Below are 111119 nucleotides of genomic sequence, written 5' to 3' on the forward strand. Positions count from 1 at the left end.
TTCGTATACAACGCTCCTGAAAGCACAAAAGGACCCGGGGGCTTCTCTGCCCGAGTCCTGTGTCCAGCAGAATAGCCCACATGAGCGCTGGCACGGCAGGTCATGTGGCACGATCCACCGTTCGTCCGAACTCTGAGACGATCAGACGCACACCTATGCGGACGTTTCTGCGCACCGACGACGGGGTGACGATCGATTCCGTATACGAACCGGGGTCGGCCGTATACGACGCCTCCCGGTCACCTTCCGGCGACCCCGTGTTCGTCGTGGCGCACGGTTTCACGGGTGACGTGGACAAGCCCCATGTGCGGCGCGTGGCCGAGGCGCTGGCCCCGTACGGAGCGGTGGTCACCTTCTCGTTCCGCGGTCACGGAGCCTCCGGCGGACGGTCCACCGTGGGCGACCGCGAGGTGCTCGATCTGGCCGCGGCGGTCGCCTGGGCGCGCGAGCAGGGGCACGCGCGCGTGGTCACCGTGGGCTTCTCGATGGGCGGTTCGGTGGTGCTGCGGCACGCGGCGCTGTACGGATCCGGCCGTTCCGAGGGCTCACCGGGTGATTCCGGGGGTTCGGAGCGCGAGAGGCGCGAGCAGCGCGCGCAGGCGCGCACGGACGCGGTGGTCTCGGTGAGCGCGCCGGCCCGCTGGTACTACCGGGGCACCGCCCCCATGCGCAAGCTGCACTGGCTGGTGACCCGCCCCGAGGGCCGGCTCGTCGGCCGCTACGGCCTCAGGACCCGGATCCAGAACGGAGGCTGGGACCCGGTCCCGCTCTCCCCGGTCGAGGCGGTCCCGCACATCGCGCCCACGCCGCTGCTGATCGTGCACGGCGACCGCGACGGCTACTTCCCCGTCGACCACCCGCGGATGCTGGCCGACGCCGCCGCCGGCCACGCCGAACTCTGGCTGGAGCCGGGCATGGGCCACGCGGAACACGCGGCCACCGACGACCTGCTGGCCCGTATCGGTCGCTGGGGCGGTTCACAGGACAGCTAGCCTGACGGGTGTTGACGCCGGATCCGTCGACACCGATCTATCGAGGAAGCACATGCCAAAGGTCACGGTGCGCTACTGGGCCGCCGCGAAGGCCGCGGCCGGCACCGCCGAGGAGCCGTACGACGCGGACACCCTCGCCGACGCCCTCACCGCCGTCCGCGAGCGACACCCCGGGGAACTCACCCGCGTCCTGCTGCGATGTTCGTTCCTCGTCGACGGTGACCCCGTGGGCACCCGCGGACATGAGACGGTACGGCTGGCCGAGGGCGGCACGGTCGAGGTGCTCCCGCCGTTCGCAGGAGGATGAGCGAAGCGATGAGCAACCAGCCGTACGAGGGCTATGGCGAGGGCTACGACCCCTACGCCCAGCAACACCAGCAACACCAGCAGTACCAGCCCCAGCAGACGCACCAGACGCAGGCCCAGTCCTGGCCCGGACACCAGCAGCAGGCCTACGACGACGCGCAGGCCGACCAGCAGTACACCCAGCAGTGGCAGGGCGAGACCTGGGACACCCAGGTCCAGCGGTCCAGACCGTCCGCGTCCGACCTGGCGTACTTCCCGCCGCAGACCTACCCGGAGCCGGCGCAGGGCCACGACCCCTACGCGCAGGACCGGCCCGCCGGATCCGACGCGCCCGCGGCACAGGCGTCCGCCGCGGCCGGCGGCGGCTACGGCCCGCCCTCCCTCGCGGGCAACGCCCGTATCACCGACGCTCAGCGGGCCAGGCTCGAAGGCCGTTCGCCGATCATCGAACCCGGCATGCAGCCCGCCGGCCTCACCGCCGTGCTGGCCCTCCTTCTCTCCGTCACCGCGCAGGTCGGCTCGTACGCCCTCGTCGTACCGCTCGTGATCCTTCAGGCGGTGACGGCGGCGGGCTGGTTCCGGCTGAACGGGATGTGGCCCGCACGGCAGGGCATCGCGCTGGCCTTCGCGGGGGCGCTCGTCGCGGACGCGGCGCTGCTCGCGGCCGGGCGGGAGAACGGCCCGGCCGCGATCCTCGGCACCCTCGGTGTCTGGGTGCTGCTCTCCCTCGTCATGCAGCTGCGCTCGCACGCCGACCCGGACACCCGGATCACCGGTCTGATGGCGACGGTCGCCTCGGCGGCCCTGGCCATCGTGGCGACCGGGCACCTCGCCGCCGAACCGGACGCGGTGACGGTCGGCGCGGCGGCGGTCGCGGTGGCGATCCTGGCCCGCGCGCTGCCGCTGCCGACGGTGGCGTCGGTCGTCGTCTCCCTGCTCGCCGCCGCCGGTGCGGGCATCGCCGTGGGCGGCATGACGGGCATGGGCGCGAAGGGCGCGCTGCTCGGCGCGGGCGCGGCGGTCTGCGCGCTGATCGGACACCGGGTGGCTAGCTACGACTACCCGTCCCGTTTCGTCCACTTCACGGCCGGTGTGGCCCTCCCGCTGGCCGTCGCCGCCCCCGCGGTGTACGTGCTGGGGCGCGCGCTGGTGTGACCGACGGCCCTGCTGGAGGCGGGGGTTGAGGGTCCTGTCACAGGTGATCGACAATTTCGCGGTACACGTGCCGGACAGGACTACTCTCACGCTGGGCGGCCACCAGGTCGTTGTACCGCTTTCGTCGACGACCACCGGGTGGGGATCTCCGTAGATGCGTGGGCTACGAATACTTCTGATCGTCGTGGTGATCCTCGGGGCCCTGTTCGTGGTCGTGGACCGGGTCGCGGTCCACTTCGCGGAGCAGGAGGCCGCGTCCAAGGTGAAGACCAGCGAGAACCTGGCCAGCACCCCCGACGTCTCCATCAAGGGCTTCCCCTTCCTCACCCAGGTCGCCTCCGGTGAGCTGGACGACGTGGAACTCGGCGTCAGCCAGTACGAGGCGCCGACCGGCAACACCGCGGGCAGCGGCGGCGCCACGTCGATCCGGATCGACGACCTCAAGGCCGACATGAAGGACGTCAAGTTCTCCAACGGCTACAGCACCGCGACGGCGGCCAGCGCGACGGGCACCGCGAGCATCTCCTACGACCAGCTGCTCAAGGCCGCCAAGTCCGCGCCGACGAGCGTCTTCACCGGCGTCACGGCCCAGATCGTCGGCCTCTCGGACGGCGGCGACGGCAAGATCAAGGCCGACATGAAGGTCACGGTCACCGGGATCGGGACGACGACGTATCCGGTGCTCAGCACGGTCACCGTCGACGGCAACACGGTGAAGGTGCACGCGGACAACCTGCCCAAGCTGGTCGTCGACCTCGCGGACTCGCGGATCCGCTCGATCACGGACTTCCAGCAGACGCTGGACCAGCTGCCGGGCGGGGTGCAGCTGGACAGTGTGCGGGCGGCGAAGAGCGGTGTGGACATCAAGGTGAAGGGTTCGAACGTCAAGCTGGCCGGGTAGGACGGGTCCGGGCGCGCCCGGGATGCACTCCCGTCGGCCTCGGATGGACCGCGGGTGTCCGAGGGGCGAGACGGCGGTGTCCGTGCGGAGGCCGGGCTGATCGCCCCGGGCCCTCGGATTCCCGTCCGTGGAGCGCTCGGCACCCTTCTCGTCTCACATCCCGGACGATCGCGTCTCAAAATACGACACACCGGTGACATGTACGGCGATCCGTCCCTACGATCGACGTCATGAAGCGACAGGCGGACCTCACGAAGCGGCGGGCAGTAGACCTGTGCCGCGTCGCCGCCATGCTCTGTCGCCCGTTCTGAGCGGAAGCGCAGCCTTCCGTCTTCCCCCGCGCCCTCGGCCTTGACCAGGGCACTCGCGCGAGCGCGCACCCCTCTCTCACGCACCGCACCGCCGTAACTGCCCCGGAGGAGAAAAGCATGAGCCGCAGTGACGTCCTGGTCGACGCCGACTGGGTCGAGGCCAACCTCGACAACCCGAGCGTGGCGATCGTCGAGGTCGACGAGGACACCTCGGCGTACGAGAAGAACCACATCAAGAACGCGATCCGGATCGACTGGACGAAGGACCTCCAGGACCCGGTACGCCGTGACTTCGTCGACCAGGAGGGCTTCGAGAAGCTCCTGTCCGGCAAGGGCATCGCCAACGACACGCTGGTGGTCCTCTACGGCGGCAACAACAACTGGTTCGCGTCCTACGCGTACTGGTACTTCAAGCTCTACGGCCACGACAACGTCAAGCTTCTCGACGGTGGCCGCAAGAAGTGGGAGCTGGACGCCCGCGAGCTGGTCGAGGAGGTCCCCTCGCGGCCCGCCACCGACTACAAGGCGAAGCCCCAGAACAAGGCGATCCGCGCGTTCCGCGACGACGTCGTGGCGGCGATCGGTTCGCAGAACCTGGTCGACGTCCGTTCGCCCGACGAGTTCAGCGGCAAGCTGCTCGCGCCGGCGCACCTTCCGCAGGAGCAGTCGCAGCGCCCGGGCCACGTGCCCTCGGCCCGCAACATCCCGTGGTCGAAGAACGCCAACGACGACGGCACCTTCAAGTCGGACGACGAGCTCAAGGAGCTCTACGCCGACGAGCAGGTCGACCTCGCCAAGGACACCATCGCGTACTGCCGTATCGGCGAGCGCTCGGCCCTGACCTGGTTCGTGCTGCACGAGCTGCTCGGTGTCGAGAACGTCAAGAACTACGACGGTTCCTGGACCGAGTACGGCTCCCTGGTCGGCGTTCCGATCGAGCTCGGCGCCAACAAGTAAGCATCCGCACCACCGCTGCGACCTGAAGGAAACCAAGACATGTGTGGAGCGAAGGCCGGCGGCCCCGACGCCTCGACGATCAAGCCCGGTGAGACCACCATCCAGGGCCAGGTGACGCGCAACGGCGAGCCCGTGACGGGTTACGTCCGGCTCCTGGACTCGACCGGCGAGTTCACCGCGGAGGTCCCGACGTCCGCGACGGGCCAGTTCCGTTTCTACGCGGCCGAGGGCACCTGGACCGTCCGCGCCCTCGTCCCCGGCGCCACCGCCGACCGCACGGTGGTCGCCCAGACGGGCGGCCTGGCGGAAGTGGCGATCGCCGTCTGATCACCGTCCGACGGCACCGTCGGACCGCTGAGGGGCCGCACCCGCTCTGGGCGCGGCCCTTCGGCGTGCCCGGGCCTACTCTTGAAGCATGCTGGCACGTCGTCGTCGCGTGTACTTCGTCATGATGGGCATCTGCATCGGGCTGTTCGTTCTGGCCTGGGGTGTGGTGCGGATCTGGTCGGTGCCCGCGGCCGTCGGGATGTGCGTGGTCGCGATGCTGATCCCGCCGGTGGCCGCGATGGTCGCGAACCGGCGAGGCCCCGACGACCGCTGGTGGGACGACCCCTCCGGCGACCCCAAGTCCGACGAGTGGTGGGACGAACTGGACGGCAAGAAGCGGCGCCCGTGAAGCACGCGGTCAGCGGGTAGAGGGCGGGCATGTCGCCTACGAGACTGTCCACCGTGGTGCTCGACGCGCGGGACGCGCATGAGCTGGCCGCCTTCTACGTCGGCCTCCTCGGCCACGTGATCCGCGCCGAGGAACCGGACTGGGTGCTGATCGGCCCGCCCGGCGGCGGCACCGGCCTCTCCTTCCAGACCGAGCCGGAGTACGTCCCGCCGATGTGGCCCACCCGCGCCCCCGGCGACCAGCAGATGATGCTGCACCTCGACATCGAGGTCGACGACCTGGAGGGCGAGGTCGACCGGGCCGTGGGCCTGGGGGCCACGCTCCACGCGATCCAGCCGCAGGACGACGTGCGGGTTCTGCTGGACCCCTCCGGGCATCCGTTCTGCCTGTGGCGGGAGGGGCCGGGGGTGTGACCGAGGGGCGTCTCCCGGTCAACCGCCCGCGGGCCGCAGGTTGTTCAGGAGCAGGCCGAGGGTGAAGTCGAAGCGGTCGGGGCCGGTGCCGGAGGTCAGGGCGGTGGCGTGGGCTCGGGTCTGCGGGAACCGCTCGGCCGGCAGGGCCGTGAAGTGGGCCAGCAGTTCGTCCCGGCCGAGTACCCATCCGGGGTCCTGGTGCCCGCGCCGTAGTCGGACCAGGGACTGTTCCAGGGCGTACGCGCTGACGTAGAGGGACAGGGCGTCGCGGGCCCAGCCGGCCGTTCGCGGTTCGATGCCGCCCGCCAGCAGGATCGCCAGGATGCCTTCGCCGACCCGGAGTGTCTCCGGGCTGGTCGGCACCATGGCCAGGGCGGCGCGCGAGATGCCGGGGTACTTCAGGTACAGGTCCCGGATCTGCGTGTACACATCGACCAGCTGCTCGCGCCAGGCGGCCGGGTCCGGTTCGGGGAGGGTGACCTCGGCGTAGAGCCTGCCGATCAGCAGGTCGTCGATGTCGTCCTTGGTGACGATGTGCGCGTACAGCGACGACGGGCCGGTGCCGAGCACGGCGGCGACCCGGCGGATGGTCAGCGCGTCGTATCCCTCGGTGGCCACGACCTCCAGTGCGGCGTCGGTGATCCGCTCGACGGTGATCGGCTTCTTGCGGGGTGCGCGGCGCTCGCGGGGATCGGGACGCTCGTGGGGATCGGCTGGCATGCCCGCCACCTTACCTTGACACGAACTTAGTTCGTTAAGTAGAACTTAGTTCGTCAGGACGAACTTAGTTCGTCAATCCGTGTCGGTATCCCGGAGGTACGTCATGCGAGTTTCCGTCGTCGGAGCCGGTCTGGGAGGTCTCGCTCTCGCGCAGGGTCTGCGCGGTGCCGGGATCGAGGCCGACGTCTTCGAACGCGACCCCGGGATCGTCGCCCGGTTCCAGGGCTACCGCCTCGTCCTGGACCCGGTCGGTTTCCAGGCCGTGCGCGACTGCCTGCCCGCCCGCTGGCACCCGCTCCTCGACGAGATCGTCATGGACGCCTCCGCCGAGCAGCTGATCCTGGACCCGCTGCTGAACGAGGTCGGCAGGCTCGGCTCCGGCCGCACCGGCATCGTGGTCGACCGGCAGGTGCTGCGACACCTGCTCCTGACGGGCCTCACCGTGCACACCGACGCCGCGCTGACCGGCTACGACGTCCGGCCCGACGGCACCGTCAGAGCCCGGTTCGCCCACCGCGACCCCGCCACCGCCGACCTGCTCGTCGGCGCGGACGGCGTCACCTCGGCGGTCCGCGGGGTGCTGTCGCCGAAGACCACCCCCACCGACACCGGCGTCCGCTTCGTCATCGGCCGCACCCCGCTGACCGACGAGTTCGCCGGCCTGTCCAAGGCGTACGGCTCGAAGATCGCGGGCGACGGCGTCAGCCTGCTGCTCGGCGCGATGCGCTTCCGCACCCCGCCGAAGCGGGCCGCCGAACACCTGGCCCCCGACGTCACGCTGCCCGACATCGGCGACTACGTCCGCTGGGCCATGATCCTCCCGTCGAACGGCTCGCCGGAGAACGTGACCGCGCAGGACGCCGTGCTGTCCAGGATGGACGGCTGGCACCCGGAGCTGCGCGCGCTGATCGAGCAGGCCGACCCGGACAACAGCACCCTGCTGTCCATCCGGGTGGTCAAGCCCGGCGCGCGCTGGGCGCCCGGCCCGGTCACGCTGCTCGGCGACGCGATCCACGCCACCTCGCCGACCGGGGGCAACGGCGCGAACACCGCGCTGCGCGACGCGGACCTGCTGCGCCGTCGCCTGATCGAGGCCGACGCGGGCCGCCGGGAGCTGCTCGACGCGGTCGGCGACTACGAGCGGCAGATGTTCGAGTACGGCGCGGAGGCCGTGCGCGGCAGCCTGGAGAAGCTGCCCGCGTTCGCCCCCGGAGCGAAGCTGTCCTGAGCCGGGGGCGTAGCGGGCACGGTGGGGCGGGACGGCGGCTCAGCTCGTCGCGATGATCGCCATCAGCAGGCCGCCGACGCACATCGCGGTGAGCGCGCCCGTCCAGAACGCGTCCTCGCGCAGGGCCCGGGGCGTACGGAACCGGCGTCGTCGGCGCCGGGCAGGGGCGGGTGGGGTGGCCGGTGCCGCGGGGGGTGGTGGTGCCGGGGTCCTCTGCTGTCGTACGACGGGTAAGGGCGCCGGCGGGATGACCGGGGGCGGTACCGCCTGGGCCGGGGGGACCTGGATGAGCTGGTGGGGGAGGGGGCGGTTCATACGGGGTGGGCCTCACTGCGGTGTTTGCGGAGCAGGACGTTCGCGTCGGTCTCGGCGCTGTGGTCGTACCCGGCGCGGGCCAGCGACCGGAGTTCGGCCAGTTCCTCGCAGGACGCGCAGCCGGGGACCGGGCGGGGCGGCACGTTGACCAGGAACGGGGCGTCGGTGCGGGCGCGGTTGTTCGCCGCGTGGACGCCGGCGCGGATGCGCTCCGCGTCCGTGGCCGGCCGGAGCGACCCGGGGTCGGCCTGCCATTCGCGGCCTCCGCCGACAGGGCGCAGCAGGGCGTATGGGCCGGCCGAGTCCTGGTACTCGCCCACCTTGCCGGTGTCGGGGTCGTAGAGCAGTGCTCCTGGTTCCATCGGCGCGCCTCCTTTTTGTGCAACTTACGTACGTAATACGTAAGTTGCACTACTCTGTGCATTCCTGGGTGTGTTACGAGGATGGCCCAGGTCGGAGGCGAACACAGCGCCGACGGGATCAACTTCAACGCCGGGCATGCCAAATTCCACAAATTCCACAGGAGGTTGTGATGCCGCAACGGGTGGCTGTCACGACGTTGAGCCATGAACCCAGGAAGCGGTTCGCGGAGGAGTTGCGGAGGATGAGGACCCAACGGGGTCTCAGCTTGCGGGACTTGCAGAGGGCGGTGGGGTGGGACGCCTCGCTGTTCGGCAAGATGGAGCGAGGGGGCACGCTGGGTGGGCCTGAAGTTGTGCAGGCGCTGGACCAGTTCTACGGCACGGGTTCGATGCTGCTCGTCCTGTGGGAGCTGGCAGTTGGCGACCCGACGCGGTTCAAGGAGCAGTATCGCCGGTATTTCTTGCTGCAGGCCGAGGCGTTGAGCCTGTGGCACTATGCCGCGACCGCGCCATCTGGGTTGCTTCAAGTGGACGGCTACGTCCGCGAAACGCTGACGGCTGGCAATGCCAAGGGCGAGGAGTTGGAGCAACAAATCGAAGCACGAGTGAGCCGAAGGAAGTTGCTGGAGGGCGATTCCGCGCCACCGTTCCGCGCCATCATCTCCGAAGCGGTGTTGCGCACGGGGTTGCGCGACAAAAGGGCGTGGCGGGCGCAGTTGGAGTTCCTGGCAGAGGCCGCTGAGCGCCCGAACGTCACGATCCATGTGCTGCTGTTCGGCTCCGGAGTGCACGGCCTGTCGAACACCAACACCATGTTCCTGAAGCTGCCGGACGGTCGGAGTGTGGCCTACGCGGAGAACGACGTGCGCGGCGAACTGATCGAGGAAACCGAACGGGTTGAGCAGTTGCAGCGTGCCTATGATGCGGTACGCGACCGGGCGATGCCCCCGGCCGAGTCGCGGATGTTCATCCTGCGGATGTTGGAGGAAGTGCCGTGCGAGCCATCGACTTGAGCAACGTGGCGTGGCGCAAGAGCAGTTACAGCAACCCGGACGGCGGCAACTGCGTCGAGGTCTCCGACGATTTCCTGAACACTGCCGACTGGCGTACGAGCAGCTACAGCAATACCGATGGCGGCGATTGCGTCGAAGTCGCTTCCAATCTCCCCGGTCTCGTCCCGGTCCGCGACAGCAAGAACCCCACCCACGGCACGCTGGTCTTCGGCGTCGACGCCTGGGCGGGGTTCATCGGCTCGGTGAAGGCTCAGTAGACGAGGGCCTGCGTCCCGTCCGCCATTGCCTCCTGCACGAACACCTGCGCCCCGGCGATCCGCACCCCCTCGATGACATCCTTCTCGGAGATGTCCCGCCGGGCCGCGCACTGCGTGCACAGCGTGACGCGGCCCGCTGCCAGGATCGAGTCGATCAGGTCCGGCAGCGGGGCGGCATGCGGGAGTTCGAACTCCGCGGCGCGCCCCGGCAGGGCGAACCACGCGGACTCGCCGGTCAGCCACAGCGAGACGTCCACTCCGCTGGCGACGGCTACCGCGGCCACCGTGAACGCCTGTGAGCAGCGCTCGGGCGCGTCCGATCCGGCGGTCACCTTGATCACGAGCTTCTTCGACATGACCGAATCGTAATCAACTCCCTTACAACTCCTTGCAGTAGCCACGGGTCTTCTGTGCGCGCATATGGAATGCGCACGTCACGTTCTGTGGGGGGACGTCTTGGAAGTACCCGAAGTGCCCGAGGTACCTGAAGCAGCCGAAGTACCTCAAGCAGTCGAAGTACCTGAAGTACCTGAGGAAACGACGGAACACAGGCCGCGCCGCCGCGGTCGCACCACCCTCCTGATCGCCGTCGCCGCCGCGCTCGGTGTCGTCGCCGGTGCCTGCACGGGGTTCCTCGTCCAGGCGAACCGCGCACCCGACGCGCTGCCCTCGCTCTCGCAGGCCACGCTCGCCCAGGCGAAGGGGCCGGCTCCGGAGCCGTTGTCCGCCGCCCAGGACCGCGAAATCAAGGTGGACGGCGACCTGCGCAAGCTGCTGCTGAAGCGGCCGAGCGGGGCGCGGGACGCGGACTACACCGTCGGGCAGGACGGATGGCTGGACCTGGCCGGGTACGCGGAGACGTACGACAAGCCGGCCTACGCCTTCGATGACCTCGTCGCCGACGAGTTCCGCCGCGAGGCCGTCGTGAACTGGCGGGAGGGCAGCTCGCTCTTCGTCGAGATCCGGCTCGTGCAGTTCCGCCAGCAGGACCAGCTCGTCGCCGCCGACGACACGAACAGCGCCTACCACTACGCCGAGGGCAAGCCCCACACCGACAGCTGGCCCATCCCGGGTACCGGTGACGGGATGGCGTACGTCCACCACTCGCCTGATCGCAAGGCCGGTTACACGGACGTCTACAACGCCGACGCGCACGCCTGGCGCGGTGACATCGAGATGGAGATCTGGGTCTCCTCCGGGAGCCCCGTCTCCCAGAAGAAGATCATGGATCTGGCCAAGCGGCAGATGGAGCGACTGTGACCACCGAGAACCCCGAACCGGTCGGTGGCTCCGAGGAGTTGCCCCCTGATGTCGTCAAGAAGCCGGTGCGCAAGGGCCGTATCGCGGCGATCGCCGGGGTCGTGCTGCTGAGCCTCGCCGTGGTCGGCGCGGTCGGGTACACCGTCGTGACCGTGAACGGCGCGAACCGGGACGCGGGCGACGCCGTATGGACGTTCCCGAAGGCGTCCTCGGAGAAGGCGGAGGGCGCGGCCACGCCGTCCGGGCTCGCCGCGGCGCTCGTGCCGTACAGCCCGGACGACGGCTGGAGCCAGGGGCCGGACATCGCGGAGTACGGCCATGACACCGCCTTCAGCGGGAAGCAGGCGACGGCGCTGCGCAAGGAGGCGCTGAAGGACCTGCCGCTCAAGCAGCGCAAGCCGCTGGAGAAGGCGATCGACAAGCAGCACACCAAGGGCCTGGCGATGCGCAGTTACGCCAGCTCCGACCAGCAGGCGACCGGCTACACGGACAAGGCGTCCACGGTGGACATCGTGCTGGCCCAGATCGAGGACACGGCGGCGGTACGGAGCGAGTCCCGCTTCCAGAACGAGTTCCTCGACGCCCTCGGTGTCTTCCGGCCCGGCCCGACGGTCAAGGGCTACAAGAACGCCAGGTGCTTCCTCTCCCCGAAGGACCCCGAGGAGAAACTCGACGCGATCTACTGCTCCGCCTACCAGGGCGAGGTCCTGGTCTCCCTCACGGCGGAATCCGCCAGGCCGATGCAGACCTCCGCCATCGCCCGCCTGCTCAAAGAACAGCTCGACCGCATCAAGGACCCGGGGGAGGCGGTATGACCGACCAGCAGCAGGAGAAGGCCGTGGAGACGCTCCCCGCATCCCTGGAGCCGGAGCCGGAGCCGGAGCCGGAGCAGGCGCAGCAGCAGGAGCCCGCGCTTGAGCAGGAGCCTCTGCCCGTCGTCGCCAAGGACGCCAAGAAGGACCGGCGGATCCTTCGCGCGGTGCTCCGGTGGACCGCCGCCGTGGTCGTCTTCGCGGTGGCCGGTGCCGGGACGGCGTACGGGATCACCGACATGAAGCGGACCGACGTGCCCGGGCTCGCGACGGCGTCGGACGGGCGGTGGGACTACCCCACCCTCACCAAGCCGCCGTTGCCGAAGGGCAGCCCGGGACCGTTGGCCGAGTCGAACCGGTCGGGGTCCCACTTCGCGGATCTGCGCGCGCTGGTGCTGCCGGCGCCGAAGGGGGCCACCGGGGACAAGGCGCTCGACGGCGCTGACGGCTGGCTGGCCACGAAGGTGTTCCTCGCCGAGTTCTCGTCCGGCGACAACCGGAGCGAGGTCGCGCAGAAGCTGAAGGACGACGGCGTCCGGCACATCGCGGCGCGCGGCTGGACCACCCCGGACGGCACGCACACCCGGATCTACCTGCTCCAGTTCGACACGGCGACGGCCGCCGACGGCCTGGTCTCGGGGGACATGGCCGGGTTCGCGTCGCCCACCCACCCGGTGATCGGCGCCGACAGCTATGAACCGGACGACGCCTTCCCGGACGCGGCCAAGGTCACGAACGTCTCGTCGGTCCCGTACGTCGAGGTGAAGCCGTACGGCGCCGAACAGGTCCGGCTGGCGTTCGTCACGGCCGGTGACACCGTCGCGATGATCGTGCAGTCGAGGAAGGGCGAGGCGCAGGCCGTGCCGTTCCAGCAGACGGTGACCCTGCAGAGCCAGCTGCTGAGCTAGCGGCACCTCGCAGAGAAGGCCGGGCCCCTGCCGCGTAAGCTGGGGCCCGGCCTTACGTACGTGTACACGCATCGCACCACGCTCATCCGAGGAGCACCCGTGTTGGAGATCTTCTTCGAAACCCTGCTGGTCCTGGTCTGCGTCGGCGTTCTCGCCTTCGCCGGACTGAGCGTGAAGAAGCTGTACCAGGGCCAGCGCTGACCCCCACCGAGGAACTGCTGACGTCATGATCGAGATCCCGTCCGACCTCCACAAGGACCTGGTCCCCCTCGTCTTCCTGCTCGGCGAGTGGGCCGGCGCGGGTGTCCACGACTTCCCCGGCTCCGAGAAGTGCAACTTCGGCCAGGAGGTCTCCTTCACGCACGACGGCCGCGACTTCCTGGAGTACCACTCGCACACCTGGGTCCTGGACGGCGAGGGCAACAAGGTCCGCCCCCTGGAGAGCGAGTCCGGCTTCTGGCGCATCGACGCCGACCGCAAGGTCGAGGTCACGATGACCAGGGACGACGGTGTCGTCGAGATCTGGTACGGCGACCTCGCCAAGCAGAAGCCCCAGATCGACCTGGTCACGGACGCCGTCGCCCGCACGGCCGCCTCCGGCCCGTACACCGGCGGCAAGCGGCTCTACGGCTACGTCAAGAGCGACCTCATGTGGGTCGGCGAGAAGCAGACCCCCGAGGTCGAGCTCCGCCCCTACATGTCCGCCCACCTGAAGAAGGTCGTCACTCCGGAGGACGTCGAGCGCTGGGCGAAGGCCCTCCCGGACGACATGCCGGACGACGGGATCGCTTTCTTCAAGTAGTCCTAGACTCTGAGGTGTGGTGAGCACCGACTGGAAGAGCGACCTCAGGCAGCGCGGCTACCGGCTGACGCCGCAGCGGCAACTCGTGCTCGAAGCCGTGGACACACTGGAGCACGCGACCCCCGACGACATCCTCATCGAGGTGAGGAAGACGGCGTCGGGGGTCAACATCTCGACCGTGTACAGAACCCTGGAGCTGCTGGAGGAACTCCAGCTGGTCAGTCACGCGCACCTGGGGCACGGGGCGCCGACGTACCACCTCGCGGACCGGCACCATCACATCCACCTCGTCTGCCGTGACTGCACGAACGTCATCGAGGCCGATGTCGAGGTCGCCGCCGAGTTCCGGGAGAAGCTGCGGGACACGTTCGGCTTCGAGACCGACATGAAGCACTTCGCGATCTTCGGCAGGTGCCGTGACTGCTCGCTGAAGACGGCCACGAAGACTTCGCCCGCCGAGTCGTAGGCTTACCCGTATGAAGAGCCCCCTGCTGTCCCTGCCCGGCGCCGTCCCCGCCGAAGGAGTGGACGAAGGCGTCGCCGCCCACTACGGCGACCTGTTCCGTGAGCAGCGCACCCTCGCCGACGGCACCGGTTTCGTGGACCTCTCGCACCGCGGGGTCGTCGCGGTCACCGGGGACGACCGGCTGAGCTGGCTGCACCTCCTGCTCACCCAGCACGTCAGCGACCTTCCCACCGGTGTCGCCACCGAGGCGCTGATCCTCTCGGCGCACGGTCACATCGAGCACGCGCTGTACCTCGTCGACGACGGCACCACGGTCTGGATGCACACCGAGCCGGACACCCAGGAGGCGCTGATCGCCTACCTGGAGTCGATGAAGTTCTTCTACCGCGTCGAAGTCACCGACCGCACCAGCGAGTTCGCGGTCGTGTACGTGCCGGCCGGGTCCATCGCCGAGGTCCCGGACGGGGTCGTCGTCCGCGAGACGCCGTACGGCCGCGATCTCTTCCTCCCGCGCGAGGACCTGGAGTCGTACGCCGAGAAGTCGGGTCCCGCCGCCGGAATCCTGGCCTACGAGGCGTTGCGCGTCGAGCACCACCGTCCCCGCCTCGGCTTCGAGACCGACCACCGCACGATCCCGCACGAGCTGGGCTGGATCGGCACGGCGGTGCACCTCCAGAAGGGCTGCTACCGCGGCCAGGAGACGGTCGCCCGCGTCCAGAACCTGGGCAAGCCGCCGCGCCGCCTGGTCTTCCTCCACCTCGACGGCAGCGAGGTCCATCTCCCGGGCCACGGCACGGAGTTGAGGCTCGCGGCGGAGGGCGCGGAGGGCCGGAAGATCGGCTTCGTCACCACCTCCGTACGCCACCACGAACTGGGTCCGATCGCGCTGGCCCTGGTGAAGCGGAACGTGCCGCCGGACGCGCCGCTGCTGGCCGACACGACGGCCGCGGCGCAGGAAGTCGTCGTAGAACCCTAGGACTTCAGGGATTCGACTGCCCCGTCCGGTGACCTCTTCGGCAGATTGCCGGGGTGTGTCATCTCTGCAAAACGTCGGGCCGGAATCGCCTGTTCGGTCAGACGTTCGCCTTCGCAGCGGCTACTGTGCTGGGCCGTGGAGGAAAGTGGAGTACAGGCCCTCCGGTTCTCCCTGTTCGGCTCACCGCGTGCCTGGCAGGGGCCCGTCGAAGTGGCACTCGGACCCCCTCAGCAGCGTGCGGTGCTCGCCATGCTGCTGCTGAGCCGTGGGCGGGCGATCGGTGTGGCCGATCTCGTGGACGGGGTCTGGGGTGCGGCCCCGCCCCGGGGCGCCGTCGCGATGGTGCGCACCTACGTCGCACGGCTCCGCAAGCTGTTCGAGCCCGAGCGGCCGCCAGGACTGCCGTCCGGGCTGCTGGTCTCCATCGGCGACGGGTACGCCCTGCGGACCGACCGGATCTCCAGCGACCTCGCCGAGTTCGAGGAAGCGGTGCTGGAGGCCGAGCGCCGCCGGGCGGAGGGGGACAGCGCCGGCGCGGTCCGGTCGCTGCGTGCCGTGCCGGCCGCCGGGGACGGCGCCGCACTCGTCGGCGTGCCCGGCCCCTACGCCGAGTCCGCACGCACCGGCCTGGCCGAACGGTGGCTGAACGCCCTGGAGTTGAGGCTCTCCATCGAACTGGAGCTGGGATGCCACGAGGCGGCGGTGCCGGAACTGCTGGCGCTGCGTGCCGCGCATCCGCTGCGTGAGGCCGTGAGCGCGCTGCTGCTGACCGCCCTGTACCGGTCCGGGCGGCGGGCCGAGGCCCTGGAGGCCTACGCCCACACGTGCCAGGTGCTGGCCGACGAACTCGGCATCGAACCGGGCCCGTCCTTACGTGCCGCGCACGCGCGGATCCTGGGCGGTGACGTGCCGGCCGCCGCGTCTCCCGCGGAGCCGGACGCACCCTCGCCCGGCCACCGGGCCGGTGCGACGGGACCCGCCCAACTGCCCGCCGACCTGCCGCTGTTCACCGGCCGGCGCGCCGAACTCGGCTGCCTGTCGGCCCTGTTGCCCGAGGGCGACGGCCCGCCCGGGACCGCGGTCATCGGCGTCGTCGACGGCATGGCGGGGACCGGCAAGACCGCCCTCGCCGTGCACTGGGCCCACCGGATCGCCCACCGGTTCCCCGACGGCAGCCTCTACGTCAACCTGCGCGGCTACGACCCGCACGGCTCCCCGATGCCACCGGACTCCGTCACCGAGATGTTCCTCGTGGCGCTCGGCGTGGCCCCGCAGGCCGTCCCCGAGGGACTCGACGCGCAGGCCGCCCTCTACCGCAGCATCCTCGCCGACCGGCGCGTGCTGATCGTGCTGGACAACGCCCGCGACGCCGGGCAGGTACGGCCGCTGCTGCCCGGCACCCCCGGCAGCCTCGTCCTGGTCACCAGCCGCAGCCGCCTCGGAGGTCTCGTCGCCCAGCAGGGCGCCCGCCCGGTCACACCAGGCCTGTTGAGCGCGGAGGAGTCGTACGAACTGCTGTCCCGGAGGCTGGGCCGCGCCCGGGTCGACGCCGAACCGGAGGCCGTCGCCGCGATCACCGAGTCCTGCGCCCGGCTGCCGCTGGCCCTCGCCATCGTGGCGTCCCGCGCGGCCCACCATCCCGGCTTCCGGCTCGCCGACGTCGCCCAGGAACTCCGCTACGACCACGGCAGCCTCGACGCGTTCGCCGGCGACGACCCCGGCACCGACGCCCGTGCCGTGTTCTCCTGGTCGTACCAGGCGCTCTCGCCCGAGGCGGCCGGACTCTTCCGCGCGCTCGCGCTGCACCCGGGCCCCGACATCACCACGGCCGCGGCCGTCGCACTGGCCGGCGCGCCACCCCGCGGAGTCCGTGCCCTGCTCACCGAGCTGACCCGAGCGAGCCTGCTCATCGAACGCGCTCCGGGCCGCTTCGTCTTCCACGACCTGCTGCGCGCCTTCTCCGGCGAACTCGCCGACACCGAGGACAGCGAGAGCGTCCGCGGCGCGGCACTGCTGCGCATGTACGACCACGTCCTGCGCACCGCCCACCACGCCTCCTCGGTCCTCGATCCGTCCCGCGGGCCCATCGCCCTGCCCCCCGGCACAACGGGCAGCGAACCCCTCCGGTTCAACGACCGCGCACAGGCGACGGCCTGGCTGCGGACCGAGCGGTACGTCCTGAGCGCGATGGTCGAACACGCCGCCGCCCGCGGCTACGACGAACACGCCTGGCGCACCGCCGCTGTCCTGGACGTCTACTTCAACCGGCTCGGCTTCTGGCACGACCTGGTGAAGATCAACGGCGTGGCCCTGGAAGCGGCGCGGCGGCTCGACGACCCCACCGGCCAGGCGTACTCCCTCAGCGGCCTGGGGGTGGCGCACTCACAGCTCGACCACGCGGAGCCGGCGGCGGACTGCCTCGAACGCGCGCTGGACCTGTTCCGCGGTACCGGCGACCCGTTCGGCCAGGCCCGGGTCCATCGCGGCCTCGCCTACCTGTGCAACCGGACGGACCGGCGCACGACCGCGCTCGACCACTACGCGCAGGCCCGCGCCCTGTTCCGGGACGAGAGCGACCGCAACGGCGAAGCGGGAGTGCTCAACCAGGTCGCCTGGACGTACATCCTGCTCGGCGACCACGCGCAGGCCCTCGACTGCTGCCGGGAGGCGCTGGTCCTCTACGACGAACTGGGCGACCTCTACGGAATGGCCTCGACCCAGGACACGACCGGCTACGCCCTTCACCACCTCGGCCGGTACGAGGACGCCATCGATCGCTTCCAGCGGTCGGCGCGCCTGTTCGGCGTGATCGGGGACCACTATCTCGAAGCCGACGTCCTGCAACACCTCGGCGCGGCCCACCGGGCCACCGGTGACCGGGACGCGGCCCGCGCCGCGCTGCGGTCGGCCCGCGCGCTGCTGGCGGAACTGGGCCACCCGGACGTCGCGGAGGTGGACGCGGGCCTGCGCGACCTGGACGCCGACGGGCCGGAGACGCCGCCGGACCCGTGATGCCGTTCCGGCCCCCGGCCGGCGGTCAGCACGCCACGCCCGGCTCCGCGTCCGTCTCCCGCGCCTCGTCCACCACGACCCCGTGCTCCCGCAGCGCGAGGCGGAGGCTGCGCAGCGCGTAGTACACCCGGGACTTCACGGTCCCCCGCGGAATCCCCAGGTCCTCCGCGGCCTGCTGGGTCGTGCGGTCCGCGAAGAACGTCGCCCGGAGCACCTCACGGTGCGCGGGCGTGAGCGACCGCAGGGCCTCGTGCAGCACCATGGACGACAGCATCCGGTCTATGTCGTCCACCTCGCAGTACATGTCGGCCAGCCAGTTGGTGCCGCTGACCTCCAACGGCCGCGCCGTGCGCGTCCGGTGCGCGTCGATGACGAGATTGCGGGCGACCCGGAACATCCAGGGGCGGACGGCCATTCCCTCGGTGTCGGTCAGGTTCCCGTTGTTCCAGCACCGCAGCAGCGTCTCCTGGAGGACGTCCTCCGCGCGGTGCGCGTCCCAGTCCAGCATGCGCAGCACGTACGAGTAGAGGGCCGGTCCGTGTTCCAGATACAGGTCGCGCAGCGCCTGTTCCTCGGGCGAGACCGCGCTCGCCGATGCGATGGCCGTCACGTTCATGGCAGTACTCCAGCTTCTCGGAGAGCCCGCCCGGGCCGTGTGCGGGCCGGGCGGGGCTCGTGGGGAAGGGAGTGTTCCGAGGGACGGTCCACGTCTGTTTGACGCCTGGTGTACGAGGCGATTGACGAGCCGGTCAGCCGGAGTGCGCCGGAGTGCGCCGGGCGCGTGCGAAAGGGTCAGACGTACGCCGCCTCCAGTGCCCGCACATATCGGTGGACCTCTTCGGCGAGTTCGGCGTGGCCGGGCGGCAGTGGACCCCGGCGGCTCAACATGTCCCACATGTGCAGCAGTTCGTGACCGTGGGCGACGGCGGTCCGGGAGTCGTCGAGCTGCTGCCAGGCGGCTGCCGCCCGCGCCACGTCCATCGACGCCCGCTCGTCCCCGGTGCCGCACCGGATGCGGGCCACGGCCAGCGCGAGTACGACGGCCTCGCGATGGTCGCCGCGCAGGTACGCGAGGTACGCCTCCATGGCCCGCGCCTCCACCGCGTGCGGATGCTCGGCGCCCACCGATCCGGTCAGGCTCTCGCGCAGCGCGGTCGCCCGCGCGAAGGCCTCGTCGAGCCGCCCGGCGATCCCCAACTCGTTGATGACACCGACCTGTTCGGAGAGCCCGACCGGGGGCAGGCCGACGTCGGCGAGCGGGTCCTGCGGGGTGACACGGGTGGCGGCGGTGGCGCGGGCGCGGGCGACGGCGGTGGCGAGGGCGGAGGCCGGGGGAGCGGTGGCGGGGGGAGCGGTGGCTGGGTGAGCGGTGGCTGTGGCCGGCCCGGGTTCCGGGCGGGGTTCGGGTTCCGGTGCCTCCTCGGGGTCGGGCGCGACGACCTGGCTGGAGCCGTCCGGGAGCACCCGCAGCACGAAGTGGGTCGCGCCGGGACCGTCGCCGACCGTGGCGTCCACGGCCGCGCCGGACTCCTCGGCGTACCGGTGCAACTGGTCGAGCACGGCATCGTGCACGGACTGACCGGGGGCGGGGAGGAGCGGGTCGCCGTTGATCTCGGCGAGACCTTCGTCGGACACGTACACCGTGAAGCGGTCCATGGCTGTTTCCTCGTGCGGCGGGTCTGGTGGATGGAGGGGGATGGAGGGGGGTCAGTCGGTGGGGGTGGGCGTGACGCCGGGGGTGGCGCCCGAGGGCGGCGCGGCGATGCCCTGGTACTTGGCGAACTGGGCGCGGATGGCGAGGACGTAGCTCAGGGCGTCGTTCGACTGCGGGACGCCCTTGGCGGCCTTCACGGCGTCCATCCCCATCGCGTAGCCGGCCAGCGCGAGGTCCAGGACGCTGTTGGTGGTGTTGCCGTTCTTGTCGGTGGACTTCACGACCGTGCCGTTGTCGAGCAGCGTCTGTCCCTGGCCCGCCAGATCGCACATGTAGCGGGCCAGGGCCATGATCGAGTCCTTGTTGTCCGTCGCCTGCGTCTTGCCGTTGTCGTCGTCGTCCTTGCCGTACTTGCTGAAGATGTCCGGCTTCAGCTGTGCGATGCCCGTCTCGCCGTGCGCGCCGACCAGCGTCGAGTTGAAGCCGGACGCCTTCTCCAGCTGGGAGGCGATGACGATCGGGCCGATCGCGTCGCACTGCTCACCGGCCTTCTTGATGGTGTCCGCCAGGTCCGCCGGAACGGTGTCGGTGTCCAGCTCGCCCTTCCCGTCGCCCTGGAGGACGGCCAGCATCTGGTTGGCCGTGTCGTTGTCGCTGCCGTAGTTGTCCGCGCTGCCGCCGCCTCCTCCGAAGAGCAGGATCAGCGCGATGAGCGGGGCCAGCAGGACTCCGAGCCCGCCGAAGATGATGATCAGCGGTACGGCGCCCGCCACGGCGAGCGGGATCATCACGCAGCCGCCCACACCGGCGCCGGCCATGCCGTACATGACGGCCTTCGAGCCCCCGCCCTCCTCGCCCTCTGCGGCACCCATCCGCGTCCTCCGCCTTCTTCCGCTCGTCTTGAACCGCTGTGCCCACATGGCCCGTTGTGCTGTCCGCCGGACCCGGTAGAGCGCAACGGGCCCCGGGACGAAAAAGTTCAAAACAGCGGAAACCGGATGAGCCAGAGCAGCGGAAGCAGCAGCCAAGAGGGGGGCGGGAAAAACATCATGGGCGTTCCTTCGGCACCACAGCCGGGCCCGCAGTCATGGGTCCGGGGACCCAAGCCCACGCACCCGGCGACGGACGACACCCCCGCCGCGCCCCCCGCCGGGCAGCCGGCGCACTCCCCCCAGCAGGGTTTCGGCGGCGGCCTGCCGTCGGCACCCGTACGGGAGGCGGCACCGGCGGCGCAGCAGACCCGGTCCGCCGTGCAGTCGCCCCCGGCCGGACCCGAGGCCCCCGCGGGGCAGTCGGTGTATCCCGCGCCGCAGGGTTTCGGCGGCGGGCTGCCGTCCGCGCCCGTGCGGGAGGCGGCACCGGCGGCGCAGGCGCAGGCCGCCGTGCAGCCCGCGCCGCGGCCACTTGCTCCGGCCGCCCCCCGCCCTGCGGCGCCCACCGCTCCCCGCCCCGCGTCGCCCGCCGCACGGCGGACCGCGGCCCCGGGGCAGACCATCACCCCCCGGCAGGCCGCCCGCCCGTCCAACTCGCCGGCGCGCAAGACCACTTCGGGCCGGCCGGTGGCGCAGGACCGGGGACCGACGAAGCGGGGCGGCGCCGCCCGGGGCCGGTCGCGGGAGGACGTCGGGTGGGTCAAGGCGCACGGCGGGTCCGGCGCGACCTCGCTGGCCGATGCCCTCGGCGGCGTGGACGTGGGCGCCCGCTGGCCGGAGCCCGCACGGGGTGAGCCGTACCGGATCGTCCTGGTCGGGCGGACCAGCGCGAGCGGACTGCGGTCCGTGTCCCAGGCGCTCGGACAGCTCAAGGACGGCAAGGCCCCGCAGGGGCTGGAACTGCTGGCGGTGGTGCTCGTCGCCGACGCCCCCGGACGGCTGCCCCTCGGCCTGCTGCGCCGCGTCCGGATCCTGCGCTCCGTCGCCCGGGTGCACCGCGTGCCGTGGATCCCGGCATGGCGCACGGACAGCCCGCTGAAGTACATCCCCAGGCAACTCGTCACGCTCTCCCGGCTGGTGGGCAGCGACGTCTACGGCGAGGGAGCCATGAAGTGAGCCAACTCCTCACCGCCGCCGGGTACCTGGCCGACGGCTACGACCCGGGCGACGACGGCCACCTGGTCATCAACACCCTCTCCTGGTGCGCCTCGGCCTGCGGCGTCGCCGGACTGATCATCGTCGGCATCCAGATGGCGCTCCAGTTGCGCCGCGGCGACCCGGGCGAGGGCGGTGAGCACTTCCGCGGGGTCTTCTTCGTCGCCCTCGCCTGCGTGATCGCCACCACGGCCGGCCCGCTCGTCACCTTCCTCGGCGACCTGACCCTTCAAGGCCCCTGAGGCCAACAGGCCTTTCCGTACTGCCAGTTCACCCTCTCGCCCCACGCTCAGGCCGGGCACCGACTCCTCGGAGAATCCTCATGTCCACGATGCTCTACGAAGCCTCCAACATCCTCGCCGCCACCGTCCCGCAGCCGACCAGCGACGCTCCCGGCGAACTGACCAGCAAGGTCAACCTCGTCCTCGGCATCCTCGCCTGGGCCGGCACCGCGGCCGGCGTCTGCGGCGTCCTGGTCACCGGCGCGATGATGGCCATCTCCGTCAAGCGGGGTGAGAGCTCGGAGCACATGAGCCGCCTCGGCATGGTGCTCGGCGGCTGTGTGCTGGTGGCCACGGCCGGCCCGCTCGTCCAGTTCGTCTTCAACTAGAGGGCGAGGGACAGTGGGCATCTTCAAACGCGGAGAACAGCGGTCCGAGGAGTCCGGGCCGTACTGGAAGCAGCGCAGTTGGCAGGCCTCGGCGGTATTCCTCGCGCTGGTCGTCGTCCTGGGCGTGATCGCCACGCTGACGTCCGGTGCGGGCTCCGCGGGCCGTGCGAAGGCGTCGGTGTCCAAAGGCCCGCTGTCCGGCACCGTCTCCAAGAAGGACGGCCGCCCCGGCGGCTGCCGTACCGACGACAGCGCGGGCGACGCGATACCGACGACCGTGCCCAAGGACATCACCTGGCACACGCTCGGCATCGGACGGGTGCCGGTCTCCGCCTCGGCGGGGCCGACGAGGTTCCAGGGCGCCGTGTGGTGGTGCTTCGCGCACACCCCCATGGGCTCCGTGCTGGCCGCCACCGTGATCCCGACCCAGATGAGCGGATCCGAGTGGCGCACCGTCACCGACCAGCAGGTGGTCGCCGGACAGGGCCGGCGGCTGTTCGAGTTCCAGCGCACCGCCGTGCCGGACACCGACAGTTCCGACAGCGCCCAGGTCACCTCCTCCTACGCCGGGTTCCAGGTGGCCTCGTACACGGGAGAGGCGGCGACGATCAGACTGTTGATCAAGAACGACCAGGGCTACGCCAAGACCAGCGTCTCCGTGCGCTGGAGCGGCGGCGACTGGAAGGTCCAGCCCGACGGAAGCGGGGGCCTGTACTCGCAGCTGGCCACCGAGCAGAGCGCCGTCGGCTACACCCTGTGGGGGGTCTGACATGGCGGCCTGCAGCAACGGCAATCCGCTCGCGGACGCGATCACCGGGTTCTTCAGCTTTCTCGGCGACCCGGTCGGGACCGTCATCGGGCTGATCGCGAAGACGATCCTCGCCGCCGCGATCGCGGTGTTCGCGGGACTGGCCGACAGTGTCCCCACCCTGGAGGACACGACCACCTCGCACGACCTCAGCGACAAGACATCGTGGATCGTGGTCTATCTGGCCGTCGGTTCCCTGCTGTTCGCGGCGGGGAAGATGGCGATCGAGCGCAGGGGCACCGCGGGCGTCACCGCCCTGAAGGGCATCATGCGCGTCGTCCTCGTCTCGGGCGCCGCCACCACCATCTGCCTGGCCGCCGCCAGGATCGCGGACAGCTACTCCACCTACCTGTTCAACGACTCCGTGCAGAGCGCGCTGGACAACATCGGCGCCTGCGGGGACAACAGCGACATCCAGTCCTTCCTGCTGCTGATCCTCGCCTTCCTGCTGCTGCTCGCGGGCATCCTGCACACGATCCTGATGTACATCCGGCTCGGCGTCATGATGATCATGCTCGGCACCCTTCCGATGGCCGCCGCGGCCTCGATGACGGACTGGGGCGCCGGCTGGTGGCGCAAGCACATCGGCTGGATGATCTCCTGGCTGCTCTACAAGCCCGCGGTCGCGCTCGTGCTGAACGCCGGCATGACGATGATCACCCAGGGCAAGACCAGCTCGAACGCCAACGTCAACACCCGTATCGCCGGTATCGGGGTGATGCTGCTCTCCGCCATCGCGCTTCCCGCGCTGCTGAAGCTCGTCGTCCCCGCCACCGCCGCCATGGGCACCGGCGACCCGATGGCTTCCATGGGCCAGGCGGGCAATCAGCTGGCGAGCGGTGCCGTACAGGTCGGCGCCATGAGCGGCGGGTCCGGCGGAGGCGGCGGCGGACAGAAGGGCCCGAGCGGGGCGAGCGGCACCGGGGGTGCCGGCGGCTCGTCCGGTTCGGCCGGGGCCGGGGGTTCGGCCGGGACCAACGGCTCGGACGGCGCCGGCGGCTCGTCGGGCGCGAACGGTTCGTCCGGCTCGGCCGGTCCGAGCGGCGCGGGCAAGGCCGCGGGCGGAGCGGGCAAGGAAGCCGGAGCCGCCCTGGGCGGTCCCGCCGGTATCGCGGTCCTCGCGGCCGTGGCCGCGGCCCAGACCGCCGGCTCGACCGTCTCCGGCGCCGTCGAGGGCGGCGACGGAGACCTCGGCAACAACAAGTGAGCACGGGGGAGCACACGACACCCGGGCCGTACGCCGCTGCCCGCCGCGGGTGTCGCCTCCCCTGACGAACGGCCGCCGGGCGCCCTTCCCCCAGGGCGCCCGGCGGTCTTCCCCACCGGCCTCGACCCACCTCACGCCGTACTCGCGTCACCGCACGAAAGGAAACCGGTCACATGTCCACGGAAGCCGTCTCCCATCCGACCTACGGGAACTGGCGCAGGCCGAGGCGCGCGGGGCTCGGGCCGCTCGGCCTCATCGGCACCTTCGTGATCTTCGGCGGCCTCGTCGCCACGCTGCTGGCGTCGCTGATCTCGCTGTACGCGGCGATCATCGTGTTCGTACCGGTCGTCCTCTTCCTCATCCCGCTGACCATCCGCACCCAGGACGGCCGCAACGTCTACCAGCTGTTCGCCCTGCGCGTCGGCTGGTGGCGCCGTAAGGCCGCGGGCGCGCACCTCTACGTCTCCGGCCCGCTGTCCGCACGCCCCGGCGGCCGGTTCCGCCCGCCGGGACTGCTCAACAAGGTCACCGCGACCGAGGGCCGCGACGCCTACGACCGCCCGTTCGGGATCCTGCACCACCCGCAGCGCGACCTGTACACGATCGTCCTGGGCTGCGACCCCGACGGCGGTTCGCTCATCGACCCGGACCAGGTCGACGTCTGGGTCGCGCTGTGGGGCGAGTGGCTGGCCCGGCTCTCCCACGAACCCGGCCTCAAGGGCGCCACCGTGATCGTCGAGACCGCCCCCGACCCCGGCACCCGGCTCGCCCACGAGGTGCTGCCCCGCATCCACCCCGACGCGCCGGCCGCCGCCCGCGCCGTGATGGAGGAGGTCGTCGACAACTACCCGAGCGCCTCCTCCGAGATGCACACCTACGTCACCCTCACCTACGGCAACCCGGCCGGCCAGCGCCGCAGGAAGGAGGACGTGATGACCGAACTGGCCATCCGCATCCCCGGCCTGCTCAGCGGACTCGTCGCGGCCGGCGGCGGTGCCGCCTACCCGCTGTCGGCGGAACGGATCGCCGAGGTCGTCCGGGTCGCCTACGACCCCGCCGTCGCCGCCGACGTCCTCAACGCCCGTGCCCAGCACGGCGGAACGGGCCTGGAGTGGGACGACGCCGGCCCCGCCGCCGCCGTGGAGACGGTGAACGCCTACCAGCACGACTCCGGGGTCTCCCGGACCTGGATGCTGACGCTGGCGCCCCGCGGCACCGTCCGCTCCTCGGTGCTGCGCGGCATGCTGGAGGCCGCCCCCGGCACCCGGCGCAAGCGGGTCGCCCTGGTCTACCGGGCCATCGACCCCGCCACCTCCGCCCGCATCGTCGAGGCGGACCGGCGCAGCGCCCAGTTCATGGCCACCTCCGGCAAGGGCATGGTCCAGGCGCGCGCGGCCTCCGAGGTGCGGGCGGCCGAGCAGACCGCCGCCGAGGAGGCGTCCGGCGCCGGGCTCGTGGAGTTCTCCCTGATGCTGACGGTCACCGTCGACACCCTGGAGGACCTCGCCGACGCCAGCGTCACCGTGCGGAACCTGACGGCGGCGTCCCGGGTGCTGATGCGCCCCGCCGACCGGATGCAGGCCGCCGCGTTCAGCTGCACCCTGCCCGCCGGGATCCTGCCGTGGGAGCAGACCCTCGTCCCGCACGAACTCCAGGAGGCGCTGTGAGCCGCCGTAGCGAAGAGAAGCTGGCCGAGCGGGCGGACCTGCTGGCCGAGGAGGAGTCGCTCCGGGACGTGGCCGCGGGCGGGTCGGGGCTGGTCGGCCTGGACGGGTCCGGCGTCCTGGGCGACGCGAGGAAGTCCGCGAAGACCAAGACCAAGACCAAGGGCAAGAACGCGACCGGGGCCGACGCCGGGCGCGGCGGCAAGGGCAAGGCACCGGCCAAGCCCCGGGAGCCGTACGTCCCGGCGCGCGGCTGGCCGGGGGCCGGCGGTGGCCGCGTCGGGTACATGGATCCGCCCACCATGTGGCGTGCCACCACTGTGCAGGCCTGCGGCATGTGGCCGTTCGCCGCCGGTTCGGGCTCGCCCATGATCGGAGTGCCCCTCGGCCAGCACCTGTTCACCGGCGCCACGGTCTGCGGCGACCCGCTGAACTGGTTCACCCGGGCCCGCTACATCTCCAACCCCTCCCTGTTCATGCTCGGCATGCCGGGCCTGGGCAAGTCGACCCTCATCAACCGGATGCTGATCGGGCTCGCCGCGACCGGGGTCGTCCCGCTGGTCCTCGGCGACCTCAAGCCCGACTACGCCGACACCGTCCGCGCGCTCGGCGGCCAGGTCATCTCCATCGGCCGCGGCCGGGGCGGCATCAACGTCCTGGACCCGGGCGCCATGGGGGAGGCCGCCGCGAAGATCGGCGGCGACGCCGGCGAGGTCCTCAAGGCGGAGGCCCACGGCCGCGTGCTGAACATGGTCGCCGCCCTCATCACCATCGTGCGCGGCCGGCCCATGGACGACCACGAGCAGTCCGTGCTCTCCGCCGTCCTGCACCATCTGCGCGAACGCGCCGTCCCCGGCCGCAGCGTGCTCCTGCCCGACGTGCTGCGGGTCCTCACCGAAGGCCCCGACCGGGTCCGCGCGGTCACCCTCGACCGGGGGTCCGACACCCGCTACCGGGACGCCGTCGACCCGCTGCACCGCTCCCTGCTCGGCATCCTCGACGGCCCGCTCGGCGACACCTTCGCCTCCGAGACCTCCACCCGGATCGACGCGAACGCGCCCGCCGTGTGCATCGACATCTCCGGCATCGGCGAGGCCGACACCCAGCTCACCGCCGCCGCGATGCTCGCCGCCTGGTCCGACGGCCTCGGCACGGTCGCCGCCTCGCACGCCCTCGCGGACGCCGGACTCGCGCCCCGCCGCTGGTTCTTCACCGTCCTCGACGAGCTGTGGCGCCCGCTGCGCGCCGCCTCGGGCATCGTCGACCGCATCGACGCCCTCACCCGGCTCAACCGCTCCCTCGGCCTCGGCGACGCCAAGATCACCCACACCCTCAAGGACGCCGAGGCCCTCGGCACCGACGCCGACCGGGCCAAGGCGCGCGGCTTCGTCGAGCGGGCCGGCATGGTCGTCTGCGCCGGACTGCCGAAGACCGAGATGGAGGACCTCGGCAAGGTCGTCGGGCTCTCCCGCCGCGAGATCGAGCTCGTGTCGTCCTGGTCCTCGCCGCCCGGCTGGGGGGTGCGGGGCGAGGACGAGGAGCCTCCCGGCCGGGGCCGCTTCCTCATCAAGGTCGGTGGCCGCCCCGGCATCCCGATCAAGGTCGCCATCACCGACGCCGAGCGCGACCTGCACAACACCAACACCCGCTGGACGACCAACGAGGCGGCCATCGAGCGGGCCGCCGCCCGCACCGCCCAGGAGGTCGCCCGGCTCGCGCAGGAAGGGCCGCTCCCGATGACCCTCCCGGGCGCCCCGGCCACCCTCGCCCTCCCCGGCGACCCGGGCTTCCCCGCCGTGGAGGCGTCGGCCGGGGGGTGGACGGCATGAGCGGACCCCGCAGCACCGACCTGAGCGACCAGTTGCAGTGGGCCATCGCCGCGGTCGCCGCCTTCGGCGTCGTCGCGTTCACCATGGTCTGGGCCGGCGGCACCCTCGGCGCCGGTCTCGCCGGCTACGGCTGGGACGCCCCGCCGTTCGCCCTGTCCACCGTCTCCGCGCTGGTCTCCCACGGACCGGCCGCGCTGTGGCCGGGCGCCCCGGCCGCCGTGCCCTACGCCGGCATGTTCGGGCTGCTGGCGCTCGTCGCGGTGCCCGCCGCCCTCGCCGTCAACTTCTTCATGGACCGGGGCAGGGCGCCCAAGGGCCTCGCCGGGAAGGGCGAACTCGCCGCCATGTGCCCCAAGGGCATCGAGGCCCGCGCCCGCGAACTGCGCCCCACCCTCAAGGGCCGCGAGCAGCTCCACCCCGACGAGACCGGCAACCTCCTCGGCGACCTCGACCCCAAGGGCCCCGAACTGCGCAGCAGTTACGAGGACGTCGAGCTGGACCTGATGGCGCCCCGGGCCGGCAAGTCCACCGGCATCGCCGTCCCCCGGGTGCTGCGCGCCCAGGGCGCGGTCCTGCTCACCTCCAACAAGTCCGACGTGTACGCCGTCACCCGCGCCCAGCGGGAGAAGGCGGGCACGGTGTGGACGTTCGACCCGCAGGGCATCGCCCACACCCCGCGCGCCATGTGGTGGAACATCCTCGGCGAGTGCCACACCATCGAGGGCGCCCGCCGGATGGCCGGTCACTTCGTGGCGTCCGTCAACGACGACACCGCGAAGAAGGACTTCTGGATCTCGGCCGCCCAGAACACCCTCACCGCGCTGTTCCTGGCCGCCGCCCGCGGCCGGGCCCCGCTGACCGAGCTGCTGGCCTGGCTCGCCGACCCCGCCGACCGCACCCCGATCGACCTGCTCCGCGAGGTCGGACTCGTCGCGATGGCCGAGCAGTTGCAGGGCACCGTGCGCGGCGCGGTGGAGACCCGGGACGGCATCTACGAGACCGCCCGCCAGACCGCGTCCTGCCTCCTCGACCCCGAGATCCTCGCGTGGGTCACCCCCGACCCGCACCTCCCGGAGTTCCGCCCCGACCGGCACGTGCTCGGCACCGACACCCTCTACCTGCTGTCCAAGGACGGCGGCGGCTCGGCCGCGGGCGTCATCGCGGGCCTCGCCGACGCGACCATGCGGGCCGGTGTCGTGGCCGCCGAACGCATGGGCGGCCGGCTCGACCCGCCGCTGACCGCGGTCCTCGACGAGGCGGCCAACGTGTGCCGCATCTCCGATCTCCCCGACCTGTACTCCCACTTCGGCTCGCGCGGCATCAACGTCGTGACCCTGCTGCAGAGTTACCGTCAGGGCGCCCGTGTGTGGGGCGAGGTCGGGATGGACGCGCTGTGGAGCGCGGCGACCGTCAAACTCCTCGGCGCGGGCCTGGACGACGCCGACTTCGTGCAGAAGATCTCCACCCTGGTCGGCCAGCACGACGTGAAGACCCCGAGCATCTCCCGCAGCAAGGACGGCACATCGCGCTCGTACTCCTACCGCCAGGAGTCCGTCCTGCCGCCCGACCGGATCCGCGCCCTGCCCAAGGGCACCGCCCTCCTCCTCGCGACCGGCGTCAAGCCGGCCCTGATCCGGCTGCGCCCCTGGTACAAGGAGCCGGGCGCCGCCGAGATCTCGGCGGCGGCGAAGGCGGAGACGGCGGCGATCACGGAACGCGCAGCGGCACGTCTGCTGCCGGGCCTGAGCCTGGAGAAGGAGGACGGCCCGGGCGTCGTCCGAGCGTGACGGTCCGCAGCACCAGCTCGGCGGGCCCGTACCGCACCCGCCCCATCAGCCATACGCCCAGGGCGAGTTGGCCGCCGTACAGCAGCAGGCATCCGGCCAGGACGGCGGCGGTGCCGACCCGGTCGTAGAGGCCGAGGCCGTAACCGGTGAAGACCAGCGCGAGGACCAGCGACTGCGACAGGTACTGCGTGAGGGCCATGCGCCCGGAGGCGGCCAGCACCCGTGCCGCCGCCGGGCGCACGCGGCCGAGCAGCAGGAGCAGCCCGCAGGCGTACGACGCCGTGAGCGCGGGCGCGGTCAGCAGCGACACCGCGTGTCCGACCAGGAACCAGCGGCTGTCCAGCGGCCCGTCCGCACAGCACGCGGTGACCACCCCACCGGCCAGACCGACCGGCAGCCACCGTACGACGACCCGCTTGAGCCAGGTCCGGTCCCGGCCGCGCCGCTCCACCAGGCCCGTCCTGGCCGCCGCGAGGCCGGCCAGGAACGCGGCCAGCATGTCGGGGGCGTAGAGCACGTTCGCGCCCATGGTCGCCGGCAGCTCGCCCAGCCGGGCCCCGACCACGGACAGGAAACCGCCCCGGTACGCCGTCACACTGGGCGCCACCTCGGCGGCGTACCGCGCCGGGGTGACCGGCTGGGTGAGGGCGACGGTCAGCAGCCCGTACCCCAGCAGCAGCACCGCGAGGCCCGCCACCAGGCAGACCGCGATCCGCAGCGCGGCCCGGGGACCGAGTCCGCGCAGCCCGTACAGGACCAGTCCCAGGACGGCGTACGTCATCAGGATGTCGCCGGAGTAGAGCAGCACCGCGTGCAGGGCCCCGAGGCCGAACAGCCCTGCCGTACGCCGGAGATGGCGCCCGGCGGACCCGCCGCCCGGCTGCCCGGAGCGTTCCTGGAGGACGAAGCTGTAGCCGAAGAGGAACGAGAACAGCTGGTAGAGGGTGGTGGTCGCGGTCACCGCCCAGGCGGCGGCCCGGTCGGCGCCGGAGGCATCCGGACCGCCACCGAGCGCGGTGTAAGGACCCGCCATCAGCTGGGCGTTGACGAGCAGGATGCCGAACAGGGCGAACCCGCGCAGTACGTCGACGTCCTGGACCCGCCCGGGACCGACCGCCTCGCGCCCGTTCACCGGGTCAGCAGGGTCGCGCACACGAACACCACGGTCGACGTCAGGAACCAGCCGAACGCCGGTGACAGCAGATGCCGAGGCGTCCAGAGCCGGGCCGCCGCGGGCCGGTCGCGCGGGTAGCACACGGGCACCGTCCCGCCGACCCTGGGCAGTCCGCGCAGCGCCCCGTACGCACCCGCGTCGACGACGACCGGCCGTCCCAGGTGGTCGGTGAACAGCACCAGCCCGGTCCGCCGCCGGTCGCCCGCGATCCGCGGGATCACCGTGCCCGTCACGAGCACCCCCCGCACCAGCAACCGCGCCACGGTCACCAACTGCCGTACGGCGAGGAGGAGAAACCCGAGCCCCACCCCCGTGCACAGGGCGAGCAGCAGCAACTTGGCGTCCATACGGTCCCCTTCACCGGCCGTCGTACCTCTTCGCGCACAACGTCCGCCGCGTGCCACGGGTTCACGCCCCGGCCCCACCACGGGTGCACACCGTCGCATCTTCACTGAACCGCCGTACGGGTGGCGCCCGTTGTGCCCACGCATCCTCACCGACGCGCAGGAAGGAAGCTTCGGCCCAGATGAGACGGCCCTCGCGCAGACACGGCCACCGGGCGGCGGCAGCCCTCGCCCTGGCCTGCGCCCTGACGGCGGCGAGCCAACAGGGCGCCCAGGCCGACCCCGGGACCCTCACCGAGGTACAGGCCAGGCTCCAGAGCCTCTACCACGACGCGGAAGTGGCGACGGACAAGTACAACGCCGCGGACGGAAAGGTGACCGCGCAGCAGCGGCGTGTCACCGCACTCCAGACCCGCATCCGCACGACCGAGACCAAGTTGACCCGGCTCACCTCGATGGCGGGTGCGGCGGCCGCGGCCCAGTACCGCGGCGGCGGAGTACCCGCCGAGCTCCAGTTCGCGTTGGCCGACGACCCCGGACGGGCCCTGGACAACGCGGGGCTGGCGCTCCGGGCCCAGCAGAACACCCAGAACCTGCTGGCCGAACTGAAGACGACGAAGTCGGACCTGGGCACCCGCACGGACGAGGCGGCGGCCGAACTGAAACGGCTGCGGGCGAGCCGCGGCGCGATGGCGAAGCAGCGCCGGACGATCGAGCAGCACATCGCCGAGGCCAAGGAGCTGGAGGCCTCGCTCGCCGCGCAGGAGCGGGCCCGCCTCGCCGACCTGGAGAAGAAGGAGTCCGACCAGGCCCAGGCGAAGTGGGAGAGCACGGGCATCCTCCAGAAGATCGGCACGGACGCGACACCCGCCGGCAAGAAGGCCATCGCCTTCGCCGTCCAGCAGATCGGCAAGCCCTACGTCTGGGGCGCCGAGGGCCCCGACTCCTACGACTGCTCCGGCCTCACCTCGCAGGCGTGGCTCGCGGCGGGCGTCACCATCCCCCGCACCTCGGAGATGCAGTGGGCCCAGCTGAAGCACGTCCCGATCGAGGACATGCGCCCCGGCGACCTCATCATCTACTTCTCCGACGCCAGCCATGTGGCGATCTACGTCGGCGGCGGCAACATCATCTCGGCGCCGAGGCCGGGGCGTTACGTGTACGAGTCGCCGGCGGCGTCGATGCAGATCCTGGGCGTGGTGCGGCCGGACGCGTGACGTCCTCCTCCAGAACCGAGAACCCCGCCGAACCACAGAAGGAGTGTCATGTCGACCATGCAGACGGAGAGGCCCGAGGGTCCGGGAACCGCAACGGACTCACCTCCCGGGGAGATGCCCGGCGCGGCCCCCAAGGAGAAGCCGCCCGCGCCACCGCAGTTCATCCTCTACCTAGAGGGCCAGGCCTACGCGAACTCGCTGCGCCAGCTGACCCTGTGGACGCACCATGTGCTGCTCCCGGTCTACGGCAGGGAGATCACGTCCACGGCCCCCTGGTGCGCCCGCTGGTGGGAGCACCCCGAGGCGGTCGCCCAACTCCACGCCCTGTGGCTCGCCTGGAGCGAACTGACCGGCCCCGGCTCCGCGGTGGTGGGCCCCGCCAGCTGGCACCGTGACTACCTGACGAGCACCATGGCCGCCCTGCGGGACCCTCAGGGCCCCTTCGCCGGATGCAAGCCCGGCATGCACCGCCCGAAGGAAACGCCCAAGGTCGACGCCATGGATCCGTTCGGCCCGCCCCCGCCGCCTCCCCCGGCCGCGCCCTGAAACAGCACGCCGTCCAGGGGCTCGCGAACTCCCCGGCCAGAAAGGCGATCTCGGGGCGATGCCGAGAGGGCGGACGAAAAGTGACCCGATGCGAAAGGAGGTGAACCGAGACACCCGGAGAAGCGTTGTGGCGGTCGAGCGGAGCACCAATCTGACAGGTCGCACCGGGTCTGACGCCCCCAAGGCGCCTTATGGAGCGATCACCACTCGGAAAGAAGGGCAGAATGCCACGTTCACGTTCACAGGAATCCGGCGGCAGTGCGGATTCCAACGCCAGCTCCTTTCACTCCGTCAGGATCACTGACAAGGGGAAAGGAAAGGCCCCTGACATAGCCTCGTCGAGCAAGTCGGTCCCGGACTCCGCACCCGCGGTCTTCCAGGGAGCCGTCGGCGTGTACGACCAGAACAGCAAGAGTTACTTCGCGGTCACCCCAGAAGCTGCCGAGGCGCAGCGGGTCGCCCGCTGGGACAAGCGGGCCATGCAGTGGGCCTGGGAGAACAAGAGCAAGCTGACGAAGGCTCTGGTCGAGATGGTGCCGACCCTGATCCAGGGCGCCGCCAACCTGATGCCGGAGGGCAAGGCGAAGACGATCACCAACGCGGTGGGAGTCGGCTCGCAGGGAGTCGCGGTCGTGAAGGAAGGCTACGACGCGTACAAGGCCAGTAAGGCCGGCGAGCCCATGGACCCGTGGGCGACCGTGGCAACCACGTCCCGGGTCGTCGCCCTGGGGAACAACCTCGCATCCAGCCTGCTCCCTTCGGGCGGGATCCCGGCCACGGTGACGAACAACGTGGGAACGTACACGAACGCCTTCGCGACCGGGATCGGTCTGGTGCACGACCCGCATGCCGACCGAGGCGGCCCGATGTACATGCACACCGACGCGAACCTCGGATACGGAATGGGCGACATCCGGCCCGGGTACCAGACGCCCGCAACCCAGTCGTCCCACTCGTCCCTGCCCACCGACTACCAGCAGCCGTACCCCGCCGGCAACTACACCTACCAGCCGACGCACGACCTGAGTCAGTACCAGCAGCACGGGAGTGACGCTACTGCCTCAAGCTCAACCGGGCACCAGGCGCACCAGACGCAGGCGCAGCCGCACGGCCGCGGCTGACCGACGCGTCCCACCGGCCCGGCCCACAACGGCCGCACCCTCGCAAGGGTGCGGCCGTCGAGCTGAACCCTCGGGCCGGTGCGGTCCGTTGTGCTCGCCGAGCCGGCGTCGGGACCCAGCCGACAGACCACCGCCGGACGGACCCGGAGGTACGAACATGTCCATCGCCCACACCTGGCGGTTCGCGCCGCGGGGTCTGCTGAAGCGGCGCCGCGGCACGGAGACGGGCGGACTCCGCGCCCGGCAGAACCCACCGCGACCGGCGGGCGGCGGCCTGCGGTTCCCCGGGACTCCGCTGCCCGCCGGTCTGCCGCCGCTGCCGAGGGGATTCGAGCCGGCGGCCCCGGCGGAGCGGCCCCGGCCGCTGCCCGACGCGGCGGCTTCCCGGCACTGACCTGAGAGAGGGGCACCGTGGCACAGAACAGCACGCCTTCCCCGAGTCGGGCGCGGCTGGTCAGGAGCCCGTCCGCGATGGCGAAGGACGTACTCCGCACCGAGTACGGCCTGCGCCGGGAGATCCGCGCGGACTTCGCGCGCGCGGCGGAACCGGATCTGCTGTCCGAGCTGTGGCAGTTGCTGCGCCGCGCGGCCAACCGGACGCTGCGGGCGGTGGGTCTGGGCGGAGGCGAGGAGGCCACGTCCCCCGGAGGCGAACCGGAGCCCGTGTACTCCGGCCGGGAACAGGGTCCGGGCCAGGAGCGGGAACAGGGCTCCGTGCAGGAGCCGGGGCGGGGCCACGTGCCCTCGGCCGAGGAGGGCCGGCAGGCCTGGGGGCCGGTGCCCGAGCGCCGGAGAGCGTTCATGTCGGAGAAGACCCAGTCGCTGCACGAACGGATGACGGGGCTCGAACAGGGGCTCCGGGGACTCCCGCCGGCCCGGCGCGCGGACGTCGAGGACGCGATCCTCAAGGAACTGCGGGGGCCAGGGAACAAGAAGCTGCTGGCGGCGCTCATCGCGGCGCCCGACAGCATGCCGGTCCTCGCGAGATCCTTCAACAACGCGACGGCACGGGAGTCCAGGCGCATGGCGCCCCCGGGCGCGGGCGACGTACGGCCTCCCGAACAGCGCGGGTCGAACACCCAGGTGCCGCGGCGGGAGGTGACGGCCGAAGAGGCGATGAACGCGGCCAGGGACAGCATCATGGCCGCCGACGCGGCACAGTTCGCGATGCTCCGCAGCCAGTGGGAGCGCCCGGCGCAGTCACGGGACCCGGAGGCCCCGAGGAGTTTTCAGGACCCGAGCGACGACACCCTTCTCGACGCGAACTCCCTCGACCTGCTGGAGAGACAGCGGCTCCGCGACCAGGAATCCTTCACTCCGGAGATGCATGAGGTGGCGCACTTCGACGGGGGCGAGTTCCTTCCCTACCGCACGGAGGGCCTGCGTCAGACGCGGACACCCACGCCCACCCCCGCCGATTCACCGTCGGCCGAGGAACTCAGGGCGGTCGACGCACCGCTGAGCCCGCAGGGCACCGCCGATCTCGCCGAGCGCACGGACTGGCCCCTGGCACCGGAGCCGATGCCGGTGTCGCCCCTGCTCAAGCACCCCGACCTCGCGGACGTCCACGAGTCCTCACTGCCGCCGGTGTCGCCCCTGCTGGACCAGATCGGTCTGGCGGTCGTCAACGACCCCGCGCTTGTCCGCGGTGCTCCGCCCGGTACCGGCACCACGGCCGACCCCTCACCTTCCCGCCTCGCGAGCCCCGCGCGGCAGCACGGCACCGTCAACGGCAGCGGTCAGACGAGGCTTCGCAGAGGGTAATTCGATCCCCCGCCCCCTGAACCATCCCTCCCTCCGATCCGTCGTGCCACCGGCGGCGACCACTGATCGTCGCCGCCCTCGGATCCGGTATCCCCGCCCCCCAGCGCGCAAGCCAACGGAGAGGCACGCTCTATGCGCAGACGCACATCACTCCTCCTCGCCCTGCTCCTGGTGATCGTCGGTGTGACAGGCACCGCCGTGGCCATCGAGACCCACCGGTCCGGCGGCACGGCCATCGACGGGACGCCGGCCGCGGACGTCGCCGACCACACCATCACCCTGCAGAACCGCACCGACGCCCGGATCTGGGTCGGCAGCGAGGTCAACGCCGACGGTTCGGCCGCGCTCACCGGACTGCCGACGCTGGACCCCGGCCAGTCCGCCACGATCAGCATCCCTGAGCACGAGGGCGCCGGGCACTGGCGCGGCACCCTCTTCGCCCGCCAGGGGTGCGGCGGCGACGACGGGAGCACGTTCCACTGCGCCGTCGGCGACTGCGGACCCTACGCCGACCACTGCTCCCTCGGCCAACAGCCCACCGGGCTCGCCGAGTTCAACTTCGACCCGGCCGACTCCCTGGCCCCCTGGTACGACGTCAGCTACGTCGACGCCGTCGCCGCGCCCGTCACCATCACCCCGAACGACGTGACGCCTCCCGCGAGCGGCGAGTGCGCGGTCGCCGGCTGTGCCGAGGACCTGCTGTCCGCCTGCCCGGCCGACAACCTGACCAGGGACTCGGCGGGCACGCCCCTGGTGTGCACCAACCCGAACCGGGACGCGAAGACCCCGTACAGCGACATGATCAACCAGAAGTGCCCGACGGCGTACGCCTGGTCGAAGCAGGACGCCGAGCCGGGCAACAAGGTCATGTACCAGTGCACCAAGTGCAGCGGCCTGACCGTCGCCTTCGGGACCGGCGCCACCGCCCCGGCCGACCCCGCCACCACCCAGCCCGCCCCGGTCACGGAGCACGCCGTCACCGCCGCCCCGCTCCGCAAGGGCGTCAGCCTCAACCCCGTCGACGGTGCCTCCCAGGCGCTCGCCGACTCGGGCGCCTCCTGGTACTTCAACTGGGCCTCCTCCACCGGCGCGGTCACCAGGCCGGACGGCGTCGACTACGTCCCGATGATCTGGGGCCCCGGCTCCGTCACCGACGCCGAACTGGCCGCCGCCACCCAGGGCGGCACCAAGGAACTCCTCGGCTTCAACGAGCCCGACAACGGCGGGCAGGCGAACATGACGCCCGAGCAGGCCCTCGACCTGTGGCCGCGGCTGGAGGCCACGGGCCTGCGCCTGGGCGCACCCGCGGTCGCCGCCGGCGCCGATGTGGACGGCGGCTGGCTCGACCGCTTCATGAAGGGAGCCGCCGACCGCAACCTGCGCGTCGACTTCATCCCGGTGCACTGGTACGGCTCCGACTTCGGCCCGGACGCCGCGAACCAGCTGCGCGGCTATCTGCAGGCGGTCTGGGACCGCTACCACAAGCCGATCTGGCTGACCGAGTACGGGCTGATCGACTTCTCCGGGCCGACTCCCCGCTACCCCAGCGAGCAGGAGCAGACCGCCTTCATCACGTCGTCGACGCAGATGCTGGACAGCCTGGACTTCGTGGAGCGCTACGCGTGGTTCACGCTCTCCACCCAGACCAGTCCGACCGGTCTCTACGACGGTACGACCGCCAACGCCAGCGGCCGTGTCTACCACGACGCGAGCTGACCCGGGGGCTGAATCCCTGTCACCTCTCCTCCGCCGTAGGGGTGTCGTCCGGCCGTGTCCCCGCTTCCGCCGGGGCCGCGGCCGGGTCGTGATCGTCCTTCATCCGGCCGAGGCGCTCGCGTATCTTCGCGGCGTCCTGGTGGTCGAACTCCACGAAGATCGCCAGGGCCTGCCGCCAGCTGTCGCGGGCGGCTTCCGGTTCGTCGGCGGCCAGTTGGGCGTCGCCCAGGTTGCCCAGCGTGTGGCCCTCCCCCCACCGGTTGCCGACGTCCCTGTGCGTCTTGAGGGCCTCGTGGTAGTAGCCGACGGCGTCGTCGTAGCGATGGAGGCGGCGGTGGACCGTACCGAGGATGTCGAGGGTGACGCCCTCGACCCAGCGGTTGTCGTGGGTGCGCATGATGTCCAGCGCCTGCTCCAGACAGCCGACGGCCTCGTCGAACCGGCCGAGCCGCTGGTAGACGTCGCCGAGGTTGGACAGGCAGATCCCCACTCCCCAGACGCTCCCGACGACCCGTTCGACGGCCAGGCCCCGGCGGATGTACTCGACCGCCTTGTCGAGCCGGCCGGACTGCAGATACGTATCTCCTAGGTTGGTCACAGCCGAACCCCGGGCGTCCGCGTCCCCGAGGTCGCGGTAGGCGATCATCGCCCGGCGGAAGTGGTCGGCGGCCTCGTCCAGCCGGCCCGAGTTCCGCAGCGCCGCGGCCAGGTCCGCGAGAGCCTGCGCCTCGCCCCAGCGGTCGTCGTCCGAACGGGCGGCGGCCAGCCCCGCCCGGGTGATGTCGACCCAGTCGTGCGTATGGCTGCGCAGGTAGAAGAACCCCCACAGGACGGCGGGCAGCCGCCACGTGAGGCCCGGTCGGCCGGAGCCGGCCGCCTGGTGGACCGCGGCGACCAGGTTGGCCCGCTCGGTCTCGCACCAGTCCAGGGCCTGGTCGCGGGTCGTGAACTCCAGGGGCCGGCATGCGGCGGGCAGCGGTTCGAGGGGAATCCGGCGGCGCTGCGGGGTGATGTGCGGGTAGGCGGCGTCGGCGGTGTGCAGATACCAGGCGAGCAGCTGTCCCACGGCCCGCTCCCGCTCCGGGGGCGTCTCCTCGGCGTGGACGCGTTCGGCGGCGTAGACGCGCAGCAGGTCGTGCAGGGTGTAGCGGCCCGGGAAGTGTTCGGTGAGCAGGTTGGCGCGGGTCAGCTCGACGAGCAGCCCCCTGGCCTCCCGCACGGGCAGCCCGGCGAGGGCCGCCGCGGCGGGCGCGGAGATGTCGGGTCCGGACTGCAGGCCCAGCAGCCGGAACAGGCGCGCGGCCGGCGGGGACACCGCCTTGTACGACCAGGAGAAGACGGCCCGTACGTCGGTGGTGATGTCGTCGCCCGAGGCGAAGGCGTCGAGGCTGCCGTGGCTGTCGCGCAGTTCCTCGGCGATGGCACTGAGCGGGAAGTCGGGGTGGGCGACGGCATGGGCGGCGACGATGGCCAGCGCCAGCGGCAGCCGCGCGCACCGGGTGATGATCTCCTCCGTCGCCCGCGGTTCCGCCGCCGGCCGGTCGGCGCCGAGCCGGCCCGTCAGGACGGCGTGTGCCTCGGCGGACGACAGCTGGCCCAGGGGCAGCGGATGCGCCCCTTCGCCGACGACCAGGCCGGTGAGCTGGTTGCGGCTGGTGACGATGACCAGGCAGCCGGAGGAGCCGGGCAGCAGCGGGCGGACCTGGTCGGTGTCGCGGGCGTTGTCGAGCAGCACCAGCATCCGCCGCTGGGCGAGCATGCTGCGGTAGAGCGCGGTCTGCGCGTCGAGGCCGGCGGGTATCCGCGGCGGCGGGACGCCGAGCGCGCCGAGGAAGATACGGATGGCCTCGTCCGGTGTCACGAGCGAGCCGGTCGGATCGAAGCCGCGGAGATTGACGTAGAGCTGTCCGTCGGGGAAGAGGTCGCTCATCTCGTGCGCCCAGTGAACGGCCAGGGTGGTCTTGCCGATGCCGGCCATCCCGCCGATCGAACTGATCAGCACGCTGCTCGGTGGATCGTCCCGCTCGGACAACAGGGCGCGGGCCCGGTCGAGTTCGGCGCTCCGGCCGACGAACGCGGCCAGATCGGCGGGCAGTTGTGCGGGCCGGGCCGCGTGTACGACGGCGGGGGCGGCGGGTGAGACGGGGTCGGCGGTGGAGGAGAGGGACGAGAGGGAGGCCGGGGCGGCCGGGGCGGCCGGTGGCTGCGGAGAGGCCTGCACCGGCTGTCCCGGCGGCCAGACGTCCAGGGTCTCGTCGGCCGCCAGTATGCGGTCGTGCAGGTCCCGCAGCGGCGCACCGGGTTCGATGCCCAGCTCGGCCACCAGGGTGCGGCGCGTGGCGCGGTAGGCGGCCAGTGCCTCGGCCTGTCTGCCGGACCGGTAGAGCGCCAGCATGAGCAGTCGGCACAACTGTTCCCGCAGCGGGTGCTTGCCGGTCAGCGTGATCAGTTCGGCGACCACCTCGCCGTGGCGTCCGCGTTCCACCTCGATGTCCAGCCAGGTCTCCAGCGTGGCCAGCCGCTCCTCGCCGAGCCGGGCGCCCTCGGACCCGGCCAGCGGGCCGGGAAGTCCGGCCAGGGCCGCACCCTGCCAGCCGTCGAGCGCCGCGCGCAGCAGCTCCGCGGCGGCGGCCAGTTCCCCGGCGGCGCGCAACGTCCGCGCCCTGGTGACCCGTTGCTCGAACACGGTGAGATCAAGGCCGTCCTCCGGCAGCCGGATCAGGTACCCGTCCCCGACCGACACGACCACCCGCCGGTTCCCGGCCGCCTCCCCGCCCGCCTCTCCGCTCGGCTCGATCACCTTGCGCAGCCGCGACACATACGTCCGGAGGACGGACACGGCGGCCACGGGATGCTCCTCGCCCCAGACCGCGTCGAGGAGTTCGGCGAGGCCCACGGCGCGTCCCCGCCGCAGCAGCAGTGCCGCCAGGACGGCCCGCTGCTGTGGCGAGCCCAGGTCCAGTTCCTGTTCACCGCGCCAGGCCCGAACCGGCCCCAGGACGGCGAAACGTACGGAAGGTTCGTAGCCGCTCATCCCTCGGACTGTACTCAACGGCCTTTGTCACGAGTGCGGTTGACGAAAAGTCATCCCACGCCTCGGACAGCGCTGTCCCGTTGCCACTGGATTGAACCGTTCCGGTACGGCGCCCGTTGCGTCACCCGGAGACCGTCATGCCGTACCCGGCCGGAGCGATGCGGCCGGGCAGCGTCAGAAAGGAAGAGCCATGAGCCGGGGTGAAGAGGACGAGGCGGACGCACCGAGCACGGGGGACGAGCACGCCGGGCCGGAGGAACCGCTGGACCTCAGCAAGCCGGAGAGCGCCGGGGAGCCGCCCGCGCCGCCGGCCCGCCACGCGGTGGTCATCTCCGGCGACGGCTCCGCCGCCATCGACGGCGAACCCGTACCGGTCGCGGAGGGCGAGTCGGTCGACGCCGCCATCCTCGACAGACTCCAGGCCTACGCACGTGATCTGGACGCCCATGTGACGGCGACCATCTCCGACCCCTCCGCCGGGTACGTGGCGTTCGTCGAGGTCGCCCCCGACGGTTCGAGCAGCCTTCTGGAGCAGCAGGAGGAGCCGCAGGCACAGCTGGAGGACCGGGAACCGTCGCTCGCGCCCGCGGAAGCCGTCGGTCCCGGCATGGCCGGTCTCGACGGCGCCGATGCCTTCGACAGCGGCGAGGACGACGACGGCGACGACGACGGGGAAGAGGACGGCGAGGAGGACGCCGACGAGGGTCTGGATCAGGACCTGGACGACGACCTGGACGAGGACGAGGACCTGGACGAAAGCCTCGACGGGGGCTTCGACGTCGAGGCGTACTCGCGGGAGCAGCAGGGACGACTCACCGGGCCGCCTCCGCCCCCGCCCCCGGCCACTCCCGTCGTCCGCCTCGGTCCGAAGGCCGCCGCGGGCAGCGGAAGGCGTCAGTCGGACGACGAGTACAAGTCGCCCGGTCTGCTCCACAAGCCTCTGGTCGTCGGGCCGGTGGCCATCGGTGTGGCCGCGCTCGTCATCGTTCCGCTGGTGATCCTGGGCAGCAGCGCACCGGACAAGACGGAGCGGCAGAAGCAGACCGCCCGTTCGAGCAGCACGACGGGGAGTCCGCTGGCCGAGGACACGACGTCGGCCACCTCCCCGCCGCCGAGTTCCCTGCCCAGCGGGACGACCGCCTCACCGTCGGACGGGCCGAAGGCCTCGGGGAGCGCGAAGGCCCCCAAGAAGGGAGGCGGCTCGGGAGGAACCGGAGGAGCGGGAGGCCCGGGCGGAATCACCGTCACGGTGACCGCGAAGCCGCCGCGGGCCACCGTCACCGCGAAGCCCGCGCAGGACACCGCCGCCACCGCGGTGAAGCGGCTCCACCAGAACGACCCGTCCGGGCGGCACATCTGCTACCGCGCCTACCTCTCCGGGCAGGGCTGGCAGAAGCCCGTGTGCGACGGCACGCTCGCCGGGACGACGAGCGGGACCCATCCGATCCAGGCCCTCAACATCGCGGTGTACGGCGGCGACGGCTCGGCCGCGAACGCCTTCGTCCACGACGCCAAGTCGACCAACGGCCAGGGCAAGTGGGAACCGCAGTGGACGGCCGTGATCGGCGACGGCAAGAACAACTACATCGGCAGCACGAAGTCGGGCGCCCCCTACATGACGGGCTTCGCCATCAACATCGGCAGCGGCCAGATCTGCCGCTCGGCCAAGGTCCACGGCTACGACTGGGGCAGCTCGGACTGCACCCAGCCGCGCCCCGGCTACATCTTCGGCGGCGCGCTGGAGAACACGCGCTGGCTGGAGGCGGTCAAGCTCTGGGTGTGACGCGCCGAGCGGAGGCTCTAGAGATCCACGACCACCGTGAACGGGCCGTCGTTCGTGAGGGAGACGCGCATCTGGGCGCCGAAGCGGCCCGTGGCCACGGTGGCGCCCAGTGAACGCAGTTGGGCCACGACCTCGTCGACGAGCGGTTCCGCGATGTCGCCGGGGGCGGCGGCGTTCCAGGTGGGCCTGCGGCCCTTGCGGGCGTCGCCGTAGAGCGTGAACTGGCTGATGACCAGGAGCGGGGCGTCGATGTCGCTGCACGACCTCTCGTCGTGCAGCATGCGGATCGACCAGAGTTTGCGGGCCAGTTGGGCCGCCTTCTCCTTGGTGTCGTCGTGCGTGACGCCGACGAGGACGCACAGCCCCTCGCCGTCGATCGCCCCGACGGTCTCGCCGTCCACGACGACGCTCGCGCCGTCCACCCGCTGCACCACTGCTCGCATGGGCACCATGATGCCGTGCGGCCGGGAACCACTCACAGCGGGCCTATTTTTGATCCTTAACCCCCCATCTGGGGCCGTTCGGGGGCACTCAGTCACATAGCGGCCACTTGGGGTGGCACGATGCTGTCCACACGCCGGTCGAGGGGACGGGTTGAGGCACATGACCACACCGAGTACCGGGCAGCCCCCCGGGCCTGTCCCGCTGATCCGCGCGGGAGGACCGGCCGGACGCCGTCCGCCCGTGCAGCGCGTCGACAGCCCGCTGCTGCCCGCCGATCCGCCCACGCCCGACCTGCCCGTCCTGCGGCTCCCGGAGCTGCGGGCGCTGCGCCGTGACGCGCAGCGCGACGAGGCCGACCTGAGCTACGTGCGCCGGCTTCTCCAGGGCCGTATCGACATCCTGCGCGCCGAACTGGCCCGGCGGTCCCCGGCGGGTGCGGCCTCCGTCGTCGACCGGCTGTCGGAGATCCTCGCGGACGCGCCCGCCCGGCACCGTTCCTCCGCCCGGCACGTGACGCTCGGCACCCCGCACAGCGAGGAGTACCGGCTGCTCGCCGCCGAGATGCTCGCCGAGGTCGAACTCTCCGACCTGGAGGCCCGTACCGACCTCGAACTGACCACCGCGATGGGGCGCCTCGTCCGCTACGAGCAGCAGGTGTCCCGGCGCCGTCAGGTCCTCCAGCACACGGCCGACGGCTGCAGCGCGGAGATCGCCCGCAGGTACCGTGAGGGAGAGGCACAGGTGGACGACCTGCTGACGTGAGGGGCTCGTGTGACGGCCGACCCGTATGACATGTCATCCCCGCCGATGCCGGCGCCGGTGTCCGTGCCGGTTCTGGCGGAGGTGGTCCGCTCCGGCTTCGTGGAGAGCCGGCACCGCGGCAGCCTGGTGATCCTGGCGGCGGACGGTTCCGTGGAACGGGCCCTGGGTGACGTGACGACCCCCGTCTTCCCCCGCTCCTCCAACAAGCCGATGCAGGCGGCGGCCGTACTGCGCGCAGGCCTCGACCTGTCCGGGGAACGCCTCGCCATCGCGGCGGCGAGCCACTCCGGTGAACTCCTCCACCGTGATCTGGTACGCCGACTGCTCGCCGAACACGGCCTGGACGCCGGGCAGTTGCGGTGTCCGCCGGATCTTCCGCTGGACCCTGTCGAGCAGGAGACGTATCTGGCGTCGGGTGGGGTGCGCGACCGGATCGCCATGAACTGCTCCGGCAAGCACACGGCGATGCTGGCGGCCTCCGCGCTGCGGGGCTGGCCGCTGTCGTCGTACACGGATCCGGATCACCCGCTGCAGAAACTTGTCCACAGGGTTGTGGAAGAAATGTCGGGGGAGCGGGTGGCGGCGGTGGGCACGGACGGCTGCGGCGCCCCGCTGATGGCCATCACGCTGACCGGTCTCGCTCGCGCGTACCGCTCGTTCGTCCTCGCGGAGCCCGGTTCGGCGGAACGGCGGGTCGCCGACGCGATGCGGGCGCATCCCGAGTACGTCGCCGGGACCCGGCGCCCCGACACGTTCCTGATGCGTGCCGTGCCCGGTGCCCTGTCGAAGATGGGGGCGGAGGGGGTCCAGGCGGTCGCGCTGCCGGACGGCCGCGCGCTGGCGTTCAAGGTGGAGGACGGAGCGGGACGGGTCCTGGGCCCGGTGCTCAGACGGGCGCTGGACACCCTGGACGTACCGACGCAGGCGCTGGGGCGCTCGCCGGTCCTGGGCGGAGGCCGTGAGGTGGGCGAGATCCGAGCGGTGTTCTGACCGGTGTCATCAGGCAGCCCGTCCGGCGTTTGAGGACGAGGCCTTTCGGGGCCGAGGGGGGGCGGGGGGCGGAACAAATCCCGGCACCCCCCACCCACCCCGACCTACCGTGCATCCATGACCCGCCACGACCCGCCACTCACCGTCCGCCCCATCACCCGCCCCGAGATCCCCGACTGGATCCGCGCCCTGAACACGGCTTCCTCCGCACCCCGGACGTCGGCGAAGAGGAGATCGCGGACCGCAGCACCTACATCGACCCGTCCCGCACCCTCGCCGCCTTCGACAACGGCCGCTGCGTGGCGACCTTCCGCTCCTTCCCGCAGGAACTGACCGCCGTGGGCGGCACCCCCGTCCCCGCCGACGCCATCTCGAACGTCACGGTCACCTCCACCCACCGCCGCCGGGGCCTGCTCACCCGCATGATGAACCACGACCTCGCCGCCGCGAAGGAGCGCGGCGACGTCGTGGCCACCCTGATCGCCGCCGAGTACCGGATCTACGGCCGCTACGGCTTCGGCCCCGCCACCACCGCGACGACGTGGCGGATCGACGTCACGAGGGCAGGCCTGGACCCCCGCTGGTCCGCCCCGGAGAACGGCGGCCGTATCGATCTGGTGGACGGCGCGGACGTCCGCAAGCTCGGCCCCGAGCTGCACGAACAGCTCCGCCGCGTCCGGCCCGGCGTCATCAACCGCGACGACCGCTGGTGGCAGGTCGCCACCGGTGCCCTGCGCCTGACCCGCTCCCCGGAGTGGGCGGAGCCGTTCTACGCCGTCTACCGGTCGGCGGACGGCGAGGTGGAGGGCCTGGCCGCGTACGTCTGCGACGACACGTGGACGGATGCCAAGCAGCCGCGGGACACGGCCACGGTGAAGGGGCTGATCGCGACCACCCCGGCCGCCGAACGCGCCCTGTGGCACCACATCTGCTCCATCGACTGGGTGACGCGGGTGACGTCGGACCAGCGGGCGCCCGACGACCTGCTTCCCCTTCTCCTGCCGGACCCGCGCGCGGCCACGATCACGACCCAGGCGGACTGGCTGTGGGTGCGCGTCCTGGATGTCGTACGGGCCATGGAGGCGCGGTCGTACGAGGGGGAGGGCGCGTTGGTGTTCGAGGTGGTCGACGGTGCCGGACTGGCCGGCGGGCGTTACCGGCTGGAGGCGTCGGCGGCGCGCGGGGTCTCGTGCGCGCCGACCACCGAGAGCGCCGAACTGACGCTGGATGTAAGGGAGTTGGGTTCTCTGTGGCTCGGGGACGAGTCCGCGGTGCGGCTCGCGGCGCTGGGGCGGGTCCGGGAAGAACGAGCGGGCGCCGCCCGTGTGGCCGACGCCCTGCTGCGTACGTCCGGGCGGCCATGGTGCCCGGACATCTTCTGAACCTGGACGAACCTTCGAACCTGAACGAACCTTCCTCCGACGCCGGTTGATGGACGGGACTCATCCGTAGCTGTTCGGTTGTGGTTGTTGTGCGGTGGTGCAGGCTGACCGGGCTCTCGGCTCCCCTCCAGGAGAGAGACCCGGTCGGCCAAGTTGGCTAAGTTGGCGACCAACTCACTTCTGGTTATCTCCGCTTGGAAGCGTCTCATAACCACCTTTCGCTGAACTGCCCAAAGATGGCGGGAAGTTGTAGGGTTTGGTCGTGGACCCGGAACACGCCACCGCCAATGGACGGTCGAGGTCACCACGGCCACAGTGGTCACACCGCGAGCTGGCCGACGAACTGCGCACCCGGATCAGGTCCGGTGTACTGCGGCCCGGCCAGCGCATGCCCACCCAGGCCAAGCTGGCGGACGAGTTCGGCGTCGAGCGCGGGGCCGTACGACAGGCACTGCGCATCCTGCAGTCCGAGCGTCTGCTCACCAATGTGACCAAGGGCAGCCCGGCGACCGTCGCTCCCGGCCTCGGCACGGCTCCGACCGGGCCCGGAGCCCCGCCGCAGCCCACGATGGTGGGCCTCGCGCCGCGCATCGCGGAGGCCTTCGCGCAGCCGCACGTCGAGATCGAGGCCCTGTGCCTGACGGCCGTCTCGCTCACCCTCGCCATCGGCGAACCGCTCCGCCAGATCCACGCCGGACGGCTGAAACCGGCCAAGGTCGACGTCCGCGTGCTGCTGCCGAGCAGCGACATCGAGCTCGCCTTCCCGTCCCGGGTGGACGCCCCGGCGGACGGCCTGCTGCAACGGCGCTGGCTCGCCCAACGCAACGCCCAGGGGCAGGTGTTGAAGCACAACCTGCTCGCGCTGCGCGCGACGCACGGCATCGATGTGCACATCACGTTCCGCGCGCTCCCCTTCACCCCACCGGTGAAGCTCTACCTGCTCAACGGCACGGAGGCGCTGTTCGCCTACTACACGCTGTTCCAGCGGGAGGCGGAGATCGGTCACGAGCAGGTGGAGATGTACGACGCGGAGGGCACCCGGTCCATGCTGTTCGCCTTCGACCAGGGTGCGGGTCTGCGGGACACGACGTTCGTGGAACAGTCGCATCTGTGGTTCAACGCGCTGTGGGAGACGATCAGTTCGGAGCTGACGCTCATGCCCCCGAGCTGACCGCCTCCGCGTGGTTCACAGAGCCGGTCCGGTGACCAGCAGGGCCAGGACCACGGCCCCGACGGAGCTGATGGCCGGGCTCTTGGCCTTGATGCCGATGGAGAGCAGCAGAAGGCCGATGATCCCGGTGGCGCCGTACTTCCACTGGACGATCTGCTCGAAGCCGACGACGAAGACGGCGGAGAGGAGGGCGATGGCAGGCACGGTGGTTCCCCCTTCGGGCTGCGGAAGCAAAACTTCCACCAACTTGAGTCAACTCGGAGAAGTTGGCAGCCAACTCTGCTTAAGTTGTTCCCGATTGGCACCTACTCACACCTACTTACAATCAGGTTCCAAACAACTCCCCATAGATGGGGCAGAGTTATACCGTTTGGTCGTGACCCAGGAGAACGTGGCAGTGAATGGCAGCAGAAGCTTCTCGCCCCAGGAGATCGCCGACGCCCTGCGCGACCGCATCCGCACCGGCGACCTCAAGGCCGGCGACCGCCTGCCCACCCAGGCCGACCTGGCGGAGGAGTTCGGGGTCGAACGAGGCGCCGTACGCCAGGCGTTGAGGCTTCTCCAGGAAGCGGGCCTGCTGACCAACGTCAGCAAGGGGAGCCCGCCGCGGATCGCGGAGCCGCCGGCGCCGACCCACGGTGAACCCCAGCCGACGATGGTCGGCCTGGCACCACGGCTGACCGCGGCGTTCTCGGCACCGGACGTCCGGATAGACGTGGTGTGCCACACCGCCGAGACCCTGATGGTGGCCATCGGCGAACCCCTCCGCCAGATCCACGAGGGCCGGCTGCGCCCCGAGTCGATCGAGGTCCGCATCCTCGTCCCCTCCAGGGAGATCACCCTCGCCTTCCCCGTCCCGGTCGACGGCGGCGACGGCGACAGCCCGGTCCACCAGCGCTGGCTGGCCATGCGCAACGCCCAGGGCCAGGTGCTCCAGCACAATCTGCTGGCCCTGCGCGCCACGCACGGCATGGACGTCAAGGTCACCTTCCGCGCGCTCCCCTTCACCCCGCCCGTGAAGCTGTACCTCCTCAACGAACAGGAAGCGCTGCTCGGTTACTACCTGCTGACGCGACGGGAGGAGGAGTACGGCAGCCAGACCCTGGACATGTACGACGCCCTCGGCTCCAAGTCCCTCCTCTTCTCCTTCCAGCGGCAGTCCGGCGAGCGGGACGCGGCGTTCGTGGAGCAGTCCCAGCTGTGGTTCGACGCCCTCTGGGAAACCATCACCACGGACCTGACACTCTCCTAGTGACTTCTGATGCAGCGCAGACTGAACAGGTGACAGTAGAGACAGAGAATCTGCGAGAACTGATCACCAGGGCCCGCAACGTCCTGTTCGACTTCGACGGCCCGATCTGCCGGCTGTTCGCGGGGCACAAGGCGGAGCGCGTGGCGGGCGAACTGGTCGAGTGGCTCGAAGGGCGGGGACTGCACGGGCTGTTGACGAAGCGGGAACGCGACTCCCTGGACCCGCACATGGTGCTGCGCGCCGTGGACCGCCGGCATCCGGGCAGCGACCTGGTCGCCGAACTTGAGGAACGCCTCACCCAGGAGGAACTGCGCGCCACGACCTCGGCGATGCCCACGGCGTACGCCGACCCGCTGGTCCGCACCTGGTCGGCGGTGGGCTCACGGCTGGCCATCGCCACCAACAACTCCCCCCGGGTGGTACGCACTTACCTGACCGGCCGCGGCCTCCTGCCCTGCTTCACCCCGCACGTCTACGGCCGCACCCAGGACCTCCAGCTCCTCAAGCCCGACCCGCACTGTCTCAACCGCGCACTGAACGGCCTGGGCGCCGCACCGTCGGCCACCCTGATGATCGGCGACACCCCCACGGACTTCGAGGCCGCGGAACGGGCCGGCGTGCTGTTCCTCGGCTACGCGCGTAACGACCGCAAGGAAAAACTGCTACGAGACGCGGGAGCCGAACACGTCGTCGACTCCCTGCACGCGGTACTGCGGATCCTGCTGGATCAGGCTTGACTCCCAGGCAACCGGTCCAATCGGACTGCTTGCCGTGACTCGGATGCGGCCTGATGCTTGATCTCGGAACCTTGAAACGGGATCTGGAGAGTGGGCGGTTGCGGAGTGAGCTCAGGACGTGGTGAAGGCGGCGGCAGGGAGTTCAACGCCCTGCTGGAGGAACTCCGTGTCCGCATCGCCGACGGCCGCTACGCGCTGGGCCAGGTCCTGCCCCCGCAGCGCGAGCTCGCCGACGACTTCGGAGTCTCCCGTGACACGGTCCAGCGGGTGTTGCGCGAGTTGAAGGACGAAGGGTGGATCGAGTCCCGTCAGGGAAGCGGTTCGCGGGTGGTGAAGAGCCCCCTACACTCCGGCAAGGTTCCGCAGGAGGCGCCGCGGCTCCGGGCGGCTCTGGGGCCGTTCATCACGCGGGCGTTCGCGCAGCCGGTCGTACGTCTGGACGTCTTCACCCTCACGTCGGAGAGCCTGGACGCGCATGTCCGTCTCCAGGCCGAGCACATCCGCACCGGCGAGATCGCCATCCCTGAACGCATCGAGCTGCGGATGCTGTTGCCCGCCGAGTCACTCGAACTTCCCTACCCACGCGCCCTGAAGAGCGCAGACACGGCGGAAGTGGCCGAGAGCACCGAGCAATTGGACCGGTTGCAGGAACAGATACAGGATCGGCTGCGAGGCATCACCCGACGGCACACGACATCGCTCCGCGCGGCCCTGCGGAACCTGGAGACGGAGGGACTGGTGCCCTCCGTGTCGGTGGAGGTCAGGAGCATCCCTCTGGTCCCGGCCTTCAAGCTGTACCTCCGCCCCGGCGCCGAGGCGCTGTTCGGCCCCTACGAAGTCGTGGAGCGCTCCATCCTCCTCGACGACGGGACGGAGATGGACGCCCTCGACGTCCTCGGTCTGGGGTCCACCCTGATCCGCCACGTCAACGACGAGGATGATCCCAACTCCACCGGATCCGTGTTCATGGAAAGCATGCAGGCCTGGTTCGACGCCTGTTGGCAGCGGCTCTCGGCAACGTTCTGAAATCCGCGGGCCGTTCGCTCCGGCAGTCGAGTGCGGTGGGTTTAGCGAGGTTGTACCACTCGCTCTAGCGCCAGGCACTACAGTATGCCCACTCTCTCGCGACACATGCGCATCAGTGGCGACGTACTACGTACAGCACTTCAGGAGCGACCTTGGGTGGTCCGCCTAGGCCCGGAACTCCCCCCATGGCCAGGGAAACGAGCGGCGCCTTCGACGAACTCCTGGCCCGGGCCAGGAAGGACGGGGAGTTCAGCCGCGGCCACCACAACCTGAACTACGTCGTGCGACCGCCGGAGTCCGTCGGCGTCCTGTTGCCGGCGCTGCGGGGTCACGACCGCGTCACCGTCCGCAAGAGAATCCACACGGAGCTGCCCGTCGTCATCAGGACATGGCAGGACGAGGCGAGGATTCTCGACGCGCTCCGCGGCGTGCTGCCCCATGTGCCGCAGTGCCTTGCCAGACACGAGGACATGACCGTCCTGAGCTTCGTCCAGGGCGTTCCGCTGTCGACCGTCCACCCCAACGGCAAGCCGGTGGAATCCGATCTGATCTCCGCCCTCGCCGGCCTGCTCGCGGACATGACGCAGGTGCGCAGAAAGGATCTGCCTCCGCTGCCACCCTCCTGGCCTCGGCACAGCCGGGACAGCCGGGCCTTTCTCCGGGCGCTGGCCATGGCCACGGAGGAACAGATCAGGAAGCGCAACTGGCACAAGTTCGGCGGGCTGTTCGCCACCTTGGGCATCCCCGGGGACGCCATGGTGCGGTTCGCCGAGCGGGTCCCCGCGATGATCAGCCGCCCGTTCAGCCTGCTCCACACCGATCTGCACCGCGACAACGTGATCTTCTCGTACGACGGCGCCCCGCCCCTGATCTGCGTCGACTGGGAACTGGCGACCTTCGGCGACCCGGTGCACGACCTCGCCACCCATCTGGTGCGGATGGACTACCCCGCCGAGCAGTGGGCCGAGATGGTGGACGCCTGGCGCGCGGCCATGGAGCTGCGGAGCAGCGAGGCGGTCAAGGGTGCCGAGCGGGACCTGAAGCACTACGTCGACTTCGAACGCGCCCAGTCCGTCTACCCGGACGTGATGCGCGCGGTGACCTCGCTCGGCGACACGTTCGACCAAAGAGAACTGGATGCCGCGACGCGCGAGGTGCGCCGGGCCCTGCTGTTGGCCGAGGCTCCTCTGCGGCTCAAGAGCGTGCCGGACGAGAAATCCATCGAGGGGATCCTCTTCCGGTGGAACGTGTCCAACGGGAAGCAGCACAGCAAGGACAAGCTGCGCATTCCATGGAAGCGGGATCCCAGACTCTCCGAGCACCCGGAGTTCCCGACACGGGCGGTGAGGGACGCTCTGCTCGCGGAGGGCGCCGCTCCCGCGCACCACGTGTTCAAGGGAACGGCTCATCTCAGCACGGCAGTCGAGGTCCAGGACATCGCCCATCCCGTCATGGTGCGGCGCAAGGTGGGCGCGGTGAACCTGCGGGAACGACGGTTCCTCAACGAGCACGCCGTCCTGGGGGCGATCGAGGCATCGGGTGTGGGAGTCCGCGCCCCGAGAGTGCTCGCCCTGGGCACCAGCGGCCCCGATCTGAAGGACCGGTTCACCATCCACTCGTACGAGGGGCCGAAGGGCGAGATCCGGCATCCGGACCATCCCGCCGAAGGCCTGCTGCCGTACGAGGCGGACGATCTCGTCGACCAGCTCTGTGAACTGGCGAGGATCGACTGCGGCGAACTGGGTTCGGACACGCTGGGCCAGGACTTCTACCACGGCCTGCGCCTCGAACTGCTCCGCATGGTGTCCGGACTGCCCAAGGAGACCCTGGCGCTGGCCCGGGAGTTGGGCCTGCCCGCACACATCGGCCGACTGGGCGAGATCCTCGACCGTCACATGCTGACCCCGCGCCGGTCCGTGCTCCTGCACGGTGACCTCAACCCGTGGAACCTGGTGCGCCGGGAGGACGGCACCGGGCTGACCCTCATCGACTGGGAAATGGCGATGGTGGGCGACCCCCTCTACGACCTGGTCCGGCACATGCATCTGACCCCGACCCTCCCGGACATCCGCGAGCGCCTGTTCGCACGCTGGGCCAGGAAGATGCCGGAGGCGTGCACCAAGGGCTGGCGCGAGGACTGGCGGGTGTACCGCTGGATCGAGTACGTGCGCTCCGCCTATGTGGACCTCGACCGACTGGTGACCGGAGACAGTCTCGACGCTCCCAACGTCCGCCGGGCGGTGGACACCTACGCGATGACCCTGAAAACGGCGACCGCGTCGCTCGGCCTCAACGCGCGGTCGACGGCCAACCCCTACCTTGCCTTCGCGCTGCCTCCGTCCGACCATGGACGGGTGTGGACGAACGAGCACCCCGCACACATGTGAGGCACGGCTCTGCGTTGTGCGATGGGGGAGGGGCTTGTGATGTCCGGAGGCGGGTTACCCGAGAGCAGCTTGGGCGACCGCCTCAAGCGGGTCCAGGACCGGTACCAGCCGACGATCACCCGTCTCCTGCTGCTCTTCGTCTTCGTCGTCGGACTGGTCGCTCAGTTCGTGAAGCCGGTAGGTGACGCCCTCCAGGGCAAGGTCTTCCTCGGCAGCGCGTTCCTGAGCGTGGTGGCCTATCTGCTCTACGACAAGATCAACGACCTCGACACGTCGCTCCGGCTGCCGTCCCGGGCCCAGGTGAAGTCCCGGGAGCTGGGCACGTTCGTGACCGAGGCCTTCCGCGTCAGGGAGGTGGAGATCAGCTTCCTCGGCTACACCGGCGAGACGCTCTACAACGAGCTCTACCACCGGCTGGAGGGCCTGGCCGACGATCCCGGTCCGACCCGGCAGGTGGTGGTCAGATTCCTGGTCCCGGACTTCCGTGCCCCCATGACCGTGCCCTCCCGGGTGGGCACGGACGGCGGCCCCGTCGACGACGTGGAGTTCCGCGAGCGACTGGAGCTCAAGTGCAAGGAGTTCGACCAGCGACTGTCGGCCATCGCGCGGCGGCTGACCACGGCAGGGCGGGTGAGGGCCACGTGCGAGTATCGCTTCTACCCGGGCATACCGCGCGACAAGATCTGCATCTTCAACCGGGAGCTGGTCCTGCACGGTCTCTACGACGTGTCCGCCCGCACCATGGGATTCAGCCCGGAAGCCGACTACTACGACCCTCAGGGATATCGCACCGACCTCAACATCTGGTCGTGGGAGGACACCGACGACGTCAAGGCGGTTGTCGCGACCTGGAACAAGCACTTCGAAGGCCTGTGGGCATTGGCCGCGAAGCCGGCCTGGCACAGAGGCACCGCCGCCTGAACCCACGCCACCGTCCGGGACGCGTGGGCGCCCCGGACATGTGACGTCATCCTGTGGCCCGGCCGCTCCCGAGGGGAGCCGACCTCAGGGAGCGGCGTCGAACAGCGGAATCAACTCCTGCTCCTCATACGTGAGATGGGCCTCCAGTGCCGTCGTCAGGCGGTTCACCTCGGTGCGGGTCGTCGCCGGGTCCGTGGGGGTGGTGAGGGTCTCGCGCAGGGCGTCCACCAGGGTCGCTATCTGTTCGTGTTCCTCGCGCAGGCGGGTCAGGGCCGTGGTGGCGCCGGGGTGACGTTCGGTGATGAGCGGGAAGAGGACGGTGTCCTCGCCGGTGTGGTGGTTGTGGAGGCCCTGGCAGAACGTGAGGCAGTTGACGCGGAGTTGGGCGCCCAGGGTCGAGGGTTCCGTACCGGTGTCCGCGCCCTTGTTCAACTCACCTCGTATCAGCGCGAGTTCGTGGCGGAACGCGTCATGCACCACCTTGACGGCCTCGCCGAAGGAGGTCGCGTTGATGGTGCCCGGACCGCCCTGCGCCAGGCTGTGCAGGGCGACGACCGGGATGACCCGTTCGGTCTTCTCCTGGTAGGCCGCCCAGCCCGGGTCCGCCTCCACGGCGCGGGCGAAGACCTCGTCGCGCTCCTCGCCGGTGAGGACGACGGCTTCCGCGTCGTAGGTGAACACACCGCTCTCGACGGTGACGTGAGGGTGGGCGACGAGATTGCGGAACCAGTCGGGATGCCGGTCGGAACCGGCCGCCGAGGCGATGACGAGAACCCGGTCCCCGTCGGGGAGGTAGCCGACGGGGGTGGTGTGGGGATTGCCGGTGCGGGCGCCGGTGGTGGTGAGGAGAAGGAGCCGGGCGCCTTCGAAGTACCCGCTCATACGGCCCTTGTTGGCGCGGAACTCGTCGATGATCGGCTGGTTGAAGTCATGGGGCATCGGGTGGTGGACTCTTCTCTCTGTCGCTGCGCGGTGATGGGGTGACTCGACTTCGACGCAGTGACAGACGGCGGGCCCCTGGCCCGCCACGGCCTCACTCGGAGGCCGGGTACCCGACTCGCTCACGGCACAGGGCCGACCCGGCAGTCATGGGGGTGACGGTAGCGTCCGGCCTATGACTGACGCCAGCGAATTCCAGGACGTCCCCACGACCACCCTCGCCGATCTGCTGGGCCGCGCGCAGGTGCTGGACCTCGGCATCCGGTCGCTGTGGACGCCAGCACCGCGTCTCGCCGGACCGGCCTTCACCGTGCGGTGCCCTCCCGGCGACAACCTCATGCTGCACGCCGCGATCCACCGCGCCGAGCCGGGTTCGGTCGTCGTCGTGGAGTCGGGTGACCTTCAGTACGCCCTCGCCGGCGGCAACGTGTGCGCCGTGGCGCAGCGGCGCGGGATCGCCGGGTTCGTCGTCGACGGGGTGATCCGGGACGTGGGGGAGGTGCGGGGGGCGGGGTTCCCCGTGTTCGGGCGGGGCGTCGTACCGATCCCGGGGGTCAAGAAGGCCGTACTCCCGCTGAACGAGCGGGTGCGGTGCGGGGGAGTCGACGTCGACCCCGGGGATGTCGTGGTGGCCGACGAGGACGGGGTCGTGGTCGTCCCGGGTGCGCGGCGGGCGGAGGTGCTCGCGGTGGCGCGGGAACGATTGGCCAAGGAGGCGGCCGAGAGCCTCGACACATGGGAGACGGCACACCGGGCCCGGGTCGACGAGTTGTTGCGCGCGGGCGGGTTCCAGGGGTGACCCGGGGGTGCGGGGCGGAAGGTGGCCGGGGATCAGCAGGTGGGGTGGGTGTGGCTGACTGGGTGTTGCGGGGTGCGTCGGCGGGGGACGTCGAGGTCGTCGCGGAGTTGCGGGCCGTGGTGTTGCGCGGTGATCTGGAGAGGGTCGGGCGGTACGACCCGGAGCGGGTCCGGCAGCGGTTGCGGGACGGGTTCGTGGCGGGGCACACCTGGGTGATCGAGGTGGGCGGGGAGTTCGCCGGGTGCGTGGCGCTGCGCGCGGACGCGGAGGGGCGTTGCCACTGGCTGGAGCATTTCTATCTGGATGCTCGGCTCCAGGGTCGGGGGATCGGGTCCGGGGTGCTGGGGGAGCTGCTGGAGCGGTGCGACCGCGACGGGGTGCGTGCGGTGCGGCTGAACGTGCTGCGGGGGAGTCCGGCCGGGCGGCTGTACGAGCGGTTCGGGTTCGTCGTCGAGGCCGAGGACGCGGTGGACGTCTTCATGGTGCGGGAGCGGATGCGGGAAGCCGGTGGCTGACCTGCTGCTTCGGGTGCCGCCGTGACATTCGTGGGGGCTGTGTCGTCGTACGGGTATGAACACAGGAATCCGGTACGTCAGCCTCGGCCTGCTGGCCTTGGTCGGTCTGTACACAGGGCTGTGGGCCTACTTCTCGCCGTCGGGGTGGTACAGGGACTTCCCCGGGTTCGGGCTGAAGTGGCTGCCCCAGCTGGGCCCCTACAACGAGCACCTCGTCAAGGACGCGGGGTCCATGTTCCTCGCGCTGGCCTGTCTCGCGGTCGTCGCGGCGCGGCAGGTGCGGAACACCCGCCTGGTGCAGACGACGGGAGCGGTGTGGCTCGTCTTCAACGTGCTGCACTTCAGCTATCACGTGCAGCATCTCGGCATGTACGGGACGCGTGACCAGGTGCTGAACGTGGTGGTCCTGTCCTTGCTGACGCTGCTGTCGGCTGTGTTGTTGGTGCCGGTGCCGGCCTCGGCGTCGGCGCGGTCCGAGCGGGAAGGCGATGAGCGATGAAGGTGGCGGTGGCGGGCGGTACCGGGCTGGTCGGACGGTACGTCGTCGAGGAGTTGACCGCGGCCGGGCATGCACCGGTGGTGCTCAGCCGGTCCCGGGGTGTCGACCTCGTCACGGGCGGCGCGGGGCTCGATGCCGCGCTGGACGGGGTGGACGCCGTCGTCGACGTGAGCAACGTGACGACCACCGGCGCGCGGACGTCGGTCGCGTTCTTCGACGCGGTCGGGCGGAATCTGCTCGACGCGGAGGCGCGGGCCGGCGTACGGCATCACGTGGTGCTGTCGATCGTCGGCATCGACCGGGTCGGGCTCGGCTACTACCAGGGCAAGCTCCGTCAGGAGGAGGTGGTGCGGGGCGGGTCGGTGCCGTGGTCGGTGCTGCGCGCCACGCAGTTCCACGAGTTCGCCGGACAGACCCTCGAACGGGTGCCGAAGCCCTTCGCGGTGGTGCCCCGGATGCGGACCCAGCCGGTCGCCGCGCGGGAGGTCGCGCAGCACCTGGTGAGGCTGGCGAGCGGGCCCGCCCAGGGCATGGCCCCTGATCTCGCCGGGCCGCGTGTCGAGCAACTCGTCGACATGGTGCGGCAGTTGCTGCGGGCTCGCGGGGAGCGGCGGGTGGTCGTGCCGGTGCGGATGCCGGGGGCGGTGGGAGCCGCGATGACGGGGGACGGGCAGCTGCCGCTCGACGACAGAGGGCCCCGGGGCGCGGAGACGTTCGGCGAGTGGCTCGCCCGGCATGTGGTGCGGGGCGGTCCGTCGTCGGTACGGGGAGGATGATCGCCGCCGTGACCATGCCACCCGGATCGGGCCAGCGTCCCGACGCCGACGCCGACCCCGACGCCGACCTCAACGCCGACTCTGCCACCGACACGGACCCCGCCCTCGGGGCGCTCATGGCCGAGCGGCGCCGGCTGCTCGGCCTCGGTTACCGGATGCTCGGTTCGGTGCAGGACGCCGAGGACGTCGTACAGGAGACGTACGCGCGGTGGTACGCGCTGTCCGAGGAGGCGCAGCGGGCGATCGACGTGCCCATGGCCTGGCTGACCCGGGTCGCCTCGCGGATCTGCCTCGACCAGCTGGGGTCGGCGCGGGCGCGGCGGGAGCGGTACACCGGCGAGTGGCTGCCGGAGCCGGTGCGGCACGGTGCGGGGTGGGCCAGTACGGGGGGTTCGGGTGCGGACGACCCCGCCGACCGGATCACCCTCGACGAGTCGGTCAGCATGGGGATGCTCGTTCTCCTCGACGCGATGACTCCCGCCGAGCGCGTGGCCTTCGTCCTGCACGACGTGTTCGGGCTGCCGTTCGCCGAGATCGCCGAGACGGTCGGCCGTACGCCCGCCGCCTGCCGTCAACTCGCCTCCACCGCCCGCCGACGCCTCGCCCACCGGCCACCCGGCAGCAGTACGGCGGCGGAGCACGGCCGTGTCGTCACCGCGTTCCGCGAGGCCTGCGAGAGCGGTGACCTCGATGCGCTGGTCGCCCTGCTCGACCCGGCCGTCGAGTCCCGCAGCGACGGCGGCGGCACGGTGCGCGCGGCCCTGCGCCCGGTCGTCGGCCGGGACAAGGTCGCCCGCCTCTTCCTCGGGCTGATGCGGCGCGAACCCGAGAGCGACATCGTCGAGGAAGAGGTGAACGGAACGCCGGGGGTGTCGGTACGGATCGGCGGGACGACGGTCGCGGTGCTCGCGGTGGGGGTGCGGGACGGGCTGATCACCGATCTGTGGATGGTGCTGAACCCGGACAAGCTGCGGGCGTGGAACGGCGAGCGGGGGGCGGGGGAGCGCGGGGCCGACGGGGTCGGAGCGGGCGGGGTCTCCTGAGGGAGCCACGCGCCCGCCACCCGCCCCCCGCCACTCGTCGCCAACCACCACCCGCCACTCGCCGCCCGCCTCCGTCAGCCCGTGCCGGCCCGCCCGCCTCCGTCAGCCCGCGTCGGACAGATCGAGTTCGGCTGACCCCGCGGGTACAAGTCCGGCCGCCGTCCTGGGAGTTGTCAGGCCGGGGAGGATCTGCTGCCACCACTTGGTCAGCCGGTCGTGGAGGTCGCGGCGGTCGCAGGTGACGTGGGAGAGCATCTGGATGCCGGTGAAGGAGCCCACGACGCTCGCCGCCACGTCCTCCGGGGTCAGTTCCGCACGGAGTTCCCCGGCGCCCTGGGCGCGGGCCAGATCGCGGGCGAAGACGCGCAGCCACCAGTCGTAGACGTCGGAGTCGTGCGGCTGGAACGTCCCCTGTTCCACCGTGAGCCGGATGCTCGCGCGGAAGAGGACGTCGGTGCGCAGCCGGTGCGCCAGTTCGTGGGTGAGGTCGATGACCTGCTGCATCGGGGACGCGGAGGAGCTGCGGGGCTCGGTCGGCAGCTCCAGCTGGGAGGCCATCACCCCCTGCGCGATCTCCTCCTTCGACTTGAAGTGGAAGTACATGGCGCCCTTCTTGACGCCACTGCGTGCCTGGATCTCGTTGATGCTCGCGGCCGCGTAACCACGCTCGTCAAACACTTCGGCCGCCCCCACCAGCAGCCTCCGTCGTGTGGCGATCGCCCGCTCCTGTTGCGCCATGAGGGTGTGACTTCCTTGTTTCCGGGAGATGTCCGCTAGATGAGGAGACTGATCAATCACTTCAAAACAAAACGTACGTTGGGTATTCTACGTGGCGCCCGACGGCCGTCGAGTGCCGCTCTGGGGGAAGCAGTGCAGACAGGAGCCGCGACATGTCCATCGACCTTCCGCTTCTACCCGATCTTTCGGACACCTGCCTGTTCGGCGGCCGGTTCCTGAGCCCGTTCGCCTACGAGCGGTCGGCGCCCCGCGAACTGGTCCACCGGACCGCCATAGGCGAGGTGCTGCTGACCGACGACTGGATACGCACCGGCCCCGACCGCTTCAAGGTGGGAGCGCAGTGGCCGCGCGGACACGGCTTCTACGAACCGGTCGCGCACCGCTGGCACGACCCCCTGCTGGCCGCCGAGTGCATCCGGCAGACCTCCTCTCTCGTGAGCCACGTCTTCTACGGCCTGCCCCGCGACCACCCGACGCTGATGACGGAACTGAGCATCGACCTGGAGCCGGACGCGCTCCTCCTGCACGACGGCCCGGCCAACGTCGAACTGACCGTCGCCTGCACCGATGTGGCCCTGCACGGCAAGCGCCTCGCGGGGATGACCATGGAGGTCGGCCTCGCCCGCGACGGCGTGCGCCTGGGCCGTGGCCGGATGGTACTCAACTGCATGCGCGGCTCGGTCTACCGGCGGCTGCGCGGCGCGTACGCGGAGGTGCCCGAATCCCTGCCCGAGCAGGCCGAACCGGTGCCCGCGCACGAGGTCGGCAGGGCACGCGAGAGCGATGTGGTGCTGGGCCGGCCGCTGGACGGCGAGGAGGGCTGGCCGCTGCGCGTCAACTGGCTGCACCCCACGCTCTTCGACCACCCGACCGACCACGTCCCCGGGATGCTCCTCCTGGAGGCGGCACGCCAGGCGGCCCAGCGCCTCCTGGGACCCGACGCCGTCCTGGTGACCGGAATGGCCAACCGTTTCCACCGGTACGTGGAGTTCGACGCCCCCTGCTTCGTCCGGGCCCGGCTGTGCCCCTCCGCGCACGGCGACGGCGCGCACGAGGTGCGGGTCACCGCCGAACAGAACGGCGCGACCGCCTTCGAGTCCGTGCTGACCGCCCGCACGGGACCGGCCCCGGCGGGCGGCCGTCCGTGAACCGCCCCCGTGTCCTCGTCACCGGCGCGGCCGGATTCATCGGCCGTGCGGTGCTCCCGCTGCTGGAGGCCGCGGGCGCGCACGTGCGCGTGCTGGCCCATCGGCGGCCGGTGGTGTCCGGGCCGCACACCGAGACCGTGGACGGCGACCTCACAGACCCCGCGAGCCTGCGCGGCATCGCCCGGGACGTGGACGCCGTCCTGCATCTGGCCTCGTACATCGGCAAGGACGAGGAGCGCTGCGTCGCGGTGAACGCCGAGGGCACGCGCCGTCTGGTGGCGGAGGCGGAGCGCGCCGGCGTGAGCAGGTTCGTGCAGCTGAGCACCGCGGCCGTGTACGGCAACGGACCGTTCCGCGAGCTGCGGGAGGGCGACGCGGAACCGCGCCCCGTCTCGCCGACCAGCCGCAGCCGGCTGCGCGGCGAGCGGTTCGTGCTCGACGCGGGCGGCGCGGTCCTCCGCCCCTACCTCGTCTACGGCACCGGTGACCGGTGGGTGATGCCGGCCCTGCTGCGGATGCTGCGCGCCCTGCCCTCGGGGCTGCCGGAGCGCGGCACCGCGCTGCTCTCGCTCACCGAGGTCGGCGGCCTCGCCGCGTCCCTCGCCCACCTGGCGGTGAACGCACCGTCCCGGCGGGCGGCCGGCGTCTTCCACGCCTGTCCTGACCGGCCGGTCAGCCTGCGCGAACTGGTCGTGGCGGCGCACCGGCACCTCGGTTTCCCGCTGGTGGGCGGGGAGCAGTCGTTCGAGGCGGCGCAGGCGGAACTGGTGTGTGCCGGGTGCGACGGGCATCTCCTGGATCTGTTCGGCGTCGACCACTGGTTCGACGCGACCCGGCTCGCCACGGTGGGGGGCCACGCGCCCGGCACCGGGATCTCCGCCGGGCTGGCGGCCCACGCGGCCTGGTACCGCGCGCAGTCGCTCTGACCCGGGCCCCGGCCCGCCCTCCCCGGCGCTTCCGCCGGGGAGGGTGACGCGGAACACAGCGGACACCCTTCCCTCAGAAACAAACCAAACGTTAGCCTTGTTCTCGAAACAAACCAAACGTTTGGGTTATACGACGACCGACTGCCCCACGCCTCCTCTAGGAGAGATCCGTGCCTTCACCGATCGTGGTCCTGAGCGACGTACTCCCCGGCGACGCCGTCGCCGCCCTGAAGGCCAGCTGCGAGGTCCGCCACGTCGACGGCCGTGACCGCCCCGCCCTGTTCGCCGCGCTGTCCGACGCGGACGCCCTGATCGTGCGCAGCGGCACCCGGGTCGACGCCGAGGCGCTCGACCGGGCGCCCCGGCTGCGCATCGTCGGCCGCGCGGGCGTCGGCCTGGACAACGTGGACACCGTCACGGCCGCCGAGCGCGGCATCGCCGTGGTCAACGCGCCCGACTCCAACACGGTGAGCGTCGCCGAACTCACGGTCGGCCTCATCCTCGCCTCGGTCCGCCACATAGCCGCCGCCGCGCGCTCCCTCGCGGCCGGGGAGTGGCGCAGGGCCGACTTCACCGGCCTCGAACTCGCGGGCCGCACCGCGGGCATCGTCGGCTACGGCCGGGTCGGCCGGCAGGTCGCGCGCCGCCTCGCCGCCTTCGACATGCGGATCCTCGTGCACGACCCGTACACCGACACCGGCACCCTCGGTGACGGCGTGCGCCTCACCGGGCTCGACGAACTCCTCGCGACCAGCGACGTCGTCACCCTGCACCTGCCGAAGACGCCGTCCACCGCGGGGCTCATCGGGGCCAGGGAACTGTCCCTGATGCGGTCCACCGCGTACCTGGTCAACACCGCGCGCGGCGGCATCGTCGACGAGACGGCTCTCCTGGAGGCGCTGCGCGCAGGCCGCCCGGCGGGCGCCGCGCTGGACGTCTTCGCCACCGAACCCCCCGGCGCGTCACCCCTGTTGGCGCTGCCGAACGTCCTCGGCATCCCGCACCTCGGCGCCGGCACGCCCGACGCCCAGCTCCGGGCCGGACAGGACGTCGTCCGCAAGGTCCTTGAGGAACTCGCCCCGCTGCCGGCCCCGGCGACCACCGCCGCCTGAGCACCCGCACCCGCACCCGTCACCCGCACCCGACCACCCGTCACCCGAGCACCCGTCACCCGGACACGCACCGCCCGGACACCCACCGCCCGAGCACCTTCACCCGCACCCGCATGCCGGAGACTCCCTTGTCTGCTCCCTGCCTGGCCGAGGCCGTGCGCTCGCTGATGCCCAGAGCCCGCGCCGATCTCGCGGAACTGGTCGCACTGCGCACCGTCGTCGGCGTCTCGCCCCCGGACCAGTTCGACCGTGCCGCCGACCGGATCGCCGCCCTGTTCGCCGAGGCCGGCTTTCCCGAGACCCGTCTGCTCCCCAGCGACGAGGGTCCCAGGACGGTGTACGCCCGCCGCCCCGGACCGCCCGGCGCACCGTCCGTCCTGCTCTACGCGCACTACGACGTCGTCTCCGCACAGGACGAGGCCTCCTGGCGCACACCGCCGTTCGAACTGACCGAACGGGACGGACGCTGGTACGGCCGCGGCAGCGCGGACTGCAAGGGCAACATCGTCATGCACCTCACGGCGCTGCGCGCACTGCGGCGGGCCCGGCCCGAGGAGCCGTACCCGGGTGTCGACCTGGCCGTCCTCGTCGACGGCTGCGAGGAGCCGGGCGACGGCAGCGTCGAGAAGGTGCTGCGCGCCCACCCGGACCTGCCGGTCCCGGACGTGGTCGTCGTCGCCGACACCGGGAACCTCGCGTCCGGCGTCCCCACCCTCACCACCTCCCTGCGGGGCATGGCCGTGGTCGAGATCGAGCTGTCCACGCTGTCCAGGACGCTGCACTCGGGCCAGTTCGGCGGGCCCGTGCCCGACGCCCTGACCGCGCTGGTCCGGCTGCTGGCCACCCTGCACGACAGCGAGGGGACACCCCGCGTGCCGGGCCCGCGCACCGGCGGCACGACCCCGTCGCGCGGCGCCGCCGAGTACTCCGAGGCGGACCTGCGGGCGGACGCCGGTGTCCTGGACGGTGTCACGCTCATCGGCACCGACAGCGTCGCCGACCGGCTCTGGAGCCGGCCCGCGATCACCGTGCTCGCCGTGCAGTCACCGCCCCTCGACGACGCCGTACCCGCCCTGCTGCCGTCCGCGAAAGCGCTGGTCAGCGTGCGTACGCCGCCGGGCACGGACGTGTTCGAGGTCCACGACGAACTCGCCGGCCACCTGCGGGAGAACGCGCCCTGGGGCGCGCACCTGGAGATCCGGCGGGTCACCAGCGGCCCGTCCTTCCTCGCCGACTCCGGGGGAGCGGCCCACGCCGTGATGCGGGACGCCCTGCACGAGGCGTTCGGTGTGCCGGTCCGTGACGTGGGCGCCGGCGGTTCCATCGCCGTCTGCTCCGCCTTCCGCACGCTCTGCCCGGACGCCGAGGTCATCCTGTGCGGCGTCGAGGACCCCCCGTCGCGCATCCACGGCACCGACGAGAGCGTGAGCCCGCGTGAGATCGCCGCGCTGGCCCATGCCGAAGCCCTCTTCCTGAGCCGCTTGACCGCCCCGCGGACCACTCCGCGCGGCGCGGGCGCCGCTCCCTGCATACCGTCGACCGGCCCGCAGGAGGACCGATGATCTACCAGCACGCCTGCGACATCGTCACCGACGAGGTCTTCCTGGAGCTGGACGGTGTCCTGCCGGGCCGGCACCTCTTCCTGAAGCTGGAAGGGATGAACCCGGCCGGGTCGGTGAAGCTCAAGTCCGCGCTGGGCATGGTCGAGGACGCCGAACGCCGGGGCGTGCTCTGGCCCGGCGGCCGGATCGTCGAGTCCTCCTCCGGCAGCCTCGGCATCGCCCTGTCGGTGATCGCCGCCTCCCGCGGCTACCGCTTCACCTGCGTCACCGACCCGAACGTCTCCCCGCAGAGCCTCGCCCTGATCCGTGCGCTGGGGACCGAGGTCGTCCAGGTCACCCAGCGCGACCACAACGGCGGCTACCTGGGCACCCGTATCGCCCGGATCCGCGAGATGACCGAGTCCGACCCGGGCCTGGTCTGGCTCAACCAGTACGCCAACCCGGCCAACGCGCAGGCGCACGCGCGGCGGACCGCCACCTCGATCCTCAAGAACATCGGGCACGTCGACGTCCTGCTGGTCGGCGCCGGAACCACCGGCACCCTCATGGGCTGCACCCGCCACTTCCGGGCGTTCTCCCCCTGGACGAAGATCGTCGCCGTGGACACCGAGGGGTCCGTCACCTTCGGCGGCCCGCCCGGGCCGCGCCACATCCCCGGCCTCGGGACCAGCCGCCGCCCCGAACTGTGCCGCCCCGACCAGGTGGACGAGGTCGTCCTCGTCGACGAGCGGGACGCCGTCCGCATGTGCCGGCGCCTGGCCCGCGAACACGGCCTGCCGCTCGGCGGCTCCACCGGCTCGGTGCTCGCCGCCCTCCAGTCGATCGCCGACGGGATCCCCGCGGGTTCCCGCGTCGTGGTGCTCTCCCCGGACATGGGCGACCGCTACGCCAAGACGATCTACGACGACCTGTGGGTGGCCGACACCTTCGGCACCGGCGTCCTCGACGACTCGGGCCGCCACCCCGTCGCCGTGTGACCGGGCCCCCGCCTCCCTGCCGCGCCCCCTGCCGGCAGCCCCGCTCCGACCCGCAACGAGACAAGGGAAACCCCCGCATGTTCGACTTCCACGTCGTGGGCGGCACCGCCCTGCGCACCCTCATCGACGCCTCCCGTCCCGACCTCGTCGAGACCGTCCGCTCCGCCTACCTCACCCACGACGACGGCGACTCGGTCAACCCGAACAGCTACTTCCTGCGCTTCCCCGAGAAGCCGGACGCCCGCATCATCGCGCTGCCCGCCCACCTCGGCGGCGACTACGGCGTCTCCGGGATCAAGTGGATCGCCAGCTACCCGCGCAACATCCAGCGCAACATCCCCCGCGCCTCGGCCACCCTGCTGCTCAACGACTACGAGACGGGCTACCCCTTCGCCTGCCTGGAGGCGTCCCAGATCAGCTCCGCCCGCACCGCCGCGTCCGCCGTCCTCGGCGCCCAGGAACTGACGGGCGGACGCACCGCGGACCGGATCTGCCTGGTGGGCGCCGGCGTCATCGCACGCAACATCGCCGAGTTCTTCGCCGCCCAGGCCTGGTCGGTGAACCGCTTCGCCGTGTACGACCAGGACGCCTCCTACGCCGCGTCGCTCACCCGCCGCATCGGCGAACTCGGCTACGGCGCCGAGCGGGCGGACTCCTTCGAGGAGGCCGCGGCCGACGCCGACATCGTCGTCTTCGCCACCACCGCGGCCGAGCCCTGGGTGACCCGGGCCGACACCTTCGTCACCGGGCAGACCGTCCTCAACATCTCCCTGCGCGACCTCGGCCCCGACGTCGTCGCCGGCGCGCAGAACATCCTCGACGACGTCGACCACTGCCTGACCGCCGACACCTCCCCGCACCTGACGGAACAGCGGCTCGGACACCGGGACTTCATCGACGGCACCCTCGCGGACGTGCTGCGCGGCAAGGTCACCCCGGCGGCCGACCGGCCGCGGATCTTCTCGCCCTTCGGCCTCGGCGTCCTCGACCTCGCCGTGGGACAGCGCCTCTACCGGCAGGCCGTCGACAAGGGCCTCGCCGTCCCCGTGCCGGACTTCTTCGGCGAGACCCAGCGCTGGAACTGACCCCCGCCCGGGCACATCACCGCCTCACGAAAGGCCGCCATGCCGGACACCACCACCCTCGCCGCCCCCTACGCGCCCGTGCGGGGCGCGGACCTGGCCGCCCTCGCCGCCGGCCACGCCCAGCGCTTCCCCTGGTACCGCGAACTCCTGCTGAGCCGGGGCGCCCTGGGCTCCGGAGACCTGTCCGACCTCCCGCTCATGAGCACCGAGCTGCTGACCGCGCACTACTACACCGCCGAGCACCCGCACCTGCCGGACGCCTCCGCCTACCACACCTCCGGAACCTCCGGCGGGCAGCGCAAACGCATCCTCTACTCGGCCGCCGACGACGACGCCTACATCGCCCAACGCCGCCTGCTGTTCGGCGAGTTCACCGCAGCGGTGCCGCCGGGCGCGGTGGCCGTCGCGGACCTCGGCACCGGTCACGCCGCCGCCTCGGCCCGGCGCGTCTTCCAGGAACTCGGTCACGACGCCCACGACATCGACTTCACCCGCCCCGTGGACGAGCACGTCGCCCGGCTCAACGCGTGGCGCCCCGACGTCTTCTTCACCATGCCGATGATCCTCGACCGGCTGCTCCAGGCCCGGCCCGCGCTGGACATCCGGCCGCGGAAGATCATGGTCGTAGGAGATGTCGCGCCACCCGCGTGGCGTGCCCATGTGGCCGAGCGGTTCGGGCTGCGGCCCGAGGACGTGCTGGACGTGTTCGGCTCCATCGAGATCGGCGCCATCGGCCACTCGTGCGCCGAGACCGGCCTGTACCACTTCCACGACCACATCGTCCCCGAGGTCCTCGACCCCGAGGAGCTGGGCGCGCACCGGGCGCACGACCGGGTCCCGTCCCGGCAGGAGGGCAGCGGAGCACTCCTGCTCACCTCCCTCACCCGCAGCTACTTCCCCGCCGTGCGCTACGTGACCGGCGACGCCGTCACCGGGCTGCGCCGTATCCGGCACCAGGGCCGCGAGGTGTTCGCGTTCGAACGCGTCGACGGCCGGCTCGCCGGCGACTTCAAGCACGGCGAGCGGATCAGCAACCACGACCTGGCGCAGGTCATGGCGGAGGTCTTCCCCGGCCACCCGTTCGAGGCGGGCGACGACGACGGCCTGGTCATCAGGGTCGTGGCCGACACCGTCGACGACGAGCAGATCGCCGCGGTCCGCGCGGGCGTGGACCGGCGGGCCCCCGATGTCGCGCAGATGATCGCGTCCGGCCTGGTCGGACCGGTACGGGTACGGGCCGTCACGCCCGACGGACTCCGGTCCGGGCACGCCAAGCGCCGCCTCGACCTGAAGGAGGGCTGACCGGTGTGCGGAATAGCAGGAACGGTGTCCCTGGGACACACCCCCGTCCCCACCTCCTACGCCCTCGCCGCCTGCGCCGCCATGGCGCACCGCGGCCCCGACGAGACGGGGTCCTTCACCACGGCCGGCGCGGCCCTGGCGATGTGCCGGCTGAAGGTCATCGGCCTGCACGACGGCTCCCAGCCCGTGTTCAGCGACGACGGCACGATCGCCTGCGTCCTCAACGGCGAGATCTACAACCACCAGGAGCTGCGCGCCTTCCTCGCCTCCCGGGGCCGCCCGGTCCACGGCGGCAGCGACGCGCAGGTCCTGCCGCAGCTCTACCAGGAGCTGGGCGAGCACTTCGTCGAGCGGCTGCACGGCATGTTCGCCGTCGCCGTCTACGACACCCGGCACGACCGGCTCGTCCTCGCCACCGACCGGGTCGGCAAGAAGCCGCTGTTCTACGCGAGGCCGGGCGGCGACACGGTGGCCTTCGCCTCGGAGCTGCCCGCGCTGATGCTGCACCCCGGCATCAGCAGGGAGACCGACCCGCTCGCCGTCGACCAGTACCTCGGCTACCGGGTCGTCCCCGCCCCGCACACCATCTACCGCCAGGTCCGCAGACTCGAACCGGGGACGGTCCTGGTCCTGGAGCGGGGCCGGCCCGAACGCCGCCGCAGGTACTGGCAGTTCGACTTCACCGCCGACCTCACCGACCTCCCGCAGGACGAACTCGACGACCGCGTCGACGAACTGCTCCAGCAGGCCGTCCAGGACCGGCTGGAGTCCGAGGTGCCGCTCGGCGCGATGCTCAGCGGCGGCCTCGACTCCAGCCTGGTGGTCGCCATGGCCACCCGGCAACTGGGCAGGCCCCTGCACACGTTCTCCGTCGGCTTCGAGCACGCGGCCTTCGACGAGTCGGTGCACGCCCGGGCCGTGGCCGAGCACTGCGGCACCCGCCACCACGTGTACCGGATCGGCCCGCGGGACGCGGTGGAGGCCGTCGACACCATCCTCGGCCACATGGGAGAGCCGTACGCCTTCCCCTCCGCGATCGCGTCCTCCTGCATGTACAGGCTGGCCAGGCAGCACGTCACCGTGGTGCTGACCGGCGACGGATCCGACGAGATCTTCTGCGGCTACGGCCGCTACCGCCGCCTGCGCGACCTCCCGGGCGACGGCTCCCTCGCCGACCGCTACGAGCACGTCCTGCTGGACGGCGTCCCGAACGGGCTCAAGGACCGCCTCTACACGGCCGACTTCGCCGCCCAGCTGCCGCCCCGGCCGCACAACTACCTGCGGGCCCGCTTCGACCGCACCGACCCGGCGACCCCCGACCTGGACCGCGCCATGCAGGTCGACAGCGGATTCTGGCTGTCCGACGCCCAGTTGGTGAAGATCGACCGGATGTCGATGGCGCACTCCGTCGAACCCCGCAGCCCCCTGCTCGACCACCGGCTGATCGACTTCGTGACCCGCGTCCCCGCCGCCCGCAAACTCGTCGGCGACGACGAGAAGGCCCCCCTCAAACGGGTCGCCCGCCGCTATCTGCCCCGGCAGGTGGTCGACCGCCGCAAGCAGGAACTGGCCGTACCGCTGGAGAGCTGGCTCGGCACCGAACTGCGGACCACCATCAGCGACACCCTGACGTCCGAAGCCGCCCTCGAACGCGGCTACTTCCGTCCGGACGCCCTGCGCTCCACGGTCCGTGAGTTCCGCCCAGAGCACAGCTACGCGCTGTGGACGCTCTACATGCTCGAGCGCTGGCACCGACTGCAGGAGGACAGCACGGCCCGTGAGACGGCCGCCGTCGCCCACGCCTGACGCCCGCGCCCGCCACCGATCACCCGCCGAGACCGTATCCGCACTCGTGCAAAGGAACCCCTATGTCGTCCTCCACCCCGCTCCTGGGTACCGCGCCCATGCCGGCCGAAGGAGCCCGGCTCAAGCCCGTGTTCGACGCCGACCGCCTGCTGCGTGAACTCACCTCCGTGCGCGAGCACACCTGGGACCAGCAGCGCGTCTACACCGAGGACGGCGTCGGCGCCTCCACCGACGTCGACTGGCGCTGCCTCGCCCTGCGCAGCCCCGGCGGCGACGGCGACCGCACCGACCCGGGCGGCCCCGGCCCGCGGGACTTCGCGGACACCGTCTGGCTCGACCGCATCCCCTACGTCCGCGACATCCTGGAGTCCATACCGGCCCCGCTGCACGCCGTCCGGTTCATGGCCCTCGGCCCCGACACCGTCGGCATCGACCACACCGACCCCAAGTACGGGCCGCGCTGGGGCGTCGGACGGCTGCACGTGCCGGTGGTGACCAACCCCGGAGCCGTGCTCGTCCTCGACGGCGTCGAACACCGCTGGCAGCCGGGCGAGTTCTGGTTCGGCGACTTCAGCCGCACCCACCGCGTGCAGAACACCGGCAGCGACCCCCGGGTGCATCTGGTCATCGACGTCCTGGTCACCCCCGGTCTCGTGGCCCTCTTCCCCGAGACCTGGCAGGGGTACTTCGCCGACGGCGAGATCCTCTTCAACCGCCAGGAGTGCCCGCAGACCGCCGACGAACGCCGCCGGGTGGGCACCACCCGCTTCTCCCTGCCCGCCACCTTCCACCTGTGGGAGGACGACACCCCGCTCTCGGCCGACCAGCCCCAGGAGACCGCGACGCTGGCCGCCGAGGACGACCGGATGGTGCTGCGGCTGTCCGGCGACCGGGTGTTCGCGCTGGTCCACCTCGGCGAGCACGAGTACCGGCTGGCCGGCTGGAGCGAGGAGCGCACCCTCCAGATCTTCCCCGACGGCCCCGACCCCAGGGTCGTCCTGCGCACCCGCGAGGGCAGCCGGGTCCGCGAGCTGACCGTGCCCGCCGAACGCCTCTCCGCCTGATCCACCACCGTGCGGGGCGCGACGCGCTCGCGCCCCGCACCCGACTGAGGGAAGCCATGACAGCCGTCGTCGTCATCACCGACCTGGTCGTGCTGGCCAAGCACCTGCGCCTGCTGGACGCGGCCGAACAGCGCGGCGTGACACCGCTGTTCGTCCTCGGACCCGAGACACCCGCCGCGGAACTCGCCCGGCACCGCGCCGACCCCGCCCATCCGCTCTCCCGCCTCCGCGACGAGGACCTCCGCCACGTCACGGACACCTCGCTCGACACGCTGCTGCGCGCGGTCACCCCCTGGCTGCGCGAGCGCGGAGTGCGTGCGGTGCTGAACGTCGGCGAGGTCTTCGTCGAGGCCGCCGGAGCACTCGCCCAGACCCTCGGGCTGCCCGGCCCCGGCACCCACGCGGCACGGGTCTGCCGCAACAAGGTCCTCCAACGCCTGGCGGCCCCGGCCCTGGCACCGCGCTGGACCCTGCTGGACGCGTCCCGCCCCACTGCGGCGGACGGCTGGGACGCGTACCCCGCCGTCCTCAAACCGGCCTCCCGGATGTCGAGTTCGGGCGTCCGGGCGGTCACCGGACCGGCCGCCGTGGCCCGCCTCCTGCCCGACTACGGCCCCGACGAACTGCTGCTGCTGGAGGAGCGCGTCGACGGCCGCGAGTTCTCCGTCGAGTCGCTGGTGCGCGACGGCGCCGTGCTGTGGGCGGGCATCACCGCGAAGGACACCAACGAGTCCGCCACCGCGTTCTTCACCGAGACCGGCCACACCTCGCCCGCACCCCACCTCACCCCGGACCAGGAGCGGCTGCTGCTCCGGGCCAACACCGAGTTCCTGCGGGCCGTCCGGTTCGGCACCGGCATGAGCCACACCGAGTTCCGGCTCACCCCCGACGACCGGGTGGTCCTGATGGAGGCCGCCGCACGTCCGCCCGGCGACGCCATCACCCGCCTGTGGCGGCTGGCCACCGGAATGGACGTGGACGCCGCCCTGCTGGACCTCGCCCTCGGCACCGACCCCGCCACCGCACCGCCGCGCCGCCGGGCCCGGCAGGTCTACCTCGACCATCCCCAGGGCCTCCTCGCCGACGTGACCGCGGACGGCATGTCCGTGCACTGGGTCGGCGAGCAGGGCCGATGGCCGGATCTGCCGCCGGTCCCGGAGGACGCCCCGGCCCAGGGCCACACGGTCCTGGTCGGCCGGCACCACGGCGACCTCCTCGGCGACCAGTCCGACTCACAGGGCCGGTCGGCCTCCGTCGTCCTGGACGCCCCGCTCGACGCGGACCTCGACGCCGCCGAGTCCCGGGCCGTCCGGTCCGTCACCATCCACACCGTGCACCCCGAGCCCGTCGGCGCCGCCGGGGAGGCCGTACGGTGACCGGCACCGCCGGTACCGCGCGGCCGTTGCGCGACCGGGCCAACGCGCGGGCGGTGGCCCGGCTCGTCGGGGCCCGGCCCGTCCTGGAGACCATCGCGCCCGCCCACGACGTCGTCCCCGGCATGACCGCCCGGACGATCCTCGTCTCCGGACCGCCCATGCCGTGGCGCGACTACCGGGGCGGCCAGCGCCGGGCCGTCCTCGGCGCCGCGCTCTACGAGGGCCTCGCCCGCGACGAGGCCGAGGCCGACGCGCTGCTCGCCGACGGCACCCTCGCGGTGCGGGCCTCCCACGACCACGCCACCGTCGGCTCGCTCACCGGCGTGTGCACCGCCTCGATGCCCGTGGTCGTCGTCCGCGACGACGCCACCGGCGGACGCGCGTACTGCCGGATGAACGAGGGCGCCGACCGCGCCTCCCTCACCTTCGGCGTCTGGGACGACGGCGTCGGCACCCGGCTGCGGCACGTCTGCGAGGTCGTCTCACCCGCCCTCGCCGAGGTGCTGGACCACATGGGCGGGTTGCCCCTCACCCCGCTCGTCCGCCGGGCCCTGGCCATGGGCGACGACCTGCACAGCCGGCACACGGCCGCCGGCGCGCTGCTGCGGACCGCGGTCCTGGACGCCGTACTCGACCTGTCCGTGCGGCGGGTCGACGAGCGGTACCGGGCGCTGGCCTCCTATCTCGCGACGGCCGAGTACCTGTTCCTGCATGTGGTGATGGCCGCCGCGAAGGCCGCCGCCGACGCGGCCTCCGGCATCCCCGGCAGCACGCTCGTCACCGCGATGAACCTCAACGAGAAACAGTTCGGGCTGCGGGTCTCCGGGCTCGGGCAGCGCTGGTTCACCGCCCCCCTGCCGCCGGAGTCCACCCTGCGCGGCCGGCTCCACGACGGCTGGACCACCGACGACCTGGCGTACGTCGGCGGCGAGAGCCTGATCACCGAGACCGTCGGCCTCGGCGGCATGGCCGCGGCGGCCGCCATGCCCCTCCAGGACCACTCCGCGGGCACCCCGGCCGGCATGCTCCGCCTCACCGAGCAGATGTACGGCATCACGCTGCGGGAGCACCCCGAGTACCGGATACCCGCCCTCGCCTACCGCGGTGTGCCGTGCGGCATCGACGTGCTGCGCGTCGCCGAGACCGGTGTCGTCCCCGCGATCCACCTCGGCGCCACCCTCCGCACCGGAGGCCACGCCGGCGCCGTCCTCTTCCGTCCCCCCGTCGAACCCTTCCGCCAGGCCGCGCGGCAACTGTCCGCGCTGACGCCGTCCGGCCCCTCACCCACCCCCGCACGACCCCGGAGAACCCCGTGACACCCTCACCCCCCTCCCGCCCGGACACGGCGACCGCGCCCGCCGCCCCGGCCGCACCCGCCACCCCCGCAGGCGGCCTCCGCGGCTGGCTCGCGGTCGTCGCCGTCGGCATGGGCGTGTTCGCCTTCACCACCACCGAGATGGTCCCGATCGGACTGCTCCCCGCCATGAGCCGCGACCTCGGCGTCTCCGAGGGCACGGTCGGCCTGTCGGTGACCCTGTACGGCGCGATCGCGGGCCTGTTCGCGCCCGTGCTGACGGTGGCGACCCGCAGGCTCGACCGCCGGCTGCTCCTCCTGGCCGTCCTGACCGTCTTCGTCGCCGGGAACGCCTTCACCGCGCTGTCGTCGTCGTACGCGGTCCTCATGGTCTCGCGGCTGCTGACCGGCTTCGCCCACGGTGTGATGTGGTCGATCGCCGCGAGCATCGCCATCCGCCTCGTGCCCCCGGCTCAGGCGGTACGGGCCACCGCCGTCGTCTTCAGCGGCATCTCCATCGCGTCCGTCGCCGGCGTGCCCTTCGGCACCCTCATCGGCCAGTCCGACTGGCGCACCGCGTTCTGGGCGATCTCCGGCATCGGCGTCCTGATCCTCGCCGCCGTCGCGTTCCTGCTGCCGTCCCTCGAACCCCGCGCGGTGGTCCGCCTCTCCGAACTGCCCAAGCTCCTGCGCCACGGCAACCTCCGCATCGCCACCCTCGTCACCGCCGCGATGGTCATCGGCCACTTCGCCGCCTACACCTACGTCGCCCCCTTCCTCGAACAGGACGCGGGCATCCCGTCGGGCTGGGTCAGCGGCCTGCTGCTGCTCTACGGCGTGGCGGGCGTCGTCGGCAACTTCGCGGGCGGCGCGGCGGCCGGGCGCGCGCTGCGCACCACGACACTCACCTGCATCCTGCTGCTCGCCACCGCCGTCGTCCTGCTCGTGGCCAACGGCCGCTGGCACCCCGGCACGATCGCCTTGCTGCTGGTCTGGGGCATCGCCTACACGGCACTCCCGGTCTGCCTCCAGACCCTCGTCTTCGCCAGCGCCCCGCAGGCCCCCGAGGCGGCGACCTCGCTGTACATCTGCGCCTTCAACATCTCCATCGCGCTGGGCGCCCTGGCCGGCGGCTGGGCCGTCGACGCCTCCGGGCCGTCCTCGGTGATGTTCCTCGGCGCCGGATTCAGCGTGCTGGCCGCCCTGCTGATGACCCGTTACCGCGTCGCGGGTTCCGCGTAGCGAACCCCTCCACCGGAGGCCCTCATGACAGCACCCCCGGCACCATCCCCGGCAGGACCGCCGATCGACCTCCGGTCCGACACCGTCACCCGGCCCGACGCGCGGATGCGCGACGCCATGGCCCGCGCCGAGGTCGGCGACGACGTCCTCGACGGCGACCCCACCCTGCGGGCCCTGGAGGAACGGGTCGCCGGACTCCTCGGCCGCGCGGACGCCCTGTGGGTGCCCAGCGGCTCCATGGGCAACCTGATCGCGCTGTGCGCGCACCTCGGACGCGGCGACCGCTTCCTCGTCCCCGACCGCGCGCACATCCTCGACCTGGAGGTCGGCACGGCCGCCTGGCTGGCCGGCGGGATGCCCCGCGTCCTGCCCTGGTCGGCCGGCCCCGGCACACCGGACCCCGCGGACATCGACCGGGCCGTGGCCCGCGGCGGACCGTACTTCGCGCTGCGGGACCGGCTGCTGTGCCTGGAGAACACGCACAGCGCGGCCGGCGGCACGGTCACCACCCCGGCCCAGCACCGGCTGCTGACCGACGCCGCCCACGCCGCCGGGCTGCTGGTGCACCTCGACGGCGCCCGCCTGTGGAACGCCGCGGTCGCCCTCGGCGTGCCGCCCGCCGTCCTGGCCGAGGGCGCCGACACCGTCCAGGTCTGCCTCAGCAAGGGACTCGGCGCACCGGTGGGTTCGGTGCTGGCGGGCAGCGCCGCGTTCGTACGGGAGGCGCGGCGGCTGCGCAAGATGCTCGGGGGCGGTGTCCGGCAGGGCGGTGTGCTGGCGGCGGCCGGGCTGGTGGCCCTGAACCGCGTGGACCACCTCGCGACGGATCATGAGCACGCCCGGCTGCTCGCGGACGGCCTGGCCGACCGCGGCTGGAAGGTCGACCCGCCGCAGACCAACATCGTCCTGGTGCCCGCCGACGATCCCGCGGACACCGTCGGCCTGCTCGCGGAACACGGTGTGCTCACCGTGCCGACGGAGGCGGGCGTCCGCCTGGTCACGCACCGGGACGTCTCCCGCCCGGACATCCTGCGGGCCGTCGCCTCGTTCCCGCGGCCCAGCTGAGCCCCGTCCGCGCCTGCCCCGACCGGAGCCCCGATGCCGTTGCCGCACACCTCGCGAAGCCACACCCAGGACACCACCACCGACACCACCCCCGAGCCGCCCGCCCGGCCGCCCACCGGCCCGCCGACCCCGCCCGCCGCAGAACCGGTCGGCACGGTCCGCGCCCGTGTCCTGCCGCTGGCCGGGGCCGTCGCCGGAGGGGCCGCGCTCGCCCTGGAGTCCGTGGTCAACGGCCGGCTCGGCGGACACACCGGGTCCGTGTCCGCGGCGGCCTGGTCGAACACGCTCAGCCTCGCCGTCACGGCGCTGGCCGCGGCCTTCCTGACCGGACTGCGCCCCGCGTTCTCCGCCCTGCGCGCCCGGCTGCGGTCCGGCACCCTGCGGCTGCGCCACTGCCTCGGTGGGGTCGCGGGCGGCAGCATGGTCCTGACGCAGGCACTGACCGCCGCCGCGCTCGGCCCTGCCTCCTACACCCTGGCGCTGGTCTCCGGCCAGACCCTGTGCGGGGTGCTCGTCGACCACCTCGGCCTGGGCCCCGGCGCCCCGCGCAGGGCCACCCGGCGCCGCCTCCTGGGCGGTCTGCTCGCGGTGTGCGCCGTCGCCCTCCCGATGCTGGGCGCGCCCGGCGAAGGGCACACCGTCGCGCTCGCCGCCCTGCCGTTCCTCGCCGGGTGCGCCCTGTCGTGGCAGATGGCGGTGAACGGCAAGGTGGACGAGGCCGCCGGACGACACCCCTACCCGGCGGTCCTGCTCAGCTTCGCCGCCGGCTGCGCCCTGATGGTCGCCGCCCTCGCGGTCCTCGCGGCACTCTCCCGGCTTCCCCGCCCGCAGCCGGGCCCGCTGTGGCACTACACCGGTGGCCTCCTCGGCTGCGCGGTGGTGCTGTCCGCCGTCCTGACCGTACGCCGCATCGGCGTCCTGGCCGCGGGGCTCGGGATGATCACCGGCCAGGTGCTCGGCTCGCTGGCCCTGGGCCCCCTGCTCGGGCAGCCGCCGGCCGGCCCGGCCCTGGCGGGGGCCGTCCTGCTGATCGGCGCGGCGGTACTGGCGGCGCCCGCCACGAGCCGCTCCCGTACGGCCGCCGTCCCGCCGCCCCGGCCCGACCGCACAGCCGACGGGCCGGAGCGGGGCGGAAACTGACCGACCGTGGCACGACAGCAGCGCGCCGTCCGCTCGCGCGACACCATCCTGCGGGCCGCGGCACAGGTCATCGACCGGCACGGCCTGACCGCCGCGACCGTCTCCCGGGTGAGCACCGAGGCGGGCCTCTCCGCGGGCGCGATCTACTTCCACTTCGCCGACAAGGACGCGCTGGCCTCCGCGCTGGAGACGGAAGCGGCCCACGCACTGGACGAACTGGCCGCGGGACAGGCCCGCGCCGACGCCCCCGCGCTGACCGCCATGGTCGAGACGACCCGCGAACTGGCCCGCCTCCTGGTCCGTGACGTGGTCGTACGGGCCGGGTTCCAGGTCAGCTGCGACCGCGCCGAAGGAGGCGTACCGGTCCTGCGTCACCGGCTCACCGCGCTCCTGACCCAGCTGCTGGAGGACGCCCGGAGCGACGGGAGCCTCGCTCCCGGCATCGCCGTCGACGACATCGCCGCGACCATCCTCACGATCACGGTCGGCGTCCAGATCCTCTCCCGCCAGCCGGACACCGCCCGCATGGTCGCCCTCGCCCTGGAACGCTTCTGGCAGGCCACCCTCCCGGAACTGACCCACGGCACCCGCGGCCCCCACCGGGACAGGACCTAGAGCCCGCCCTACGCGCCCTACGACGGACAGGCGTCCAGGTCGCGTCGGTCCGCCCGGTCGAGCGCCCGCCCGATGTGCCGGGCCAGCTCCGCCGGATCCTGCACGTGCGCGAGGTGTCCCTGACCCGGCATGACGACGGTGCGGGCACCGGGCAGCGCCTCCGCGATGCGCGCGAACACGTCGCCGTAAGGCGGGACGCCCTCGTTCTCGGCGCCGAGCAGCAGGGTGACCGGGCAGGTGAGCCCGCTCACCTCCCGCAGATCGGCGGGGTGTTCGTCGAGGGCGGTCAGTTCCCGGGCGAGCGGCGCGGCCAGCGGGCGGAGGACCTCCCACGCGTCGCTCCGGCGCAGCCGCGCCACGTACTCCGCGGAGAACCCCGACACGTCCCGGTTCACGATCTCCACCACCCGGTCCAGGTCACCGGCCGCGGTGGCCCGCCGCAGCGCGTCGAGCACCTCCCGGCCGAAGGGCGCCACGACCGGTTCGTACAGGGTGAGCGAGTGGACGACACCGGCGCGCCGCGCGGCCGACTCCAGCGAGACGAGCCCGCCGAGGCTCCAGCCGAACAGGTCCACGCCCCGCTCCGCGCCCTCGGCGGCGACGATCGCGTCGAGCACGTGCACGACGTCGTCGATCTCGGTGCGCAGCGTGTAGCCCGGACCCAGCGCACCGCTGGGCGCCCTGCCCCGCCGGTTCAGCACATACACCGGCCCGGCCACGTCCAGCGCGTCCACGACCGGCTGCCAGCCGACGGCGTCGGCCATCACCCCGGGCACGATGAGCACCGGCCTGCCCGTTCCGTCGCGTCGGGTCAGCGCGAGCGTGACCCCCTCCCGTTCCACGTGCTTCACCACAGCGCTCCAGCCTCCCGCAACGATCCGCGTACCCGTGAATGGGCTTGCATGGCAGGTACAACGATGAGTTCCGGGGCCGGAAACGTTCGACGCGCCCCGGCCCGCGCGGTCAGCCGGCCGCGGTGAACCGGGTCACCAGGGAGACGAACCGGCCGGAGTCCTGCACCAGCATCGCGTGACCGGCGTCAGGGAACATGACCCGCTCGGCGTGCCTGGCCCGGTGGGTGATGATGCTCGCGTTTCCGGGCGGGGTGACCCGGTCGAGGGAGCCGTTGGTGATCAGCATCGGGACGGTGCTGTCGGGCAGCTTGTCCCAGGTGCCCTCGAAGGACTCGTAGGCCTGTCCGGCCTGGTACTGACGCAACAGCGTCGCGTCGCCGACCTTCTCCGGCGGGATCAGACCGAGCTGCTCGACGTACGCGGCCCGTGCGGCGGTGGCGTCGGCGGGGAAGAGCAGGTCCAGCAGCCGCGGCCCCGTGGTCGTGGGGCTGTTGAGCTCCTTGGCCACGGCGGCCGGCGTGTTGATGGCCTCGCTGCCGCCGAGGTCGCCGCCGCTGCTCACGAGCGCGCTGATCGCTCCCGGGTGGAGCGCGGCGACGGTCAGCCCGATCTCGCCGCCCATCGACCAGCCGAGCAGCGCGGGGTGCCGCAGACCCAGCGCCTTGATCAGACCGACGGTGTCGTCGGCCATGAGCGGAATGGTGTCGGGGACCGAGGTGTCGTCGGTGGTGTAGCCGACACCGCGGTTGTCGAAGATCGTGACGTGGTAGTGCCGGCCGAGCCGGCTCAGCAGGTCGACCGTCCAGTCGCTCATGGTGCCGGTGTCGCCCATGACCATGACGAGGTCGGGTCCCGAGCCGAACCGGCGGTAGCCCATCCGGATGCCGTCGACCGGGATCTGACGCACCGGCCCGAGGAACGCGGCCTTCCCGCTCGGGGTGGAGTGCGGGACGACGACGGCCGCCGTGGTCCTGGCCGAGGCCACGGCCGTGGCCCGCGCGCTCGGCCTGCCGCTCGAAGCGCCGGCCGCGTGCCCGCCGCCCGACGAACAGGCGACCGCCGCGAGGGCCACCGCGGCGGCGGCCACCGCCAGCCGGGACCGGGAGAGGACACGGGGTGTGCGGCGCGATACGGGCATGACAGGCAGGGGAGACATGGGATACCTCCGTGCTGATCGGGTGAGGGCGGGTGCCGAGCGGGGACGAGCGGGGACGAGTGGGACGAGAGGGATGTCGAGCGAGGTGCGTGAGCCGTCGGGCGAGATGTGCTGGGGGTTCGTGCGTGGGGGGTGCGGCGCGCGGGGAGGGCACGTGCCCTGGTCCGGTCCGGCCCTCGGGCTGCCGCGCGGCTCAGGCGTAGACGCCCGGACGGGAGGCCTGCTTCTTCGCGTCGCGGTCGACCCGGGCCTGCAGCAGCTGGCCGCGGACGATGATCGTGCCCAGCCGGACGACGACCTCGCCGACCGCCATCAGCAGCAGGGCGACGACCCAGGCCTGGCCGCTGGTGATGTCGTGCGCGGCGGAGAACCTGGTCAGGTGCGCGGTGCCGGAGGAGTGCGTGGACCACACGGCGAAGCCCAGGCGGAAGCCCATGCTGATGATCCAGAGGGCGGCGGCGCTTCGGGAGGCCTTGATCAGCACGTGCCCGCCGGCGTGCCGGACGCGGGTGAGGAGACCGCCGGCGAGACCGAGGACGACCCCGGTGACCGCGAAGGCCACGGCCAGCGGCACGTCGTTGCCGGCGGTCGGGATGTCGGTCAGGTAGCTGCTGGCGGCCCAGGCGATCATGCCGAGCGGGAGCAGGATGGTGCGGGTGGTCAGCCGCTCCTCGCGCAGCTGGCGGAGGACGATGAGGAGGAGGGCGATGTCGATGAACCAGTCGGTTGTTGTCATGTCTCAGAGCTTCCGCCGACGCGCCCCGAACTCCTTCAACCCAGGGGTGTAACCCGGGTTGAGGTCCACGCCGTCACCGCTCGGTGTTGTCCACCAGGCCGAAGCGCCAGGCCCAGGCGATCAGCGCGCCGCGATCCTCCAGCGCCAGCTTGGCCAGCACGTGGTTCAGGTGCGTTTTCACCGTGGCCAGGCTGACGACCATCTCGCGCGCCACCTGCCGGTTGTTCAGCCCCTTCGCCAGCAGCCGGACGACGTCGACCTCCCGCCTGGTCAGCCCCTCGGCCTCGGGCGGAAGCGCAGCCGGTGAGGGCGCGGGCGCGGCGGCGGGCGCCTGGGGCTCCGTCACGACGAGCTGCACGAGCCGCCGCTGCACGGCCGGGTCGAGGACGGTACGGCCGGCCGCCACGTCCCGGACCGCGGTCAGCACCGCCTCGCCGGTCGCGTCCTTGGTCAGATAGCCGAGCGCGCCGGCCCGCAGCGCGGGCATCACCGCGTCGTCGTCGGCGAACGTCGTCAGGATCAGCACCTGCGTCCCGATGCCCGCCGCCCGTATCTCGGCCGTCACCTGCGCGCCGTCGAGCCCGGGCATCCGCAGGTCGACGAGGGCGACGTCGGGCCGCTCCGCCACGGCGAGCCGCACCGCCTCGTTCCCGTCACCGGCCTGCCCGACCACCTCGATGTCCCCGGCCGAGGTCAGCAGCAGCACGACCCCGTCCCGCACCACCGCCTGGTCGTCCGCGACCAACACCCGAATCGTCACGCGCCCGCCTTCCCGTCCGCCGCCGTCATACCGTCGCCTGTGCCCGTACCGGCTGCGCCGCCTACGACAGCTCCGCGCACCGCGCCATCACCACCGGAGCCGGAGCCCGCTGCACCATCGGAGCCCGCCGCGCCACCCGGGTCCGCCACGACCGGCACCCGGAGGGCGATCCGCCAGCCCGGTCCCTCGGGGGCGGGTCCGGCGGTCACCGAGCCGCCGACCGCCTCGATCCGCTCGGCCATGCCGCGCAGCCCCGTACCGCTGCCCTGTACTCCCGACGCGCCGCGACCGGCCGGCAGCCCGTGGTCCCGTACGACGGCGCGCAGTTCGGAGTCCGCCCACACCAGGTCCACGTCGATGGTGCTGCCGGTCGCGTACCGTGCCGCGTTCGTCATCGCCTCCTGCACCGCCCGGTACACCGCGTGCCCGGCCTCGGGTGTGAGCCGCCCGGCCCCGCCGCTGACGCGCAGCCGCGCCTCGCCCGGGAAACCCCTGGTCAGGCCGTCGACATCGGCCACACCCCGGAGCGGTACGGAACGCAGCGCACCCACCGCCGCCCGGGCCTCCTGCACTCCGTCGCGGGCGAGTTCGGCGGCGCGGTCCAGCGGCCCGGTCAGTGCCGCCGGGGCACCGTCGCGCCGTGCGATCGCCCTGACCGCCTGCAACTGCATGGACAGTCCGGCGAGGCTGTGCGCGAGCACGTCGTGCATCTCGTGGGCGATCCGCCTGCGCTCCTCAAGGGCGGCCGCCTCCTGCCGGGACGCGCGGGACGCCTCCACCTCGGCCAGCAGCGCGACCGCGCGGTCCCGCTCCGCCTGGAGTGCGGCGCGTTCGATCGAACGGTCGGCGAGCAGCCACACGCCGACGGCCGACAGCAGCCCCGCCACGCTGCCGAAGATCACCATGACCGCGACGCCGAAGCCGACCGCCAGCACCGCGACGCAGGCGTTGCGCACCGGCCCGGCCGGGATGCACATCGGCAGCACGGCGGCGGCGGCCAGCACCGGAACCTCGCCGAGCCCGGACGGCACGAGAGCCATGATCGCGAAGCCGGTCCCGATGGTCAGCGCGACGCCGAACCAGGTCAGCGGCGTCGGCAGGGCCCGGCCGCTGAGCACCATGCCCAGCTCCGCGCAGAGCCCGAGCACGGCGACGACGACCTTCAGCGCCACCCCGTCGGCCGCGATCACCGAGACCACCACGCAGGCGATCAGCGCGCCCGCGCCGATCACGTCACCGCGCTCGAAGATCCGGCGACGGCCGGGTTCGGCCGCGGACCGGACCACGCCGGACCACATGCTCACCATTCCCGCGCTCCGTTCACCCTCGGCCGCCCCGCCCGCCGCCCGCGCACGGCGGCGAGCATATACGCGGGCCCGCCTCGCGCCGGCGGCCGCCGTGGGCCCCGACGGCCGCCCGAGTGGCATGGCGCACTTTTGCAAGCAGGTGCTTGCAATAGTTAGCGGGGGTGTTGCAAGGTGGAGTCATGGCAACGCTCAACGTCGGCAATCTCGGGGAGTATCTGCGTGAGCAGCGGCGCAACGCGCAGCTGTCCCTGCGGCAGCTCGCCGACGCCGCCGGGGTGTCGAATCCGTATCTGAGCCAGATCGAGCGCGGGCTGCGCAAGCCGAGCGCGGAGGTGCTGCAGCAGGTCGCCAAGGCACTGCGGATCTCCGCCGAGACGCTGTACGTGCGGGCCGGCATCCTCGACGCCGAGCGGGACGGGGAGGAGCGCCGGCGGGAGGACGCGACCCGTGCCGTCGTCCTCGCCGATCCCACGCTCACCGAACGGCAGAAGCAGGTGCTGCTTCAGATCTACGAGTCCTTCCGCAAGGAGAACGGGTTCGGGATCGCCGAGGCGGGCAACGGCGCGGACCCCGGTCCGGACCTCGGTCCCGGTGCGGCCGACGGCAGCGGTGCCGAACCGCCGGAGCGGACGGCGAGACGGGACGACAGCGGTGCCCGCGGCGACGGTGGAGACCGCACCGGGCCGCAGGAGACCGCCGGTTGACCCGCGGACGTACACAACACAAAACCCTCAGCTGATAGTGACCGGGAGGTCCATCACCATGGCCATCACCGATGACCTGCGCAAGACCCTGAGTGACCCCACCCCCCTCTACTTCGCCGCCGGCACCGCCGACCTGGCGCTCCAGCAGGCCAAGAAGGTTCCCGGCCTGGTCGAGCAGTTGCGGGCCGAGGCGCCGGGCCGGATCGACGCCGTGCGCGGCACCGACCCGAAGGCCGTGCAGGAGAAGGCCGCCGCCCGTGCCAAGGAGGCCGGTGCCAAGGCCAAGGAGGCGCAGGAGACCTTCCAGACCAAGGTCAACGAGTTCCTCTCCAGCCTCGACGGTGACTTCAAGAAGCTCAGCAGCACCCTCGACGCCGACCTGAAGAAGTTCGGCGAGTCCGCCCAGGACTTCGCGCTGCGCGGGGTCGGCGTCGCCGCCGAGTACGCGGTCAAGGCGCGCGAGGCGTACGAGAAGGTCGCCGAGCACGGCGAGCAGGCCGTGAAGACCTGGCGCGGCGAGGCGGCCGACGAGATCGAGGAGCTGGCCGTCGCGGTCGAGCCCGACCCCGAGCCCGTCGTGACGCCGGTGGCCGAGCCCGTCGTGGTGAAGGCCGAGACCCCGGCCCCGGCCGCCCCGGCGAAGAAGCCCGCCGCGAAGAAGGCTCCGGCCCGCAAGACCACCACCGCGAAGAAGCCCACGCCGCCCGCGAAGTGACACATACGGGTGATCGGTAACGGGTCGGGCACTCCACGAGTGCCCGGCCCGTTCTTCGGGTAGCGGGAATCCGGTTGCCGGTACGGTGACCGCGTAGGAACTGGCCGAGTCGGGTGGTGGACGTAGTGCTGATGCAGGGCTTCGCAGGGTTCATGTGGCTGTTGAGTGTCGCCCTGATCGTTTTCAGCGGCTTCGCGCTCGTGGACGCGGCCACGCGTCGTGAGGACGCCTATCGCGCGGCGGACAAGAAGACCAAGCCGTTCTGGCTGATCATCCTGGGGCTCGCCTTCGTGGTGAACCTCATCTTCAACATCCTGTCGTTCCTGCCGATCATCGGCCTCGTCGCGACCATCGTGTACATGGTGGACGTCCGCCCGGCCCTCCGCGGCCTCCCCGGCGGCGGCCGCAGCCGCAGAGGCGGCTCCAGCAGCGACGGCCCGTACGGCCCGTACAACGGCGGCCGCTGAAGCCAGCCGTACGACCACGATCCCCGCACCGCCCGTCCGTCACGGCGACACGGCGTCACGGCGGCGATGCCCTCACCGTCCGCTCGCCACGGAGCCGCGGAGCTACCCGGCTACGGCGTCCGGTCCAGCATCAGTACCGCCACGTCGTCCGTCAGCTCGCCGCCGTTGAGGTCGCGGACCTCGTTGACCGCGGCCCGGAGCAGTTCCTCGCCCCGCAGGCCCTCGGCGAGCTGGCGGCGGACCATGGCCACCATGCCCTCCTGGCCGAGCCGTTCCCGGCGGCCCTCACCGACGCGGCCCTCGATCAGACCGTCGGTGTAGAGCATCAGGCTCCACTCCGCGCCCAGTTCGACCTGCATCCGGGGCCAGCGGGCTCCGGGCAGCAGCCCGAGGGCGGGGCCGTTGTTGTCGTAGGGGAGGAGTTCGGCCGGGCGGCCGGGGCAGGCCAGCAGTGGGGACGGGTGGCCGGCCAGGCAGAGGCCCGCGCGGCGGCCGTCGGGGGCGATGTCGACCGTGCAGAGCGTCGCGAAGATCTCGTCGTCGGAGCGCTCGTGCTCCAGGACCTGCTGCAGCGTGCCGAGCAGCTGGTCGCCGCAGAGGCCCGCCAGGGTCAACGCGCGCCAGGCGATGCGGAGTTCGACCCCGAGCGCGGCCTCGTCGGGGCCGTGGCCGCAGACGTCGCCGATCATCGCGTGCACGGTCCCGTCGGGGGTGCGCACGGTGTCGTAGAAGTCGCCGCCGAGGAGCGCGCGGGAGCGGCCGGGGCGGTAGCGGGCGGCGAAGCGGAGCGGGGAGCCCTCCAGGAGAGGGGTGGGCAGCAGGCCGCGTTCGAGGCGGGCGTTCTCCTGGGCGCGCAGCTTGGACTCGGTGAGCTTGCGCTCGGCGCGGTCCGAGCGCTTGCGCTCCACGGCGTAGCGGATCGCGCGGCTGAGCAGCCGTCCGTCGAGTTCGTCGCGGAAGAGGTAGTCCTGGGCGCCCACGCGGACCGCCTCGGCGCCGCGCTCGGTGTCGCCGGACGCGGTGAGGGCGAGCACGGCGTGGTGCGGGGCGATCCGCAGGACGTGCCTGAGTACGGCCAGCTCGTCGTCGGTGCCGTCCGCCGCGCGGCCCGGGGCGGGCAGCGCGAGGTCGAGCAGGATGCAGTGCACGTCGTCGGTGAGCAGCCGCTCGGCCTCGGTGAGGTTGCGGGCGGTGCGGACCCGGATCGGCTTGCCGGTCGGGTCGAGCAGCTCGGGCACGACCGGCGAGCCGCCGGGGTCGTCCTCGATCATCAGGAGGGTGAGATGGCCGTTGGGGGTGGCGTGCGCGTGGCCGGGGGAGTGGGCAGCGCGGGGTCCGGCCTCGGCCGGACCGGCCGGTTCGGTCCGCTCGCCGGTCCCGGAGCGGTCGGCCGCGTCCCCGTCGGTCGTGTCATGCGGGCGCGGGGCGTCCACGGCTGCGGAAGGGTCTCCGGAAAGCGCTCCGGAGACGTCACCCGAGACGTCACCGGAAACGTTTCCGGGCATGCTCGTGGAGCCGCCGTCCGACTTGTCGCCGGGGCCGGTGATGCCTCCGGAACGGTCTCCGAAGGGTCCGCCGATCGCGGGCTCGGCCGGCGCCTGACCACTTTCCGCGGCCGGGATCGCTCTCTGCCGCGGTATGGGTGCGGGCATCGTCCTGGTTCCTTCCCTCCCCCCGAGGGCACGGCGGGGCGAGGGACCTCGACCCACCGACGGGGACCATAGCGGTAGTGGGCGCCGTAAAGGAATGGTGTGAGACAGGTCGCCTGGCAGGCGGCCACTGTCATATGCCGTGTTCTGTACGGGAGTTGGGCGAGGTGGCTCTTACCCGGGAATGACGAAGGTCACGCCGGGTGGGGGTTTGGCGCGGGTGGTGCGTGCGCTGGGTCACGTGGCCCGGGTCACCGGACGCCGTACGCCCGGTGACGGGACGTATCACGCATCCGGGCGCACAACACCCAATATCGGCATGGAGCCCGCCCCCGCGACCGTCACCGTCCGTCCCGGTCGCGGGGCGTGGATGATCGCGCCGTCGCCGATGTACATGGCGACATGGCTGGCGTCGTCGAAGTAGATGATGAGGTCGCCGGGGCGCATGTCCTTCACGGCGACGTGCGGGAGCTGCTTCCACTGCTCCTGCGAGGTGCGCGGGATCGGGTCGCCCGCGCTCGCCCAAGCCTGCGAGGTCAGCCCCGAGCAGTCGTACGTCGACGGGCCCTCGGCGCCCCACTCGTACGGCTTGCCGAGCTGGGCCGTCGCGTACGCCACCGCCGCCTTGCCCGCCGTGGTCGCCTTGTCGCCGACGCCCTTGAGGGCGCCGGAGTCGAGCCAGGCGGTCTGTGCCTTCAGGGCCGCCTGCTGCTCCAGCCTGGCCAGCCGCTCCTTCTCCTGCTTCTCCAGCCGGGACTCCAGCTTCTCGGCCGCCGCGATCTGGGCCGTGATCTTCTTCTTGGCGGAGGCCTTGGCCTGGCGGTTCTTCTCCAACTGCTGCCACTGGGCGGACGCGTCGGCGGTGTACTGCTTCAAGTCCTGCTGGGTGCGGGTCAGTTCGGCGATCAGGCCCTTCGTGGCACGCTGGCCTTGGAGCACCCGGCCCGTACCGTCGAGGAAGGCCTGCGGGTTGTCGCTCAGCAGCAGCTGCGCCTCGTCCGGCATGCCGCCCGTCCGGTACTGGGAGCGGGCCGCGGCGCCGGCGCGGTCCTTCAACTCGTCCAGTTTCTCCTGGCCCTTGACGATCTTCTTGGCCAGTTCGACGATCTCCGCGGACTGCTTCTTCGACTGCTCCTCGGCCGCGTTGTAGGCGTCGGTGGCGACGGAGGCGTCGTGGTAGAGGGCGTCGAGCTTGCTGCGGACCGCCTCAAGGTCCTTGTTGCTCACGGGCGCTGCGGACGCCGAGGGCGCCGACGGGGTCGCCGTCGGTGCGGGCGTGGGTGCCGGGCTCGCGAACGCGGTGCCGGGGGCCGCGAGTACGGTGACCGCGCAGACGACCGCCACGGCCGTGGTGATCAGGGCCCGCCTGGCCGTGTCCCTGTCCGTCCCGGTGCTCATCCCCAGCCCCCACATCCACGTCAGCCGCCTGTGACCGCAATCTGATTGCCCGTCAGTAACTTACGGACGTCTGGGGGATCGTGCCATGTCCCTACAGAAAACGACAGAGGCAGTACTTCCCGTACTTCTCTCCTTTCCTTCCAGGTCATGCCCGGTGACGATCTCCCCGCTCACGCTCCCCGCTCGTGTGACGTCCGGCCGCCGGGGATCGTTCCCCACGCGCCCCACCCGCAACCGGACTCACCCGAGGGGCGCCAACGCCCCCCAGGACACGGTCACTTCGCCCTGTCGCCAGCGGACCGGCCCGTCCGTCACCGGCCAGTCCGCGCCGAGGTCCCGCACCGCGCGGATCCAGCGCTGACGGGCGCCGTAGGAGGCGTAGGGCGCGGCGGCGGCCCAGGCGCGGTCGAAGTCGCGGAGGAAGGCGTGCACCGGTTCGCCGGGGACGTTGCGGTGGATGAGGGCCTTGGGGAGGCGCTCGGCGAGGTCGGACGGCCGGTCTAGGGAGCCGAGGCGGGCGGCGAAGGTGACGGTGCGCGGGCCCTCCGGGCCGAGCGCGACCCACACGTGCCGGCGTCCGATCTCGTCGCAGGTCCCCTCGACCAGGAGCCCGCCCCGGGAACCTTCCGCCGCGGGCGCGAGCCGTCCGCACAGGCCCGCCCACACCTCGGCGACCTGCGCCTCGTCGTACTGCCGCAGGACGTTCGCCGCGCGGATCAGCGTCGGGCGCCGCGCGAGCGGGATCTCGAACCCGCCGTGCCGGAAGGCGAGGCCGTCGCGCTCGTACGGTGTCGCCGCGGCGACCCGCGCGGGGTCGATCTCGATGCCGACCACCTGGGTGTGCGGGGCGACGGTTCGCAGACGCGTCAGGAGTTCCACGGCGGTCCAGGGGGCCGCGCCGTATCCGAGGTCCACGGCGACGGGGGCGGCGGCCCGGCGCAGTTCGGCACCGTGCGTCGCCGCGATCCAGCGGTCCATGCGGCGCAGGCGGTTGGGATTGGTCGTGCCGCGCGTGGCCGTTCCTACGGGGCGGGACGCTGCGCGGGCTTTCATGGGTACGAGGGTATGCGGGTTTCCGGCGGCACCGGGGCCGCCGCCGTCCCCGCCCGCGCCGGCCCCCAGGGGGCGCGGGGAACTGCGCGACAAGCCCCCACCCGCCCGCACCCCGCACCCAGCCGAACCACCCACCCCCGACCTGCCCCCCCGCAACGCACCCCGCCCTCGAACAGTTGCCCGACCCCCGGCAACGTCTCGGCAAAATTCCCCGGGGCCGGAATGCGGCCCCCCGCCTCCGGTGTTGGAGACACCTGGAGGGACCCCACGCCCTCCCTCAGGCATGCCCGCAGCGAGGAGGAACGCCACGTGAGCCAGTACGGGAGCAGGCTCGGACGGCGTTCCGCGGCCCCGTCGTCGCTGCTGCGGCTGCACCGCCGGCCCCGCCGGGTCGCCATGCTCTCCGTGCACACCTCACCGCTGCACCAGCCCGGCACGGGCGACGCGGGCGGCATGAACGTCTACATCGTGGAGCTGGCGCAGCGCCTCGCCGCGATCAACATCGAGGTGGAGATCTTCACCCGGGCCACCACCGCCGCCCTCCCCCCGGCCGTCGAACTCGCCCCCGGCGTGCTCGTACGGCACGTCGACGCGGGGCCGTACGAAGGGCTCGCCAAGGAGGAGCTCCCCGCCCAGCTCTGCGCGTTCACGCACGGGGTGATGCAGGCGTGGGCCGGCCACCGCCCGGGCTACTACGACCTCGTCCACTCGCACTACTGGCTCTCCGGCCACGTCGGCTGGCTCGCCGCCCAGCGCTGGGGCGTCCCCCTCGTGCACGCGATGCACACGATGGCCAAGGTCAAGAACGCCAACCTGGCCGACGGCGACACCCCCGAACCCGCCGCCCGCGTCATCGGCGAGACCCAGATCGTCGAGGCCGCGGACCGGCTGATCGCCAACACGGCCGAAGAGGCCGACGAACTCGTCCGGCACTACTCCGCCGACCCCGCCAAGGTCGCCGTCGTGCACCCGGGCGTCAATCTCGAACGCTTCCGTCCGGCCGACGGCCGCGCCGCCGCCCGCGCCCGCCTCGGGCTCCCGCAGGACGCCCTGATCCCGCTGTTCGCCGGCCGCATCCAGCCCCTGAAGGCCCCCGACGTGCTGCTGCGCGCGGTCGCCGTGCTGCTCGACGAGCGGCCCGAGCTGCGCTCGAACATCGTCGTCCCGATCGTCGGCGGCCCCAGCGGCAGCGGCCTCGCCAAGCCGGAGGGGCTGCAGAAGCTCGCCGCGCGGCTCGGCATCGCGGACGTCGTGCGGTTCCGGCCGCCGGTGGGGCAGGAGCAGCTCGCGGACTGGTTCCGTGCCGCGTCCGTGCTGGTCATGCCGTCGTACAGCGAGTCCTTCGGGCTGGTCGCCATAGAGGCGCAGGCGGCCGGTACGCCGGTGCTCGCGGCCTCCGTCGGCGGCCTTCCGGTCGCGGTGCGGGACGGCGAGACCGGCTTCCTGATCCAGGGCCACGACCCGGCCGCCTACGCGCGCGTGCTGCGCGACCTCGCCGACGACCCGGCGCGCGCGCCCCGCATGGGCGAGGCCGCCGCCCGGCACGCGCAGTCCTTCGGCTGGGACACGGCCGCCGCCGCCACGGCCGACGTCTACACGGCCGCGGCGCAGGCCCACCGCCGTCACGTACGCTCGCACCATGGGTGAGTCAGCAGCGGACCAGGAGCGGGCGGCGCAGGTCATCGAGGGTTTCCTCAAGGACGCCGAACTCGACTGGGAGAGCCCGGAGTCGGGCACGTTCGTCGTGCAACTCCCCGGTACCCGCAAGCTGTCGACGACGGTCTCCCTCCTCGTCGGCCGCCACTCCCTCTCGCTCAACGCCTTCGTCGTCCGCCACCCCGACGAGAACGAGGGCGCGGTCCACCGCTGGCTTCTGGAGCGCAACCTCAAGCTGTACGGCGTGAGTTACGCCGTCGACCCGCTCGGTGACGTGTACGTCACCGGCCGGCTGCCGCTGTCCGCCGTCACCGACGCCGAGATCGACCGCCTCCTCGGCCAGGTCCTGGAGGCCGCCGACGGCAGCTTCAACACCCTCCTGGAACTGGGCTTCGCCACCGCGATCCGCAAGGAGTACGCGTGGCGGGTGTCGCGGGGGGAGTCGACGCGGAACCTCGACGCGTTCACACATCTGACCAAGCGGCCGACCCAGCCGACGGACTGACTCCGGCTCACTTCCCTCTGTTCCGCATCTTCCGTTGTTTCCCGGCTCCGTGGCATGCTCACGGCTGACGCAGATCTGAACGTCGTTCACATCCATGAAGAGCCGCATGGAAGGGCGTACGGACCATGAGCCATCCCCGCTTCACCAGACGAGCCCTGCTCGGCACCGCGACAGCCGTGGCGCTGGGCGCGGCGGCCGGCCCGGCGAGAGCGGCCACCGCCGCCCAAGTCCCCTCCCTCTGGCGGGAGTTCACCCGCACCCCCTACACCCACCCGCAGATCCCGTACATCGGCGGAGCGGGCGCCCGACGCCACCCCCGGCGCCCCCTCGTCCTCGACGTCCGCCGCTACGGCGCCGTCGCGGACGGCGTGACCGACTCCGCCCCCGCGATCAACCGTGCCATCGCTGCTGCCGGCAGGGCCGGCGGTGGCACGGTGCTCATCCCGCCCGGCACCTTCCGCATCGACGACGTCATCCGCGTCGGCCACTCCGGGGTCGTCCTGCGCGGCGCCGGCAGCGGCCGGACGACGCTCTACGCGACGCGGAACCTGACCGAACTGATCGGCGTCTACGGCTCCCGCTACGGCGGCGACAAGTCGTCCTGGTCCTGGGCCGGCGGCCTCATCTGGCTCGCGCCGAGCGCCCGTTGGGACTCCCTGGTCGCCGCGATCCGGGCGAAGGCCTGGCCCTTCGAGGGCTGGACCGGCAACAGGCGTGACGAATGGCGGCAGTTGACGACCGTCGAACCGGCCCGGCAGGGCGCCTGGACGGTGACGGTGGCGGACGCCTCCCGACTGAGGCCGGGCGAACTGGTGCTGCTCCGCCTCTCCGACGACCCCGGCCACACCCTCCTGGAGCACATGTCGGGCGGCGGCCCCGGCCCCGAGGCCTACTCCTGGGACGACAAGACGAAGCTCCTGTCGTACGTCCCCTACGAATGGCCCGTCCGCGTCGCCCGCGTCCACGGCCGCACGGTGACCCTCGAACGCCCGCTGCCGCTCGACCTCCGCCCCGAATGGAACCCACAACTCACCACGCACGTGGAGGAGTTGACGGGGTCGGGTGTCGAAGGCCTCACCCTGGAGGCCGTGCAGACCCCGCAGCAGCCCCACCTCCTGGACCTGGGCTACAACGGGGTCGTCCTCCAGTGCGCCTACGACTGCTGGGCCGACGACGTGACGGTCCGGAACGTCGACAACGGCTTCGGCCTGGTGGCGGCCTCCGCGTGCACCCTGAGCCGTACGACGGTGGCGGGACGCGGCTCCCACCACCCCTACTTCTGCCGTGAGGGCTCGCACGACAACCTCGTCGAGGACTTCACCATCGAGCAGCGCACGGTCCCGGCCCCCGCGGGCACCCAGCTCCACGGCATCAACGTCGAGGGCCTGTCGTCGTACAACGTGTGGTCGCGCGGCGACATGCGCATGGGCACCTTCGACAGCCACCGGGGGCTGCCCTTCGCCAACGTCCGCACCGACATCACGGTGTACAACGACGGCCGCCACGGCGGCGACGCGAACGCCGGGCCGCTCTTCGGCGCCCGCTTCACCCACTGGAACATCCGCGTCACCAACGGCCGTGCCGGGCTGATGAAACTCGACCAACTCGCCCCGTACAGCGCCACGGTGGGCCTCAACACGGTCACCGAGTTCGACCAGATCGACGTCCCCGACTTCACCGGCGACCTGCACACACGGCTGGAGCTCTACGGCACGACCGATGCCGTACGGCCGCGGAACCTGTACGAGGCGCAGCGGCGGCTGTAGGCCGGCTGCGGCGCAGGACGTCGGACGAGGCCGGCGGGGGCGGGTTCGGCGTACTGACCCGTCGGCGCGGCGTGCCGCTCGTGCCGGTCCGTGCGCGGAATCTAGTGGCCGTGCCGGCCCCTGTCGCGTGCGTATCGTCCCGGTGCGACCCCGACCAACTTCCGGAAATGGCGGGTGAGATGGGACTGGTCGTAGAACCCGGTCACCGTGGCCACCTCGCCCGGCGGGCGGCCGTCCAGGAGGAGACGGCGGGCGTGGGCGACCCGGCGGGACATCAGGTACTGGTGCGGTGCGATGCCGTACGCGCCGCTGAACGCCCGCACCAGATGGGCCGGATGGGCGTGCACCAGCCGCGCGGCCTCGTCGAGGGCGATGCCCTCGGTGACGTGCTCGTCGAGGAGTTCGCGCAGGTCACGGGCGAGGGCGGGTGTGAGGGCGCGGGATACGGGGGCGGGCGCGGTGGACGGCCGTAGGTGCGCGTGCAGCCGTTCGGCGATGAGCGACAGGCGGCTCTCCGCCTCCAGTTCGTCACCGGGGTGGTCGAGCGCGGTGTGCAACCGGGCCACCCGCAGCCGGAGTTCGGGATCGCGGAGGTCGGGCCGGTCGACGGCGGAACCGATCAGACCGTCCGGGAGATGGGTGCCGTCGAGATAGAGGACGCGCTTGCGGAAGCCGTGCGGGGTGGCGGGGGAGCCGTTGTGCGGGACGTGCGGCGGCAGCAGGGACACGGTGTCGTGCGGGGTGCCGTGCTCGTGCCGGTCGAGGTCGTACCGTACGGCGCCGTCGTCCACGATCAGCAGCGTCCACGCGTCGTGCACGTGCATCGGATACGCGTACTCGGTGAAGTGGGCGTGGAAGACCTCCACGACACCGGGGATGCGGGGCCGCCAGGCGGAGACTTCCTGCTGCGGGGCCATGCAAAGAACGTACAAGACGGGGTCGTACGGTGCTCGGCAGTCTCGGTGCATGAGCACTGAACCGATGCGCTTCGACACCAAGATCGCCGTCCTGCTGCGGGACGACCTGGAGCCCTGGCAGCGGCTGAACGTCACGTCGTTCCTGGTCAGCGGCCTGGGATCGCAGGTTCCCGAGGTGATCGGGGAGCCGTACGAGGACGCCGACGGGGTCGGCTACCTCCCGATGTTCCGGCAGCCGGTGATGGTCTTCGAGGCCACGAAGGAGGTCCTGGTGGCGGCCCACGGCAGGGCCCTGTCCCGCGCCCTGCCCCGCTCGCTCTTCACCTCCGATCTCTTCACCACGGGCAACGACCACGACAACCGGGCCGCGGTACGGGCCGTCGCCACGGCCGAGCTGGATGTGGTGGGACTGGCCGTGTACGGGCCGCGCAACGGGGTGGACAAGGTGGTGAAGGGGGCGCGCATGCACCCGTAGCCCCCTGACCCGCCCCCCTCCCTCTCAGGCGGCGCTGACCTCGGGCTTCGCCACGTCCGCTGCCTCCAGGGGCGCCTCCGCGGTCGTGGCCCCCGCGGCCGGGACCCGCCGCATCAGCACGCCGTACCCCACCGCCGCACCCGTCCCCACGACCGCGCACAGCGCCCACAGCCACTCCGCGCCGAGGTGGTCGATGACGGCACCCGACATCAGCGGGGCGACCAGCGCGGCCACCGACCAGGACAGGGTGTACATGCCCTGGTACCGGCCGCGCCCCTGGACCGGGGAGAGGCGGACGACCAGGCCCGTCTGGGTCGGGGCGTTGATCATCTCGCCCAGGGTCCACACGCACACCGTGAGGGCGAAGACACCGACCGAGCCGGCGAACGCGGTGAGCCCGAAGCCGTAGCCCGCGAGGATCGACGAGACCACCAACAGCCGCTTGGCGTCCCGGTGTTCGATGAGACGGGTGACCGGGATCTGCAGGACGACGATGAGGAAGCCGTTGATCGCGATCGCGGTGCCGTAGTCCGCGGGCGTGAACCCCGCCTCGCCCATCGCGACCGGCAGCCCCACCGAACCCTGCTGGAAGACGACCGCGACGAGGAAGGACAGTCCCACGACGCTCATGAACCGCCCGTCGCGCAGCACGGTCCCGAGCCCGACGGCGTCCGCCGCGCCCTTGCCCGCCTCCGCCGCGACGGTGGGCCGGGACTCGGGCAGCCGCAGGAACACGACGACCGCGCAGACCGCCGTCATCCCCGCCTCCAGCAGGAACCCGGCGCGGTAGCTGACCTCCGCGATGAAGCCGGCGGCCATCGAGGAGATCGCGAAGCCGAGGTTGATGGCCCAGTAGTTGAGCGAGAACGCGCGGATACGGTCCTCGGGGCGCACGATGTCGGCCATCATCGCCTGCACCGCGGGGCGGGACGCGCTGCTCGCCGCCCCGACCAGGCACGCGACGACGGCGATGGCGACCGGGTCGCGCACGAAGCCGAGCAGCGCCACGGACGCGGCGGTCGACGACTGCGCGATGAGCAGGGTGGGGCGGCGGCCGATGCGGTCGGTGAGCACGCCCGCGCCGATCGAGGAGACGACGCCGCCGAGGCCGTAGAGGGAGGCGACGAGGCCGGCGTAGGTGGCGGAGTAGCCGCGGTCGAGCGTCAGGTACAGGGCCATGAACGTCGAGACGAACGCGCCGAGCCGGTTGACCAGGGTGCTGGTCCACAGCCACCAGAACTCGCGGGGCAGGCCGGAGACGGTCTCGCGGGCGGCGCGTCTCAGGGCGGCGAGTGACATGGATCGTTCCCCCACGGTCGGACAGCTGGCGGGTAAGCGGCGATGACCGCGAGCACAACTTACGAAGGGGAGGTCGCGGCGGACCACTCAATTAACAGAAGCCGTCAACCGTGGGGCTGGGAGGCGGGCGCCAGGCGGGGGCCCGAATGCGTGGATTACGCTCTGAGGCATGGCCGACGCACCGTACAAGCTGATCCTCCTCCGCCACGGCGAGAGCGAGTGGAACGCGAAGAACCTGTTCACCGGCTGGGTGGACGTCAACCTGAACGAGAAGGGCGAGAAGGAGGCGGTCCGCGGTGGCGAGCTCCTGAAGGCCGCCGATCTCCTCCCCGACGTGGTCCACACGTCCCTCCAGAAGCGCGCGATCCGCACGGCGCAGCTGTCGCTGGAGGCCGCCGACCGCCACTGGATCCCGGTCCACCGCAGCTGGCGCCTGAACGAGCGCCACTACGGCGCCCTCCAGGGCAAGGACAAGGCGCAGACCCTCGCGGAGTTCGGCGAGGAGCAGTTCATGCTGTGGCGCCGGTCCTACGACACCCCGCCGCCGCCCCTTGAGGACGGCACGGAGTTCTCCCAGTCGGACGACCCGCGCTACGCGACGATCCCGCCGGAGCTGCGGCCCCGCACGGAGTGCCTCAAGGACGTCGTCGTGCGCATGCTGCCGTACTGGTACGACGGCATCGTCCCCGACCTCCTGGCCGGCCGCACGGTCCTCGTCGCCGCCCACGGCAACTCCCTCCGCGCCCTCGTCAAGCACCTCGACGGCATCTCGGACCAGGACATCGCGGGCCTGAACATCCCGACGGGCATCCCCCTCGCCTACGAACTGGACGCGTCCTTCAAGCCCCTGAACCCGGGCGGAACCTACCTGGACCCGGACGCGGCAGCGGCGGCGATCGAGGCGGTCAAGAACCAGGGCAAGAAGAAGTAGCCCAGCTCCCCGCCCCGCTTCACTTCCCGGCGAAGCCCCCCACCTGCGGATTCATTCCGGTGGGGGGCTTCGTGCTGCGCGGGGGAGTGCAGGGGAGGGGGCCGGGCAGGGCGCGGGCGAAGCCCCGGTGACGTGCTCGGAAGCGCATCGGAAGCGGATCGGTTCTGGTGGCGGAAGCGGTGATGTTGGTGGCATGCAAGGCGTCAATCGGCCTTTTGCGCGGGTTTCCGCAGACCCGCTCCACCCCCACGCCGGCCATCCCGCAGTTTCGTCATCCCGCCGGAGCACCCCATGAACGACCTTGGACCGCCCTCGCCCACCCCCGCCGTACCCCACCCCCCGACGCCCTACCGTGCCGACGGGCTGATACCGCCCGCCGGAGCCGCTCGTACCTGGGGGCTCACCGTCATCGGGGCACCCCTGCTGGCCGTTCTGCTGCTGGGGCTGGTCGACGGGGCCTACTCGGGCGGCGGCGGGGCGCAGGCCCAGCCGTGGAGCCCGCCCACCGCGTCGTACGCGTACACCCGGTCCAGCGCCCCGGACCCATACACCCAGTCCACCGCGCCGGACCCGTTCAGCGCCCCCGACCCCGTCACCACCGAGCCGGAGGCGACGGAGACCGGGGACGGCGGGAGCGCGTTCGGCGGTCCGACAGGGGAGTCGGCCACCGCGGCGGCGCCGGAAGCGGTCGTCACCGCCTACTTCGCCGCGGTCAACAACCGTGACTACCGGACCGCTTGGGACCTCGGCGGCAAGAACCTGGGCGACGCGAGCTACGAGGCGTTCGCGCAGGGATACGCCGACACCCAGCAGGACACGGTCAGCCAGCTGTCCGTCCAGGGGAGCGTCGTGCGGCTGGTCCTCAACGCCCGTCAGACGGACGGCACTTCGCGCTCGTATCACGTCACCTACACCGTCGAGGACGGTGTGATCACGCACGGCACGGCAACCCCGATCGGCTGACATCCCGCACGAGTGGAGCGCTGAACCATCGTGAGCACACAGGCACCGCACCACCCCCACGCTCCCGGCCGTCCGCCCGGAGCGCCGCAGGTCCCCCGCGTGTACGCGCGGACCAAGGCCACCCGCCTGCTGTCCGCGGGCACCTACCTCGATCCCGTCTACCGCGCGGCCGTCATACGGGAGTTGCTCAGGAACCGCTTCCGGGTGGTCGCGCCGTCGTACGGCTACGACGCCGTCTCGGTCCTGGCCCACGCGCTCGCCGCCCGCCGACTCCGCCGTATCCAGTGGGGAGTCGTGGCCGCTTCGGCGGTCGCGCTCCTGCTGCTGACGATCGGCCCGCTGAGCTTCTTCATCGCCGCCCAGCTGATGTTCTGGGTGCTGTGGGGCGCCGCCTATCTGCGCCGGGTCGTCACCCTGCACATCCTCATGACCCGCCTGAAGGAGACCGGCCCGGCCGGCGGCTTCGACGGCTCCTACCCCGTCGCCGGCCGGCTCACCGACGCCCTGATCGGCAAGGTCGACCGCGAACAGGCAGGCCAGACCGGCCTCGTCTTCTACGGCGGGTTCCGGCCCTTCGTCGGCGCGGGTGAGCCGCTGCGCGACTGGGCGAACGCCCAACTCCTGCTCGGCGCACCGAAGAACCGCCTCGCGGCCCGCAAGGACTTCGAGGCGTCCGGGGGCGACCTCGACGAGGTGGAGCGCAGGCCCGTCCTGCCGTTCACCGTCCACGACATCACCACGTACGTCGCCCGGAAGATGGGCGCGGAACTGCGCGACGAGGCCCGCTGGGACGAACGGATCGAGGGGCTGACCGTCGAGCAGCGCCGCTACACGACCGCGATCCGCACCAACGACCGTACGGCGAGCGCCGGTTGGTCCCAGCTGCCGGGGATGGACGATCTCCCGGCCATCCACTGGCGGGAGGACTACGACTCGGCCCGCGAGTACCTGTGCATCCGCGTCGGCTCCTGGAACGAGGAGCTGGTGACCTCGATCTTCGTCGGCTTCGACCTCAAGGGCGATACCCTGCACACCGAGTTCTACACCTATGTACTCGGGCCGCTGGTAAAGGAGTTCCACCTCGTCGACCGGCTGCCCGACGCGTTCGACGGACGGCTGGCGGTACGGATCGCGTGGGACATGGTCAAGGCCGTACCCCGCTGGTGCCTGGCGTTCACGCTCTGGCCGCTGCGGCTGGTTCCCCGGCGCTTCCTGCCCCAGCAGGTCCGGCGGTTCGTGCGGCCCGCGCGGGGCGGGTGGAGCACCGTCACGTTGACCGGAGGGAGCGCGGAGGTCGACACCAGCGAGTTCCGGCTCGGGCGCTACGCCAAGAAGTCGGTGGACTGCGGCGCGCTCACCAGCGTCCGGGAGATGGCCACCAGCGACACCTACCACCACTTCTTCCAGAAGACCGACGCCCTGAAGTACACGCAGATCGTCGAACGCCGGCTGCTGCACTCCATCCGGCAGTTCCTGGGCGAGCACCACGTGGATCTCGCCGACCACGACCGCGCCCAGACCAACATCCTCATCGGGGACAACTCCCAGGCGATCCTCGGCGGCCACAACGAGAAGTTCAGCTACAACTACCAACCGTCGGGCCCCGGTTCGCCCGGTGGCCGAGAAGGGGACTAGGCATGGGCGACAGCGACAGCCATACCTTCGGGGACAACAACCAGGTCATCCTCGGCGGGGAGAACTCGGGCTTCGGCTACAACTACCATGCGGCGCCCGCGACGTCGCCCGCCGGGCCGCGGACCTCCGGGCGGGCGGCCGGCGGCCAGGACTCCGGCGGCCAGACCTCCGGGCAGCGGTCCGCGCCACCGCCCGCCGGGCACGACCGCAGCCGTAGCGTCTTCGTCGTGCACGGGCGGGACGAGGAGGTGCGCGCGGCGATGTTCGGACTGCTGCGTAGGCTTGACCTACGGCCCCTGGAATGGGAGGAGTTGGTGCGGGCCACCGGCAGGACCGCGCCCTTCCTCGGCGAGGTCGTCATGAACGCACCGGCGCAGGCACAGGCGGCCCTGGTCCTGCTCACCCCCGACGACGTCGCCAAGCTGCACCCGCATCTGCTCGGCAACAGCGAGCGGGACGACGAGACCCAACTCACCGGCCAGCCACGGCAGAACGTCCTGATCGAGCTGGGCATGGTGCTGATGGCCTACCCCGAGCGGACGGTCATCGTCGAGGTGGGCCGGCTGCGGCACGTCGCCGACACCGCGGGCATCAACGTCATCCGGTTCGACGGCACGGAGGCCTCGCTTGCGAAGATCGCGGCCCGGCTGCGGCTGGCCGGCTGCCGACTCGACGACAGCGGGCCGGAATGGCGCGACCCCGAGTACTTCCGGAATCTCTCCGCGTACCGGCGGCTCGCCTGAAGCACCGGAAGGAAGGAACGGGAGGAAAGCAAGGAAAGCAAGGGAGGGTGACGGACGCCCGGGTGTCCGTCACCCTCCCTTCTCCGGCGTTCTTCTCCCTCTCCGGCGTCCGCCCTTCCCGCGCGCTTCTCACACGCGGTCCAGTCCCGACGCCAGCACCCGCAGGAACGCCCCCACCTCCCGCATGTCGATCCGCTCCAGATCGGCGGGCCGTACGATCACCCGCAACTCCCGGCAGACCGCGCCCTCCCGGGACCGCGCGATGAACGACATCAGGATCAGCCGCAGCAGGCTGTCCTGGTCGAGATGGTCGAGCCGGGACAGCCCCGATCCGACCAACGGCATGGCCACCGCCTCCAGTTGGGCATGCCGGTGCAGCGCGTCCCACAGCCGGCCGAGCCCGGACCAGAGGTCCTCCACACTGGACGCGGCCACGCAGTCGTTGCCGATACGGCTGTACGCGACGCCGAACACCAGCCTCGGCCGGGTGCCCAGGACCGCCACCGTGCCGAGCGGATACCGGTCCAGTTTGCCCAGCGGCTTGCGCTCCCGGTCCTCCCGCCCGACCGGCGCGACGCCGGCCAGCGCCGCGGCCAGTTCCGCGTCCAGCCGCCCCACGTCACCTTCGTACCGCCGGAGCAGCAACTGTCCTTGCACACTGGCGGCGTTGATGACCTCGCCGTCGGCCGGCGCGGTGTCGAAGGTGTCGCAGAAACCGACGACGAGATGGGCCGGCTGGTCGAACAGGTCGCCGGCCTCGACGACCACCGTCAGGTCGGGGCGCCGGAAGACCTGCTCGACCCGCGGCACCGGACGCGCCTGGCCCAGCCCCCAGGCCAGGCAGGCCGCCACGGACAGCGCCGTGACCGTGCCGGGATCGGGGAAGCTCCGGGGGAAGAACTGCCCGACGAACTGAAGGACGGCGGATATTCCGCCGAAGGCCACCATGGTGCTGCGCGCGAAAATCCTCCGCGCGCGCCCGGTGCCGTAGAACCGCGGAAATCGAGAACTCACGGTTCCTCCAGGGCATCATGATAATCTGCTGGTCACTTGTCGGTGACGCAGAGTGATGAAGACGTGCGGCACAGCGATACGAAAACGCGGCGGGGGCGACGCGGGTGGCCGATGGACGAGTGCGCATTCAGGTCAGAGTGCTGGGGGCGGTCCGGCTCGACGTCGACGGGATTCCGGTCCGGCTGACACCGCTGACCACCCGGCTGCTGGTCCGCCTGGTGGCCGCCGAGGGCGAGGCCGTGCCGGTGCGTCAACTGCGCCGGGACGTATGGGGGTTGGCGGACGGCCCGCGCCATCTGGACCAGCGCAACCGCAACGAGGTGCAGAAGCGCGTGCTGGAACTGCGGCGCGCTCTCGATCCCGTCCAGGACGGCACCGCCGCCCGCGTCCTGCGCACCGAGCAACAGGTCACCGTGCACGGCCCGGAGACCGCCTACCGCCTGGTGCTGCGGCCCGAGGAACTGGACAGCGCGCGGTTCACCGCGGTCGTCGGCAGCGCGCTGCTCGCCCCGCCCGCGACCGCCGCGCACGAGCTGGCCGAGGCGCTGACCCTGGTCCGGGGCAGGCCGCTGGCCGAGGTCAACGGCGAGAACTTCGCGGCCCCGCTCATCCGCCGCCTCACCGCCCTGCTGGACTCCGCCCGTCGCGAACTGGTCAGGGTGCAGGCCGACCTGGGCCGTCCCGACCTCGCGCTGCCGGTCGCCGAGCTGATCGTCCGCGACCATCCCGACGACCTCGACGCGGCCCGCGTCCTGGACACCCTGCGCGCCGCGCTCCGGGCCCGCCACGGTGCCGAACTGCTGCGCCACAGAGTGCCGTTGGCCGGGCAGCGCGCCGATGTCGTGCTGGTCCGGGGCGACTTGTTCGAGCAGACGGACTGCAACCTGGTGGTCGGCTTCACCGACACCTTCGACACGGAGACCGAGCAGGACATCGTCATCAGCCGCGACAGCGTCCAGAGCCAGCTGGTCGACCGGCTCTTCGGCGGCCGACGACGCCTGCTGGACGAGAAGTTGAAGGCCGGGCTGCGGAGCGTGCGGGCCGTCGGCACGGAGAGCGTCCGGGCCAAGCCGCGCGGCCGGCGGGTCCGTTACCCGGTGGGGACGACCGTCGCCGTGCCCGTGGACGGCCGCCGGATCTTCGCGGTCGCCTACTCGCGGCTCGGCAACGACCTGGTGGCACGGTCCGGGAACGAGGACCTGCGGGTGAGCCTGGACCGGCTCTGGGCCTCGGTGGCGGTGAACGGCCTGTTCAGACCGGTCGCCGTCCCGCTCATCGGCTCCGGACTGGCCCGGGTGACCGACCTCGACCGCGGCCAGCTCGTGGGCCTGATCGTCGACTCGTTCATCGCCGCGTGCCGGCTGCACCCCGCGCTCACGCCCGAACTCCGCATCGTGATCCGCCCGGAGGACCTCGCCAGCACCGACCTCTCCCCGGTCGAACGGCGCTTCCACGAACTGGTCCCGGACCTGGACGACCACGCGGACCGGCCGACTCAGAGGTGAGACCGGGCGGTTGCCGGCGTCCAGCCCCCGCACCGGCAGGTTCCTCCGCATCTCCGGCTCCCCCCACGCGGCATCCCCCACCGGCTTCCGGCCCACCGCCGCCACCCGGCCTCACCGGGTCCCAGTGCACCGCCCCGCCCGCTTCCGCGGGTAGCCACCATCCGCTTCCGAACCGATTCCGACGAGGCGCGGCGCCTGCACGCCCGGTGATTTCTCGTCATTACGTAGATACGCGAGGTGACCGGGCGGGAGGATGAGCGCAGGGCGCGACCCGTCCGGCCGGCAGGCCTGTCGTCGCCCTCGTCCACACGCACTCTCGGGGGGAAGAGCACCCATGGCGAACCAGTACCCCGGACCGCCTCCGGAACAGCCGCCCGCACAGCCCGGGCAGAACCCGTACACCGCGCCGCCCGGTGGTTCCTACGCCGAGGGGGCCTACGGCTATCCCACCGCCCCCGGCTCGACCCCCGTCTACGGCTACCCGCAGGCCGCCCCGCCGCCGCAGCCTCCGGCGTACTCGCTGCCGCAGTCTCAACCCGCCTTCGGGGCGCCCCTGTTGACCCTCGGGGACATCGCCGTCAACGGTGACACCATCGTGAGCCCGGCCGGGACGATGCCGCTCAGGGGCGCGGTGTGGACGGCCACCGACATGTCGCGGACGGAGGAGCGGATCCCGCCGCACGCGATCGTGCTGGCGATCCTGTTCTTCCTGCTCTGCTTCGTCGGACTGCTGTTCCTGCTGATGAAGGAGCGGACCACCACCGGGTTCGTGCAGGTCAGCGTCCACAGCGGGGGACGGCACCACTCCACGATGATTCCCGTGCAGTCCCGGAACCAGGTGGTGCACGTCCTGAACCAGGTCAGTTACGCGCAGTCCATCAGCATGTGAAGCGGGTCGGCACGACGACGGCCCGGGCGTGGTGCGCCCGGGCCGTCGTCGTCGTTGGAGGTGTCAGCGCCGGCTCGCCCGCGCGAGCGCCGGGACGAAGCGCAGCGCGTCCACCGTGCCCACGCCGGTCGCCATGTCGTAGCCGTTGACCGCGGTGTAACCGGTCACGCCCTCGTACGAGTTGTTCGTGCCGTCGTTCACGTCGACGATGCCGTGGGCCTTCGCGCCGTGCCGCGCCAGCGTGTACAGCGCCGAGTTGATGTTGCCGACCCGGTGCCCCGCCGCCTGGTCCGCGAGGGCGACGATGCCGGAGAAGAGCGGGCTGGCCTCGCTCGTGCCGCCGTAGACGTCCCAGCCGACGGCCGTCGGGTCGAAGCTGGAGTACGTCCACGCGCCGCCGTTGACCGCGGCGGCCATCGAGACGTCGGGGGTGGCGCGCTGGGTGCCGACGATCTTCTTCACGCCGTTCTGGAACGACGGGCGGGCGAAAACGTGGGACTGGCCGCCGCCGCCCGCGCCGTAGTCGTTGTAGACGCTGTCCGGCGAGACGCGGTCACCCTTGTCGTCCAGGTGGAGCTGCGTGCCGCCGATCGAGGTGACCAACGGGTCGGAGGACGGCCAGGAGTTGACCGGCTTGTCGTAGTAACCCTTGCCGTCCGCCGTGGAGTCGGTCGCACCGCCGTCGCCGGACGAGGCGAGGACGGTGACGTGCCTGCGGTTCGCGTCCTGGAAGGCGTAGCGCAGCTTCTTGATGCTGGAGAAGTCGCCCTGGTCGAAGCCGGGGAAGGTGTTCTCGGTGGCGCCGAAGCTCTGGGTGATGACGTCGCCGACACCGTGGTCGATCAGGTGCTTCTCGGCGTCCATCATCTCCGGCAGCCCGGTGACGCCCTCGGTCTCCGCGACGGCCGTCTCGACCAGCACGATCTTCGCGTCGGGCGCGACCGCGTGCGCCATCTCGACGTCCAGGGTGGTCTCGCCCGCCCAGCCGGTCATGTCGGCGTTCGTCGGGTCGAAGACGGGGACCTTGCCCCACTTGACGACGTTCACCTTGGTGCTGTGCATGCCGAACTGCTTGCTGTACGTGTCGAGATCGTGCTGGATCGTCGGCGAGCCGAACGAGTCGACGATGACGATCGTCCGGCCCTTGCCCGTGATCCCCTTCTTGTACAGGGAGTTGAGGTTGTACGCGGTGCGGTACTGCAGCGGGTCGTAGCACGCGATGTGCCACTTGGCCTCGCACTGGGCACTGGTCAGCGGGCTGGGCACGTCGCGCGCGAGGGTGTGCCCGGTGATGGCCGGGACCGCCTTCGTCTGCGGTACGGCGGCGGGTGCGGCACCGGCGACGGCGGCCAGCGGCGCGGTCGCCAGCGCGGCGGCGGCGAGGGTCGCGGTGGCGGCCGTGGCGGCGGCGAAGTTCAGTCTGGTGCGGGCTATGTGCATGAATCCCCCCTGAGTGCTGCGGAGTTCGTCCGGCGGTCAGCCGGGCGAAACGGTCTCCGCGCATCTCATCGAGTGAGACATGCACAGGACAAGACTGTTGAACTGTCGATGCCGAACCCTTTGCCCAAACAGCACCGAAGCCTCGAACGCTCCTGGCGATCCGACCTGTTGACGCGGCCGTACCACCGCCTCAGACCGCGGAACCGGCCAGCCGCTGGAAGGCCGCCGTCGTACCCGGGTGCGCGAGTTCGTCCAGCAGGTGCCGCCACTCGGGGTCGCCCGGGACGGGGTGCGCCTCGTCCCACGCGGCCAGCAGCGGCGCGAGGGCGTCCTCGCCGGCGACCGCGGTGGTACCGGCGTTCATGAACTGCTGCGATTCCATGGTGAGTTCCTTCCGGACGGAGTGCCTGCACGATCGGCCGCGAACTGCCGTGCTCCTAAGATGCCTTCGCCCGCCTACAGGAACCATGGAGAACCCCACCCGATCAGGGGTGGGGCTGCCCGTACCCCGAGAGGCCCGCCCGCCGGTCCTCAGACCGAGTACGGCACCGCGTGCACCTCGTCCGCCCGGTGACCCGCACGTTCGTGGACGCGCTGGACCGCCTCGGGCGAAGGGGCCTCCGAGAGGCAGTAGACGGTCCCGGACTCGGGGTCGGCCCAGGCCCGCTCGAAGTGGACGCCCTCGTCCTTCTCCACCGCGAGATCCGCCTTGTGGGCCGCCATCAACTGGTCGGCCGTGATGCCCGTCATTCCGTGGTGTACGTCCATGTACTGAGCCATGGCCGCGCACCTCCTTCCGTGCGCTCGCCCGCTCTGCCCTACCCCTCCATGCTGCGCCCGTACGGTCCTCCCGGCCACCGTGGGCGACGAGCGGGGGAAGGCCCCGGACACACGGCGGAGGGGCCCCGGCGCGATGTGCGCCCGGGCCCCTCCGGTGGTGTCACGCGACGGTCAGCCGCACTGGCACGGATTGCCTGACTGGCAGCCGCAGCCGCAGCCCGAGCCGCAGCCGCAGGCGCCGAAGAGCGGGAGACTCTTGATCTCGGCGGGCTGCTGGGTCTCGCGCTCCTGCGTCGGGTCGGGCGTCGTGGCGGGGGATTCGGCCATGGGTCCTCCTAGAGGCTGGTGCCTGTGCCCATTGGATGCCCGCTCCGCCAGGCGCATCAACGGCGCATTGGGGTTTCCCCCGCAAGCCCCCGGCCCCGCGCCGCCCGAGCCCCTCGCGCGCGTACCCGGCCGGACCCTACGCGCCCTCCGCCCCCGTCACCGGCTGGATGTCCGGCTGCAGCTCGTCCGCGTGCTCGCCGGTGACCAGGAAGACCACCCGCTTCGCGACCGACACCGCGTGGTCGGCGAAACGCTCGTAGTAGCGGCCGAGCAGGGTCACGTCGACCGCCGTCTCGATGCCGTGCTTCCACTTCTCGTCCAGCAGGTGCTGGAAGAGCGTGCGGTGCAGCAGGTCCATGTCGTCGTCGTCCGCCTCCAGCTGGAGGGCCAGGTCGACGTCCTTCGTGATGATGACCTCGGCCGCCTTGGCCATCAGCCGCTGCGCGAGCTGCCCCATCTCCAGGATGGTCGCGTGCAGGTCGTGCGGCACGGCGCGCTCGGGGAAGCGGAGCCGGGCGAGCTTCGCCACGTGCTGGGCGAGGTCTCCGGAGCGCTCCAGGTCGGCGGACATGCGCAGCGACGTGACGACGATCCGCAGATCCGTCGCCACCGGCTGCTGCCGGGCCAGCAGGGCTATGGCCCGTGCTTCCAGGTCGTGCTGGAGGTCGTCGACCTTCTTGTCGGCCTCGATGACGCTCTCGGCCAGCTTCAGGTCGGAGTCCAGGATGGCCGTCGTGGCGCGTCCGATCGCCGACCCGACCAGCCGGGCCATCTCCACCAGACCGTCACCGATCGAGTCAAGTTCCTCGTGGTACGCGTCCCGCATCAGGGTTCCCTCTCCTACGTTGTGCTTCGGGGGTCAAAAGGGCTCAGGGGGCTCGGTGGACTCTGGGGCCCGGGCCCGTCGGTGTGACGTAAAACCGGCCCTTCCACCCCACGCTCCCACGTTGCCGCTCCTACGCGACGGTTTACGCCACCCCAAATGAATCAATACTGGCTCCAAGGTGAACTCTGGGCGACGAGTGTTCGAGGTCGCACTCCGATGGCTGTGGCCAGGAGGTATCCCATGCCTAACCTGGGGGCATGGACGTGAACGCGGCGGTCGCCGCAGCGGCAGCGATCGCCGGGGTACTCACCGGTGTGATCGCCATGCTGGCGTTCCGCTGGAGCGAACGCGACCAGAAGCGACCGACCAGGACCTCCCTGCATACGGACCCGGTACTTCCGCCGGGTGTGGACACCGTGCTCTCGGTGCTCCGCTCCTCTGCCGTCGTCCTCGACGAAGCGGACGCCGTGGTCAAGGCCAGCTCGGCGGCGTACGCCCTCGGACTGGTCCGTGGCGGAAAACTCTCCGTCGAACCGATGCTCCAGATGGCCCGGGACACCCGGCGCGACGGCGAGATACGCCAGGTCGAGCTGGACCTGCCCCGGCGCGGCACCGGACGAGGGGAGGCCCTCGCGGTCTCCGCCCGGGTGGCGCCGCTCGGCTCCCGGCTCGTCCTGCTCCTCGTCGAGGACCTCACCGAGGCCCGCCGTATCGAGGCCGTACGACGAGACTTCGTGGCGAACGTCAGCCACGAACTGAAGACCCCCGTCGGCGCGCTCTCCCTCCTCTCGGAGGCGGTCATGGACGCCTCCGACGATCCTGAGGCGGTGGAGCGTTTCGCCGGCCGGATGCAGATCGAGGCCACGCGCCTGACCAACCTCGTGCAGGAGCTCATCGACCTGTCACGGGTCCAGAACGACGACCCCCTCGAAGACGCCGAACCCGTCCGCGTCGACGAACTCGTCGCCGAGGCCATCGACCGCTGCCGGCACCAGGCCGGAACCAAACAGATCACCATGGCCGCCGGCGGCACCGCCGACCTGCATGTCTACGGGAACCGGGGCCAGCTGGCCGCCGCCCTCGGAAACCTGGTCGAGAACGCCGTCAACTACTCGCCCGCCCGCACCCGCGTCGGCATAGCCGCCCGCCGGGTGGCCGCGGCCGGTGGCGACCACATCGAGGTCGCCGTCACCGACCAGGGCATCGGGATCTCCGAGAAGGACAAGGAGCGCGTGTTCGAGCGCTTCTACCGTGTCGACCCGGCCCGCTCGCGGGCCACCGGCGGCACGGGTCTCGGGCTGGCGATCGTCAAGCACGTGGCCGCCTCGCACGGCGGGGAGGTCACGGTGTGGAGCTCCGAGGGACAGGGCTCCACGTTCACCCTGAGGCTGCCGGAGGCGGGTGCGGCCCGCGACCGTGCCCACCATCACCCCGACCTCGACGACGAGGTCGAGGGGTCCCCTGAACCATCCCCGTACGAACCGCTTCCCGCCCCGGAGGTCCTTCCGTGACCCGTGTGCTTGTCGTCGAGGACGAGGAGTCCTTCTCCGACGCCCTGTCGTACATGCTCCGCAAGGAGGGCTTCGAGGTCGCCATCGCGACCACCGGGCCCGACGGACTCGACGAGTTCGAGCGCAACGGCGCCGACCTCGTCCTGCTCGACCTGATGCTGCCGGGCCTGCCCGGCACGGAGGTCTGCCGCCAACTGCGTGGCCGGTCCAACGTCCCCGTCATCATGGTGACGGCCAAGGACAGTGAGATCGACAAGGTCGTAGGCCTGGAAATAGGAGCCGATGACTACGTCACCAAGCCCTTCTCGTCCCGCGAGCTCGTCGCCCGTATCCGGGCCGTGCTGCGCCGCCGCGGCGAGCCCGAGGAGGTCACCCCGGCCGCCCTCGAGGCAGGTCCGGTCCGTATGGACGTGGATCGCCACGTGGTCACGGTCTCCGGCTCCAAGGTCGACCTGCCCCTCAAGGAGTTCGACCTGCTGGAGATGCTCCTGCGCAACGCGGGCCGCGTACTGACCCGTATGCAGCTCATCGACAGAGTCTGGGGCGCCGACTACGTGGGCGACACCAAGACCCTCGACGTCCACGTCAAGCGCCTCCGCGCCAAGATCGAACCGGACCCGGGCGCGCCGCGCTACCTGGTGACGGTGCGCGGCCTGGGCTACAAGTTCGAGCCGTAGACCGCGGGCGCGGTCGGACGGGTACTACGACGATGGGCGGGACCTCCGCGTGAGGTCCCGCCCATCGTCGTGGCCGTACGGCTGCTGCCGTCGCTCAGCCGGTCGTGCCGGTCGACTCCGTGGCCGTCGCGCTCGCGGAGGCCGAGTCGGTCGGGGTGGCCGACGTGCTCGTGCCGGGCTTCGGCGAGCCGGTGGCGGTCGCGGAGGCGCCCGGGGCGGCCGTGGGCATCGCGGTCGGGCCCCACTTGCTGAAGTAGCTGTCCGCCGGGACGACGAACGCGCTCAGGCTCACGTCACCGGTCGTGCTGAGGGTGAAGGTGACCTTCTGGGCGTTGCCGTCCGGGATGCTGCCGGAGTCGCTCAGCGAGGCGGAGGCGTTGCCCTTGCCGCCCAGGACGAGCGAGCCGAAGGCCGGGACGACCAGCTTGCCCTTGCCCTTGGCGGCGGTGAGCGTCGCGGAGCCGGCGCCGTCCACGCTGACGGAGTCCAGGGTCTGCGGGTCCTTGCCGGTGTTGAACAGGGTCGCGGAGATGACCGCGGGGCCCTTGGCCGTGGTGTCGGGCTGGGTGATGACGAGCGCGTTCTGCACCTTGATGACACCGACGGAGACGGCCGCGTTGTCCGGCTTGACCTCCAGCGTCTGGGCGTCGTTGCCGGCACCGCACGCGGCGAGCGAGGCGATCGAGAACGCGATGGCGGCGGCGGCGAGGGCGCCGCGTCGAAGGCTGCTGCTCACGGCGGCGGCTACTCCTTGAACGTGGGCGGAGCAGGGCGACTCCCGAATAAAGCCGCCCTAAGTGTCTGTCAGCGGCCTTAGGTTACCGAGCCGTTCCCGCACCACCGCACCCGACCCTCCCCCAACCGGGTACCCGTGTGCCACAAGTGACTCATGGGTCACTTGTGCCCGCCACTCCTCCGGCATTCACATAAGCGGCTCAGCCGTCCGCCGGCGGATTTTCCGTGAAGAATGCGGGACCCCCCGGAGAATTGATCAACGGCCGTTCCGCGGGCCCGGGTGATCAATTCCGGATTCGTCTCGTACCGGGCTCCGGCCACCGAACGGAGTAGCGGAAGTCGAGCACTTGGAACCAGACATTTGGGGACGTTCGTCCGCTTGGAGGCGCCTCCGGATGTGTGTAACGTACGCGTTTCACCTCGCCCGGAGAGCCGCTCCGACCTGCGAATACCCGCTTCCGCTCGGCGTCCGCAGCACGTTCCTGTTGCTGTTGTCAAGCCCCGAGATATGCCCTGACCTGCGAAAACGCCATTCAGAACCCGCAGTTTCCGTGTTACCCTGGATAGCCACGGAAGGGGTACCTGTCACATGACGTTCAAGGTTGGCGACACCGTGGTCTATCCCCATCACGGGGCCGCGCTGATCGAGGCTATCGAAACTCGCCAGATCAAAGGCGTGGACAAGACCTACTTGGTGCTGAAGGTCGCTCAGGGTGACCTGACGGTGCGTGTGCCAGCGGACAATGCGGAGTTCGTCGGCGTACGTGATGTGGTCGGTCAGGACGGGCTGGACCGGGTCTTCGAGGTGCTGCGCGCTCCGTACGCCGAGGAGCCCACGAACTGGTCGCGTCGTTACAAGGCAAATCTGGAGAAGCTCGCCTCCGGCGATGTCATCAAGGTCGCGGAAGTCGTCCGTGACCTGTGGCGTCGTGAGCGCGAGCGAGGACTCTCCGCAGGTGAGAAGCGCATGCTCGCCAAGGCTCGCCAGATCCTGGTGAGCGAGCTCGCGCTCGCGGAGAACACGAACGAGGACAAGGCCGAGGCCCTGCTCGACGAGGTTCTCGCGTCCTGACGCAGGCAACTGGTACGCCCTGCTCAGCACAGTGAAATGCCGTGGTGCCCGATGACAGCTCCCTTGTCGCCGGGCGCTTCGGCATGTTCGGGGAAGTTTCCCGCCCGCCCCCGACACCGACCTCGTCGAAGAATCCGCGGACTGCGAGGCCCCGAGACTCCGACTTCGTCGAACGCCGGAGGAAACGTCCCCCGATAATGGTGTGCCGGGCCCGGGCAGCAGGCTCGACCGGTGTCACGGAAGGGTCCGGTCAAGGCGTCGCGCCCGGCACTCCTGAGGCCATACCCACGTAGGTCGAGCACACAAACCTGACAGGAACCGATGTCTGACGATTCGCGCTCTTCGCAGGCGCAGTCCTCCGTCGCCGCCGTGATTCCGGCCGCCGGACGAGGCGTACGCCTCGGGCCGGGCGCCCCCAAAGCGCTCCGCGCGCTGAACGGCACCCCCATGCTCATCCACGCGATCCGCGCGCTGGCCGCGTCACGTTCCGTGTCCCTGGTCGTCGTCGTGGCCCCGCCCGACGGCGCCGCCGAGGTGAAGACCCTGCTCGACGCGCACGCCCTGCCCGAGCGCACCGACTTCCTGGTCGTCCCCGGCGGCGAGTCCCGGCAGGAGTCCGTGAAGCTCGGCCTGGACGCGCTGCCGCCCGGCTACGACGTCGTCCTCGTCCACGACGCGGCCCGCCCGCTCGTCCCGGTCGACACGGTCGACGCGGTCATCGAGGCCGTACGCGAGGGAGCGCCCGCCGTCGTACCGGCGCTGCCGCTCGCCGACACGGTCAAGGAAGTCGAGCCGGCCGCACGGCCCGGGGACCCGGAACCGGTGGTCGCCACCCCCGAGCGGGCCCGCCTCCGTGCCGTGCAGACGCCACAGGGCTTCGACCGCGCCACCCTGATCCACGCCCACGAGACGGTCACCGACAACGTCACCGACGACGCGAGCATGGTCGAACAGCTCGGCCTCGCCGTCGTGGTCGTCCCCGGCCACGAAGAGGCCTTCAAGGTGACCCGCCCCCTGGACCTCGTCCTCGCGGAGGCGGTCCTGGCCCGCAGGAGGCTCAACGATGGCTTCTGAGACCTCCCCGCCATCCCCGTCCTACCCGCTGCCTCAGGTCGGCATCGGCACCGACATCCACGCCTTCGAGGAAGGCCGCGAGCTGTGGTGCGCGGGCCTCAAGTGGGAGGGCGAGGGCCCGGGCCTGGCCGGCCACTCCGACGCGGACGTCGTCGCCCACGCGGCCTGCAACGCCCTCTTCTCGGCGGCGGGCCTCGGCGACCTGGGCCGGCACTTCGGCACGGGCCGCCCCGAGTGGTCGGGCGCGTCCGGCGTCACCCTGCTGACCGAGGCCGCCCGGATCGTCCGCGAGGCCGGCTTCACGATCGGCAACGTGGCCGTCCAGGTCGTAGGACCGAGGCCGAAGATCGGCAGGCGCAGGGACGAGGCGCAGAAGCTCCTGTCGGAGGCGGCGGGGGCGCCGGTGTCCGTCTCGGGGGCGACGACGGACGGCCTCGGGTTTCCGGGGAGAGGGGAAGGGCTGATGGCGGTGGCCACGGCGTTGGTCGTACGGCACACGTGACCCGGCCCACCCAGGAACACGCGGAACCGCGCGACCGGCCCCCACCGGACCCGTACCGGAAAACGGCCAATCCGCCGGAAGGCACCGGGCACCCCGTACCGCCCACTACCCTTACTACCGTGACCATTCGTCTGTACGACACCAGCGCCCGGCAGATCCGTGACTTCACCCCGCTCACCGCGGGCTGTGTCTCGATCTACCTCTGTGGCGCCACCGTGCAGGCCGCCCCTCACATCGGCCACATCCGCTCGGGCCTGAACTTCGACATCCTCCGCCGCTGGTTCGAACACCGCGGCTACGACGTCACGTTCATCCGCAACGTCACGGACATCGACGACAAGATCATCACCAAGTCCCGTGACCAGGGCCGCCCTTGGTGGTCGATCGGCTACGACAACGAGCGCGCGTTCAACGACGGCTACAGCGCCCTCGGCTGCCTCCCGCCGACCTACGAACCCCGCGCGACCGGCCACGTCCCCGAGATGATCGAGATGATGCGCGGCCTGATCGAGCGCGGTCACGCGTACGAGGCCGACGGCAGCGTCTACTTCGACGTGCGCTCGTTCCCGGACTACCTCCAGCTGTCGAACCAGGACATCGACGACCTCCGCCAGCCCCCCGAGGACGGCATCACCGGCAAACGCGACCCGCGCGACTTCGCGATGTGGAAGGCGACCAAGCCCGGCGAGCCCGACTGGGAGACCCCGTGGGGCCGCGGGCGCCCCGGCTGGCACCTGGAGTGCTCGGCGATGGCGCACAAGTACCTGGGCTCCGCCTTCGACATCCACGGCGGCGG

General features: G+C 71.7%; 113 protein-coding genes and 1 pseudogene (1 of these 114 cut by a window edge). 83 read left to right on the plus strand and 31 right to left on the minus strand.

The features are described 5' to 3' along the window. The first annotated feature begins 80 nt into the window (after positions 1-80). The 9 genes from ACIPTO_RS05990 (at position 81) to ACIPTO_RS06030 (ending at position 5711) form a co-directional block, all read left to right on the plus strand. Positions 81-992, plus strand: coding sequence for an alpha/beta hydrolase (locus ACIPTO_RS05990; protein WP_401189773.1), 912 nt, complete (start codon positions 81-83; stop codon positions 990-992). Between the two features lie 52 nt (positions 993-1044). Next, complete coding sequence (locus ACIPTO_RS05995; RefSeq protein WP_366323792.1) at positions 1045-1299, plus strand: MoaD/ThiS family protein; 255 nt, start codon at positions 1045-1047, stop codon at positions 1297-1299. Positions 1300-1307: 8 nt separating this feature from the next. Next, complete coding sequence (locus ACIPTO_RS06000) at positions 1308-2453, plus strand: hypothetical protein (protein WP_401189775.1); 1146 nt, start codon at positions 1308-1310, stop codon at positions 2451-2453. Between the two features lie 154 nt (positions 2454-2607). Continuing rightward, positions 2608-3354 (plus strand): DUF2993 domain-containing protein, encoded by a 747-nt coding sequence (locus ACIPTO_RS06005; RefSeq protein ID WP_366323796.1) that lies wholly within the window; start codon positions 2608-2610, stop codon positions 3352-3354. Between the two features lie 230 nt (positions 3355-3584). Next, positions 3585-3665, plus strand: coding sequence for an Ms5788A family Cys-rich leader peptide (locus tag ACIPTO_RS06010; RefSeq protein WP_350751515.1), 81 nt, complete (start codon positions 3585-3587; stop codon positions 3663-3665). A 117-nt stretch (positions 3666-3782) separates the two neighbouring features. Continuing rightward, positions 3783-4622, plus strand: coding sequence for a sulfurtransferase (locus ACIPTO_RS06015; RefSeq protein WP_366323798.1), 840 nt, complete (start codon positions 3783-3785; stop codon positions 4620-4622). Between the two features lie 39 nt (positions 4623-4661). After that, positions 4662-4949 (plus strand): DUF1416 domain-containing protein, encoded by a 288-nt coding sequence (locus ACIPTO_RS06020; RefSeq protein ID WP_019064558.1) that lies wholly within the window; start codon positions 4662-4664, stop codon positions 4947-4949. An 88-nt stretch (positions 4950-5037) separates the two neighbouring features. Then, positions 5038-5298, plus strand: a complete 261-nt coding sequence (locus tag ACIPTO_RS06025; RefSeq protein WP_366323801.1) for a DUF3099 domain-containing protein — start codon at positions 5038-5040, stop codon at positions 5296-5298. Positions 5299-5327: 29 nt separating this feature from the next. After that, the gene (locus ACIPTO_RS06030; protein WP_401189777.1) at positions 5328-5711 is read left to right on the plus strand and encodes a VOC family protein; all 384 of its coding nucleotides are present in this window, start codon (positions 5328-5330) and stop codon (positions 5709-5711) included. Positions 5712-5729: 18 nt separating this feature from the next. Here the strand turns inward: ACIPTO_RS06030 and ACIPTO_RS06035 are convergent, their stop codons facing one another. Beyond that, positions 5730-6431, minus strand: a complete 702-nt coding sequence (locus tag ACIPTO_RS06035; protein ID WP_401189779.1) for a TetR/AcrR family transcriptional regulator — start codon at positions 6429-6431, stop codon at positions 5730-5732. Between the two features lie 103 nt (positions 6432-6534). Here ACIPTO_RS06035 and ACIPTO_RS06040 point away from each other — a divergent pair, with 103 nt between their 5' ends. Next, the gene (locus ACIPTO_RS06040) at positions 6535-7659 is read left to right on the plus strand and encodes an FAD-dependent oxidoreductase (protein WP_401189781.1); all 1125 of its coding nucleotides are present in this window, start codon (positions 6535-6537) and stop codon (positions 7657-7659) included. Positions 7660-7698: 39 nt separating this feature from the next. Here the strand turns inward: ACIPTO_RS06040 and ACIPTO_RS06045 are convergent, their stop codons facing one another. Together ACIPTO_RS06045 and ACIPTO_RS06050 are read right to left on the minus strand one after the other, a co-directional pair. Then, positions 7699-7974, minus strand: coding sequence for a hypothetical protein (locus ACIPTO_RS06045; protein WP_366323807.1), 276 nt, complete (start codon positions 7972-7974; stop codon positions 7699-7701). Beyond that, complete coding sequence (locus ACIPTO_RS06050; protein ID WP_366323809.1) at positions 7971-8336, minus strand: hypothetical protein; 366 nt, start codon at positions 8334-8336, stop codon at positions 7971-7973. The genes ACIPTO_RS06045 and ACIPTO_RS06050 overlap by 4 nt, the downstream gene beginning before the upstream one ends. Positions 8337-8506: 170 nt before the next feature. Here ACIPTO_RS06050 and ACIPTO_RS06055 point away from each other — a divergent pair, with 170 nt between their 5' ends. Both ACIPTO_RS06055 and ACIPTO_RS06060 read left to right on the plus strand, forming a co-directional pair. Continuing rightward, a complete protein-coding gene (locus tag ACIPTO_RS06055; RefSeq protein ID WP_401189783.1) occupies positions 8507-9349 on the plus strand; it encodes a helix-turn-helix domain-containing protein in 843 nt (280 codons plus the stop codon). Beyond that, a complete protein-coding gene (locus ACIPTO_RS06060) occupies positions 9331-9606 on the plus strand; it encodes a DUF397 domain-containing protein (RefSeq protein ID WP_401189785.1) in 276 nt (91 codons plus the stop codon). Before ACIPTO_RS06055 ends, ACIPTO_RS06060 begins: the two co-directional genes overlap by 19 nt. On the opposite strand, the gene ACIPTO_RS06065 is transcribed toward ACIPTO_RS06060, so the two are convergent. After that, positions 9600-9962 (minus strand): DsrE family protein, encoded by a 363-nt coding sequence (locus ACIPTO_RS06065; protein ID WP_366323815.1) that lies wholly within the window; start codon positions 9960-9962, stop codon positions 9600-9602. The genes ACIPTO_RS06060 and ACIPTO_RS06065 overlap by 7 nt on opposite strands. Before the next feature lie 115 nt (positions 9963-10077). On the opposite strand from ACIPTO_RS06065, the gene ACIPTO_RS06070 reads away from it, so the two are divergent. The 7 genes from ACIPTO_RS06070 to ACIPTO_RS06100 all read left to right on the plus strand — a co-directional run bounded on the left by ACIPTO_RS06070 (position 10078) and on the right by ACIPTO_RS06100 (position 17842). After that, positions 10078-10866 carry a hypothetical protein gene (locus tag ACIPTO_RS06070; protein WP_401189786.1) on the plus strand — a complete coding sequence of 263 codons (789 nt, stop codon included), beginning with the start codon at positions 10078-10080 and terminating at the stop codon, positions 10864-10866. Next, positions 10863-11681 (plus strand): hypothetical protein, encoded by an 819-nt coding sequence (locus ACIPTO_RS06075; protein WP_401189788.1) that lies wholly within the window; start codon positions 10863-10865, stop codon positions 11679-11681. The genes ACIPTO_RS06070 and ACIPTO_RS06075 overlap by 4 nt, the downstream gene beginning before the upstream one ends. Continuing rightward, entirely contained in the window at positions 11678-12586 is a 909-nt protein-coding gene (locus ACIPTO_RS06080; protein WP_401189790.1) for a hypothetical protein, read from the plus strand. Before ACIPTO_RS06075 ends, ACIPTO_RS06080 begins: the two co-directional genes overlap by 4 nt. A gap of 226 nt (positions 12587-12812) precedes the next feature. Next, positions 12813-13388: an FABP family protein gene (locus ACIPTO_RS06085; RefSeq protein WP_401189792.1), complete on the plus strand. Its 576-nt coding sequence runs from the start codon at positions 12813-12815 to the stop codon at positions 13386-13388. Between the two features lie 16 nt (positions 13389-13404). Further along, positions 13405-13854: a transcriptional repressor gene (locus tag ACIPTO_RS06090; RefSeq protein ID WP_366323825.1), complete on the plus strand. Its 450-nt coding sequence runs from the start codon at positions 13405-13407 to the stop codon at positions 13852-13854. 10 nt (positions 13855-13864) lie between these two features. Beyond that, complete coding sequence (locus ACIPTO_RS06095) at positions 13865-14830, plus strand: folate-binding protein (RefSeq protein ID WP_366323827.1); 966 nt, start codon at positions 13865-13867, stop codon at positions 14828-14830. Positions 14831-14965: 135 nt separating this feature from the next. After that, a complete protein-coding gene (locus tag ACIPTO_RS06100) occupies positions 14966-17842 on the plus strand; it encodes a BTAD domain-containing putative transcriptional regulator (RefSeq protein WP_401189794.1) in 2877 nt (958 codons plus the stop codon). A 25-nt stretch (positions 17843-17867) separates the two neighbouring features. Here the strand turns inward: ACIPTO_RS06100 and ACIPTO_RS06105 are convergent, their stop codons facing one another. From ACIPTO_RS06105 to ACIPTO_RS06115, 3 genes are all read right to left on the minus strand, one after another. Next, entirely contained in the window at positions 17868-18458 is a 591-nt protein-coding gene (locus tag ACIPTO_RS06105; RefSeq protein WP_401189795.1) for a sigma-70 family RNA polymerase sigma factor, read from the minus strand. A gap of 176 nt (positions 18459-18634) precedes the next feature. Beyond that, entirely contained in the window at positions 18635-19498 is an 864-nt protein-coding gene (locus tag ACIPTO_RS06110) for a hypothetical protein (RefSeq protein ID WP_401189797.1), read from the minus strand. A gap of 51 nt (positions 19499-19549) precedes the next feature. After that, positions 19550-20368 carry a lytic transglycosylase domain-containing protein gene (locus tag ACIPTO_RS06115; RefSeq protein WP_366323835.1) on the minus strand — a complete coding sequence of 273 codons (819 nt, stop codon included), beginning with the start codon at positions 20366-20368 and terminating at the stop codon, positions 19550-19552. Between the two features lie 177 nt (positions 20369-20545). Between ACIPTO_RS06115 and ACIPTO_RS06120 the strand changes: the two genes are divergently transcribed. The 8 genes from ACIPTO_RS06120 (at position 20546) to ACIPTO_RS06155 (ending at position 29488) form a co-directional block, all read left to right on the plus strand. Further along, a complete protein-coding gene (locus ACIPTO_RS06120) occupies positions 20546-21544 on the plus strand; it encodes a hypothetical protein (protein ID WP_401189798.1) in 999 nt (332 codons plus the stop codon). Next, on the plus strand, positions 21541-21825 hold the full coding sequence (locus tag ACIPTO_RS06125) for a hypothetical protein (RefSeq protein ID WP_401189799.1): 285 nt from the start codon (positions 21541-21543) through the stop codon (positions 21823-21825). Before ACIPTO_RS06120 ends, ACIPTO_RS06125 begins: the two co-directional genes overlap by 4 nt. 80 nt (positions 21826-21905) lie before the next feature. Continuing rightward, positions 21906-22193 carry a hypothetical protein gene (locus ACIPTO_RS06130; RefSeq protein WP_366323841.1) on the plus strand — a complete coding sequence of 96 codons (288 nt, stop codon included), beginning with the start codon at positions 21906-21908 and terminating at the stop codon, positions 22191-22193. A 13-nt stretch (positions 22194-22206) separates the two neighbouring features. Then, positions 22207-22962, plus strand: a complete 756-nt coding sequence (locus ACIPTO_RS06135; RefSeq protein ID WP_366323843.1) for a hypothetical protein — start codon at positions 22207-22209, stop codon at positions 22960-22962. Position 22963: 1 nt separating this feature from the next. Further along, positions 22964-24208: a hypothetical protein gene (locus ACIPTO_RS06140; RefSeq protein ID WP_366323844.1), complete on the plus strand. Its 1245-nt coding sequence runs from the start codon at positions 22964-22966 to the stop codon at positions 24206-24208. A 173-nt stretch (positions 24209-24381) separates the two neighbouring features. Next, positions 24382-25875 (plus strand): SCO6880 family protein, encoded by a 1494-nt coding sequence (locus tag ACIPTO_RS06145; RefSeq protein ID WP_366323846.1) that lies wholly within the window; start codon positions 24382-24384, stop codon positions 25873-25875. Further along, complete coding sequence (locus tag ACIPTO_RS06150) at positions 25872-27701, plus strand: ATP/GTP-binding protein (RefSeq protein WP_401189800.1); 1830 nt, start codon at positions 25872-25874, stop codon at positions 27699-27701. The genes ACIPTO_RS06145 and ACIPTO_RS06150 overlap by 4 nt, the downstream gene beginning before the upstream one ends. After that, positions 27698-29488 (plus strand): TraM recognition domain-containing protein, encoded by a 1791-nt coding sequence (locus ACIPTO_RS06155; protein WP_366323850.1) that lies wholly within the window; start codon positions 27698-27700, stop codon positions 29486-29488. Before ACIPTO_RS06150 ends, ACIPTO_RS06155 begins: the two co-directional genes overlap by 4 nt. On the opposite strand, the gene ACIPTO_RS06160 is transcribed toward ACIPTO_RS06155, so the two are convergent. Then, a complete protein-coding gene (locus tag ACIPTO_RS06160) occupies positions 29409-30641 on the minus strand; it encodes a DUF418 domain-containing protein (RefSeq protein ID WP_401189802.1) in 1233 nt (410 codons plus the stop codon). The two genes, ACIPTO_RS06155 and ACIPTO_RS06160, sit on opposite strands and share 80 nt — an antisense overlap. After that, positions 30617-31009 (minus strand): DUF3592 domain-containing protein, encoded by a 393-nt coding sequence (locus tag ACIPTO_RS06165; RefSeq protein ID WP_366323854.1) that lies wholly within the window; start codon positions 31007-31009, stop codon positions 30617-30619. Before ACIPTO_RS06165 ends, ACIPTO_RS06160 begins: the two co-directional genes overlap by 25 nt. Positions 31010-31188: 179 nt before the next feature. Between ACIPTO_RS06165 and ACIPTO_RS06170 the strand changes: the two genes are divergently transcribed. The 6 genes from ACIPTO_RS06170 to ACIPTO_RS06195 all read left to right on the plus strand — a co-directional run bounded on the left by ACIPTO_RS06170 (position 31189) and on the right by ACIPTO_RS06195 (position 37370). Then, complete coding sequence (locus tag ACIPTO_RS06170) at positions 31189-32223, plus strand: NlpC/P60 family protein (protein ID WP_366323856.1); 1035 nt, start codon at positions 31189-31191, stop codon at positions 32221-32223. Positions 32224-32337: 114 nt separating this feature from the next. Then, positions 32338-32769 (plus strand): DUF4913 domain-containing protein, encoded by a 432-nt coding sequence (locus ACIPTO_RS06175; protein ID WP_366324064.1) that lies wholly within the window; start codon positions 32338-32340, stop codon positions 32767-32769. Between the two features lie 392 nt (positions 32770-33161). Beyond that, on the plus strand, positions 33162-33890 hold the full coding sequence (locus ACIPTO_RS06180; protein ID WP_366323858.1) for a hypothetical protein: 729 nt from the start codon (positions 33162-33164) through the stop codon (positions 33888-33890). A 157-nt stretch (positions 33891-34047) separates the two neighbouring features. Continuing rightward, entirely contained in the window at positions 34048-34284 is a 237-nt protein-coding gene (locus ACIPTO_RS06185; RefSeq protein ID WP_366323860.1) for a hypothetical protein, read from the plus strand. Positions 34285-34361: 77 nt separating this feature from the next. Then, on the plus strand, positions 34362-35654 hold the full coding sequence (locus ACIPTO_RS06190) for a hypothetical protein (protein WP_401189804.1): 1293 nt from the start codon (positions 34362-34364) through the stop codon (positions 35652-35654). Between the two features lie 132 nt (positions 35655-35786). Continuing rightward, positions 35787-37370 (plus strand): glycosyl hydrolase, encoded by a 1584-nt coding sequence (locus ACIPTO_RS06195; RefSeq protein ID WP_401189806.1) that lies wholly within the window; start codon positions 35787-35789, stop codon positions 37368-37370. 19 nt (positions 37371-37389) lie between these two features. Here the strand turns inward: ACIPTO_RS06195 and ACIPTO_RS06200 are convergent, their stop codons facing one another. Next, a complete protein-coding gene (locus ACIPTO_RS06200; RefSeq protein WP_401189808.1) occupies positions 37390-40404 on the minus strand; it encodes an AfsR/SARP family transcriptional regulator in 3015 nt (1004 codons plus the stop codon). A 190-nt stretch (positions 40405-40594) separates the two neighbouring features. On the opposite strand from ACIPTO_RS06200, the gene ACIPTO_RS06205 reads away from it, so the two are divergent. Continuing rightward, a complete protein-coding gene (locus tag ACIPTO_RS06205; protein WP_401189810.1) occupies positions 40595-42187 on the plus strand; it encodes a hypothetical protein in 1593 nt (530 codons plus the stop codon). Between the two features lie 17 nt (positions 42188-42204). Here the strand turns inward: ACIPTO_RS06205 and dtd are convergent, their stop codons facing one another. Beyond that, a complete protein-coding gene (dtd, locus tag ACIPTO_RS06210; RefSeq protein ID WP_366323869.1) occupies positions 42205-42630 on the minus strand; it encodes a D-aminoacyl-tRNA deacylase in 426 nt (141 codons plus the stop codon). Between the two features lie 160 nt (positions 42631-42790). Between dtd and ACIPTO_RS06215 the strand changes: the two genes are divergently transcribed. The 4 genes and pseudogenes from ACIPTO_RS06215 to ACIPTO_RS06230 all read left to right on the plus strand — a co-directional run bounded on the left by ACIPTO_RS06215 (position 42791) and on the right by ACIPTO_RS06230 (position 46936). Beyond that, positions 42791-43393, plus strand: a complete 603-nt coding sequence (locus ACIPTO_RS06215; protein ID WP_366323871.1) for an aerial mycelium formation protein — start codon at positions 42791-42793, stop codon at positions 43391-43393. Positions 43394-43423: 30 nt separating this feature from the next. Continuing rightward, a complete protein-coding gene (locus ACIPTO_RS06220; protein WP_401189812.1) occupies positions 43424-44383 on the plus strand; it encodes an asparaginase in 960 nt (319 codons plus the stop codon). A 117-nt stretch (positions 44384-44500) separates the two neighbouring features. Further along, positions 44501-45765 (plus strand): annotated as a pseudogene (locus ACIPTO_RS06225) (GNAT family N-acetyltransferase). A 256-nt stretch (positions 45766-46021) separates the two neighbouring features. Further along, the gene (locus ACIPTO_RS06230; RefSeq protein ID WP_401189814.1) at positions 46022-46936 is read left to right on the plus strand and encodes a winged helix-turn-helix domain-containing protein; all 915 of its coding nucleotides are present in this window, start codon (positions 46022-46024) and stop codon (positions 46934-46936) included. Between the two features lie 15 nt (positions 46937-46951). Here ACIPTO_RS06230 and ACIPTO_RS06235 read toward each other — a convergent pair whose 3' ends face one another. Then, positions 46952-47140 (minus strand): hypothetical protein, encoded by a 189-nt coding sequence (locus ACIPTO_RS06235; protein WP_366323879.1) that lies wholly within the window; start codon positions 47138-47140, stop codon positions 46952-46954. A gap of 166 nt (positions 47141-47306) precedes the next feature. Here ACIPTO_RS06235 and ACIPTO_RS06240 point away from each other — a divergent pair, with 166 nt between their 5' ends. From ACIPTO_RS06240 to ACIPTO_RS06260, 5 genes are all read left to right on the plus strand, one after another. After that, positions 47307-48188, plus strand: coding sequence for a GntR family transcriptional regulator (locus ACIPTO_RS06240; RefSeq protein WP_401189816.1), 882 nt, complete (start codon positions 47307-47309; stop codon positions 48186-48188). Further along, complete coding sequence (locus ACIPTO_RS06245) at positions 48188-48925, plus strand: HAD family hydrolase (protein WP_401189818.1); 738 nt, start codon at positions 48188-48190, stop codon at positions 48923-48925. Before ACIPTO_RS06240 ends, ACIPTO_RS06245 begins: the two co-directional genes overlap by 1 nt. Before the next feature lie 105 nt (positions 48926-49030). Further along, complete coding sequence (locus tag ACIPTO_RS06250) at positions 49031-49951, plus strand: GntR family transcriptional regulator (protein ID WP_401189819.1); 921 nt, start codon at positions 49031-49033, stop codon at positions 49949-49951. A 185-nt stretch (positions 49952-50136) separates the two neighbouring features. Beyond that, the gene (locus ACIPTO_RS06255) at positions 50137-52338 is read left to right on the plus strand and encodes a phosphotransferase (protein ID WP_401189821.1); all 2202 of its coding nucleotides are present in this window, start codon (positions 50137-50139) and stop codon (positions 52336-52338) included. A gap of 69 nt (positions 52339-52407) precedes the next feature. Beyond that, entirely contained in the window at positions 52408-53259 is an 852-nt protein-coding gene (locus ACIPTO_RS06260) for a hypothetical protein (RefSeq protein ID WP_401189823.1), read from the plus strand. Positions 53260-53343: 84 nt separating this feature from the next. Here ACIPTO_RS06260 and ACIPTO_RS06265 read toward each other — a convergent pair whose 3' ends face one another. Then, positions 53344-54198 (minus strand): nitroreductase/quinone reductase family protein, encoded by an 855-nt coding sequence (locus ACIPTO_RS06265; protein ID WP_401189825.1) that lies wholly within the window; start codon positions 54196-54198, stop codon positions 53344-53346. Positions 54199-54373: 175 nt separating this feature from the next. Between ACIPTO_RS06265 and ACIPTO_RS06270 the strand changes: the two genes are divergently transcribed. The 5 genes from ACIPTO_RS06270 to sigJ are packed head-to-tail and all read left to right on the plus strand — an operon-like array spanning position 54374 to position 57830. Then, on the plus strand, positions 54374-54997 hold the full coding sequence (locus ACIPTO_RS06270; RefSeq protein WP_401189827.1) for an RraA family protein: 624 nt from the start codon (positions 54374-54376) through the stop codon (positions 54995-54997). 50 nt (positions 54998-55047) lie between these two features. After that, a complete protein-coding gene (locus ACIPTO_RS06275) occupies positions 55048-55512 on the plus strand; it encodes a GNAT family N-acetyltransferase (RefSeq protein ID WP_401189828.1) in 465 nt (154 codons plus the stop codon). Positions 55513-55567: 55 nt separating this feature from the next. Next, on the plus strand, positions 55568-56011 hold the full coding sequence (locus ACIPTO_RS06280) for a hypothetical protein (protein ID WP_401189830.1): 444 nt from the start codon (positions 55568-55570) through the stop codon (positions 56009-56011). After that, positions 56008-56787 carry an SDR family oxidoreductase gene (locus tag ACIPTO_RS06285; RefSeq protein WP_401189832.1) on the plus strand — a complete coding sequence of 260 codons (780 nt, stop codon included), beginning with the start codon at positions 56008-56010 and terminating at the stop codon, positions 56785-56787. The genes ACIPTO_RS06280 and ACIPTO_RS06285 overlap by 4 nt, the downstream gene beginning before the upstream one ends. 14 nt (positions 56788-56801) lie before the next feature. After that, positions 56802-57830, plus strand: coding sequence for an RNA polymerase sigma factor SigJ (sigJ, locus tag ACIPTO_RS06290; protein WP_401190812.1), 1029 nt, complete (start codon positions 56802-56804; stop codon positions 57828-57830). A 102-nt stretch (positions 57831-57932) separates the two neighbouring features. On the opposite strand, the gene ACIPTO_RS06295 is transcribed toward sigJ, so the two are convergent. Then, entirely contained in the window at positions 57933-58568 is a 636-nt protein-coding gene (locus ACIPTO_RS06295; protein WP_366323903.1) for a ScbR family autoregulator-binding transcription factor, read from the minus strand. A gap of 152 nt (positions 58569-58720) precedes the next feature. Here ACIPTO_RS06295 and ACIPTO_RS06300 point away from each other — a divergent pair, with 152 nt between their 5' ends. The 15 genes from ACIPTO_RS06300 to ACIPTO_RS06370 all read left to right on the plus strand — a co-directional run bounded on the left by ACIPTO_RS06300 (position 58721) and on the right by ACIPTO_RS06370 (position 76282). Next, positions 58721-59716: a ScbA/BarX family gamma-butyrolactone biosynthesis protein gene (locus tag ACIPTO_RS06300; protein ID WP_401189834.1), complete on the plus strand. Its 996-nt coding sequence runs from the start codon at positions 58721-58723 to the stop codon at positions 59714-59716. Beyond that, the gene (locus tag ACIPTO_RS06305; protein WP_401189836.1) at positions 59713-60642 is read left to right on the plus strand and encodes an NAD-dependent epimerase/dehydratase family protein; all 930 of its coding nucleotides are present in this window, start codon (positions 59713-59715) and stop codon (positions 60640-60642) included. Before ACIPTO_RS06300 ends, ACIPTO_RS06305 begins: the two co-directional genes overlap by 4 nt. Positions 60643-60812: 170 nt before the next feature. Then, positions 60813-61754, plus strand: coding sequence for a hydroxyacid dehydrogenase (locus ACIPTO_RS06310; RefSeq protein WP_401189838.1), 942 nt, complete (start codon positions 60813-60815; stop codon positions 61752-61754). A gap of 128 nt (positions 61755-61882) precedes the next feature. After that, positions 61883-63316: a M20/M25/M40 family metallo-hydrolase gene (locus tag ACIPTO_RS06315; RefSeq protein WP_401189840.1), complete on the plus strand. Its 1434-nt coding sequence runs from the start codon at positions 61883-61885 to the stop codon at positions 63314-63316. Beyond that, complete coding sequence (sbnA, locus tag ACIPTO_RS06320; protein ID WP_366323913.1) at positions 63313-64293, plus strand: 2,3-diaminopropionate biosynthesis protein SbnA; 981 nt, start codon at positions 63313-63315, stop codon at positions 64291-64293. Before ACIPTO_RS06315 ends, sbnA begins: the two co-directional genes overlap by 4 nt. 77 nt (positions 64294-64370) lie before the next feature. After that, entirely contained in the window at positions 64371-65378 is a 1008-nt protein-coding gene (sbnB, locus tag ACIPTO_RS06325) for a 2,3-diaminopropionate biosynthesis protein SbnB (protein ID WP_366323915.1), read from the plus strand. A gap of 39 nt (positions 65379-65417) precedes the next feature. Then, the gene (locus ACIPTO_RS06330; RefSeq protein ID WP_401189842.1) at positions 65418-66680 is read left to right on the plus strand and encodes a hypothetical protein; all 1263 of its coding nucleotides are present in this window, start codon (positions 65418-65420) and stop codon (positions 66678-66680) included. A gap of 3 nt (positions 66681-66683) precedes the next feature. Next, a complete protein-coding gene (asnB, locus tag ACIPTO_RS06335) occupies positions 66684-68486 on the plus strand; it encodes an asparagine synthase (glutamine-hydrolyzing) (protein ID WP_401189844.1) in 1803 nt (600 codons plus the stop codon). A gap of 62 nt (positions 68487-68548) precedes the next feature. Continuing rightward, entirely contained in the window at positions 68549-69550 is a 1002-nt protein-coding gene (locus tag ACIPTO_RS06340; RefSeq protein ID WP_401189846.1) for an aspartyl/asparaginyl beta-hydroxylase domain-containing protein, read from the plus strand. 56 nt (positions 69551-69606) lie between these two features. Next, the gene (locus tag ACIPTO_RS06345) at positions 69607-70926 is read left to right on the plus strand and encodes an ATP-grasp domain-containing protein (RefSeq protein ID WP_401189848.1); all 1320 of its coding nucleotides are present in this window, start codon (positions 69607-69609) and stop codon (positions 70924-70926) included. Next, positions 70923-72242 (plus strand): DUF1116 domain-containing protein, encoded by a 1320-nt coding sequence (locus tag ACIPTO_RS06350; protein WP_401189849.1) that lies wholly within the window; start codon positions 70923-70925, stop codon positions 72240-72242. The genes ACIPTO_RS06345 and ACIPTO_RS06350 overlap by 4 nt, the downstream gene beginning before the upstream one ends. Beyond that, on the plus strand, positions 72239-73462 hold the full coding sequence (locus ACIPTO_RS06355; RefSeq protein ID WP_401189850.1) for an MFS transporter: 1224 nt from the start codon (positions 72239-72241) through the stop codon (positions 73460-73462). Before ACIPTO_RS06350 ends, ACIPTO_RS06355 begins: the two co-directional genes overlap by 4 nt. 24 nt (positions 73463-73486) lie before the next feature. Further along, on the plus strand, positions 73487-74527 hold the full coding sequence (locus tag ACIPTO_RS06360) for a GntG family PLP-dependent aldolase (protein WP_401189851.1): 1041 nt from the start codon (positions 73487-73489) through the stop codon (positions 74525-74527). Positions 74528-74560: 33 nt separating this feature from the next. Then, complete coding sequence (locus ACIPTO_RS06365; protein ID WP_401189853.1) at positions 74561-75667, plus strand: DMT family transporter; 1107 nt, start codon at positions 74561-74563, stop codon at positions 75665-75667. Between the two features lie 6 nt (positions 75668-75673). After that, a complete protein-coding gene (locus ACIPTO_RS06370) occupies positions 75674-76282 on the plus strand; it encodes a ScbR family autoregulator-binding transcription factor (protein WP_401189855.1) in 609 nt (202 codons plus the stop codon). Positions 76283-76299: 17 nt separating this feature from the next. On the opposite strand, the gene ACIPTO_RS06375 is transcribed toward ACIPTO_RS06370, so the two are convergent. The 5 genes from ACIPTO_RS06375 to ACIPTO_RS06395 all read right to left on the minus strand — a co-directional run bounded on the left by ACIPTO_RS06375 (position 76300) and on the right by ACIPTO_RS06395 (position 81095). Beyond that, positions 76300-77133, minus strand: a complete 834-nt coding sequence (locus ACIPTO_RS06375) for an alpha/beta fold hydrolase (RefSeq protein WP_401189857.1) — start codon at positions 77131-77133, stop codon at positions 76300-76302. Between the two features lie 112 nt (positions 77134-77245). Continuing rightward, positions 77246-78274 (minus strand): alpha/beta fold hydrolase, encoded by a 1029-nt coding sequence (locus ACIPTO_RS06380; protein WP_401189858.1) that lies wholly within the window; start codon positions 78272-78274, stop codon positions 77246-77248. 211 nt (positions 78275-78485) lie between these two features. Continuing rightward, the gene (locus ACIPTO_RS06385; protein WP_401189859.1) at positions 78486-79028 is read right to left on the minus strand and encodes a hypothetical protein; all 543 of its coding nucleotides are present in this window, start codon (positions 79026-79028) and stop codon (positions 78486-78488) included. 73 nt (positions 79029-79101) lie between these two features. Next, positions 79102-79788, minus strand: a complete 687-nt coding sequence (locus ACIPTO_RS06390; protein WP_401189861.1) for a response regulator — start codon at positions 79786-79788, stop codon at positions 79102-79104. Further along, positions 79785-81095, minus strand: coding sequence for a sensor histidine kinase (locus tag ACIPTO_RS06395; RefSeq protein WP_401189862.1), 1311 nt, complete (start codon positions 81093-81095; stop codon positions 79785-79787). The genes ACIPTO_RS06390 and ACIPTO_RS06395 overlap by 4 nt, the downstream gene beginning before the upstream one ends. Positions 81096-81274: 179 nt before the next feature. Here ACIPTO_RS06395 and ACIPTO_RS06400 point away from each other — a divergent pair, with 179 nt between their 5' ends. From ACIPTO_RS06400 to ACIPTO_RS06410, 3 genes are all read left to right on the plus strand, one after another. After that, positions 81275-81799, plus strand: coding sequence for a helix-turn-helix domain-containing protein (locus ACIPTO_RS06400; protein ID WP_401189863.1), 525 nt, complete (start codon positions 81275-81277; stop codon positions 81797-81799). Between the two features lie 58 nt (positions 81800-81857). Further along, positions 81858-82514 carry a hypothetical protein gene (locus ACIPTO_RS06405; protein ID WP_366323946.1) on the plus strand — a complete coding sequence of 219 codons (657 nt, stop codon included), beginning with the start codon at positions 81858-81860 and terminating at the stop codon, positions 82512-82514. Positions 82515-82645: 131 nt separating this feature from the next. Beyond that, positions 82646-82981, plus strand: a complete 336-nt coding sequence (locus ACIPTO_RS06410) for a DUF2516 family protein (RefSeq protein ID WP_352183333.1) — start codon at positions 82646-82648, stop codon at positions 82979-82981. Between the two features lie 110 nt (positions 82982-83091). On the opposite strand, the gene ACIPTO_RS06415 is transcribed toward ACIPTO_RS06410, so the two are convergent. Together ACIPTO_RS06415 and ACIPTO_RS06420 are read right to left on the minus strand one after the other, a co-directional pair. Beyond that, a complete protein-coding gene (locus ACIPTO_RS06415) occupies positions 83092-84633 on the minus strand; it encodes a PP2C family protein-serine/threonine phosphatase (RefSeq protein ID WP_401189865.1) in 1542 nt (513 codons plus the stop codon). Between the two features lie 282 nt (positions 84634-84915). After that, entirely contained in the window at positions 84916-85857 is a 942-nt protein-coding gene (locus ACIPTO_RS06420) for an NlpC/P60 family protein (RefSeq protein ID WP_401189867.1), read from the minus strand. Between ACIPTO_RS06420 and ACIPTO_RS06425 the strand changes: the two genes are divergently transcribed. Next, positions 85850-86062, plus strand: coding sequence for a hypothetical protein (locus tag ACIPTO_RS06425; protein ID WP_401189868.1), 213 nt, complete (start codon positions 85850-85852; stop codon positions 86060-86062). The genes ACIPTO_RS06420 and ACIPTO_RS06425 overlap by 8 nt on opposite strands. Before the next feature lie 206 nt (positions 86063-86268). On the opposite strand, the gene ACIPTO_RS06430 is transcribed toward ACIPTO_RS06425, so the two are convergent. Continuing rightward, positions 86269-87081, minus strand: coding sequence for a class I SAM-dependent methyltransferase (locus ACIPTO_RS06430; protein WP_401189869.1), 813 nt, complete (start codon positions 87079-87081; stop codon positions 86269-86271). Positions 87082-87390: 309 nt separating this feature from the next. On the opposite strand from ACIPTO_RS06430, the gene mshA reads away from it, so the two are divergent. From mshA to ACIPTO_RS06445, 3 genes are all read left to right on the plus strand, one after another. Next, positions 87391-88728 carry a D-inositol-3-phosphate glycosyltransferase gene (gene mshA / locus ACIPTO_RS06435; RefSeq protein ID WP_401189871.1) on the plus strand — a complete coding sequence of 446 codons (1338 nt, stop codon included), beginning with the start codon at positions 87391-87393 and terminating at the stop codon, positions 88726-88728. Further along, positions 88721-89242 (plus strand): YbjN domain-containing protein, encoded by a 522-nt coding sequence (locus ACIPTO_RS06440; protein WP_401189873.1) that lies wholly within the window; start codon positions 88721-88723, stop codon positions 89240-89242. The genes mshA and ACIPTO_RS06440 overlap by 8 nt, the downstream gene beginning before the upstream one ends. Positions 89243-89367: 125 nt before the next feature. After that, complete coding sequence (locus ACIPTO_RS06445) at positions 89368-91008, plus strand: glycosyl hydrolase family 28-related protein (RefSeq protein ID WP_401189875.1); 1641 nt, start codon at positions 89368-89370, stop codon at positions 91006-91008. Positions 91009-91109: 101 nt separating this feature from the next. On the opposite strand, the gene ACIPTO_RS06450 is transcribed toward ACIPTO_RS06445, so the two are convergent. Beyond that, entirely contained in the window at positions 91110-91925 is an 816-nt protein-coding gene (locus tag ACIPTO_RS06450; RefSeq protein WP_401189876.1) for an AraC family transcriptional regulator, read from the minus strand. Between ACIPTO_RS06450 and ACIPTO_RS06455 the strand changes: the two genes are divergently transcribed. Further along, positions 91924-92400 carry a DUF2000 domain-containing protein gene (locus ACIPTO_RS06455; RefSeq protein WP_366323963.1) on the plus strand — a complete coding sequence of 159 codons (477 nt, stop codon included), beginning with the start codon at positions 91924-91926 and terminating at the stop codon, positions 92398-92400. The two genes, ACIPTO_RS06450 and ACIPTO_RS06455, sit on opposite strands and share 2 nt — an antisense overlap. 24 nt (positions 92401-92424) lie before the next feature. Here the strand turns inward: ACIPTO_RS06455 and ACIPTO_RS06460 are convergent, their stop codons facing one another. After that, on the minus strand, positions 92425-93699 hold the full coding sequence (locus tag ACIPTO_RS06460) for an MDR family MFS transporter (RefSeq protein WP_401189878.1): 1275 nt from the start codon (positions 93697-93699) through the stop codon (positions 92425-92427). Positions 93700-93868: 169 nt separating this feature from the next. Here ACIPTO_RS06460 and ACIPTO_RS06465 point away from each other — a divergent pair, with 169 nt between their 5' ends. The 4 genes from ACIPTO_RS06465 to ACIPTO_RS06480 all read left to right on the plus strand — a co-directional run bounded on the left by ACIPTO_RS06465 (position 93869) and on the right by ACIPTO_RS06480 (position 97971). Then, positions 93869-94630: a phosphoglyceromutase gene (locus tag ACIPTO_RS06465; protein WP_366323967.1), complete on the plus strand. Its 762-nt coding sequence runs from the start codon at positions 93869-93871 to the stop codon at positions 94628-94630. Between the two features lie 291 nt (positions 94631-94921). Beyond that, positions 94922-95593 carry a hypothetical protein gene (locus ACIPTO_RS06470; protein ID WP_401189879.1) on the plus strand — a complete coding sequence of 224 codons (672 nt, stop codon included), beginning with the start codon at positions 94922-94924 and terminating at the stop codon, positions 95591-95593. Positions 95594-95623: 30 nt separating this feature from the next. Then, on the plus strand, positions 95624-97228 hold the full coding sequence (locus ACIPTO_RS06475; protein ID WP_401189881.1) for a hypothetical protein: 1605 nt from the start codon (positions 95624-95626) through the stop codon (positions 97226-97228). A gap of 2 nt (positions 97229-97230) precedes the next feature. Then, positions 97231-97971 (plus strand): TIR domain-containing protein, encoded by a 741-nt coding sequence (locus tag ACIPTO_RS06480; RefSeq protein WP_401189882.1) that lies wholly within the window; start codon positions 97231-97233, stop codon positions 97969-97971. Between the two features lie 129 nt (positions 97972-98100). On the opposite strand, the gene ACIPTO_RS06485 is transcribed toward ACIPTO_RS06480, so the two are convergent. After that, entirely contained in the window at positions 98101-98985 is an 885-nt protein-coding gene (locus tag ACIPTO_RS06485) for a macro domain-containing protein (RefSeq protein ID WP_401189884.1), read from the minus strand. A 119-nt stretch (positions 98986-99104) separates the two neighbouring features. Between ACIPTO_RS06485 and ACIPTO_RS06490 the strand changes: the two genes are divergently transcribed. Both ACIPTO_RS06490 and ACIPTO_RS06495 read left to right on the plus strand, forming a co-directional pair. Beyond that, on the plus strand, positions 99105-100490 hold the full coding sequence (locus ACIPTO_RS06490) for a macro domain-containing protein (protein WP_401189885.1): 1386 nt from the start codon (positions 99105-99107) through the stop codon (positions 100488-100490). A gap of 334 nt (positions 100491-100824) precedes the next feature. Continuing rightward, positions 100825-101379, plus strand: coding sequence for a hypothetical protein (locus tag ACIPTO_RS06495; RefSeq protein WP_401189887.1), 555 nt, complete (start codon positions 100825-100827; stop codon positions 101377-101379). 63 nt (positions 101380-101442) lie between these two features. On the opposite strand, the gene ACIPTO_RS06500 is transcribed toward ACIPTO_RS06495, so the two are convergent. The 5 genes from ACIPTO_RS06500 to phoU all read right to left on the minus strand — a co-directional run bounded on the left by ACIPTO_RS06500 (position 101443) and on the right by phoU (position 104752). Further along, positions 101443-102819 carry a S53 family peptidase gene (locus ACIPTO_RS06500; RefSeq protein WP_366323980.1) on the minus strand — a complete coding sequence of 459 codons (1377 nt, stop codon included), beginning with the start codon at positions 102817-102819 and terminating at the stop codon, positions 101443-101445. Positions 102820-103009: 190 nt separating this feature from the next. Next, positions 103010-103201, minus strand: coding sequence for a hypothetical protein (locus tag ACIPTO_RS06505; protein WP_366324069.1), 192 nt, complete (start codon positions 103199-103201; stop codon positions 103010-103012). Between the two features lie 149 nt (positions 103202-103350). Next, a complete protein-coding gene (locus tag ACIPTO_RS06510; protein WP_366323982.1) occupies positions 103351-103599 on the minus strand; it encodes an SCO4226 family nickel-binding protein in 249 nt (82 codons plus the stop codon). 171 nt (positions 103600-103770) lie between these two features. After that, positions 103771-103926 (minus strand): hypothetical protein, encoded by a 156-nt coding sequence (locus tag ACIPTO_RS06515; protein ID WP_019062518.1) that lies wholly within the window; start codon positions 103924-103926, stop codon positions 103771-103773. A 136-nt stretch (positions 103927-104062) separates the two neighbouring features. Further along, the gene (phoU, locus tag ACIPTO_RS06520; RefSeq protein WP_366323985.1) at positions 104063-104752 is read right to left on the minus strand and encodes a phosphate signaling complex protein PhoU; all 690 of its coding nucleotides are present in this window, start codon (positions 104750-104752) and stop codon (positions 104063-104065) included. A 257-nt stretch (positions 104753-105009) separates the two neighbouring features. Between phoU and ACIPTO_RS06525 the strand changes: the two genes are divergently transcribed. Together ACIPTO_RS06525 and ACIPTO_RS06530 are read left to right on the plus strand one after the other, a co-directional pair. Then, positions 105010-106263 carry an ATP-binding protein gene (locus ACIPTO_RS06525; RefSeq protein WP_366323987.1) on the plus strand — a complete coding sequence of 418 codons (1254 nt, stop codon included), beginning with the start codon at positions 105010-105012 and terminating at the stop codon, positions 106261-106263. Further along, a complete protein-coding gene (locus ACIPTO_RS06530; RefSeq protein ID WP_009340348.1) occupies positions 106260-106940 on the plus strand; it encodes a response regulator transcription factor in 681 nt (226 codons plus the stop codon). Before ACIPTO_RS06525 ends, ACIPTO_RS06530 begins: the two co-directional genes overlap by 4 nt. A 94-nt stretch (positions 106941-107034) precedes the next feature. On the opposite strand, the gene ACIPTO_RS06535 is transcribed toward ACIPTO_RS06530, so the two are convergent. Further along, positions 107035-107676, minus strand: a complete 642-nt coding sequence (locus ACIPTO_RS06535; protein ID WP_401189891.1) for a DUF461 domain-containing protein — start codon at positions 107674-107676, stop codon at positions 107035-107037. 588 nt (positions 107677-108264) lie between these two features. Here ACIPTO_RS06535 and ACIPTO_RS06540 point away from each other — a divergent pair. The 4 genes from ACIPTO_RS06540 to cysS all read left to right on the plus strand — a co-directional run. Continuing rightward, positions 108265-108747 carry a CarD family transcriptional regulator gene (locus ACIPTO_RS06540; protein ID WP_003953493.1) on the plus strand — a complete coding sequence of 161 codons (483 nt, stop codon included), beginning with the start codon at positions 108265-108267 and terminating at the stop codon, positions 108745-108747. Between the two features lie 321 nt (positions 108748-109068). After that, complete coding sequence (gene ispD, locus ACIPTO_RS06545) at positions 109069-109821, plus strand: 2-C-methyl-D-erythritol 4-phosphate cytidylyltransferase (protein WP_401189892.1); 753 nt, start codon at positions 109069-109071, stop codon at positions 109819-109821. Beyond that, positions 109811-110323 carry a 2-C-methyl-D-erythritol 2,4-cyclodiphosphate synthase gene (gene ispF, locus ACIPTO_RS06550; RefSeq protein WP_401189893.1) on the plus strand — a complete coding sequence of 171 codons (513 nt, stop codon included), beginning with the start codon at positions 109811-109813 and terminating at the stop codon, positions 110321-110323. The genes ispD and ispF overlap by 11 nt, the downstream gene beginning before the upstream one ends. Before the next feature lie 119 nt (positions 110324-110442). Beyond that, on the plus strand, positions 110443-111119 hold the start of the coding sequence (cysS, locus tag ACIPTO_RS06555; RefSeq protein ID WP_401189895.1) for a cysteine--tRNA ligase. The gene runs 724 nt beyond the window's last position; 677 of the gene's 1401 nt are visible here — the first part of the coding sequence; the start codon lies at positions 110443-110445; the stop codon falls past the right edge of the window.

Origin of the sequence: Streptomyces sp. NPDC090083 (assembly GCF_044747445.1) — a bacterium.
Lineage (GTDB): Bacteria > Actinomycetota > Actinomycetes > Streptomycetales > Streptomycetaceae > Streptomyces.

Coding starts and splice junctions, on each gene's coding strand:
- sbnA (WP_366323913.1), top strand. CDS start 63,313: ATGATCTACCAGCACGCCTGCGACATCGTCACCGACGAGGTCTTCCTG.
- ACIPTO_RS06360 (WP_401189851.1), top strand. CDS start 73,487: ATGACAGCACCCCCGGCACCATCCCCGGCAGGACCGCCGATCGACCTC.
- ACIPTO_RS06050 (WP_366323809.1), bottom strand. CDS start 8,336: ATGGAACCAGGAGCACTGCTCTACGACCCCGACACCGGCAAGGTGGGC.
- ACIPTO_RS06175 (WP_366324064.1), top strand. CDS start 32,338: ATGCCCGGCGCGGCCCCCAAGGAGAAGCCGCCCGCGCCACCGCAGTTC.
- ACIPTO_RS06285 (WP_401189832.1), top strand. CDS start 56,008: ATGAAGGTGGCGGTGGCGGGCGGTACCGGGCTGGTCGGACGGTACGTC.
- ACIPTO_RS06055 (WP_401189783.1), top strand. CDS start 8,507: ATGCCGCAACGGGTGGCTGTCACGACGTTGAGCCATGAACCCAGGAAG.
- sigJ (WP_401190812.1), top strand. CDS start 56,802: ATGCCACCCGGATCGGGCCAGCGTCCCGACGCCGACGCCGACCCCGAC.
- ACIPTO_RS06500 (WP_366323980.1), bottom strand. CDS start 102,819: ATGCACATAGCCCGCACCAGACTGAACTTCGCCGCCGCCACGGCCGCC.
- ACIPTO_RS06200 (WP_401189808.1), bottom strand. CDS start 40,404: ATGAGCGGCTACGAACCTTCCGTACGTTTCGCCGTCCTGGGGCCGGTT.
- ispD (WP_401189892.1), top strand. CDS start 109,069: ATGTCTGACGATTCGCGCTCTTCGCAGGCGCAGTCCTCCGTCGCCGCC.
- ACIPTO_RS06030 (WP_401189777.1), top strand. CDS start 5,328: ATGTCGCCTACGAGACTGTCCACCGTGGTGCTCGACGCGCGGGACGCG.
- ACIPTO_RS06015 (WP_366323798.1), top strand. CDS start 3,783: ATGAGCCGCAGTGACGTCCTGGTCGACGCCGACTGGGTCGAGGCCAAC.
- ACIPTO_RS06265 (WP_401189825.1), bottom strand. CDS start 54,198: ATGCCCCATGACTTCAACCAGCCGATCATCGACGAGTTCCGCGCCAAC.
- ACIPTO_RS06140 (WP_366323844.1), top strand. CDS start 22,964: ATGGCGGCCTGCAGCAACGGCAATCCGCTCGCGGACGCGATCACCGGG.
- ACIPTO_RS06365 (WP_401189853.1), top strand. CDS start 74,561: ATGCCGTTGCCGCACACCTCGCGAAGCCACACCCAGGACACCACCACC.
- ACIPTO_RS06380 (WP_401189858.1), bottom strand. CDS start 78,274: ATGCCCGTATCGCGCCGCACACCCCGTGTCCTCTCCCGGTCCCGGCTG.
- ACIPTO_RS06385 (WP_401189859.1), bottom strand. CDS start 79,028: ATGACAACAACCGACTGGTTCATCGACATCGCCCTCCTCCTCATCGTC.
- ACIPTO_RS06095 (WP_366323827.1), top strand. CDS start 13,865: ATGAAGAGCCCCCTGCTGTCCCTGCCCGGCGCCGTCCCCGCCGAAGGA.
- dtd (WP_366323869.1), bottom strand. CDS start 42,630: ATGCGAGCAGTGGTGCAGCGGGTGGACGGCGCGAGCGTCGTCGTGGAC.
- ACIPTO_RS06460 (WP_401189878.1), bottom strand. CDS start 93,699: ATGTCACTCGCCGCCCTGAGACGCGCCGCCCGCGAGACCGTCTCCGGC.
- ACIPTO_RS06165 (WP_366323854.1), bottom strand. CDS start 31,009: ATGGACGCCAAGTTGCTGCTGCTCGCCCTGTGCACGGGGGTGGGGCTC.
- phoU (WP_366323985.1), bottom strand. CDS start 104,752: ATGCGGGACGCGTACCACGAGGAACTTGACTCGATCGGTGACGGTCTG.
- ACIPTO_RS06400 (WP_401189863.1), top strand. CDS start 81,275: ATGGCAACGCTCAACGTCGGCAATCTCGGGGAGTATCTGCGTGAGCAG.
- ACIPTO_RS06020 (WP_019064558.1), top strand. CDS start 4,662: ATGTGTGGAGCGAAGGCCGGCGGCCCCGACGCCTCGACGATCAAGCCC.
- ACIPTO_RS06185 (WP_366323860.1), top strand. CDS start 34,048: ATGTCCATCGCCCACACCTGGCGGTTCGCGCCGCGGGGTCTGCTGAAG.
- ACIPTO_RS06145 (WP_366323846.1), top strand. CDS start 24,382: ATGTCCACGGAAGCCGTCTCCCATCCGACCTACGGGAACTGGCGCAGG.
- ACIPTO_RS06440 (WP_401189873.1), top strand. CDS start 88,721: ATGGGTGAGTCAGCAGCGGACCAGGAGCGGGCGGCGCAGGTCATCGAG.
- ACIPTO_RS06170 (WP_366323856.1), top strand. CDS start 31,189: ATGAGACGGCCCTCGCGCAGACACGGCCACCGGGCGGCGGCAGCCCTC.
- ACIPTO_RS06465 (WP_366323967.1), top strand. CDS start 93,869: ATGGCCGACGCACCGTACAAGCTGATCCTCCTCCGCCACGGCGAGAGC.
- ACIPTO_RS06005 (WP_366323796.1), top strand. CDS start 2,608: ATGCGTGGGCTACGAATACTTCTGATCGTCGTGGTGATCCTCGGGGCC.
- ACIPTO_RS06255 (WP_401189821.1), top strand. CDS start 50,137: ATGGCCAGGGAAACGAGCGGCGCCTTCGACGAACTCCTGGCCCGGGCC.
- ispF (WP_401189893.1), top strand. CDS start 109,811: ATGGCTTCTGAGACCTCCCCGCCATCCCCGTCCTACCCGCTGCCTCAG.
- ACIPTO_RS06010 (WP_350751515.1), top strand. CDS start 3,585: ATGAAGCGACAGGCGGACCTCACGAAGCGGCGGGCAGTAGACCTGTGC.
- ACIPTO_RS06525 (WP_366323987.1), top strand. CDS start 105,010: ATGGACGTGAACGCGGCGGTCGCCGCAGCGGCAGCGATCGCCGGGGTA.
- ACIPTO_RS06395 (WP_401189862.1), bottom strand. CDS start 81,095: ATGGTGAGCATGTGGTCCGGCGTGGTCCGGTCCGCGGCCGAACCCGGC.
- ACIPTO_RS06065 (WP_366323815.1), bottom strand. CDS start 9,962: ATGTCGAAGAAGCTCGTGATCAAGGTGACCGCCGGATCGGACGCGCCC.
- ACIPTO_RS06270 (WP_401189827.1), top strand. CDS start 54,374: ATGACTGACGCCAGCGAATTCCAGGACGTCCCCACGACCACCCTCGCC.
- ACIPTO_RS06330 (WP_401189842.1), top strand. CDS start 65,418: ATGCCGGACACCACCACCCTCGCCGCCCCCTACGCGCCCGTGCGGGGC.
- ACIPTO_RS06415 (WP_401189865.1), bottom strand. CDS start 84,633: ATGCCCGCACCCATACCGCGGCAGAGAGCGATCCCGGCCGCGGAAAGT.
- ACIPTO_RS05995 (WP_366323792.1), top strand. CDS start 1,045: ATGCCAAAGGTCACGGTGCGCTACTGGGCCGCCGCGAAGGCCGCGGCC.
- ACIPTO_RS06495 (WP_401189887.1), top strand. CDS start 100,825: ATGGCGAACCAGTACCCCGGACCGCCTCCGGAACAGCCGCCCGCACAG.
- ACIPTO_RS06295 (WP_366323903.1), bottom strand. CDS start 58,568: ATGGCGCAACAGGAGCGGGCGATCGCCACACGACGGAGGCTGCTGGTG.
- ACIPTO_RS06455 (WP_366323963.1), top strand. CDS start 91,924: ATGCAAAGAACGTACAAGACGGGGTCGTACGGTGCTCGGCAGTCTCGG.
- ACIPTO_RS06515 (WP_019062518.1), bottom strand. CDS start 103,926: ATGGCCGAATCCCCCGCCACGACGCCCGACCCGACGCAGGAGCGCGAG.
- ACIPTO_RS06410 (WP_352183333.1), top strand. CDS start 82,646: ATGCAGGGCTTCGCAGGGTTCATGTGGCTGTTGAGTGTCGCCCTGATC.
- ACIPTO_RS06110 (WP_401189797.1), bottom strand. CDS start 19,498: ATGGACCGCTTCACGGTGTACGTGTCCGACGAAGGTCTCGCCGAGATC.
- ACIPTO_RS06505 (WP_366324069.1), bottom strand. CDS start 103,201: ATGGAATCGCAGCAGTTCATGAACGCCGGTACCACCGCGGTCGCCGGC.
- ACIPTO_RS06155 (WP_366323850.1), top strand. CDS start 27,698: ATGAGCGGACCCCGCAGCACCGACCTGAGCGACCAGTTGCAGTGGGCC.
- ACIPTO_RS06450 (WP_401189876.1), bottom strand. CDS start 91,925: ATGGCCCCGCAGCAGGAAGTCTCCGCCTGGCGGCCCCGCATCCCCGGT.
- ACIPTO_RS06430 (WP_401189869.1), bottom strand. CDS start 87,081: ATGAAAGCCCGCGCAGCGTCCCGCCCCGTAGGAACGGCCACGCGCGGC.
- ACIPTO_RS06300 (WP_401189834.1), top strand. CDS start 58,721: ATGTCCATCGACCTTCCGCTTCTACCCGATCTTTCGGACACCTGCCTG.
- ACIPTO_RS06035 (WP_401189779.1), bottom strand. CDS start 6,431: ATGCCAGCCGATCCCCACGAGCGTCCCGATCCCCGCGAGCGCCGCGCA.
- ACIPTO_RS06080 (WP_401189790.1), top strand. CDS start 11,678: ATGACCGACCAGCAGCAGGAGAAGGCCGTGGAGACGCTCCCCGCATCC.
- ACIPTO_RS06215 (WP_366323871.1), top strand. CDS start 42,791: ATGACCACACCGAGTACCGGGCAGCCCCCCGGGCCTGTCCCGCTGATC.
- ACIPTO_RS06220 (WP_401189812.1), top strand. CDS start 43,424: ATGTCATCCCCGCCGATGCCGGCGCCGGTGTCCGTGCCGGTTCTGGCG.
- ACIPTO_RS06025 (WP_366323801.1), top strand. CDS start 5,038: ATGCTGGCACGTCGTCGTCGCGTGTACTTCGTCATGATGGGCATCTGC.
- ACIPTO_RS06000 (WP_401189775.1), top strand. CDS start 1,308: ATGAGCAACCAGCCGTACGAGGGCTATGGCGAGGGCTACGACCCCTAC.
- ACIPTO_RS06470 (WP_401189879.1), top strand. CDS start 94,922: ATGAACGACCTTGGACCGCCCTCGCCCACCCCCGCCGTACCCCACCCC.
- ACIPTO_RS06195 (WP_401189806.1), top strand. CDS start 35,787: ATGCGCAGACGCACATCACTCCTCCTCGCCCTGCTCCTGGTGATCGTC.
- ACIPTO_RS06345 (WP_401189848.1), top strand. CDS start 69,607: ATGACAGCCGTCGTCGTCATCACCGACCTGGTCGTGCTGGCCAAGCAC.
- ACIPTO_RS06205 (WP_401189810.1), top strand. CDS start 40,595: ATGAGCCGGGGTGAAGAGGACGAGGCGGACGCACCGAGCACGGGGGAC.
- ACIPTO_RS06445 (WP_401189875.1), top strand. CDS start 89,368: ATGAGCCATCCCCGCTTCACCAGACGAGCCCTGCTCGGCACCGCGACA.
- ACIPTO_RS06480 (WP_401189882.1), top strand. CDS start 97,231: ATGGGCGACAGCGACAGCCATACCTTCGGGGACAACAACCAGGTCATC.
- ACIPTO_RS06085 (WP_401189792.1), top strand. CDS start 12,813: ATGATCGAGATCCCGTCCGACCTCCACAAGGACCTGGTCCCCCTCGTC.
- sbnB (WP_366323915.1), top strand. CDS start 64,371: ATGTTCGACTTCCACGTCGTGGGCGGCACCGCCCTGCGCACCCTCATC.
- ACIPTO_RS06120 (WP_401189798.1), top strand. CDS start 20,546: ATGGGCGTTCCTTCGGCACCACAGCCGGGCCCGCAGTCATGGGTCCGG.
- ACIPTO_RS06190 (WP_401189804.1), top strand. CDS start 34,362: ATGGCGAAGGACGTACTCCGCACCGAGTACGGCCTGCGCCGGGAGATC.
- ACIPTO_RS06510 (WP_366323982.1), bottom strand. CDS start 103,599: ATGGCTCAGTACATGGACGTACACCACGGAATGACGGGCATCACGGCC.
- ACIPTO_RS06405 (WP_366323946.1), top strand. CDS start 81,858: ATGGCCATCACCGATGACCTGCGCAAGACCCTGAGTGACCCCACCCCC.
- ACIPTO_RS06280 (WP_401189830.1), top strand. CDS start 55,568: ATGAACACAGGAATCCGGTACGTCAGCCTCGGCCTGCTGGCCTTGGTC.
- ACIPTO_RS06115 (WP_366323835.1), bottom strand. CDS start 20,368: ATGGGTGCCGCAGAGGGCGAGGAGGGCGGGGGCTCGAAGGCCGTCATG.
- ACIPTO_RS05990 (WP_401189773.1), top strand. CDS start 81: ATGAGCGCTGGCACGGCAGGTCATGTGGCACGATCCACCGTTCGTCCG.
- ACIPTO_RS06130 (WP_366323841.1), top strand. CDS start 21,906: ATGTCCACGATGCTCTACGAAGCCTCCAACATCCTCGCCGCCACCGTC.
- ACIPTO_RS06045 (WP_366323807.1), bottom strand. CDS start 7,974: ATGAACCGCCCCCTCCCCCACCAGCTCATCCAGGTCCCCCCGGCCCAG.
- ACIPTO_RS06105 (WP_401189795.1), bottom strand. CDS start 18,458: ATGAACGTGACGGCCATCGCATCGGCGAGCGCGGTCTCGCCCGAGGAA.
- ACIPTO_RS06040 (WP_401189781.1), top strand. CDS start 6,535: ATGCGAGTTTCCGTCGTCGGAGCCGGTCTGGGAGGTCTCGCTCTCGCG.
- ACIPTO_RS06540 (WP_003953493.1), top strand. CDS start 108,265: ATGACGTTCAAGGTTGGCGACACCGTGGTCTATCCCCATCACGGGGCC.
- ACIPTO_RS06340 (WP_401189846.1), top strand. CDS start 68,549: ATGTCGTCCTCCACCCCGCTCCTGGGTACCGCGCCCATGCCGGCCGAA.